We start from the raw sequence: 115343 nt of genomic DNA, 5'->3' as shown, positions 1-115343 counted from the left end.
ACCAGCTGACCGCCCCACCGCCGACCTGCGCCTCGACGCCCGGCGGCCCGTCACCCGGCGGGCCGCCCCGGAGCCGACGTCGAGTCCCTGCTCAGGGCATGTCACGCTGGAGCGGTGAACGAGCCGGACGGGATGGAACTGACGGCCACCCTGCGCCGGATCGAGCGGGCGGCGGGGGCGCTGGCCACGGCCAGCGTGGTGCGGATGGACGAGAGCCTGCCCTGGTTCCGCGAGCTGCCGGCCGAGCAGCGTTCCTGGGTGATGCTGGTGGCGCAGGCCGGCGCCCGGTCGCTGGTCGAGTGGCTGGGTTCCGGCGGCGGCACCACCGACAGCACCCAGGAGGTCTCCGACGAGGTCTTCGCCACCGCGCCGCTGGCCCTGGCCCGCTCGATCAGCCTCCAGCAGACGGTCGCGCTGATCAAGGTGACCATCGACGTGGTCGAGGAACAGGTGTCGCACCTGGCCGCGCCCGGCGAGGAGCAGCAGTTGCGCGAGGCGGTGCTGCGGTTCTCCCGGGAGATCGCCTTCGCCGCCGCCCGGGTGTACGCCCGCGCCGCCGAGTCCCGGGGCTCCTGGGACGCCCGGTTGCAGGCGCTGCTGGTCGACGCCCTGCTGCGCGGGGACTCCCCCGACGTGCTGGCCAGCCGGGCCGCCGCACTGGGCTGGGCGGACGCCCCACCGGTGGCGGTGGCGGTGGGCCGGTCCCCCGGCGGGGAGGTGTCCGCCGTGCTGCACACCGTCTACCGGTACGCCCGCCGGATCGGGGTGGAGGTGATCGGCGGCGTGCACGGCGACCGGCTGGTCATCGTGCTCGGTGGCGCGGCCGACCCGATGGCCGCCACCGAGAAGCTGCTCCCCGGATTCGGCGACGGCCCGGTAGTGGTCGGTCCCGCCGTACCCAGTCTGGACGAGGCGACGGACTCGGCGCGGGCCGCGCTGGCCGGCTACCGGGCGGCGCCGGCCTGGCCCACCGCGCCCCGGCCGGTGCCGGCGGCCGACCTGCTGCCCGAGCGGGCCCTCGCCGGTGACGCCGAGGCCCGCCGCCGGCTGCGCCACGACGTGTACGCCGCCCTGGTGCGTGCCGGCGGGGAACTGCTGGAGACGTTGGACGCCTTCTTCGCCGCCGGCGGGACGTTGGAGAGCGCGGCCCGTGCCCTTTTCGTCCATCCCAACACGGTGCGTTACCGACTGCGCCGGATCGCCGAGGTCACCGGGTTCTCCCCACTGACCCCCCGGGACGCGTTCGCACTCCAGGTGGCGCTGACGGTCGGCCGGCTGGACCCGATCGTCCCGGCGGGCGCACCCGGTCCGAACCAGAAATGACACCGGGTGACCGGTGAGCAGGGCCGTCAGGTGACGATCTCTGCCGATTTTTGTAGGAACCCTCCAAGAGTTCTAGTGCGGTTTGGTGTCAGCCCGCACAGCGCTTACCCCGGAGTATCGGGAAGAGTCATAGACGTGCTCGCCGTCCTCTCTCCCGGCCAGGGTTCCCAGAAGCCCGGCTTCCTGACGCCCTGGCTCGCCCTGCGTGGCGTCGAGTCACGGCTGCGCTGGTGGTCGGTGTCGGCCGGGGTCGACCTGGTCCACCTCGGCACCGAGGCCGACGCCGACGAGATCGTGGACACCGCCCGCACCCAGCCGCTGCTGGTGGCCTCGGCGTTGGTCGCGGCCGAGCAGCTCCCCCTGCACGACGTGAACCTGGTCGCCGGGCACAGCGTCGGCGAGCTGGCCGCCGCCGCGCTGGCCGGGGTGTTCTCCGCCGAGACCGCGGTCACCCTCGCCGGGGTGCGCGGCCGGGAGATGGCCGCCGCCTGCGCCCTGGCCCCGACCGGGATGGCCGCCGTGCTCGGCGGCGACCCCGACGAGGTGCTCGCCGCCCTGGCCACCCACGGCCTGCATCCGGCCAACCGCAACGGCGGCGGGCAGGTGGTCGCCGCCGGCACGCTCGACGCCCTGGACAAGCTCGCCGCCGAACCCCCGGCCAGGGCCCGGATCGTCCGGCTCAAGGTCGCCGGGGCGTTCCACACCCCGTACATGGGCCCCGCCGAGCAGGCGCTGGCCGCCGTCGCCGCCGGGATCACCCCGTCGAGCCCGGCCCGGCTCCTGCTCTCCGACCTCGACGGCACTCCCGTCGCGCACGGCCGGGAGCTGGTGCACCGGCTGGTCCGGCAGGTCACCGCGCCGGTGCGCTGGGACCTGTGCATGCGGACGCTGGCCGACCTGGGGGTCACCGGCGTGCTCGAACTGCCCCCGGCCGGCACCCTCGCCGGGCTGGTCAAGCGGGAGCTCAAGGCCACCGGGGTGCCCGAGATCGTCACCCTGAACACCCCCGCCGACCTGCCCGCCGCCCGGGACCTGATCGCCCGGCACAGCGGCCCGCCCGGTCACCGCCCGACCCCCCGCGCCCGGGTGGTCGTCGCCCCCGCCGTCGGCACCTTCGCACCGGCCGAGGGACTCGCCGAGGGCACCGGGCTGAGCGCCGGCCAGGTGCTCGGCCAGGTGACCACCCGGCAGGGGCCGGTCGAGGTCACCGCCCACGACAGCGGCCCGCTCACCGAGTGGCTCGCCCACCCCGCCGACCCGGTCGCGCCGGGCCAACCCATCGCCCGCATCGGAGGCCAGGCATGAGCGGCAGTCGGATCGTCGCCCTCGGGCACTACCAGCCCTCCCGGGTGGTGACCAACAACGACATCGCCCAGTTCGTCGACACCAACGACGAGTGGATCAGGGACCGGGTCGGCATCGTCAGCCGGCGCATCGCCGACGGCGAGACGGTCGCCGACATGGCCACCGCCGCCGCCGACAAGGCGCTGGCCAACTCGGGCCTCACCGCCGCCGACATCGACCTGGTCGTCGTCGCCACCTGCACCTCGATCGACCGCAGCCCGAACGTGGCCTGCCGGGTCGCCGCCAAGCTGGGCATCACCGCCCCCGGCGCGTTCGACCTGAACACCGCCTGCTCCGGCTTCGCGTACGCGCTGGGCACCGTCGACCACGCGATCCGCGCCGGCGCGTCCCGCAACGCGCTGGTCATCGGGGCCGAGAAGCTCTCCGACTTCACCGACTGGACCGACCGTTCGACCTGCATCATCTTCGCCGACGGCGCGGGCGCGGCGGTGGTCACCGCCACCACCGGCGACGAGCCGAGCGGGATCGGTCCGGTGGTGTGGGGCTCCGCGCCGGACAAGAGCGACGCGGTACGCATCGAGGGCTGGCGGCCGTACATCGCGCAGGAGGGGCAGTCGGTGTTCCGCTGGGCCACCACCGCGCTGGCCCCGCTGGCGCTCCAGGCGTGCGAGAAGGCCGGCGTCGACCCGTCCGAGCTGGCCGCGTTCGTGCCGCACCAGGCCAACTCGCGGATCATCGACGGCATCGCCAAGCGGCTGAACATCCCGCAGGCGATCATCGCCAAGGACATCGTCGAGTCCGGCAACACCTCGGCGGCGAGCGTGCCGCTGGCCCTGTCCAAGCTGGTCGAGCGGCGGGAGGTGCCCTCGGGCGCGCCGGTGCTGCTGTTCGGCTTCGGCGGCGGGCTGACCTACGCCGGTCAGGTCGTCCGCTGCCCCTGAAGACCCGACGCGGTCGGCGACCGCGGCGCGCCGCCATCCGGCGGAGAACAAAACCCCGATGAGAGGAACCCACCGTAATGACCCGTGACGAGATCACCTCCGGCCTCGCCGAGATCCTCGAAGAGGTCGCCGGGGTGAACCCGGACGACGTGGCCGAGGGGAAGTCCTTCACCGACGACCTCGACGTCGACTCCCTCTCCATGGTGGAGGTCGTGGTCGCCGCCGAGGAGAAGTTCGGCGTCAAGATCCCGGACAACGAGGTGCAGAACCTGAAGACCGTCGGGGACGCCGTCAGCTTCATCGAGGCGCAGTCCTGAGATGAGTCGCGTCGACGTCGTCGTCACCGGGCTCGGCGCGACCACCCCGCTGGGCGGGGACGTCGCGTCGACCTGGGACGCCATGCTCGCCGGCCGCTCCGGGGTGAGTTCGCTCACCCAGGAGTGGGCCGGCCAGCTCCCGGTCCGGATCGCCGCCCAGCTGGCGGTGGAGCCGACCGAGGTGCTGGACCGGGTGAAGCTGCGCCGGCTGGACCGTTCGGAGGCGATCGCGCTGATCGCGGCGCAGCAGGCCTGGGCAGACTCCGGGCTCGCCGACTCGGGGCTGGACCCGGAACGGTTGGGTGCCAGCGTGGGCTCGGGCATCGGCGGTGCCCTGACCCTGCTCGCGCAGGACGACATCCTGGAGGCGTCCGGCCCGCGCCGGGTCTCCCCGCACACCATCCCGATGCTGATGCCCAACGGTCCCGCCGCCTGGGTGGGGTTGGAGCTGGGCGCACAGGCCGGGGTGCACTCCGTGGCGAGCGCCTGCGCGACGGGTGCGGAGGCGATCGCGCTCGGCCTGGACATGATCCGCTCCGGCCGGGCCGACGTGGTGGTGGCCGGCGGCACCGAGGCGGTCATCCACCCGCTGCCGATCGCCGGGTTCAGCTCCATGCGGGCCATGTCGACCCGCAACGACGAACCGGAGCAGGCCTCCCGCCCGTGGGACAAGGGCCGCGACGGCTTCGTCCTCGGCGAGGGCTCCGGGATCCTGGTGCTGGAGCGGGCCGATCACGCCGCCGCCCGGGGCGCGCACGTCTACGCCCGGCTCGCCGGTGCGGGCATCACCTCCGACGGGTACGACATCGTCCAGCCGCACCCCGAGGGGGCCGGGGCGATCCGGGCCATCGCCAAGGCGATCGCCGACGCCGACGTGGCGAAGGCCGACATCGTGCACGTCAACGCGCACGCCACCTCGACCCCGGTGGGCGACCTCGCCGAGATCAAGGCGCTGCACCGGGCGCTCGGTGACCACCCGGTGCTGACCGCCACCAAGTCGATGACCGGGCACCTGCTCGGCGCGGCCGGTGCGTTGGAGTCGATCGCCACCATCCTGACCATCCGCGACGGTGTCATCCCGCCGACGATCAACCTGGACGATCCGGACGACGGTCTGGACATGGACGTGGCCGCGAACAAGGTCCGCCACCTGGACGTGCCCGCCGCGCTGAACAACTCGTTCGGCTTCGGCGGCCACAACGTCGCCCTGGTCTTCACCCGCCCCTGACGGCACCGGCGACCCACGGCCCGGCACCCTGCGGTGCCGGGCCGTCGGCCAGCCCGACCGCCTCGCCGGCCGGCACCGGCGGGGTGACGGTCGGCGAGCGGGGCCCGTCGGCGGGTAGCGGGCGACCGGCGATCTTCCCAGCATCCGGCCACGACCAGCGCGTTCACCGGATACTAGCCGGTCGGAAATTTCGCGGAAATCGCGTCTTCCTAGCTTGCCCGCATGCCTCACACCCCGGACACAGCTGCGACGCCGGAGAACGGCGACGACCACACAACGACACTCTTCGACGAATGCGGCAGGCCCGCTCCCGCGCCGCTGCTCGGCCGACGCGCCCTGCTCGCCGCCGCCGGGGCCGCCGCCGTGTCGCCACTGGCCCTCCCCACGCCGGCCCGCGCCACCTCCCCCGGGCCGCACCGGCCGGGCCGCGCCCCGGGCTGGCGTCCGGAGCGGGGCCACTACCTGATCAGGAACGCGGCGCTGGTCTCCGTCGACCCCGTGATCGGCAACCAGGCACGGGCCGACATCGAGGTGCTCGACGGACGGATCGTCCAGGTCGGCGCGGGCCTGCGGGCCCGGGGTGCCCAGGTCATCAACGCCGCGAAGATGATCGCGATGCCCGGCTTCGTGGAGACGCACTACCACATGTGGAGCGCGCTGGGCCGCAACTTCGTCTCCACCGGATTCGAGTACTTCGCGGCGAAATCGGCCACCGTCGCCGCCTACCAGCCTGACGACTTCTACCACAGCGTGCTGCTCGGTCTGGTCGAGTGTGCGAGCGCCGGCATCACCACCGTCAACAACTGGGCGCACAACGTACGCGGGCCGGAGTACGCCGACGCGGAGTTGCACGCGCACGCCGACGGCCTGGTCCGGGCGCGCTACTCGTACGGCCACCGGGACGGCCAGCCGGCCACCCAGCCGATCGACTTCGCCGACATCGACCGGGTCGCGTCCACCTGGTTCGGCAAGAAGTCACCGTTCGACGGGCTGGTGCACCTCGGGGTGAACCTGCGCGGGCCCGGCCAACTGCCCACCTTCCTGACCGAGATGGCCGAGGTCAGGAGGCGGAAGCTGCCGGTCTCGGTGCACTCCGGGCAGGGCCCGACGACGGCCGTGCACGCCGCCGACCTGGAGCGGATGGGCTTCCTCGGGCCGGACTTCCTGCTCTGCCACGCCCTGCCGTTCGACGAGGCGGACCGGCAGGCGATGGTCCGCACCCACGCCCCGGTCAGCTTCTCGGTCCACTCCGAACTGCGCCTCGGCACGGCCGGCGGTTTCCACGGGCAACTGCTGCGGATGCTGGCCGCCGGGATCACCGTCTCGTTGTCCTTCGACGCCAGCTCGCTCGCCCCGATCAACATGTTCGAGTCGATGAACGTCGCCTGGAACCTGGGCATCCCGTGGCTGGGCACGGACACTGAGACGCTGCCGCCCGTGGTGTTCCGGCAGGCGATCGAGATGGCCACCATCAACGGCGCGAAGGCGCTGGGTCTCGCCGACGTGACCGGCTCGATCACCCCCGGCAAGCGGGCCGACATCGTCCTGATCCGGGCGGACGACCTGAACATCGCCCCCATCGGGGACCTGGAGTCGACACTGGTCCGCTCGGCCACCCCCGCCAACATCGACACCGTGCTCATCGACGGCCGGATCGTGAAGCAGAACCGGACCATGATCAGCCACGACACCGCCAAGGTGGTCCGCAACGCGGCGGCGGCGGCACACGCCGTCCGCACCCGGGCCAGTGGCGTGCTCACGCCGACCAGCCCCACCCCGCCCACGTTCTGACCCGCCCCGCACCGGGTGTCCGGCCCGCCCCCTTCGCGGGCCGGACACCCGGTCCGACCGGTCCACCCCTCACGGCCCGGACGCACGGATCGCCAGGTCAGCGGGGAGCGGGCACCGCTTCCCGGGCGAGGGTGACCGCGCCCAGCAACGCCGCGTCGTCGGCGAACCGGGACAGCACCACGTCGGGGCGGTGCGGAAGCACCTCGGCCAGCCGGTCGACGAGCAGCCCCCGGATCAACGCGCTGCCGGCCACCCCGCCGACCAGCACCACCCGCTGCGGATCGAGCAGCAGGCAGCAGGTGACCAGGTGCCGGGCCAGCTCGTCGACCCGGGCGGTGAGGGCGTCGCGGGCCGCGCCGGGCAGCTCGGCGGCGGCGGCCAGCCCGGCCGCCTGCCCGGCCACCCCCAGCTCGTCGGCCAACCGGTCCAGGGCCCGGCCGGAGAAGTCCAGCTCCAGCATGGTGCCGGGCCACGGGCCGCCGGCCACCGCGTAGCCGATCTCGCCGGCCGCGCCCCGGTGCCCGGCGAGGACCCGGCCGCCGACGGTGACGGCCGCCGCAACGCCGGTGCCGATCCCGACCACCAGGCCGGGGTCGGCGTCGCGCAGCGCACCGAGCCGCAGCTCGGCCAGGGCCGCGGCGTTGAGGTCGTTGTCCACCGCCACCCGGGCCACCCCGAGGGCGGCGGAGACAGCGTCTGCCAGGCGTAGCCGCTCCCAGCCGGGCACGTTGGGGGCCAGGTCGATGCCGTCGGGGCGGACCACCCCGGGCGAGGCCACCCCGGCCGCCACCAGCGGCCCGCCGACCTCGGCGACCAGTGCGGCGGCCAATTCCAGGGCCCGGTCCAACGCCTGCGGGGCACCCTGTTCGGCGTGCGTGGCGATCCGCCGGTGGGCCAGCAGCCGACCGGTGTCGTCGGCCACCCCGACCGCCATCTTGGTCCCGCCGAAGTCGATGCCGAGCAGCAGTTCGCCGGTCCGGGTGCCGGCGGCGGCCCGGCCGGCCAGCCGTACGCTCACCTGGTCCACCGCCCCGTCACCGCCGTGTCCGCCGGTCGTCTCCACGACGGTGTGCCGCCCGGACCCGCGAGTGGACGGGAACCGGGTCGCCCGATCGGTGCGCTCACCGGCCGGCCACCTCGGCGGCCACGGCGTCCAGCGCCTCGTCGGCGCGGGCCAGCCGGTCGCGGGTCGCGGCGAGCCGGTCGGCGACGCCGGTGAACGCGACCCGCAGCGTCGCCACCTGGGCGCGCACCGCGGCGGCACCCGGCCCGTCCACCTGGGCCCGGTCCAGCACCAGGTCGGGGTCGACGGCGGCGGCGATCAGGTCGGCCACGGCGTCGTCGGTGAGCCCGTCGACCAGCCCGTCGGCGGCGGCCCGGACGCCGTCGGCGGTCCAGGTGCCCGGCGCACCGGCGCGGACCAGCCGGCCGACGACCGAGTGGGCGGCCCGGAACGGCACCCCGTGCCGGGTCAACGCGTCGGCTGCCGCGGTGGTGGTGGCCCCGGACGCGACGATCTCCTCCCGGGTCGGCGGGTGCAGCGGCTCCAGCTCGGCGAGGAAGCCGCCGACCAGGGCGAAGAACCGGTCCGCCCGGTCGTTGCTGTCCCAGAGCCGGACCTGCACGTCGGTGGTGGCGTTGTTGGAGTCCTCCCACCAGGCCGCCCCGACGTTGTTGAGCACCGAGGCGGCGTCGGCGGCGCTCGCGCCGGCCATCGACACCAGGTGCTCCAGCACCACCGGGTTGCGCTTCTGCGGCATGATGCTGCTGCCCTGGGTGAAGTCGCCGGGGGTGGCCACCCACTGCCAGGTCAGCCAGTCCATCAGGGTGCGGGCCAGCCGGGCACCGGTGGCCAGGGCCTGCGCGTTGAGGGTGCCGACCCGCACCAGGTGGTCGGCCCCGGCGACCGCCTCGTAGGAGTTGGTCACCAGGCCGTCGAAGCCGAGCAGCTCGGCAACCCGGGCCGGGGCGATGTCCAGGTCGGTGCCGGCGAACGCGCAGGATCCCAGCGGCGAGACGTTGAGCTGGTCGATCACGTCGGCGTACGCGGCGGCCTCACCGGCCAGCGCCTCGGCGTAACCGGCCAGCGCGTGCCCGATGGTGGTGGGCTGGGCCGGCCGGCGGTGGGTGTATCCGGTGATCACCACGTCGGCGTACCGGTCGGCGACGTCCAGCGCGGTCACGCCGGTGACCAGCACCCTCTCCAGCACCCCGAGCAGCTGGTCGCGCAGCAGCATCCGGAACACCCCGGCGTCCAGGTCGTTGCGGCTGCGCGCCATCTGCACGTCCAGTTCGGACGCGGGCAGGCCGCACGCCTGCGCGAGGGTGGACTCCAGCAGGTAGTAGGTGTCCTCGAAGCTGCCGTCGAACGCCGGGGCGGGGCTGTCGTCGGCGCGCAGCGTGGCCAGCCCGCGCAGCAGCCGGGCCCCCCGCTCGGCCGGGATGAGGCCCTGCTCGGTCAGCATCACCACGTGCGCCTGGCTGGCACGCACCATCGCCGGGTACAGGTGCCCGACGTGGTGGTGGTAGGTCGGGGCCAGGTGGTACCGCTGGTAGGTGGTCAGCTCGCTCATGGCGTTCCTTACTTCCTTCCGGGCCGGGACGCGGCGCTGGGGCCGGTTCCCGGGTTCTCGGCTGGCCGGTCGGTCAGGCCCAGCAGCCGTTCGGCGTTACCGGCGAAGATCGCGCGGAGGTGGTCGTCGGGCATCCCCAGCTCGCGGCAGACCCGCAACTGGTCGTCGAGGTAGCGGGTGACGTAGCCGCGCGGAAACCACGACGAGTCGCTGCCGTACACGATGCGCTGCGGGCCGATCGTCTCGTAGCAGCGGCGGAACAGGTCCTCCAACGTCAGCTTGTACGGCATCCAGCGCACCCACTGGTTGGAGCCGGACGTGTCGACGTGGATGTTGGGGCAGCCCCAGGCGGCGAAGAGCAGGTCCTGCACGTGCTGGACGCCGAAGTGCGGCACCACCACGGCCAGCTCGGGGAAGCGGCGGGCCATCCGGGCCAGCTCGTCGGGGCCGCCGTACCTGCCGAAGGACAGGCCACCGGCGCTGCCGTAGTGGCCGATGTGGATCAGCACCGGCACCCCGAGGCGCTGGGCGGTGGACCAGAGCGGGTCCAGGTCGGCGTGGTCCAACGGGCCGCGCAGCAGCGGGGCGAACAGCTTCAGCCCGCGCAGGCCCCGTCCGGTCACCGCACGCTCCAGTTCGGCGGCGGCCCCCGGCGAGTACGGGTCGTGGTGGGCGAAGCCGAGCAGCAGGTCCGGGTGCCTGTCGACCACGTCGGCGACGGTGTCGTTGCCGCCGCCGGTGACGAAGACGGCCCGGCGTACCCGTACCGCGCGCAGCTCGTCGGCCCACCGGTCGGCCTCGTCCTGCCAGCGCGGCGCGGGCGGCTCGGGGTCGGGGAAGCTCCACGCCTGCCGCCACGCCTTCGCGTACGGGGCGGAGCCGGCGGCCCGCACGGCCCGCTCGTGTTCCCCGCCGGGGTGCATCCCGGCGGCGTCCTCGCAGGCGTGGATCGTCTCGTCGGTGCCGATCCGGAAGTGCAGGTGGAAGTCGACGATGTCGAGTCCCCGGTCCACGCTCATCGGTCTCCCCCGGTCGCCCCGTCCGCCGCCGTCGGGATCGGTCCGGTTGTCGGATCACCGGCCACCGGGGTCGGGCCCACCGCCGGGTCGGCGGGCGTCGGGGCCGGGCCGTCGGGCGTCGGCAGCGGGTCGGCGGTGGGCGGGGTGGGCGGTGGGGCGGCCACCCAGGCGGCGACGATCTCCCGCAGCCGCGCGCCGGCCGTGGCGCGGACCTGCCGACCGGCCACCTCGGAGGCCAGCGAGATGTGCCCGGACCAGCCCTGCCACGGGTCGGGTCGGGATTCGACCAGCACGTACGGGTGGCCGACCGGCAGCTTCGGCTTCGGCGGCAGGTCGGTCACCGCGTCGAGGCGGACCGCGCCGGGGTCGAACCCGAGCACCCCGGAGGTCTCGTACGCGCCCCCGTGCCCCCGGGCGGTCAGCGGCCCGTACAGCTCGGTGGTCTCCGCCGGGGTGACCAGCTGGAACCAGTTGACCAGCAGCAGGCTGGCGGTACGCCGGCCGGAGACCCACTCCATCGCGGCCCGGACGGTGGACATGTTGGCGTCGTGGCCGTTGACGATCAGCAGCCGGGGGAAACCGGCGGCGACGATCCCCTCGATCACGTCGGCGAGGTAGCCGACGGCGATCTCCGGCCGGATCGACACCGTGCCCGGCCAGGGCCGGGTCTGCCCCGGGCAGGCCGCGTACGGCACCGCCGGGAAGAGCACCCCGCGCGGCCCGGCAGCGCCGCCGGCCCCGGCGACCCGGCCGGCAGCGCCGCCGGCCCCGGCGACCGGGCCGGCAGCGCCGCCGGCCTCGGCGACCCGGCCGGCAATGCCGCCGGCCTCGGCGGCGAAGCCCTCGGCGAGGATCAGGTCGGTGCCGAGCGGCAGGTGCGGGCCGTGCCACTCGACGGCACCCACGGGCAGCACCGCGTAGTCCGCCGCCGCCGCGACGGCGGCCAGCTCACCGCCGGGGATCCGGATGGCGGGCAGCAGCCCACCCCCGGCCGGCCAGGTCACGCCGTCCACTTCGCCGCCTCCCGGGTGGCCCGGCCGCCGTTCTGCAGGCGACCGGAGAACACCATCACGATGAAGATCAACACCACCTGGAGCATGCCGTACGCGGCGGCGGTGCCGACCTCGAACGAGTACATCCGGTTGTTGATCTCGACCGAGATGGGTGCCGTCTCCGAGGTGTAGATCAGCACCGAGGCGACGAACTCGCCCACCCCGTTGACGAACGCGAGCAGCGCGCCGGCCAGCACACCGGGCAGCATCAGCCGCAGGGTGACCGTGCCGAACGCCCGCCACCAGGGCGCGCCGAGGTTACGGGCCGCCTCCTCCAGCGACGGGTCGATCTGGGCCAGCGTCGCCGAACTCGACCGGAACACCAGCGGCAGGAACCGCACGAAGTACGCCAACGGCATGATCCAGAAGGTGCCGATCAGCACCTGCCCGAAGCTGAACGCGTTGCCCGTGCTGAACGCCGAGATCAGGTTGATCGCCACCACCGTGCCGGGCAGCGCCCAGGCCAGCATGACCGCCACGTCGAGCAGCCCCCGGCCCCGGAAGTCGAGCCGGCGCACCGCGTACGCGATCAGCACGCCGACCACCACGCAGCCGACGGTGGCGAGCAGGCTCATCTGCAACGAGTTGAGGATCGGCCGGTACGCCCCCGGGTCCGAGAAGATCGTCACGAAGTTCTGCATGGTGTACTCCGCCGGGATCACCTCGGTGGTCCACGAGCCGTCCCGGGAGAAGGCGACCAGGGCGATCGTCGCCACCGGGGCGAGCAGCACCATGGTCGCCAGCACCGAGGCCAGCAGCGCCAGCCACTTGCCGAACGGGTTGGTGATCTCCCGGCGGTGCGAGGCGACGCCCTTGGACTGGGAGCGGTAGCTGCGCCGCCCCTCGTACCAGCGCATCCCGAGCAGGAACAGCACCGAGGACACCGCCAGCACCGACGCGTAGGTGGAGGCCATCGGCAGGTCGCCGTTGGTGCGGTTGATGTAGATCTGCATGGTCATCGTCCGGTCCACCCCGAACAGCAACGGCGCGGTGTACGACGCCAGCGACGTCATGAAGACCAGCAGCGATGCCGAGACCAGCGCCGGGGTGAGCATCGGCAGCAGCACCGTGCGCCAGACCCGGACCCGGCTCGCGCCCAGGTTGTAGGCCGCCTCCTCCACCGACGGGTCCATCCCGACCAGGGCGGCGGACGCGGCGAGGTAGAAGAACGGGTACATGGTGAAGGTGTGCACCACCAGCACCCCGGCGATGCCGGTGAACGGCAGCACCGGGTTCTCGGTGCCGAGCAGTTGTTGCAGCCCGCGCGGCAGGATGCCGGTCTCGCTGTAGAGCAGCTGGAACGAGATCGCCCCGATCAGCGGCGGCAGCGCCGCCGGCACCAGGATGATCGCCTCGATCAGCCGCCGGCCGGGAAACGAGAAGCGCTTGAGCAGGAATGCCATCGCCACCCCGACGATCCCGCAGAGCAGCACGCTGGCCGCCGAGATCATCAACGAGGTGAGCAGCGCCGACCGGGCCACCCCGGTGCCGGTGACGAACTCGGTGTAGTTGGCCACCCCGTCCACCCCGACGCTCTCGGCGAAGGTGGCGAACATCGGCTGCACCACGTAGCCGAAAAGGATCAGTGCCAGCGGGAAGACCAGCAGGTACGGGAACCACGGCGAGTTGGCGTTGAGGCCGCGCCGGGGCCGGTCGGCCTTCGGCGGGACGGGATCCTGGGTGACCGGCGGCACGGTCGCCGCACTCGGCGCGGCGGGAATGGTGCTCATGGGGTGACCACCCACATGCGGTCCCGGTTGAGCCGCAGGCCGACCTGGTCGCCGGCCGCGATGCCGGCCGGGACGTCGATCGCGGCGACCTGCACCGGCTCGCCGGCCACCTCGACCACGAGGTTGGTGGCCATGCCGGTGAACTCCACCTCGGTCACCCGGCCGGTGAGCGCGCCGGGCTCGGTGGCCGAGGTGAGGCCGAGGTGCTCGGGGCGTACCGAGACCAGGGCGGTGTCCCCGGCGCGCAGGCCGTGGTCGGCGGGGGCGGCGACGGCGGTCTCGCTGCCGTCGGGCAGGCCCACGGTGACCGTGTCGGCGGCGGCGGTGACCACCGGCAGGCTGAGCACGTTGCTGCGGCCGATGAACCGGGCCACGAAGGCGGTCGCCGGCCGGTGGTAGATCTCCTGCGGGGCGCCGATCTGCCGGACCCGGCCGGACTCCATCACGGCGATCCGGTCGGACATCGCCATCGCCTCGGACTGGTCGTGGGTGACGTAGATGGCGGTGGTGCCGGCCTCCTGCTGGATGCGCCGGATCTCCACCCGGGTCTCCTCGCGCAGCTTGGCGTCGAGGTTGGACAGCGGCTCGTCGAGCAGCAGGGTACGCGGCCGGATGACCAGGGCGCGGGCCAGCGCCACCCGCTGCTGCTGGCCGCCGGAGAGCTGGTCGATCCGGCGGTCGCCGTAGCCGGCGAGGTGCACCTGGCCGAGGGCCTCCTCGATCCGCCGGGCCGACTCGGCCCGCCCCACCTTGCGGATCTTCAGCCCGTACGCGACGTTCTGCGCGACGGACATGTGCGGGAAGAGGGCGTAGTTCTGGAACACCATGCCGGTGTCGCGCTTGTTCGGCGGCCGGTGGGTGACGTCCTCCGTGCCGAACCTGATCCGCCCCGAGGTGGGGAAGTAGAACCCGGCCACCATCCGCAGGGTGGTGGTCTTGCCGCAGCCGCTCGGCCCGAGCAGGGTGAAGAACTCCCCGGCGGCGATGCTGATGTCGACGTCGTCGACGGCAGCGGTGTCGCCGGCACGCGCGAAGCGCTTGCTCACCGACTCCAGCGTGACATCGATCATGATGTCTTCTCCTTCATGCGGTACCGGACCTGGCCGGGCGGGCTGGCGGGACGGGCGGTGCCGGGGGCGGGACGGCCCCCGGCACCCGTACGGGTCAGCCCTTGTTCTTGATCTGGCTGTTCCAGTGGTTGATCCACTCGGTCTCGTTCTTGCCGATGATGTCCCAGTTGACGTCGAGCGGCTTGAGGTTGAGCTGGGCCAGCCACTCCGGCTGCTGGGCGATCTCCACGGCCGGGATCTGGTAGTAGTCCTTGGCCAGGTCGGCGCGGAGCGTGTCGTCGAAGAGGAACTCGATGAACTTCTGCGCGCCGGTGCTGTTGCCGCCCTTGACCGCGGCCAGCCCGTCGACCAGCACCGGGGCGCCGGAGGCCGGCATCACGTAGCCGAACGGCATGTTGGACTGGTTGGCCTGGAGCAGGATGTCCTGGAGGTTCCAGGCGCTCAGGGTGCCCTGCTGGCGGGAGAGCTTGAGGTAGAGGTCGGCCGGGTTGGCCGCGTACGAGCCGGTGTTGGCGTCGAGCTTCTTGAGCCAGTCGTAGCCGGGCTGCGGGTTGCTGCCGTCCGGCGACTGCCGCATGATCATCGCGGCGTAGATCGACCGCATGGTGCCCGAGGCGGCCACGTCACGGATGACGATCTTGTCCTTCCACTCCGGCTTCAGCAGGTCGTCCCAGTCCTTGGGGGCCTGCTCCGGGGTGAGCGCCTTGTTGTTGTACATGATGACCTCGGGCAGCAGGATCTCCCCGAACCAGCGGCCCTCGGCGTCCTTGTATTTGGCGTCCATCTTGCCGGCGAACGCGGGCTGCCAGGCGGTCAGCAGGTCCTCGCCGGCACCGGCGGCCAGCCCCTGCTGGGTGCCACCCCACCAGACGTCGGCCTGCGGGTTGGCCTTCTCGGCCCGGACCCGCTCCAGGATCTCCTGCGCGCCCAGGTTGAGGATCTCCACCTTCCCCTTGTACTCGGGGTACTTGGCGGTGAACTTGTCCACGACGAAGGTGGAGACCTTCTTGTCGCGGGCGGTGTAGATCGTCAGCTTCTCGGTTTCGCCGGCCGCGGTGTCGTCCGAGCCGCCGCCGCAGGCGGTGCCGGCGGCGAGGACGGTGGCGAGCGCTCCGGCGAGCAGAAGTCGACGTCTCATGGGGTACCTCCGAGGGGTTGGGAAGAACTGAGGCAGGGCAGGTCAAAGGGCCGGTAACAGGGTGGGCAGGCCGGCGGCGGCAGCCGAGAGGGCGTAACTGACCGCGCCGTGCAACACCGCCCGGTCGCCGAGCACGGCCCGGCGTACCTCGGTGGTGCTGGGCGCGGCGGCGGTGACCAGGTCCTGGAGCCGGCCGACGGCGGCGTCGTCGAGTTCGGCGGCGGCGCCGCTGAGCAGCACCCGCCCCGGGTCGATCACGCAGACGCAGGAGACGATCAGCCGGGACCAGGCGTGCAGCAGTTCGTCGAGGTAGCCGGCGGCGCGTGGGTCGGCGGCGGCCAGCTCGACCAGCGCACGTACCGGCGATTCGGGGCGGCGGCCGGGGGCCAGCGCGACCATCCGTTCGGCGATCGCGTTCTCCGACCAACGGGCCTCGAACGGGCCGATCCCGTCGTGTCCCCGGCCGGCCGGGTCCAGCGGCAGGAAACCGACCTCACCGGCCGCGCCCCGGGCACCGCGGCGGACCTGACCGTCGAGCACCAGGCCCGCGCCGATGCCATCGGCGACGTGCAGCAGCAGCAGGTCGGCGACGTCGGTGCCGGCACCTGCGGCGTGTTCGCCGGCCGCCATCAGGTTGACGTCGTTGTCCACCACCACGGGCACGCCGAGGGTCCGCTGGACCGACTCCCCTATCGGGCGGCCCTCGATCTGGCCGACCGAGGGGGCGAGCCGCACCGCGCCGCCGGAGATGACGCCGGGCGCGGCGATGGCCACCCCGCGCAGTGCCGGCAGGCCGTCCCCGGCCAGTTCGGGCACCGAGCGGCAGATGGTGTCGACGATGTCGCCGGTCAGCCGGACCGTGCGGTGGGCGACCACCGCGCCGTCGCTGTCGGCGATCTCGCAGCTGATCCGGGACGGCTCCAGCGAGACGGCGGCGACCAGTTCAGCGCGCGGGTTGAACTCCAGCATCGCCCGGGGACGACCGGCGCGGGAGGTCCCCGGACCGCGCTCGATCAGGTATCCCTCGGCGATCAGGTCCCGCACCAGCGGGGTGAGCGTGGCAGGGCTCAGGCCGGTGAGCTCGGTCAGCTCGGCCCGGGAGAGCACCCGGACCTGGCGGGCGGTGGAGATCACGGAAAGCCGCTTGATCTCCTTCGACCGCTCCCGGCTCACCGGGCTCGTTGGTGGCGTCACCACGTCTGTCACACTTCCTTCCTACGGCGAACGAATTAAAGAGTCAAGTAACAAGTCCGTCTCGACCAACCCACCCCACCGCGTCGGAGCAGCGAGAACGGCCGCGATGGGGCCAACGTCCGGGACGGGGACGGCCGCGGTGGCACAGGACTGGACATCCCGGGCAGGGCCCACTTTATTTCTTCTGCAAAGGAAGAAATACCTTCCAAAGGATTGACGTACCGACGCGCCGGTCCCTAGCGTCACCGGACGAAGGCCTTCCAGTGTGTACGGAACCCGTACCGCTGCCGTACCCGGTGCACCGCGTCCGACGACGCCCACCGGTCCCCGTTCCCACCGCCTCACCGTCCGTTGGCGACCCCGCGTCCGACGCCCTGCGTCCGACGAGGACGGTCGCTGCCCGGACACCGTGGTCCCGGAAGGATCCGCATGCGCATCAAGGGTTTCCTGCTACCCACCGCACTCGCCCTGGCCGTGGCCGGGGCGCCCGCCACCGCCGTCGCCGCCCCGGCCGACGTACGCCCCGCCAAGGCCGTCGACCTCGACGTGCTCTTCGTCAGCGCCCACCCCGACGACGAGGCCGGCAGCCTCGCCACCCTCGGCCAGTGGAAGGAGAAGTACGGCGCCAAGGCCGGCGTCGTCACCATCACCCGTGGTGAGGGCGGCGGCAACGCCGTCGGTCTGGAGGAGGGGCCGCCGCTGGGCATCATCCGGGAACGCGAGGAACGCACCGCGATCGGCAAGGCCGGCGTGGAGAACCTCTACAACCTCGACCGGGTCGACTTCTGGTACACCGCCTCCGCCCCGCTGTCCGAGCAGATCTGGGGTCACGACGACACCCTGGGCCAGATCGTCCGGGTCATCCGGACCACCCGGCCCGAGATCATCATGACGATGAACCCGTCGCCGACCCCCGGCAACCATGGCAACCACCAGCAGGCCGCCCGGTTCGCCGCCGAGGCGTTCACCGCCGCCGCCGACCCGAACGCCTTCCCCGAGCAGCTCAGCACCGAGGGCCTCACCCCGTTCCGGGCCGCGAAGTTCCTGCGCACCGGTGGCACCGGTAGCTCCGCCGCCGGCCCGCAGTGCGCGACCAGCTTCACCCCCACCGTCCCGACCGACCAGGTGTTCGGCGTCTGGGAGGGCACGCCGAGTGCCAGCGGGAAGACCTGGGCCGAGATCGAGGTCGAAGCCCGCCGGGAGTACGTCACCCAGGGCTGGGCCGGCACCGCCGCCGCCCCCACCGACCCGACGAAGATCCGCTGTGACTTCTACACACTGATCGACAGCCGCGTCCCGTACGACCCGGCGGACACCTCCCCGGAGGCGATCCTGCGCGGCTCGGTGCTGCCGCCGGCGACCGGTGGCCTGCCCAAGGGCACCGAGCTGTACCTCACCACCGACCGGTTCGACCTGGCCCCCGGCGCGACCGTCGAGGTCACCGCACACCTGCGCGCCCCGCAGAACCGCGCGCTGGTCAAGCCCCGGATCGACCTGCGCCTGCCGGCGGGCTGGAAGGCCAAGGGCTCCGGCGTGCTCAACAACGACGTGCCCTCGGGCAAGGAGCGGACCCGCACGTTCACCGTCACCGTCCCGGCCGACGCTGACACCAACCAGCAGCAGCTCATCGGGGCCACCCTGACCACCCGCCAGGGTGTCGGGCGCACCGACCGGGCCGTCCGGGTGGTCGCCGACGTCCGTGGCACGCTGGAGCCGCTGCCCGAGGTCGGCATCTTCCGCGACTGGGCCGGCGACGGCGGATACCCGCAGCTGGACACGCTGATCAAGCCGGTGCTCACCATCGGTTCCGGCCAGCAGCGCACCGTTCGCATCGACCTGCGCAACCACGGCCGGGTCAACCGCGACGGCACCGTCACCCTCGGCCTGCCGGCCGGCTTCACCGCCGACGCGGCCACCAAGAGCTACCCCGCGCTGGCCCCCGGCGCGACCGGCTCGGTCACCTTCACCGTCACCAACACCGACGCCACCCTGCCGACCGCCAACGAGGGCGGCACGGACGGGGACTACGGCATCACCATCACCACCACCAGCGCCGCCGGGAGCACCGTGGAGACCGGCGCACTGGAGATCGTGCCGACCACCGAGGTCCCGCGCGCCGGTGACGGCACCGTCGACGGGGTCGCCTCGCCCGGCGAGTACCCCGGCCCGGAGCTGGACTTCTCCCGCATCTGGGAGGGACAGGCCACCACGCCGCAGGACGCCTCGGCGACCGGCCGGATCGCCTGGACCGCCGACGGGCTTAAGGTGATCGTCCAGGTCACCGACGACGTGCTGGGCAAAAAGGTGGTGCCGCAGGACTGCAAGCGGCAGCGCCGCACCGACAGCGTGGAGATCATCGTCGACCCGAAGGGGAACTCGACGGACACCTCCACCGTGTTCAAGGCCGGCATCTTCCCGGTCACCGACGACCCGGCCAACGGCGACCCGCCCTGCTGGCAGCGCGACGCCGACAACCGGCAGGGCCCGGGGGCGACCACCGCGCCCGGGATGACCGTGGTCAGCAAGGTCAGCTCCCCGTACACCGGGTACACCATCGAGACGATGATCCCGTTCGCGGTGCTGCCCGACGCGGTGGACCCGGCCCGGATGGGCTTCAACGTGCTGGTCTACGACTCGGACACCCAGGACCTCAGCTCGCAGTCCCGGCTGGGCTGGTCCACCTTCACCGGCGTCCGGGCCGACCCGTACCGCTACGGTCTGACCACCCTGCCCGGCTACCAGCCGGCGGCCCGGCAGCCCAGCACGCCGGTGTTCCCGGACACCTCGGCGCGCAGCGTGCACAGCCCGCAGACCATCGCCCAGTCGGCCGTCGACGGGGTGGCCCCGGCCGCCGTGCCGAGGCTGAAGAACTCGGCGCTGCGGCTGACCTCGGCCCACCGGGTCACCGACGGCGTGCAGGTCACCCTGCGCGCCGACCGGGCCGGCACCGCCTACCTGTACGCCTGGGACGGCGACACGGCCCGGGGCGAGCACACCGTACGGCTGGCCGCCGGTGACCGGGTCACCGTGACGGTCCCGGTCAGCGGGGGCACCCCGACGTCGCTGCTGGCCGCCTTCGAGGCCGGTGGTGCGGCGGTGGCACAGCAGGTCCCGCTGAACTGATCCACCACCGCGTGACCCGTGGCCGGTCGTCGACTCCGTCGGCGGCCGGCCACGTCGGTGTCCGGGGTCAGCCGGTGCAGCTGGTGGCGGGCAGACCGGTCAGCGGCACCGGGGAACGTCCGGTCGGGCGGGCCTTGCCGGCCAGCACCCCGGCGAGCGCGGTCATCGAGGCCCGGCTGGACGAATAGGTCGCCAGCAGGGTCGGCGAGGTCGCCTTCTCCAACACGTAGGGGGTGTCCATCGCCACGGTGACCGCCGCGTCGGCGGCAAGATCCTTCGGGCCGTCGCCGTAACCGACCAGGTGCACCCGGGTGCCGCCCTTGGGCACCACCCGTACGCCCGCGGCGGTCAGCGCCGCGGTGAGCGCCGCCCGGGTCTTGTCCCGCCCGTCGGAGGTGGTGACGGTGACCGGGCCGGACACCGCGACACCGCACTTCCCCCGCAGCTGGGTGACCGCCGCGGCGGCCAACGCGGCGGCGGCGGCCCGGTGCGGGGCGCTGTCGAGCGTGGACATCGCCGGGGTCGGCCGGTCGGCGAGCCGGAACTTCATGGTCAACACCCGGGTGACCGACGCCACCAACCGGTCCCGGGGCAGCGTGCCGTCACGCAACGCGGCCAGCAGCCCGTCGTACGCCTGGCCGACGTTCGGGGTCATCAGAATCAGGTCGTTGCCGGCGAGCAGGGCCTTCACCGCCGCCTCGCCCGGCGGGTAGCGCTTGGCCGGCGGCATGTTCATCCCGTCGGTGATCACCACCCCCTGGAAGCCCAGTTCGCCGCGCAGCACGTCGGTGAGCAGCTTGCGGGAGAAGGTCGCCGGGGTGCCCGGGTCCACGGCGGTGACGTCGAGGTGCGCCGACATCACCGCCATCGCCCCGGCGTCGATGCCGGCCCGGAACGGCGGGAAGGCGGTGGCCTCCAGCTCGGCCCGGGGCTGGCCGACCACCGGGACCTCCTGGTGCGAGTCGGCGGCGCTGAGCCCGTGCCCGGGGAAGTGCTTGACGCTGGCCGCAACCCCGGCGCTCTGCAACCCCTGGACCGCGCCTGCGACCTGCGCGGCGGCCCGCTTCGGGTCGGCGCCGAAGGACCGCGAACCGATGACCGTGCTGCGGGTGGCCAGGACGTCGGCGACCGGGGCGAAGTCCAGGTTCACCCCCATCGCGGCCAGTTCGGTGCCGGCGGCCTTCCAGGCGGCCTCGGTGCGGGCCGGGTCGTCGGCCGCACCGGCGGCCAGCGCGCTGGGCAGCGTGGTCACCCCGTCGGTGATCCGGGTGACCACGCCGTACTCCTGGTCGGTGCCGACCAGGAACGGGGCCGGGCCGGCGGCCAGTTTCCCGGCCGCCGCGCGCAGCCCGGCGGTCAGCTTCTGCACCTGGGCCGGGTTGTCGACGTTGGTGGTCGACTGGTTGCCCGAGGTGGGATCGTCGGCGCTGAACCCGACCAGGATCAGCCCGCCCAGCCGGTACTTCGCGATCATCTCGGCCGGGGTGTCGACCCCGGCGAGGGCCTGGTTGCCGGCGGCCGAGCCGGGGGTCACCGTCGTCGCCGAGCTGCCGTAGGCGTACGGCATCAGCACCTGGCCCACCAGGTCCTCGTCGGCGAGCGTGCCGGCCAGCGCGGCGGCCCGGCCGGCCGGGTCGTCGGTGGCGGAGGGGGCGACGGTCGTGGTGGCCGTCGGGGTGGCTTCGGGGCGAACCGGCGCGGGGGCCTGCCCCTGCCCCGCACATGCGGAGGTGAGCAGCGCGGTCAGGGCGGCGACGGCGACGCCGGTACGTCGCGGGGAGATCGGCACCCGGCCCATCCAACCCGCGCCGGAGATCAGCGGCAACCCGACCAGGTCAGGCAGCGGGTGCGGCGTGCCCGTCCCCGACCGGGTGTCCGGCTACCCGGCGGGTCCCGGGCGGGACGCGGTCGGTCCGGGTGAGCGGATTCACCCGGACCGGCCGCTCGGTCGGCGGCTGCCCCTCGCGCGGGCCGGTGATCCAGGGCACCCACCCCGCGTCCGGGGTGCCCCCTCCGGCCGCTCGTACGGCGGACGTCCCGCCCGGACCGGACACGGTCACTGGGCCGCTCGATGCGGGGACGACCTCCTGGGGAGCACTATGCCTGTGGGTCATAAATATGACCCACAGGCATAGCGCTCTCCGCGGCGACATCGCTGCGGGCGGCACAGCCGGCATGAAGATCGTCGTTGGCGCGGTCAGCCGGTTGTCATCGGCACGGGTGCCGGGAGGTGAGACCGGCGGGCACGGGGGCGTGCGGAGCCAGGCCGACAGGTGCCGGCACGCGGAAAAGCGCGCCGACCGTACCGGCATCCGGGGAGACGGGCCGGTGGCGCCGGGCGACCGCATGGGAACGGGACGGCGGGCGGGTGACTGTCAGCCGACCCGGGTCAGCAGGGTCACCGGAGCGCCGTCCCCGGCGTAGCGGTAGGGCTCCAGTTCGGCGTCCCAGGCGGTGCCCATCGCCTTGTCCAGGGCGTGCGCCAGGGCCTCCGGGCGTACCGATGCCATGATGCTGCGCAGCCGGTCCTCGCCGAGCTGGATGTCGCCGGCCGCGCCCACCGCGCCCCGGAAGAGGCCCCGGCCGGGCACGTGCATGAAGCGTTCGCCGTCCGCGCCGGTGCTGGGTTCCTCGGTCACCTCGAAACGGATCATGGGCCACTGTCTCAGGGCAGCAGCCAGCTCGGCACCCGTCCCCGGCCGACCGGTCCATCCGCACTCGGCCCGGCGGGCGCCGGGATCGACGGGCTGGGCCGTCCAGTGCAGGTTGACCGGCGCGGCGAGGACGCGCGCGATCGCCCACTCGACGTGTGAGCACACGGCGAGCGGGGTCGAGTGGACGTATACGACGCCACGCGTTGGCACGGTGACCTCCCGGAGGGCGAGGTGCGTCTTCCCCTACGACCTCGACACCCGAGTGGCTGTTGTCCACACATGATGACTGCTGTGACGGATGGTGCGCCAGGGAATCGGAAAATTCGCCGGCGGGAAATACCCGGACCGGTGACCCGGGTTGTGCACTCCGACGGGCACGGTGAGCTGCCAGGCACCGTGGTCGTGTATATTTCTCTGGGCGGTTCTGTGCCGTCGCACCACTTCGCGGGCCGACGACCACCCGGCCGTTCGACGACCACCGAGCGTCAGACGACTACCGGGGGTCAGACGACCACCGGGCGTCACCCGCTACAGCCCCCGGACGGTCCCCGTCCTCCCGTACGTCTTGCAAGGAGCATCTCCGTGGCGAGCAACACCTCGAAGACCGCGCGCGCGTCAGTCCGGGCCGGCCAGGCTGGCCAGGGTGGCGCCCTCAGCGTGCTGGGCGAGTTCAAGTACCTCATCCCGCTCAACGGCGGCAAGCACGCCTACGTGCGGAACCTGACCAACGGCAAGACCGCGCACCTGCGCACCGACTCCGACGCCTTCGTCGAGGAGATCCGGACGCTGGCCACCGCCGGTCACGCCGCCAAGATCCGCGCCGAGATCAGCAACCTCGCCGCCACCCACCCCGACCACGGGTGGGACAAGACCGAGAAGCGTCTCGTCGAGGCCGGCGTCTTCGAGGGCTGAGCCCTCCCCCGAGCACATCCGCAACCGCCCGTCGGGTCACCCCGGCGGGCGGTTGCATGTCTGCGTCCCGCCGGGTCCGGCCGCGTCGTCGAGCAGGGTGACCTCGCCGGTGTCCAGGTCGTACAGGGCACCGACGACGTCCACCCCACCCGCCGCCACCGGGCCGGCCAGCATGTCGTCGGCGCGCAGCGCCCGCACCGTACGGCGCACGTGCCGGCGTACGGCCAGCGGGTGCACGGCCGGGTCGTGCGGACCCGCCTCGGTCACCGCCGGGGTGATCCGCTCGACCAGGTAGCCCAGGTCACCGCCCGGACGGCGGCCCGTCCGCACGCTGTCCACCGTCGCGGCGACCGCGCCGCACCGTTCGTGCCCCAACACCATCACCAGGGTCACCCCGAGCTGCGCCACCACGTACTCGATCGAGCCCCGCACGGCCCGGTCGAGCACGTGCCCCCCGGTGCGGATGACGCAGATCGACCCGAAGGTCTGGTCGAAGATCGCCTCCAGCGGCACCCGTGAGTCGATGCAGCCGAGCAGCACCGCGTACGGCTGCTGGTCCCCGGAGGCCACGGCCGCGGCGGCGGTCACGTCGTGCCCGTGGACCGGCCGGCCGCTGACGAAGCGCCGGTTGCCGGTGAGCAGCTCGGCCAGCGCCGCCCGGGGGGTGCGGGCGGCACCTGGCGGTCCGGCGGCGACGGGCGGCGGGCCGGAGGGCCGGGCGGCCCCGGTGGGCGGAGGCGGCATGGCTCCAGCCTGACCGCCGGTCCGACCGTGCGCAGGCCGGTCAGGAATCTTCTCACCGGCACGGTTGGCGTGGTCTGATGTCGGGTAGCCGGTGTTACCGCCGGGTTACGCCGGTGAATGTGTCCCGGGTGCCTGGGAGGTGGCGATGCCGGATCAGCGGGAGTTGCGGCTGCCCGACGGGGTACGCCTGCACGTCGAGGTGACCGGCCCGGCCGAGGCCGAGGCGACGGCGGTCCTGCTGCACGGCTGGACGCTCGACGGCCGCGCCTGGCACCGGCAGCTCACCGACCTGCGTGGCCGCTTCGGCGACCGGGTCCGGGTGGTCACCTACGACGCCCGGGGCCACGGCCGGTCCAGTTGCATGGCGTTGCGGACGGCGACCCTGGCCCAGCTCGGCGACGACCTCGCGGCGGTGCTGGACGAGCTCGCCCCGACCGGGCCGGTGGTGCTGGTCGGGCACTCGATGGGCGGGATGACCGTGATGGAGTACGCCCACCGGCATCCCGCCCACTTCGCCGCCCGTACGGCCGGACTGGTCTTCGTCTCCACCACCGCCGAGGGGCACACCCACACCGTGTACGGGTTGTCGCCACGGATCGCCCGGCTGATCCGGCTCGCCGAGACCACCGGCGCGGGGGTGCTGGCCCGGTGCGGCTCCTGGCGGCCACCCCGTCCGCTGCTGCGCGCCCTGGCCCCGAGCATCAGGTGGATGCTCTTCGGCGACCGCTGCTCCGGTGCCGACATCCGGCTGGTCACCTCGGCGGTGGCCCGCGCCTCGCTGCGCTCGATAGGTGGGTTCCGCGCCTCGATCGGGGCCCAGCACCGGTTGGCGACGCTCGCCGCGTTGGCGCACCTGCCGGCGGCGGCGCTGGTCGGGGACCGGGACCGGCTGACCCCGCCGCCGTGTGCGGAGTCGATCGCGGCGGCGCTGCCGGCCACCGAGCTGACCGTCTGCCCCGGTGCCGGCCACATGCTGATGATGGAGCGCCCGGACGAGGTGAACGCCGCCGTCGCCGGGGTGCTCGACCGGGTGCTGTCCGCCGCCGGGGTGGGTCCACCGCCGGGGCCCCGCCGTCCCGCCGACGCCCCGGGCGCGCGGGCCGCCACCGGCCGGGCGACGCGCTGAGCCGTCCCGCCACGTGGGGCCGCCGTACCGTCCCGGTGCGTCGCCGCCGGGGCGGCCGGCCACGCGGAGGTGGTGGAGGTCGCGGTACGGGTATCGGCCCGCCGCGGCGTCGGCGGCTGCCCGTACCCTCATTCCGCCTGGCGTGCACCCGCGCCCGGCGTCGCCGTCGCACAGGAGCGGTACGTTGACCGACCAGAGCACCCTGGAGCAGGAGATCGCCGCCGAGCAACGGCATCTCGACCGGGTGTACGCCCGGCTCGCCGAACTGCGCCGCTCGGCCGCCCGCGCCGAGCGGGACGGCTACCGGCTGGCCAAGGTCGGCAACTTCGGCGCGCTGGTGGAGCGGGACGCGATGGTCTTCCATGCCGCCCAGCGCCGGCACCTGCTCGACGCCGAACACGAGGGGCTCGTCTTCGGCCGGCTGGACCTGCGCGACCGGCAGGTGCTGCACGTCGGCCGGCTCGGCGTGCGCGACGACGACGCCGAGACGCTGGTGGTCGACTGGCGGGCCCCGGCCGCCGCCGCCTTCTACCGGGCCACCCCGGCGGAGCCGCTGGGGGTGGTGCGACGGCGCACGATCAGCTCGTCGGACGAGAAGGTCACCCGGATCGAGGACGACCTGCTCGACCCGGAGGCCGCCCCGCCGGACATGCCGGTGGTGGGTGACGGGGCGCTGCTGGCGACCCTGTCCCGGGCGACCGGCCGGGGGATGCGGGACATCATCGCGACCATCCAGCGGGAGCAGGACGAGGCGATCCGGTCCCCCGGTTCGGGGGTCACCATCGTCTCCGGCGGGCCGGGCACCGGGAAGACGGCGGTGGCCCTGCACCGGGCGGCGTACCTGCTCTATGCCGACCGCAGCCGGTACGCCGGCGGCGGCATCCTGGTGGTCGGCCCGTCGGCGGTCTTCGTGGAGTACATCGCCTCGGTGCTGCCGTCGCTGGGTGAGGAGACCGCCACCCTGCACTCGCTGGGTTCGTTGTTCCCCGGTCTGTCGGCGACCCGCACGGACGGTCCCGAGGTGGCGGCGGTGAAGGGTTCACTGCGGATGCGTCGGGTGCTGGAGCGGGCGGCCCGGGACGCGGTGCCGGACGGCCCGCAGGAGCTGCGGCTGCTCTACCGGGGTGCGTTGCTGCGTCTGGAGGGGCGCGAGCTGGACGGCGTCCGGGACCGGGCGCTGCACCGGGGGGCCCGCCGTAACGAGGTCCGTCGGGTCGGCTTCGACGGGGTGCTCGCCGCGTTGTACGCGCAGGCCCGACGGTTGGCCGTCGCCGGTCTGCCCGAGCAGCCGGCCTTCGAGGACGAGATCATCGAGCGGCCGGAGTTCCGGGAGTTCCTCAAGGCGTGGTGGCCCCGGCTGCATCCCCGGCACGTGCTGGGCTGGCTGGCCCGACCGGAGCGGCTGCACCGGTACGCGGCCGGCGTCCTGTCCCGGACGGAGGTCGGGTTGCTGGTGGAGGCGTACCGGTCGCTGGACACCGAGGGGTTGACGGTGGCTGACATCGCCCTGCTCGACGAGCTGGACGCGCTGCTGGGTCAGCCGGTCCGCCCGAAGAAGGCCCGCCGGGACCCGTTCCAGCTCGCCGGCGGCGTCCGGGAGCTGAGCACCTTCGGGGAGCGGCAGCGGGCCGCGCGGGCGGCGGCCCGGGAGCGGCCCGAGGACTACCGGGACTACGCACACGTGGTGGTCGACGAGTCGCAGGACGTCTCGCCGATGCAGTGGCGGATGATCGGCCGGCGCGGCCGGCTCGCCTCCTGGACGGTGGTGGGTGATCCGGCGCAGACCGCCTGGACGGGTGACCAGGCGGAGCTGGACCGGGCCCGGGACCAGGCGCTGGGTCGGCGGCGGCGGCACCGGTTCACGCTCTCCACCAACTACCGCAACTCGGCGGAGATCTTCGCGGTGGCGGCGGCGGAGATTCGCCGGCTCTATCCCGACCTGGAGTTGCCGAGCGCGGTGCGGTCCACCGGGGTGGACCCGGTGGCGTTGCAGGTGCCGGCGGCGGAGCTGGCCCGCGCGACGGCCGACGCGGTGGACGCGCTGCTGGCGGAGGTGGCCGGGACGGTCGGCGTGATCACCCCGGTGCCCCGCCGCGACGAGGTGGCCGGCTGGTTGGGCGACCGGGGCGGGGCGCGGTTGCAGGTGGTGACCAGCCTCCAGGCCAAGGGCATGGAGTACGACGGGGTGGTGCTGGTCTGCCCCGGCGAGATCCGGGCCGATCCGGGCTCCGGGGTACGGACGCTCTACGTGGCGTTGTCCCGGGCGACCCAGCGCCTCACCACCGTCGAACCGACCGGCTGACCGCCCGGAACCCGTCCCACCTGGCCGGACGACCGACCATCACTTGCATACATAGCGATGTGAGCATAGATTGGAGCCGGTCCGCAGCGGCGACGGAAGGTGTGGACGTGGGCGCAGGTCATGACCACAGCGCGACGGTCAGCAACGCCGCGCACCGGCACCGGGGGCGGCTCTGGGCGGCGTTCGGGCTGCTCGCCGTGCTCATGGTGGTCGAGGCAGTGGCCGCCTTCGGCACCGGCTCGCTGGCCCTGCTCTCCGACGCGGGGCACATGTTCACCGACGTGCTCGGCATCGGGATGGCGCTGGCCGCGATCACCGCCACCCGGCGGGCCGCCCGGGACCCGCAGCGCACCTTCGGCCTCTACCGGCTGGAGGTGCTCGCCGCCCTGGCCAACGCCGTCCTGCTCAGCGGGGTCGCGGTCTACGTGCTGATCGAGGCGGTCCGCCGGTTCGGCGAGCCGCCCGAGGTGCTGGCCGGCCCGATGCTGGTGGTGGCGGTGCTCGGCCTGCTCGCCAACATCGTCGCGTTCGGCCTGCTGCGGGAGGGCGCCAAGGAGAGCATCAACCTGCGTGGGGCGTACCTGGAGGTGCTGGGCGACCTGCTCGGCTCGGTCGGCGTGATCGTGGCGGCGCTGCTGATCGCCGGCACCGGTTGGTGGTGGGCCGACCCGCTGGTCGCCGTGGCGATCGGCGTGTTCATCCTGCCCCGCACCTGGCGACTCGGCCGGGCGGCGGTACGCATCCTGGTGCAGGCCGCCCCGGAGCACCTGCCGGTGACCGCCGTGCACGACCGGCTCACCGCCGTGCCCGGCGTCGCCGAGGTGCACGACCTGCACGTCTGGACGCTCACCTCGGGCATGGACGTCGCCTCGGCCCACCTCACCCTGGCCGGCGACGCCGAGGTCGGCACGGTGCTGGCCGCCGCCCGGGGCGCCCTGCGGGAGGACTTCCACATCGAGCACGCCACCCTCCAGGTCGAGCCCGGGGCGACCCCGGGGGCGTGCGGACCCGCCCACTGGTGACCCCCACCCCGGGCCGGACGGTCAGCCCCGGCGGGTACTCCCGCACAGAGATCACGGGAATTTGCGCTGTTTGCCCCTTTTGGGGGTATTCACTCTCGTACTCTCAGTCACGAGGTAGGCAGGCGTCACACGCGTACCGGTAGGCTCGGCCCCGGTCTCCGCCAGGCGGAGGCCGCCGCCTAATCGCCCGCCCGGGCGAACCGGGGAACCACGTTCCTGGGGTGCATCCGCGCAAGCGGTAGGGATCTTCCGTCCCGAACCCGTCAGCTAACCCGGTCGGCGGCTGACGGAAGGACATCCGCATGCACGTACGCACCACCACGCGGCTGCTGGCCGCAGTCGTCACGGCGCTGGCCCTGGGCGTGTCGGCCGCGCCGTTCACCCCGGCCGTCGCCGCGCCCACCACCCGGCTCGCCGCCCCGGGCGACGACGACGAGGGCGGCACCCCGGCGCTGCGCGACCAGCTCGACGCGGCCAGCAAGGGCTGGCTGGAGGCCAAGGCCGCCCTGGAGCGCTCCACCAAACGCCAAAAGGAACTCGACGGGCAGCTCAAGACCATCGAGGGGCAACTGGTCACGCAGACCGCCAAGGTCGGCGAGATCGCCGGAGCGGCCTACCGCACCGGCCGGCTCGGACCGATGTCCGCCCTGCTCAACAGCAACACCCCGACCGGCTTCCTGGACCGCGCGGCGGCGCTGGAGACGGTCGCCACCCGGGAGGACCAGGAACTGCGCACGATGATCGAGACCCGGGACCAGGCCACCCGGACCCGGGCCGCGGTCACCCGGGAGATCACCGAACAGCGCAAGCAGGTCGCCACCATGGGCAAACGCAAGGAACAGGCCGAGCGGGCGTTGGCGGTGGCCGCCGCCGACAAGCCGGCCCCCACCTCCCGCGACTCCGGCAGCTCGGACGGCACGTCCACCAGCAACGCCAAGGGGGCGCCCCGCAACTCCGACGGCTCCTGGCCGTCCGAGTCGTGCAGCGTCAACGACCCGACGCCGGCCAACGGCTGCATCACCCCGCGTACGCTCAACGCCCTCAACCAGGCCAAGGCGGCCGGTTTCACCAGGTACGTCTCCTGCTACCGGCCCAGCGGCTCCGGGGAACACCCCAAGGGCCGGGCGTGCGACTTCGCCGCCCAGAAGGGTGGCTTCGGCGGGGTGGCCAGTGGCGGCGACCGGACGTACGGCAACAACCTCGCCGCGTACTTCATCCGCAACGCCGACCGGCTCGGTGTGCTCTACGTGATCTGGTTCAAGCGGATCTGGCTGCCGAGCAGCGGGTGGAAGGCGTACAGCGGGGGCAACGGGGACCCGTCCAGCGACCACACCAACCACGTGCACCTGTCGATGATCTGAGCCGACCCGGTGGCCCGTCCGACCCGGGCGGGCCACCGGACCACGGCCGGCCGCAGCGGCAGGTCAGGTCGGGTGCCGCCACGCCGCGACCGGGTCGGGCAGCCCGGGTGCCGGCGGTGGTCAGCCCACCGGAGGCGGGTCGCCGGCCCGGGAGTCCAGAACGGCACCGAGGCGGCTGGCCAGCCCCAGGTGGGCGGCGCGGGCCTGCCGGAAGGCGTAGCCGAACAACGGCGCCGGTGCGGCGAGGGTGATCTCTACGTCGATCCGCAGCAGGTCACCCTCCATCCGCAGCCGGGTGTGGTTGCGTACGGTGGTGCCGGGCTGCTGGCGGGCCACCGTCACGATCTCGTCGTCGCCGGCCAGCAGCACGTCGGCCTGGTAGGTGACGGGGAACCGCAGCGGCCCCAGCTCCAGCCGGTCGGTGATCGCATAGCTGGCCAGGGCACCCGGCCGGGCGGGCAGCCGGCGTACCCGGACGATCAGCGGATGCAGCTCCTCCTGCCGGGACAGGTCGCTCAGCAGCGCCGTCGCGTCCGCCGGTGAGCAGCGCGCCTGCACCGTGTAGCTGAAGCTCTCCCGCCGGACCACCGGGCCTCCTGACCGTCGTCGGTCGCACGATCGTGCCGTACCGGAGACGGACTGGCAACGTCACTGGTCGGACGGCATGGACGCCGCCCGTGGCCCGGTCAGGCGCCGGGCAGCACCTCCGGGGTGGCGGCACCGGCGAAGTACGGCTCCGGAGCGCCGAAGAGACCGAGCAGGCCGGTCACCCAGAGCTGCCGGTGCACGAACCGGCTCGGTTCGGTGACGATCAGTTTGACGCCGCTGACCTCGGCGGTCTGGAAGCCGGCGACCATGGCGCTGATCCCGACGGAGTCGATGAAGGTGACGAGTCGCATGTTCAGCTCGATCCGCGCGGGCCGGCCCTTGGCCAGCACCTCGGCGATCGCCTCACGTACCTCGTAGGCGGTGTCGACGTCGATCTCACCACGGGGGGCGATCTCGATGACACCGGCCGGCAGGACCGACTTCACGATCGACAGGCTCACGCGAGCACCTCCACTCGCCCGTCCCCGGGCGCCTCATCAGTACGCGGGCCGCGACCGAGAGTATTCCTCCGATGGCCTCGGTCGCCACCCCTCGGGATGAGCAATTCGCGGATCCGGACGGACCAGACCGTCCCTCTCCACACCGTTGCTGGTCCTGTTCTCTTCCGACGAACGGCACAGCTCGGCCGTTCCAACCGTCCCAGAGTAGCGGCCCCGGTCCAGTGGTAACCGGATGCGGTGGGCCGGGCGAGCCCCGTCGACACCCCGGCACGGCGTGCCGACTCCCCCGGCGCAGGTTGTGACAGGTGCCTACCGTGGGCGAGAGATGGGTCACCACGATCGAGGAGACGGATCGATGCTCAAGAGACTACTCGGCCTGGCCGGCGTCGGCGCGCTGCTCGCTCTCGTCCTGGCCTGCGGCTTCGGCGGCGGCGGGGACGACGACGATGACGACGACGACGATTTCGCCCGCGCCACGTCCGTGGTCATGGTCCGCTGAGTCGTGCCGGTCACCCCTGCGTACCGGGTTTGCGACCCGGCCGGGCGGGGCACTGCTCGGACACGGGCCGGTCGTCCGGTCCGTGCGAGGACCGTCCCACGGCACGGAGACGACGTCCGAAGTGGCCGCAGACTTCGGCATTCGAGGAGGTAACACGATGATCGGCAGCAACCTTCTGGAGCGCCGCAGCAAGCCCGAGCGGATCGCCGACCAGGCCTGGAACCACCTGCTCTCGGCGGTGGACTCCGCCGGTGACAGCGTCCGGGACGCCGCCCGGTCGGTCCGGGACTCGGGGCTGGCCGACGCCGGTGACCTGGTCGGCTCGACCGCCGACGAGGCACGCCGTCGGGCGACGCTCGCCTTCGACGCGCTCGCCGGCCGACGGCCGGCCCTGCCCTGGACCCTGCTGATCGGCGCGGCGCTGGTCGGCGCGGCGGTCGGCTGGGCGGCCGGCACCGCCGCACGGGCCGCCGGCAGCCGGGGTGACCGGGCCGCCGACGACATCGAGTTCGTCGACGTGGACCGGCCGAACTCCCCCGTCGGGCTGGACGACTGACTGCTCCACGGCACGCAGCCGTTCCACGACACACACAGGCCCCGGTCACGCTCCTCAGCGTCGACCGGGGCCTACGTCGCTCTCAATCCACTCCATTGGGGCGATGTTGCGGTAAAGACACGGGGTTGATGCCACAACTTCGCCGCACTGAGTCGATCACCCGACCGGGTCGATCACCCACGGACCGGGCAGATTCCGAGCCGGACACGCACCGGCTCCCCCGACAGGATCGGGGGAGCCGGCAGGTGTCGGATAGTTGATAGTTGTCAGCGGCTGGTGCAGGTCACCGTCGGGACGGCGTTGGTGCCGGTGACGTTGGCGGTGAAGCCGATGCTGGTGCTCGCCCCGCCACCGAGTGCGCCGTTCCAGCCGGCGTCCCGGACCGAGACGTTCGCCCCGGTCTGGGTGAAGGTGCCGCCCCAGAGCGAGTTGACCGTCTGACCGTTGGCGAACGTCCAGTTGAGCGTCCAGCCGGCGATCGCGCTGGTGCCGGCGTTGCGGACCGTCACCTCACCCTGGAAGCCACCCGGCCACGACCCGGTCACCTTGTACGTCGCCGCGCACCCACCGGTGGGCGGCGGAGTCGTCGGCGGCGGCGTGGTGGGCGGAGGCGTCGTGGGGGGCGGGGTGGTCGGCGGAGGCGTCGTGGGGGGCGGCGTCGTCGGCGGCGGGGTCGTCGGCGGAGGCGTGGTCGGGCCGGGGGTGGTCGGCGTCGGGGTGGGGGTGCCGCCGAGCCGGTCGGCGACCAGGATGCCCCGGCCGTTGGTGCCCAGGTAGACCCGGCCGTAGACCCGGGGGTCGCCGGTCAGCGCCTCGCCCGCGTTGCCGTACTGGTGCTGGTCGTCGTTGATCCGCACCCAGGCCGCACCGGTGTTGTCGGAACGGTAGACGCCGGCCTTGCCGTCGACGGTGCCGAAGGTGAACACCGCCGGGTACGTCTGCCCGGGGGCGGCCTTGCCGAAGCCGACGTTCACCGCCGCAGTGACCCCGGCCAGCTTGGTGAAGCTGGCCCCGGAGTCGGTGGAGCGCCACAGCCCGCCCTCACCGGCCAGCCAGATGTCGCCCTCCTTGCCGGGCACCGCCTTGAACTTGACGTTCCCGGTGGCCGGCAGGCCGGTGGCGGCGGAGGCGGTGAAGCTGGCCCCGCCGTTGGTGCTGACGTAGAACTTGCCGGCGCTGAAGCCGTAGAACTTGTTCTTGTTGACCCGGTCGGACTCGACCACGGCGTTGGCCGGGATGCCGGTGGCGGCGGTCCACGAGTTGCCGAAGCCGACCGAACGGATCACCTGCTGCCCGGGGTCACCGGGAGCCCAGACGAACTGGCTGCCGTCGGCGGCGGCGGCGACCGTGCCGCCGTTGTTGACCCCGCCCGGCTCGCTGCCCTGGAACCAGTTCGCCCCGCCGTCGGTGGAGAACGCGACGTGGCTGTCGTTGGGGCGGTCGGCGTCGGTGAAGTTACCGGCCCGGACCATCGTCGCCGGGTTCGCCTCGGCGTAGTCGAGGCTCGTGGTGGTGGTGAAGACCGGCTGGGTGAACAGCATCGGCGGCACCGCGTCGAGGTCGGTGTGCCGGAACCCGCCGATGTCACCGAGCCCGCTGACCAGCGGCGCCCCGGTGGGCGGGCTGATCAGGTCCTGTACGGCGGTCTCCTCCAGGCCCTTGACCATCGGCTTGATGGTGAGCTTGCCGCCGGTGTCCCACTTGGTGAGGTCGGTGCTGCCGTAGATGGTCGCGCCGGTGCCGTACATGAAGCGGTTGGAGTCGAACGGGTCGATCTCCACCGACTCGTTCATCCAGCCCAGCTTCGGGGACTCCTCGGGCGGGGCCGGGTTGGCCCCGAAGGTCAGCCACGGCACCGAACTGATGTCCATCGTGAACTTCTTGGTGCGCTCCGGGTAGCTGCCGAACTCCCAGATCCGGCTCCAGGTCGCGCCGCCGTCGGTGCTACGGAAGAAGATCGCGTCCGGCCACCAGGAGATCTGGGTGGCGACCATCAGGGTGTTCGGCTTCTGCCGGTCGATGGTCAGCCCCGAGTAGCCGAAGTAGGCGTCGCTGCTGGACGACGGGATCGGGCTGATCTGCGTCCACGCGCCGGTGGCCCGGTTGAACTTCCACACGTCACCCTTGCCGCCGTCGTACGGGCCGCCGGTGTCGCTGGTGGCGATGTAGAGGAAGCCGCCGACCGGGTCCACCACCCCCTTGTGGGCCAGGTAACCGGTGGGCTGGCCGGCGATCCGCTCCCAGCTCGTGCCGCCGTTCGTCGAGCGGTACACCGGGTTGGCCTTGTCCGCCACACCGACGTAGATGGTCTGCGTGGCGTTGCCCGCCGTACCGGTGCTCTTGTCGAAGGTGACCCAGGTCAGGCCCTGGTTCTGGCTCTGGTAGCCGGTGGTGTCGTTGGGGTCGGCCCGGTAGTTGCCGACGTTGGGGAAGTTCGCCACCTTGGCCCAGGTGACCCCGTAGTCGGTGCTGCGCCACAGGCCGTTGCCGCCCTCGGCGCCGTAGTAGAGGATGCTGTTCTTGTTGGGGTCGACGGCGAGCCGCTCCCCCATGCCCCGGCCGGGCATGTTGCCGCCGTTCTTGAACGGCAGCGCGGTGGCCTGCCAGGTGGCGCCCTTGTCCGACGAGCGCAGGATCGCCCCGTTGTTCGGGTCCCAGTCGTTGGTGTACATGCCGACCGCCGCGTACACCCGGTTGGTCTGCACCGGGTCGGTGGCCAGGCTGACCACGCCGTTGTAGCCCCACTTGTCCGCGCCGACCCAGTCGAGCAGCGGCGTCCAGGACTGGCTGGCCTGCTCCCACCGGTACGCGCCGCCGATGTCGGTACGCGCGTAGATCAGGTTCTTCTCGGTCTGGTTGAAGATGATGCCGGGAACGAAGCCACCGCCGTCGATCCGGACGTTCTTCCAGCTGTACGCCTCGGCCGCCGCCGCGGCGGCCGGTGTGGAGGGTGCGACGGTGAACTGTACGGCCACGACGGCCGTCGCGGCTGCCAGCACGGTGGTGACCGCGCCGACGAGACTTCTCCGCATCTGCGGTTCCTCTCGGGATGCCAGGGTCAGGGTGCGACGGCCCCGTTAGGGACGTCGACGGGTGCGAAGAGCTGCCCTGGCTCCCCGCCGGCACGCTTGGCTCCCGCTGCCGAAGAAGAACCCAACAGTAACCGGTACGCCGCCGAATTAGGAAGCGCTCCCAACTAACTCGGCCATCAGAGCCGGTAGATGACGTCCTCACCGACCATTTCGCGACTGATGCCGAGCCCGTCCACCGGTCGGGCGGCCACGTCCGCCCACGGCGTGCCGGCCGCCCAACCGGGCAGCAGCACCACCGTGCGCACCCCCACCTGCCGCAGGTACGCCACCGAGGTGGCGTCCGGGAAGGTCATGCTTGCCGCCCTGATCCGCTCCTGGGACTGCGGGGTGAACGAGGCGAGCCCGTTGACCACCTTGGGGAACCCGTCGGTGGACCAGAGCATCACGTGCAACTCCCGGATGCCGTCGCTGGGCAGCACCAGCGCCGGGCCGGTCAGCCCCCGCAGCACGGCCGGCTGCTCCGGCGCGGGCACGTGCGGGGTGCGGTTGATCCCCTCCACCAGCACCAGCAGCAGCGGCACCAGCAGCGCCAGCCGGGCCAGCCGCCACTGCCCACCGTCCCGCTTCGGGGCCGGCTTCCGGGGGGCCGCCTGCTCGGCTGCCGACCCGGACCACGCCGCCGACCGCAGCGCCGGCCGTGGTCCCGGTGCCGCCTCCACCGCAGCGAACGCCTCCACCAGCACGGGTGCTCCCGCCGGTCGCAGCGTCGGCACGGCCGGCTCCGCCCCACGCTCCGGATCCGGCGGTTGCTCCCCGGCCCGCTCCGGCCCCGACGGCTGCGCCCCGGTCGGCTCCGATCCCGGTTGCTCCCCGGTCGGCTCCGGACCCGGCTGTGGCGCCCCCGCCGGCTCCGATCCCGGTGGCCGTTCCCCCGCCGGCTCCGGTCCCGGGGCCGGCTCCGCGCCGGGGGCGGTCTCCCGCGCCGGCTCACGCACCGTCAACGCCCCGGCGGCGAGCAGGCCGAGCAGCAGCGTCGTCCACAGCACCAGCCGGCCCGGGGTGCGCACCCCGTCCCAGCCCGGGGCGTGCTCGACGAGCGTCACGTAACCGGGGTTACCGTCACCGCCGAACGTGGTGCCCGCCGCGAGCGCCACGCTGACCAGCGCCGCACCGGCCAGCATCAGCCGGTGCCGCAGCCGCCACGCGGAGAAGAACAGCCCGGCCACCGCCAGCGACAGCAGCACCACCCCGGGCAGCAGGGTCATCTCGCCCGGGAAGCCGAGCGTGGCGCGGGCGGCCTCGTGCCGCTCCCCCCACAGCCAGGACTCCGGCGGCGCGGTGACGAACCCCCGCCACGGCGGGGAGAACATCTCGATCTGGGCCACCGTCCGCCGGCCGGACGGGTTGCGGGCCACCACCTCGAAGTACGGCGCCGCCATCGCCAGGGTCACCCCGGCGAACCCGATCCCGCCGGCCAGGTCGGCCAGGAGCAGGCGGCGCGGCACCACCGGCCTCGTCCGCCGCCGCAACCACACCACGCCGTACGTGACCACCGCGCCGAGGCAGAGCAGACCCAGCACGTACGCGAAGGGCAGGCCGATACCGAAACCGAGGGTGACCTGCCAGGCGGCGACCGCCCACCCGGCGACCACCCAGCCGGGACGGACCCGGTCGGGGCGGTGGCCGTGCCGCAGCGACCAGCCGTGCCCCCGGGCCAGCATGGCAAGCGCGAGGGCGATCCCGCCGATGCTGAGCACGTGCAGGTGCCCGGCCTGGGCGAGCTTCCACGGGGCGTACGCGAAGGACACCCCGGCCACCGCCGCACCGGCCCGCCCGGCCCCCACCTGCCGGGCCAGCGCGTACGCCCCGAACAGGGCGAGGGCGTGGGTCAGCAGGTAGAGCAGGTTGTAGCGGATCACGGCGGCCACCGGACCGTCCCCGATCATGCCGAACGGGGCGTACCCGAGCAGGGTGTCGGAATAGGCGTAGGTGTACGGCTCGGGATAGAACGTGTTGGAGTGCCAGACCTGCAACGGGTTGGTGAGCAGGGCGTGCCCGCCCCAGGCCACCTGCCACGCCTGCAACGTCGGGTCGCCGGTGTCCTGCGGGATCGTGCTCGCCGGATCGCGCAGGGTCGGCCAGGTCAGCACCACGGCCAGCAGCAGCGCGGCGAGCGCCGCCAGGGTCCACTCGTGCCGGGCCACCCGCCACGACACGCCCGCCAACCGGCGACCGAAGACCCGCATCTGATCGACGTCCATCTTTCCACCCCGTCCTTCGCCGTCCGTCAGACTGCCCGAGTCCGATCCGGTTGTCGACACCACGAACCGCCCGAATTTCGCCACCGGCTCCCCTCCGGCGGTCCGAATCCGATCTGACGGACGCGGTGCGGCAGGACCACCCGGGTCGGGTGAGCCGGCCTCACCCGACCCCGGGGGACGGTGGGCGGCATGACTGGATCCGACGGGCTGATCCGACCCGGGACACCGGCCCCCGAGTTCACCCTGCCGGCCACCCCGGACGGGCGACGGACCGGACCCGCGCAGTTCCGGGGCCGGCCGGTAGTGCTCGCCTTCTACCCCGCCGACTGGTCCCCGGTCTGTGGCGACCAGATGGCGCTCTACCAGGCCGCGATGCCGGAGTTCGAGCGGTACGACGCGGTGGTGCTGGGCATCTCGGTGGACAGCCTCTGGTCGCACCGGGCGTTCGCCGAGGCCCGGGGCGTCCGGTTCCCGCTGCTGTCCGACTTCGAACCCAAGGGCGAGGTGGCCCGGGGCTACGGGGCGTACACGCCGCAGGGGCAGGCCCGCCGGGCCCTGGTGGTGCTCGACCCGGCCGGGACGGTGGCCTGGAGCTACCTGTCCCCCGCAGAGGTCAACCCCGGCGCCGACGGCATCCTCGACGCGTTGGAACACCTCGGCACCGAACGGCAGGTGACGACCCGATGAGCACCCCGTTGCAGGTCACCGCCCGACTCCGGGTGCCGGTGACCGAGACCGACCATGTCCGTGGGCCACTGGACGCCCCGGTCACCCTCGTGCAGTACGGCGACTTCCAGTGCCCGTACTGCGGGGCGGCGTACCCGAACCTGGCCGAGCTGCTGCGGCAGCGGCGGGACACCGTCCGGCTGGTCTACCGGCACTTCCCGATCACCAACCTGCACCCGTACGCCGAGCGGGCCGCCGAGGCGGCCGAGGCGGCCGGCCGCCGGGACCGGTTCTGGGAGATGCACGACTGGCTCTACGAACACCAGGACCAACTGGACCCGGTGCACCTGTCGCTCGGCGTGGCGCAGGTGGGGCTCCCGCCGGACGAGATCGACGCCGAGGTCGACCGGCACGCGCACGCCGACCGGGTACGGCACGACTTCACCGGCGGCATCCGCAGCGGCGTCAACGGCACACCCACGCTCTTCGTCGGCGACCACCGCCACGACGGCCCACTCGACCTGGCCACCCTCCTCACCACCGTCGACTCCGCCACCCCCTGACCCCGCCACCCAACCGCCCCGTCCTGCCCTGCCCTGCTCCGGTGATCAAGAGGTTTGCGTCAGTTGATCAAGAGGTTTGCGTCAAGCTGAAGATCAAATTTGACGCAAACCTCTTGATCACCGGGGTGGGCTGGGGCGGATCGGGGCGGGGTGGGGTGGATCGGGGGTGGGGCGGACCGGGGGTGGGGCGGGGTAAGGGTGGGGCTGTTAGAGGAGGTGGAGGTCGCGGGCTCGGCGGACGGCTTCGCGGCGGCGGGTGGCGTCGAGCTTGCGGTAGATGTTGCGGACATGGGTCTTGACGGTGTTGACCGACAGGGACAGTTCACTGGCGATCTCCACGTTGGACAGGATGCTCTGCAGGTACCGCAGGATGGTCAACTCCCGCTCGGTGAGGGGCTCGTCGAGGGGGCGCTCCGGGTCGCCCGGTCGGGAATCGGCAGGCCCGCGCCGGGTGCCCCCCTGGCCGGGCGGCGGGACGGCGTCCCGTACCAGGTCACTGACCTGCGGCCAGTACGCCGTACCGGAGTCCAGGTGGGCCGCGAGCAGTTCCCGGACCTCCGGTTCGGCCCGGGTGAAGACCCGACGGTGGCCGTGCCGCCCGGCCAGGTCCAGCACCCGTTCCAGCAGCCGCCCGGCCCGGCGCTCGTCACCGGCCCGCCGGGTCAGCAACGCGTCCAGGACCCCGGCGGCGAGCCGTACCGGCAACGGCCAGTCGGCCGCGCCCGGGGCGTCCCAGTCGGGTAGGGCGTGCCGGGCGGCACGGAGGTCACCGGCCCGCAACTCCACCCGGGCCAGCGCCAACGCCAGCACCGGCACCGGGTCCGGTCCGAGGGCCCGTTCGCCGAGCAGCCGTCGGGCCGTGTCCACGTCACCCTGCTCGCCGCGCAGGTCCGCCTCCAGGGCCAGCAACCGGTCAACCAACGCTCCCGCGCTGCTGGCCGCCACCGCAGAAGCCGCCCCAGCACCACCGGCCACCTCAGCGCCGCCGCGCCGCACCGCACCGCCGGTCACCCCGCCCACCTCAGCCCCATCGGGCAGCGCCGCACCGCCGGGCGCGCTCGCACCACCGGTGATCCCGACACCGCCGGACACCCCGACGCCGCCGGAGACTTCCGCAGCTCTGGAGACATCCGCACCGCCGGGCAACGCCGGGTCACCGGGGGACGTCGACATGCTGGCGGTCAGTTCGTCGCGGGCGCGTAGCACCGCCGCCATGGCCGCCGCCGGCTCGCCCGCGTCGCGAAGCAGAGCGGCCCGGCACAGCGCCGTCACCGCCCCGGCCAGGGACAGCCCGGTCACGGCACCGGCCGCCGCCAGCTCGGCGGTAGCCTCGGCGGGCTGGTCCCGGTAGACCGCCACCAGTGCCAGTGCCAGGTGTGCGTAGCCGCAGTCGACCTGACCGGACCATCCCTGGCAGCAGGGCATGGCCAGGGCCATCCGTGCGGTCTCCTCGGCCGGCGTCAGCTCACCGGCGAGGGCGAGCAGCAGGGCTGCCCGGCTCGCGCCGACCAGCTCGGTCCGGGGGCGGCCGGCCCGCCGGGCCGCCGCCAGCGCAGCCCGGAACCACGCTGCGGCCCGTCCCAGTTCACCCCCGGCCAGATCGGTCAGGCCGAGCGCGGTGCCGGCCACCGCCCGGACGTCCGCGTCGTCCGCCCCGGCCCGGGCACCACCGTCGTTCACAGGACCACCCTTGTTCACAGGACCACCGTCGATCGCAGGACCACCATCGGTCGCCACATCGTCGCCGGTCCGGAGATCGGCACCGGCCGGCTGGCCGAGCACGTCGACACCGGCGGACTGGCCGAGCACATCGGTGCCGGCGCACGGACCAGCAGGAACCGGAAGGACGGAAGCCGCACCGGCGGACAACGCCGACCCGCTGGGCCGCGCCGAACCGGCAGGCAGCCCCCAACCGCCGGCCAGCGCCGAACCGGCAGGCAGCCCCGAAGCGGTGGCGAGCAGGCGGGCGGCGGCATCGCGTACCGTCGCGGGGTCGCCGGCCAGCCGGGCCAGGGTGAGTTCCAGCGCCACGGCCAGCCGCCGGAACCGGTCCCGGCGGGGGGCCGGCAGCGTGCGGGCGGCCTGCACCGCGTCCCGCAGCCGGGCGGTCGCCGCCGGCACGTCCCCCGCGTACGCCCGCTCGGTACCGGCGGCCAGCGCCAACTCCGGGTCCCGGCGCACCGCCCCGGCGGGTGGCGGCGGAGGTGGCGGCAGGTGTGGCGGCTCCTGCTCGTACGGGACCAGCTCCGGCCAGTGGGCCAGCAGCAGTCCGGTGGCGCGGTCCCACTGCGCGGCGGTCAGGGCGTGGTGCAGCGCGTCGGCGGGCCGGTCGTGGTCGGCGTACCAGTCGGCGGCCCGCCGGTGCAGTTCGCCGCGTTCCCGCCCGTCGAGGCCGGCGAGTTCCTCACGCAGCAGGTCGGCCAGCATGGGGTGCGGCCGGTACCAGGGTGGGTCGCTGTCGTCGCGGTGCAGGAACCCGCCGTCGCGGGCCAGCCCGGCCAGGAGCTGACCGGCGTCGGCACGTCCGGTCAACGCGTCGGCCAGGTCGGCGCGGACCGCCCCGCCGACGGCGCAGCGGCGCAGCACCTCCCGGGCCGGCCCCGGTAGTGGGGTGAGCACTTCGGCGCGCAGGTAGGCGGCGACGTCCGGGTGGTCGCCGCCGAACCGTCGTACCCAGCGTTGCGGGTCGGCCTGGCTGCGGGCGGCCAGCGCGGCGAAGCGCAGGCCCGCCGGCCAGCCGCCGGTGCTTTCCCGGAGCCGGGCGACCGCCGCCGCCGGCAGCGGCACCCCGTGCGCCACCAGCAGGTCGGCCACCTCGTCGGTGGTGAAGGCCAGGTCGTCGGGGCCGATCTCGGTCGGTTCGCCGGCCAGCCGCAGCCGGTGCAGGGCCGGCGGCAGGCCGGTCCGGCCGGCGGCGACGAGGCGTAGCCGCCCGTCGGCGTGCCGGAGCAGGAACTCCAGCCCGGTGAGGACGTCGGGAGCGGTCGCCCGGTGCAGGTCGTCGAGGACCAGCCGGACGGGGTGTTCCCGGGCGGCCAGTGCGGCGGCCAGCGCCTCCAGCCCGTCGGGCCGCCACGGACTTGTGGGGGCCGGCGGCAGTTCGTCCGGTCCGGCCCGCAACGCACCGCGCAGGGCCCGGGTGAGGTACGCCCACAGGCGCTGCCCGCTGTCGCCGGCCTCGACCTGCACCCAGGCCACCGGGTTGCCTGTCGGTTCCGCCGCCTGCGCACCGGCGGTGAGCAGTGTCGTCTTGCCCCAACCGGCGGGCGCGCGGACCACGGTGAGGATGCCGGCGGCCCCGTCGTCGAGGCGGGCCAGCAGCCGGGGCCGCAGCAGCATCGGCTCGGGCGCGGCGGGCGGGGTGAGCCGGGAGGCCAGCAGCGGCGGCCCGGACTCCCGGGTGGTCGCGGCGTCGCCGGGGTGGGGTGTCGGGTCGACCGCCGGTACGGGCTGCTGCGGCATTGCGTCCCACCCCCACTCGGCGCGTTCCTCCCCCGGTCGGCGGCGGTTACCCGGCACGGCCCGGTTCACCCCTTCGGGACGAGCCCGGTTCACCCGGGCCGCGCCGACGATTGGCGCACCGGACGGCCCCGTACCGACGGCGCGGGCACGTCCCGGCGGGAGAGGCGGGTGGTACGGATGAGACGGCTGACCCGGGGAGCGGTCATCCTCGCCGCCACGGCGTTCGGCGCGGCGGCGGCCGGGGCGGGGCGTTGGCAGGTGGTGACGGTCGGGGTACCGGCGGCGGAGCTGCTGCCCGACGGGCGGTGGCCGGAGCCGCTGCGACCGCTGGCCGGTGCCGTGGAGCTGGATCTGCGGCCGGCCCCCGGCGGGCGCGGCGCCGAACTGGCCGTCCGGACGCTCGGCGGGCGCGCCGCGCTGCCCGGGATGGCCGCCCACCTGGTCGGTGACGACCCCGACGGCTACCTGCGGCAGGTGTTGCGCGCGGTGCGGCAGCTCGTCGAGACCGGTGAGGTGCTGCGTGCCGACCGGCCGGCCGTCGAGCGGTCCGCCCCCGACCGGCCGGCGGTGCCCGGATGAGGGCGCTGTGCTGGGAGGGCGTCGACCGGCTCGCGGTACGCCAGGTGCCCGACCCGGAGCTGCGCAACGCCCACGACATGATCGTGCGGGTCCGGCGCAGCGCCACCTGCGGGACCGACCTGCCGTTGCTCGCCGGTCGGGTGCCGGGCCTGGCCGCCGGTGACGTGCTCGGACACGAGTTCCTGGGCGAGGTGGCCGAGGTCGGCCCGGCGGTGCGCCGGCACCGCGTCGGCGACCGGGTGGTGGTCTGCGCCGCCGTGGCCTGCGGGAACTGCTGGTACTGCCGGCAGGGGCTGTACTCCTGCTGCGACAACGGCGCGCCGGCCACGGCGGTCACCGAGGCGGCCTGGGGGCAACCCACGGGCGGCTGTTACGGCCATCCCCGTACGGCGGGCGGGTTCGCCGGCAGCCACGCCGAGTACGTCCGGGTGCCGTACGCCGACGTGGGGGCGTTCACCGTGCCCGACCCGGTCAGCGACGACCGGGCGGTGTTCGCCTCGGACGCCGCCCCCGCCGGGTGGATGGGTGCCGAGCTGGGTGCGGTCCGCCCCGGTGACGTGGTGGCGGTGTGGGGGGCGGGCGCGGTCGGTCAGCTCACCGCGCAGGCGGCGACGGTGCTCGGTGCGGACCGGGTGATCGTGATCGACAGGTATCCGGAGCGGCTGCGGATGGCCGAACGGCACACCGGTGCCGAGACGCTGCACTACGAGCACACGGATGTCCCCGCCGAACTGCGGGAACGCAGTGGTGGCCGGGGTCCCGACGTGTGCGTGGAGGCGGTCGGGGTGGCCGACGGCGGTGGCCGTCCGCTGTCGCTGGCCGACCGGTTCACCGGCCGGAGCGGCCCGGTCGAGGACCCGTTGGCGGTGCGGGAGGCGGTGCACGCCTGTCGTAAGGGCGGCACGGTCTTCGTCTCGGGCACCTTCACCGGTTTCGTGGACGCCTTCCCGCTGGGCGCGGTGATGCACAAGGGGCTCACCGTGCGCAGCGCCCGGCAGCACGGTCAACGGTGGATTCCGATGCTGCTGGACCGGATGGCCCGTGACGAGTTGCGGACCGAGCACCTGGCGACGCACCGGTTCGACCTGGACGAGGGCCCGGCCGGGTACGCGCTGTTCCGGGACCGGGCCGACGGCTGTGTGCGGGCGGTGTTCACCCCGCACGGCTGAGCCGCCGGGTGGCCCGCCCAGCCGGTGCGGGTCGGGCGCGGGTGGCACACTCGGCGGATGCGCCCCGACCGCCCGTACGACATCGTCCTGTTCGGCGCGACCGGCTTCACCGGCGGGCTGACCGCCGAGTACCTCGCCCGGCACGCCCCGGCGGGGCTGCGGTGGGCGCTGGCCGGCCGTGACCCGGCGAAGCTGGCGGCCGTACGGGACCGGCTCGCCGCCGTCGACCCGGCCCTGGTCACGCTGCCGCTGCTGACCGCCGACGTCACCGACGCCGGGTCGCTGCGGGCGGTGGCGGAGGGCACCCGGGTGCTCGCCACCACCGTCGGGCCGTACGTGCACCACGGGGAGCCGCTGGTCGCCGCGTGTTCCGCCGCCGGCACCGACTATCTCGACATCACCGGCGAGCCGGAGTTCGTCGACCTGATGTACGTGCGGCACCACGCCGAGGCGGTCCGCACCGGGGCCCGGCTGGTGCACGCCTGCGGTTTCGACTCGGTCCCACACGACCTGGGCGTCTGGTACACGGTCCGGCAGTTGCCGGCGGACGGGCCGATCAGCGTCGACGGGTTCGTCCGGGCCGGCGGAAGGTTGTCCGGCGGGACGTACCATTCGGCGCTCACCGCGTTCTCCCGTACCGCGCAGACGAAGCGGGCGGCGCGGGCCCGCCGGGCGGTCGAGCCCCGGCCGGACGGACGCCGGGTCCGCGCGGTGGCCGGGAAGCTGGGCCGCTCGGCGGCGACCGGCATGTGGGCGGTGCCGCTGCCCACCATCGACCCGCAGGTGGTGCGCCGGTCCGCCGCCGCCCGCCCGGAGTACGGTCCGGACTTCCGCTACCGGCACTTCGCCGCCGTCAGGCGGCTGCCGACGGTGCTGGTGGCGGGGGCGGGGATGGCCGGGGTGATCGGGCTGGTGAAGCTGCCCCCGACCAGGCGTTGGCTGCTCGGCCGGCTCGCGTCCGGGCAGGGGCCGAGCGCGGCGCAGCGGGCCCGGTCGTGGTTCCGGGTGCGGTTCGTCGGCGAGGGCGGCGGCCGGACCGTCCGCACCGAGGTCAGCGGCGGTGACCCCGGCTACGACGAGACCGCCAAGATGCTCGCCGAGTCGGCCCTCTGCCTGGCGTACGACGAGCTGCCCGCCAGCTGCGGACAGCTCACCCCGGTGGCGGCGATGGGGGATGCGCTGCTGGACCGGCTGGTGCGGGCGGGGATCACGTTCCGGGTGCTCCCGTAGCGGGACGACCGCCGGATCGCGGTGACGACCGGTGCGGGCTTGACCCTCGACCTGGTTGAGGCGACAGCATCATGGGTGTGGAGAGCGAGCTGCTGAGTATCGGCGAGCTGGCCCGGGCCAGTGGCCTGACGGTCAGCGCGCTGCGGTTCTACGACCGGTGCGGGGTGCTGACCCCGACGCTCGTCGACCCGGTGAACGGTTACCGCTGGTACACCGCCGCGCAGGTGACGCCGGCCCGGCTGGTGGCCGGCCTGCGCCGGGTCGGCATGCCGCTGGCCGGGATCACCGCCGCCCTGCGGCTGCGGGACGATCCGGCGCGGGTCGGACGGCTGCTCGACGCGCACCTGCGCCGGTTGGAGGACGGCCTCGCCGACGCCCGCCGCGAACTCTCCCGGGTCCGTGCCCTGATCGATCCTGAGGAGTACCCGATGACCACCCGAATCGCCCTGTCCCCCGCCGTGCTGGCCGCCGCCGTCGACGCCGTCCGGTTCGCCGTCGGCACCGACCCCGACCTGCCGGTGCTCGGCGGTGTGCTGCTGGACGTGGAGTCCGACGGCGTCCGGTTGGTGGCGACCGACAGGTACCGGATGGCGCTGGCCCGGGCCGGCGGCCGGGTGGACGGCCCGCCGGTACGGGCGTTGTTGCCGGCGGCGGCCGTCGACGAGTTCCGGACGCTGCTGGACACCGGCGGGCAGGAGCAGGCGTACCTGACGATCGCCGCCGGCCGGGTCAGCGTCACCGTCGCCGGCGTCGAGGCCGGTGCGTCGGTGCTGCCCTACGAGTTCACCGACTACCGGCGGCTGCTGCACCGACCGGCGGGCGCACCGGCCCGGCAGGTCCCGGTCGACGTGGCGGTCCTGCGTGCCGCCCTGCGTGCCGGCACCCCCGCTGTCACCCGGGAACACGAGGGGGTGGCGCTGCCGGTGACGGTGCTGGGGGTGGACGACCGTGACGGGCTGCGGCTGGTCGGTGCGGCCGAACTGGCCGGGCCGGACCCGACCGACCTGTTGGTCGGGGTGAACGGGGACTTCCTGCTCGACGCGCTGGACGCCGCCGGTGGCCCGCAGCTGGTGCTGGAACTCGACGGTCCGATCGCCCCGTTGGCTGTCCGCCGCCCCGACGACGAGGACACCTTCTCGATCCTGATGCCGATCCGGCTCTGACGGTCGCGGCCGGCGGCAGCACAGCCGGCGGTCGTCGGGGGCCCGGCGTCGGCACCGGGCCTGCCGGTGCGCCACCGACGGACAACGACGTCCACATCCGATTACGGAAAGTAGCACCGACCTCGCCCCGCCTCCTCCCCTGCGCCCGCTTTGCTCTGCTGCCACCGACGCGACCGGCACGGCGGGTAACCGTCGCGCCAACGGCAGCAGAGCAAAGCGTCGAGGTGGGGGTGGTGGGGGGTGGCGGGGTGATGCCAAGTTTGAGCAGCTCGAATGCGGTTTTCCCGCTGAGGACCCAGCAGGGCACGGCAAAGCGCCCCTCCGGCAGTAACGCACAGTGATACAGAGAGGCCGACGTCGACCGATCACCGTGGGTCACCGGTCGGGTCGACGGCGGCAGCTGTCGGGATCGGACGACGACGGGCGTCTGCGGGACCGCCGGCCGGCGGTCCCACCAGCGCGGACACGACCGGCCGCAGGCGGCGGTCGGGGCGGGCAGCGCCGTGGAGGCGGGGCTCCGGCCGGGGCCGGGTGGCGGCGGGCGCGACGGTAGCATCGGTGGGTCCCACCCTGACCGCCTGGACGGAGCACGGAGCAGCATGCTCGACATGGAGTTGATCCGGAAGGATCGCGAGGCGGTGGCGACCGCGCTCGCGAAGCGACTGGATCCCGCCGAGGTCAACCGGGTCCTGGACGACATCCAGCGACTCGACCAGGAACGCCGCGCCCTGATCACGGAGATCGACGCCGAGCGGCAGCGCCGCAAGGCCGACGCCCGGGCGTACGCGCAGGCGAAGCGGGCCGGCACCACGCCGGAGTCCGTCGCGCCGGAGGTCGAGCGTAAGCAGCTCGCCGAGCTGGAGTCCCAGCTCGACGAGGTGCAGTCCCGGCTGCGCGGCACGATGAGCGAGCTGCCCAACCTGCCCGCCGACGACGTGGTGCCCGGCGGCAAGGAGGCCAACCGGGTGGTGAAGACCTTCGGTGCGCCACCGGTCATCGAGAAGATCCGCGACCACGTGGAGCTGAGCCGGGCACTCGGCCTGGTCGACCACGAGCGGGGCGTCAAGCTCGGCGGTTCGGGCTTCTGGATGTACACCGGCCTGGGCGCCCGGCTGGAGTGGGCGCTGATCAACTGGTTCATCGACGAGCACGTGCGGGCCGGCTACGAGTTCCTGCTCCCGCCGCACCTGCTGCTCGACACCGCCGGTTTCGCCGCCGGCCAGTTCCCCAAGTTCTACGACGACGTCTACCACCTGGACCGGGAGTCCGCCCCACGCGGGCAGTTCCTGCTGCCCACCTCGGAGACGGCGATCCTCGGCGCCTACCAGGACGAGATCCTGGAAACGTCGAAGCTGCCGCTGAAGGCGTTCGCCTACACCCCCTGCTACCGGCGGGAGGCGGCCGGTTCGCACTCCGACGAGCGCGGCACCGTACGCGGGCACCAGTTCAACAAGGTGGAGATCTTCCAGTTCACCCTGCCCGAGCAGGCCGACGCGGCGCTGGAGGAGATGCTCGGCCACGCGGAGAGCCTGGTCGAGAAGCTGGGCCTGCACTACCAGCGCAGCCTGCTGTCCGCCGGTGACGCCAGCGCCTCGATGAAGAAGACCCTCGACATCGAGGTGTGGATGCCGAGCACCGGCAAGTACAAGGAGGTGTCGTCGGTCTCCTGGGCCGGCGACTACCAGGCCCGCCGGGCCGCCATCCGGTACCGCGAGCCGGGCGGCAAGCAGACCCGCTTCGTGCACACGCTCAACGGGTCGGCGCTGGCCACCAGCCGGCTCTTCCCGGCCATCCTGGAGCAGTTCCAGCAGCCCGACGGCTCGGTGCTGGTGCCCGAGGTGCTCCGCGACCGGCTCGGCACCGACCGGCTCACCCCGCTGCACTGAGGCGTCCGGTGGGCGGCGGGGTCCTGCGGGCACCCGCCGCCCACCGTCCTCACGTCCGTTCGGCGTCCGCGGTGCGGGTTCGGCCACGGTGCCGCAGCGCCGCCACCGCGAGCAGCACGACCAGCAACCCGGCGAGCACCGCAGGGCCGGCCGCGTCCAGCGTCGTCACCAGCATCCGTTGCACCCGGGCCGCGCCGACCACCACCGGGTCACCGAAGGCGTCGTGCCGACCCTGGGCGAGGCGGACCTCGTACCAGCCGTACCAGGCGACGTAGCCGCCGGCGACGAGCAGCACCAGGCCGCTGAGCCGGGGCACCCACGCGCCGACGCCGCGCAGCCCACGCACCACCCGGCCGCGCAGCAGCGCCACGCCGAGCGCCGCCACCGCCACCACCAACCCCATTCCGATCGCGTACGCGACGAACAGCGCCAGCCCGCGCAGCGTCGACCCGGCCTGGAGACTGGTCACCACGATCGCCAGGAACGGGGCGATCGAGCAGCTCAGCGACGCCAGCGCGTACGCCATGCCGAACAGCGCCATGGACGGCAGCGAACGGGTCAGCCGGGGGGCGCGGGCCGACGGACGCGGGGTGGGCAGCCGGCGACCGGCGAGCAGCCACAGCCCGAGCGCCAGCAGGCCCAACCCGAGGGTCACGGTCAGCCAGGGCAGCCGGGGACGCAGCCAGTCGGCCAGCGGTGCGACGGCCAGCCCGAAGGCCCCGAACACCACGACGTACCCGCAGGTCAGGCCGGCCGCCGCAGTCAGTGCCCGGCCGATCGCGCCCCGGCCGTCCGCCGGCCCGGCGACCAGCAGCGACAGGTACGCCGGCAGCATCGCGAAACCGCACGGGTTGACCGCGCCGAGCATCCCGGCGGTCAGCGCGAGCAGCAGCGGGCCGGTCATCAGCCGGCCAGGGCGGCGACCCGGCGGGTGAGGTCCTCGCCGTCGAGGAAGCCCTGGTGGACGACCTTCCCGTCCCGGTCGATGATCAGGAAGGTGCTCTGTTCGACGATCTCGAAGCGCCGCCACAGCGCGCCGGCCCGGTCGTCGATCTGGGTGGTGCCGCCGAGTTCGAACTCGGTGACGAAGCTGCGCATCGCCTTCTGCTCGCCGAGGCCGGCGACCCCGACGATAGGCACGGTGTCCCGGTACTTCGGGGCGATCTCGGCGACCGTCCACGCCTGGCTGGCGCAGGTGGCGCACCAGGGCGCCCAGAACCACAGCACCACCGGACGGCCGGCCAGGGCGGCGGCGGAGAACGCCGTACCGTCGAGGGTCCTGGCGGTGAAGCGCAGCGCGTCGGGCACCACGGCGGGTGCGCCGGTCGGGGCGGGCGCGGCGGACGACGGCGCGGTGGAGGCCGGCGCGGTGGCGACCGGGACGGCGACCTCGGCGGCCGGCTGCGCCGCCGTCGGCCCCACGGCGCAGGCCGAGGCGGCCAGCAGGGTGCCGGCGAGGGTGGCGGCGACGGTGAACCGGGCGGCCGGGCGGCCCTCCGGCCCGTTGCTGGGTGACGACGACCGCATCCGGTGCTCCTCTCGGTGGTGCTACTCGGCCTCGACCAGCCGCAGCGCGAGTTCGGGGCAGACCTTGACCGCCTTCATCGCACCTTCCTTCAGCCAGGTCGGCACAGGGGTGGACGGGAAGGCGGGGTATCCGTTGCCGTCGAGCCGGATGAAGTCCGGTACGACGTGGGCGCACAGCCCGTGCCCGTCACAGCGGGACCAGTCCAGGGTGAGCTTGCGGGGGTTGGCGTCGGGCGCGCCGGGCAGCCCCATCACGCCCTTGACCCGCTTGCCGCACCCCTCACCGGTGGTGTGCTGCCGCAGGTCGTCGGCGAACACCTCCATCGCGGAGAGGGCGAAGCGGGACGTGCCGTCGGGGTGGCTGCACGCGCCCCGCCCCTTTACGTCACCGGCGGCGGCCCGGACCACCTCCACCGGGGCGCTGCCGGAGACCGCCAGGTCGACGGCGCGGGCCAGGTCGGGCAGGCCACGCTTGCAGGGCCCGCACTGCCCGGCGGACTCCCCGGCCAGGTAGCGGACCACCTGGGCGGCCTCGCCGAGCGGGCAGGTGTCCCGGCCGAGCGGGATGATGATGCCCGCGCCCAGGGTGCCGCCGACGCTGGTGAGACTCTTGCGGGTGATCTCGGCCCGCTGCGCCGCCTCCCAGGTGATCCAGCGGCCGTGGTAGCCGCCCATCAGGATGCCCGGCCCCTCCGGCACCTCGCACAGGTCGAGGATGTCCCGCAGCGGGGTGCCGGCGGCGCACTCCACCACGGCGGCGCGCTTGGCCTGGCCGGTCACGGTGAGCAGCACGGTGCCGGGCTCGTCGTCGGTGCCGAGCGCGGCATACTCGTACGGGCCGAGCCGGGCGGCGATCGCCACCTGGGCGTACGTCTCGGCGTTGGACAGCAGGGTGGGTAGGTTGCGCACGCCCGAGTCGCTGGACCGCTTCTTGGTGCCCGGCGGGATGTGCGGCAGGCCGTTGATCCCGTTGACCAGTGCGCCGCCCTCACCGGAGATGAACCGGTGTGGCACCGTGACGATGGTGGTGGGCACCGGCATCCGGCGTTCGGCGAGGGCCTCGGTGAGCGAGTCCCGGCCGATCAGGTCGTCGGCGACGCAGAGCACGATCTCCTCGGCGTCCAGCGCGTACGCGGCCAGGGCGGCGCCGTCGAGGATGAGGTGCGGGGCCCGGGTGAGCAGCACCTTGTCCTTCCAGCTCGCCGGTTCCCCCTCGGTGGCGTTGACCACCACCACGGCGGGCAGGTCCTGCCGCTCGCAGGACTCGAGCACCGCCTTGAACTTGCGGTAGAACGGGAAACCCGCCCCGCCCTTGCCCTTGAGCTGGATGGCTTCGGCCAACCGGAGCAGGTTGGCCGGTTCCATCGGGCCGATCGGCCCGTGCTCCATCTCGTGTGCCATCAGGTCCAGCCGGCCGAACTCGGCGAAGCCGGCGGTGAGCCGGGGCTCGCCGATGCAGGCGACCGGTGGCACCTTCGTGCGCATCACTTGGCCTCACCGCGCAGCCCGGCCCAGTACGCCCCGTCGACGGCGTCCGCGTTGGCCTTGCCCTTGCGCCGGCTGCGGCTGTCGCCGGTGGCCTTGCGGGCCCGCCGGGAGGCCAGGTCGACCAGGGTCGGGGTGTCGTCGACGGGGATGTCGTCGGCGACGTAGCGGGCCGGCGGACGCCAGTAGTCCGGCTCCTCCGGCACGTCCGGCTCGACGCTGTGCCGGCCGGAGCCGCTGCGCGGGGCGGCGGAGATCGGTTCGGCCGAGACGGGCCGGTCGGACCCCTCCCAGCGGCGCGGGCTGTCCCACGGCTCCTCCGGCTCCTCGGTGCGCCGCCGGGGCGGGGCCGAGTAGCGGGCGGCCCGGTCGTCGTCGTCCCGTCGGGCCCGGCGGCCGGTGGAGACGGGGGCGATGTCCTCCTCGTAGCGGGAGCGACGGCTACCCGAGACCGGGGCCACCTCCTCCTCGTACCGGGAGCGACGACCACCGGAGACCGGGGCCACGTCCTCCTCGTAGCGGGAACGCCGGGCGCCGGAGACCGGGGAGACGTCCTCGTCGCGGTCGCGGCGACGGCTGCCGGAGACCGGCGCGACGTCCTCGTCGTAGCGGGAGCGACGGCTGCCGGAGACCGGGGCCACCTCCTCCTCATAGCGGGAGCGACGGCTGCCCGAGACGGGGGCCGCCTCCTCCTCGTAGCGGGAGCGACGGCCGCCGGAGACCGGGGCCACGTCCTCGTCGTAGCGGGAACGGCGGGCGCCGGAGACCGGGGCGACGTCCTCGTCGCGGCGGCGGGGTCGCTCGTCACGGTCGTCCCGCTCGACGGTCCGTCGGCGCGCGGCCGGTTCCAGGTCGCGCTCGCGGCGGGGGGCCGGCTCGCTCTCCTGGGTGGTACGGCCCCGGCCGCCCCGCACGGGTTCGCGCAGGGTGCCCGGTTCGGGGACGACGGGGACGGTGAACCGCTCGGGGTCGCGACGCCGGGCGCTGCCGGTCGGCGCGTTCCAGGACGGGGCGAGGGCGGTCTCGGCCCAGCTGCTCCGGCTCTCCTTCTCCTCCTCCTTCTTGCGGCCGAGCCCGGTGAGCAGCGTGCGGCCCTTGCCCTCGTCGACGCCCTTGCCCGTCATGGCCTTGTTCAACGCGACGGCCTGCTGCTGCTCGCGGCTGCGCTTGCCGAGGTAGACCGACATCCGCACCAGTAGCGCCACCACCACCAGCAGGACGCAGGCCAGGTAGCTGAGCACCACCCAGGACTTGGCGGCCCGGCCGGCGTTGAGGCCGTGGAACAGGGCGAACGGCCAGGACAGGTACGCCAGGGAGTGCAGGCTGCGCCAGAACCACTTGGGTCCGACCCCGGCGAAGCGGACCCGGATGAGGCCGGTCCACAGCACGCTCACCATGAGGAAGGCGGCCACGGTGCCGAGCCCGACGTAGAGCCCGCTGCCGCCGATGAACGGCACCACGGCGTCGGTGGGTCCGGCCCGACCGATGGCGATCTTGGTGATGACGTGGAAGACCAGGCCGGCGACGCCGAGGATGCCGGTGGCCCGGTGCGCGGACTGCAGGAGCACCCGGTGGCGGATCATGAGGACCAGCCGGTCGGTGGCGAGCAGGCCCATCATCACGGTGAGGCTGAGCGACACCAGGGCGACCACCCCGGCGAAGAACTCGGTGAAGAAGAACCCGTACGCGTACATCGCCGTGCCGTTGCCGGTCATCTCGACCCCGGCCCAGAACAGCCCCAGCGCGGACGCCACCATCAGCGCCATCGTGCCCTTCGACACTGTCCGGACACCACGGCTGCTGGTGGAGGTCCGGACGGTCGCCGCCTTCTCGTTCTGCTGTGCCCGGGCCATCTGCTCCTCGATCGTCTAACGGCGGCGCCACCACCGGCCGACCCTGCTCCCACCTCCAGTACGGACCTCCGGCGCGTACGGATCAGTGCGGGTGGTGAAAATTCTCGGCGGATTGTCGAACCACCCCGGTCCGGGGCGCGTGTAGGGCCCGGCGTACGACGTCCCGGCGGGGGCGGGTCGGGGACCGACGGCCCGTCCGGACGATTCACACCGGGCGGAGCTACCTACCCCTTAGAGTTGTTTCGTGGCTTTTGACCGGATGATCGAACGGTGGGGCCGGGGGCCGCTCGTCGCCGTCGCCTGCGTACCGGCGTTGCTGGTGCTGGCCCTACTCGTCGGGGTGGCGCTGCGCTACGACGCGCCCACCCCGACCCGTCGGGCGGCCCCGCCACCGACCGTGGCCGTCCCGCAGGAGGACGAGACCGTGCCGCCCGCCGCGCCGGCCCCGCCCGGACTGCCCGTGATCGACTACGACCCGGCCCCCGCCGGTTTCCCGGCCGACCCGCACCCGCTGGACGTCACCCCGTTGACCGAGGGCGTCACCCCGACCCGGAACATCGCCGCGTACGACGCACCGGGCGGACGCCCCCGCGCCCTGCTCGCCCCCAGCATCAGCGGGGTGGAGCTGACCATGCCGGTGGTGCAACGGCGCACCGGCTGGACGGCGGTCCTGCTGCCCTCGGCGAACCGTCGACTGGCCTGGCTACCCGAGGGGGGCTGGAGTTCCGTCGTGCTGCGGGACCAGATCGTGGTGCAGCGGCGCACCCACCGCCTCACCTGGTACCGGCACGGCCAACCGGTGCACACCTGGTCGGTCAGCCTCGGCCAGCCCGGCCAGGAGACCCCCCTCGGCCGCACCTTCATCCTCGGCACCACGCCACCCCCCGAACCGGTCTACGGCGGGGTGGACGTCTTCGCCCTCGGCGCGGTCCCCGACGACCCGGAGGCGGTGCCCACCGGGCTGCGGGGCGCACACATCGGCCTGCACACCTGGCAGGACGACGACACCCTCGGCGAGGACGTCACCAACGGCTGCATCCGGCTGACCCGCACCGCCCAGCAGACCCTCCTCGACGAGGTCCGCCCCGGCACCGAACTGGTCGTCGTCGACGCCCTGACCACGTCCTGAGCCCGGCCGTCTCACCCCGGTTCAGTCGCCGAGCAGCCAGCCGTTCTGTTCGGCGAGCCGGACGGCGGTGGCCCGGTTGCGGGCGCCGGTCTTGCCGATCGCCGCCGACAGGTGGTTGCGGACCGTCCCCTCAGACAGGTGCAGCGCCGCCGCCAGGTCGGCCACCGTGCCACCGCCCCGGGCCGCCCGCAGCACCGCCGTCTCCCGTTCGGTCAGCGGGCTCGTCCCGGCCGCGAGGGTCTCCGCCGCCAGCGCCGGGTCGACCACCCGCAGCCCGGCGTGCACCCGGCGGACCGCGTCGGCGAGTTGCCGGGCCGGGGTGTCCTTGACCACGAAGCCGCCCGCCCCGGCCTCCATCGCCCGCCGCAGGTAGCCGGGCCGACCGAAGGTGGTGACCACCAGCACCCGGCAGCCGGGCAGCGCGGCCCGCAGCGTGGCGGTCGCGGCGATGCCGTCCAGCCCCGGCATCTCCACGTCGAGCAGCGCCACGTCCGGACGGGTGCGGCGGGCCGCGTCCACCACCTCGTCACCCCGACCCACCTCGGCCACCACGTCCAGATCCGGTTCGAGCGACAGCAGCGCGGCCAGTGCGCCCCGGACCAGCGCCTGGTCGTCGGCGAGCAGCAGCCGGATCGGTTCGTTCACCGCTGCTCCACCGGCACGGTGACCCGCAGCAGGAACCCGGTGCCGTCCGGCCGTCGGCCGACCGTCACGGTGCCGTCGAGCCGCCCGCCGCGTTCCCGCAGGCCGAGCAGCCCGTGCCCGCCGTCGCCGGGCGGCTGCGGCCCGGCCGGCCCGCGCCCGTCGTCGGCGATCTCCACCCGGTCCGGGTGGACCCGGATCACGCACCGCCGTGCGCCGCTGTGCCGCACCACGTTCGTCACTCCCTCCCGGACCGCCCAGCCGAACAGTTCCTCCCGCGCCGCCGGCAGCGCCGGCAGGTCGTCCGGCAGGTCACCGACGATGCCCGCCGCCGCCAGCGCCGTCCGGGCGCCGGCCAGCTCGCCGCTCAGGCTGATCTCCCGGTACGCCCCGACGGTACGTCGCACGTCGGCCAGCGCCTGCCGGGCCAGCCGCTCGACGTCGGCGATCTCGGTGCCGGCGCGGGCCGGGTCCAGCTCCAGCAGCCGCCCGGCCAGCTCCGCCTTGACCGCCACCACGGTCAGCGAGTGCCCGAGGATGTCGTGCAGGTCGCGGGCGGTGCGGGCGCGTTCCTCGGCGACCGCGAGCCGGCGGATCTCGGCCTGGGCGGCCCGCAGTTCGCCGTTGCGCTGCGCCAGCCGGCTCACCCCGAACATGGCGAACGAGGCGAGCAACACCGCGAAGACGACGGTGCTCTCCGCCTCCCAGCCGGGCACCAGCGCGGCGGCGACCGGTGGGGTCAGCGCGCTCAGCACGACCACCACCAGGGCGTCCACCGGGGGCAGCAGGAACACCGCCGCCGCCGCGACGAAGACCAGGGTGGTCAGCCAGTCCCCCGCGGTGCCGGGGATGCCGGCCAGGCCCAGCGCGAGCAGCAGTCCCACCGACGCCCGCGCCCGGCCGGCCGGGATCGGCCGGTGCGCCTGGCGCAGGGCGCGCGCCCACTGGAAGATCAGCACGTAGAGCACGCCGAACACGACCAGGCTGCCCACCCCCACCGCCCGCCGCCAGGGTTGTGCCTGGTGTACGGCGGTGAGCAGCGGGATGTTGAGGAAGAACAGCCACACCCCGGCGAGCAGCCAGCCGGTGACCCGCCAGCGGCAGGTCACCGGCGACGGCCGGTCGAACGGGAGGTCCACCGGGTCCACGCTAGTCCCCGCCGGCCGGTGTCCGGGCCCGCCGGTGCCGGGTCACGGCTCAGACCCGCTGGGTGTCGCGGCGGAACAACCGGGCCGCGCCGAGGGCGAAGCCCGCCGTCCAGCCGAGCACGTTGACGAGCACCCCGACGGTCACCGGGTCACCGGTCAGCGGCGCGCGGGCCAGTTGACCCACCCCCCACACGGGGGTGAACTGGGCGATCCGCTGCATCACCTCGGGCAGCATCTCCACCGGCAGGAACAGGCCGCCGAACATGGCGAGCAGGGCGAGCACCGGCCCCATGAACTGCATGACGTTCTCGGCCGGGCCGAGGTAGCCGATGAGCAGCCCCAGCGCGGCGAAGACCAGCGAGCCGAGCCAGGCCGCCGCCCCGGCCAGCAGCCAGACGGACACCGGCAGCCGGACCCCGGCGGCGGCTCCGACCGCGAACTCGATCACGACCGCGACCAGCCCGAGCACCATCGCGGTGGCGACCTTCGTGGCGACGTACGCGGCCGGGTGCAGCGGGGTGAGCCGGAGCTGACGGCTCCAGCCCAGCGCCCGTTCGGTGGCGACCGCCGCGCCCGCGCTGGTGGTGGCGACCATCGCCCCGTAGACGGCGAGGCTGACCATGATCCAGGCGAGCACCTGCCGGCCGTTGGGCAGCGTCTCGCCGCGCTGCGGGAGGCCGAACAGCAGGAAGAACACCGCCGGCATGACCATGGTGAACAGCAGGGTCCGCCGGTTGCGCAGCACCCGGCGCATCTCGATCAGCAGCACCGCCGGGGAGAACCCGCCGAGGGCCGGCGGCCGGCGGTCCGCGGTGGGGGTGATGAGGGTCGGGGTGGTCATCTCAGGCTCCAACGGTCGCGGTGGGGGTGGTTTCGGCGGGGGTGGCGTCGGTGGCGGTCAGGGCCAGGAAGGCGTCCTCCAGGTTGCGGGAGGTGATCTCCAGGTCCCGGGCGGTGGTGCGGGTGAGCAGGTGCCGGGCCACGGCGTCCGAGTCGCCGGTGCGGATCAGCACGGCGTCGCCGCGTACCTCGACGGCCTCCACGCCGGGCAGCGCGGCCAGGCCGGACTGGTCGGCGTCGGGCAGGGTGGCCCGGACGATCCGGCCGGCGGCCAGGTTCTTGATCTCGGCGGTGGTGCCGTCGGCGACCACCCGGCCCTGCCGGACCAGCACGATCCGGTCGGCGTACGCGTCGGCCTCGTCGAGGTAGTGGGTGGCGAAGATGATGGTGCGGCCGGACCGGGCGTCGGCGCGGATCGCCTGCCAGAAGTCGCGTCGGCCCTCGACGTCCATGCCGGTGGTCGGCTCGTCGAGGACCATCACGTCCGGGTCGGAGAGCAGGGCCAGCGCGAACCGCAGCCGCTGCTGCTGGCCCCCGGAGCACTTGCCGACGAGCCGGTCGGCCAGGTCGGCGATCCCGGCCCGGGTCAGCACCTCGGCGACCGGCCGGGTCCGGCCGAAGAAGGACGCGGTCATCCGTACCGTCTCGGCGACGGTGAGATCCTTGAGCAGGCCGCCGCTCTGCATGACGGCGGCGACCCGGCCGTGGCGGACGGCCTCGGCGGGGGTACCGCCCAGCAGCCGGACCTCCCCGGCGTCGGGGCGGGCCAGGCCGAGCAGCATGTCGATCGTGGTGGTCTTGCCGGCGCCGTTGGGGCCGAGGAAGGCCACCACCTCGCCCGGGTGGACGGTCAGGTCGAGCCCGTCGACGGCGGTCACCGGCCCGAAGCTCTTCCGCAGGCCGCGCAGTGCGACGGCCGGACACTCACTGGTCATGCCACCGAGCGTGCGCCGGCCGGCCCGCCCTTTCCCGGCCCGCCCGTCACCTTCCACCCGTGACAAATGTCAGCGGTGTCGCACCCGGTGTCCGTTCCGAAGGAAAGTCGTATGCCTGCAGGCCCCCGGCGCGGGGCATCGGGCGGTGGAAGGTGGGTATGCCGCCGCGGTCGGGGCGAGGTCGGGGAGGACCGCATGGGGAACGCGTCGGAGGGGCGGGTCGACACGGTGGTGTTCGTGCACGGGCTGTGGATGACACCACGCAGTTGGGAGGGCTGGGCGGAGCGGTACGAAGCACGCGGGTTCCGGGTGCTCGCCCCCGCCTGGCCCGGCTTCGACCGGGAGGTGACCGCACTACGCGCCGACCCCGGCACCATCGCCGGCACCACCCTGCGCCAGATCATCGACCACTACGCGACGGTGATCCGCGAGCTGCCCGGCGCACCGATCGTGATCGGCCACTCGTTCGGCGGGCTGGTCGCCCAGGTGCTCGCCGACCGGCAGCTCGGCGCGGCCGTCGTGGCGGTCGCGTCCGCCCCGGTCAAGGGGGTGCTCCGGCTGCCGATCAGCACGCTGCGGGCGTCGTACCCGGTGCTGCGCAGCCCGGTCAACCGGCACCGGGGGGTGCAGATCAGCCCGGACGAGTTCCGGTACGCCTTCGGCAACACGCTCCAACCGGACGACTCCGACCGGGCCTGGCGGCGCTACGCCGTCCCGGCCGCCGGACACGTGCTGTTCGAGGGGGCGTTCGCCAACCTCGACCCGCACTCCGCCGCGACGGTCGACACCGGCCGCGACGACCGGCCGCCGCTGCTGCTGATCGCCGGCGGCCAGGACCACGTGGCCCCGCCGTCGCTGGTCAAGGCGAACGCCGGGCTCTACCAGAAGTCGCGGGCGGTCACCGCGTACCACGAGTTCCCCGGCCGCTCGCACTTCACGGTGGGTGAGCCGGGCTGGGAGGCGGTCGCCGACTACGCCCTGGACTGGGCGACCCGGATGGCGCAGGCCCCGGCGACGGCGGGCGGCCCGTCCCGCCGCTGACCCGGCACCGCCCCGCCGGGCGACGCACCCTCACCGCCACCCGTGCCGCCGGGAGCACCTGCCGTCCAGCTAGCCCAGGATCGCCTCGATCAGGCGCATGGTGCCGTCACCCTCCCAGGTCGACTGGTACTTGGTGAGGGTCCGCGCGGGTGGATAGTGCCCCGGCATGTTCAACCAGGCGCAGCCGGTGCGTTTGTGGTGGTGGATCCCTTCCACGATCAGCCGGAGGTCGTACCGCCGGCTCCGCTGCGAGTTGCCGCCCGGCAGGATCGCCGCGATCTGCCGCCACTGCTCGTCGGTGATGCCACCCGGAGCCGGCCGTTCGCCCTGCTCGTCCCGTTCGGGCCGGCGCGATGGTGGACGCGGCACCTCGACGGCTCTCGGCACCCCGACCGGTCCCGGCGGTTCCGCACCGCCCGGTTGGCTCTCCCTGGCCGCCAGCCGGGCCCGCGCCGCCGCCGCGATCTGTTCCCGGACCGGCAACGGCTGGGCCGGCGGATATCCGGTGAAGTCGGGTTCGAGGGCGGCGGTGAGAAGCCCGCAGGTCTGGCGGAGCTGCTCCCACTGCGGGGCGAGGGCCAGCAGATGGGCGGTCGCCGGATCGTCGGGCTGCCCCTGCGGCCCGACGAACGCCTGGAGGCGACCCAGGATCACCGGTTGCCGGTGGGCGTACCAGGCCAGCACGCGGGCCATGGCACCATGCACCGACGACCGGTACTCCTCCTGGTACGGCCCGGCCAGATTGAACGCGTACACCTGCGTGTTGTAGTCGGCGATGTCGGCGGCGAGGTCCGGGCAGTCCGCCAGCACCTGCGGGAACTGGTCGGGGTCCAGGTAGTCCAGCCACCGGGTCGCCGGCTGGTCGCCGCCGTCAGGTGCCGGGCCCCCAAGCTGACCGGGCAGGTCCGGTTGCGCGACGGTGGCGGTCAGATACCACTGCCGCAGGTGCTCGTCGCACGCTGCGGCGAAGTACGGCAGGTACGCCCCGGCGACCTCGCCGGCGAGGGCCTCGGCGGCCACCGACCAGAGGGCGAACGTGAACCCGGTGTCTGCCTCGAACACCTGCGTCAACCGGGCGACCAGCGCGTACATGTCGTCGAGCTGGGCGAACTCCGCGACGAGCGTCGGATCGACCTCCCCGAACGCCGTCGCCAGGGGGTGGTCGGCCCACGGCGGCCGGACGGTCTCCACCAACGCGACGACGAGGTGGTCCCGGTCCAGCTGCCCACTGGCGTGCTGCTGGAGCAGCGTGCTCGTGGCCAGGCTACGGCGCAGCTGGTCGACGCCGGTGTGGGCGGCCTGCTCGTCGGCCCAGGCATGGAACATCGCCAGGCAGGTGGGATTCTGCTGGGTCTCGGCCCAGGTGAGGCGCTGGAAGTACGCCGGCTCGTGCTCGGCGAGCCAGGCGAAGGTGGTGGCGAACGTGTGTTGCCATGGCGCCGGCTGGACGTCCTGATGCGGATACACGCCTGTCTCCCGGTCGGTGGGCGGGTCCGCACCAGCGTGCACCGGATCTGCCGGTCCGTCCCCCGGTCGCCGGCCGGTCCTGCGGGCAGTCCGGGTTGCCCCTGCGGGCAGCCGCCTTCGTCCCCGGAAGAGACCGGGACACCCCGGGCCCGGCGTGCCTTCACCGACCGCCCAGTCGCCGCCACAGAAAACGCAACGTCAGCGCCGACAGGAACGCCCGCTGCTCGTTGTTGCTCGCCGCGCCGTGCCCACCCTCCACGTTCTCGTAGTACGACACGTCGTGGCCGTGCTCGGCCAGCAGCGCGGCCATCTTCCGGGCGTGCCCCGGGTGCACCCGGTCGTCCCGGGTCGAGGTGACGAACAGGACCGGCGGGTACGTCACCCCGGCCCGCACGTTGTGGTACGGCGAGTACTCCCGCAGGAACGCCCAGTCGTCCGGGTCGTCCGGGTCGCCGTACTCGGCCGTCCAGGACGCCCCGGCGAGCAGCAGGTGGTAGCGGCGCATGTCCAGCAGCGGCACGTTCGCCACCACCGCGCCGACCAGCGTCGGACAACGGGTCAGCATCGCCCCCATCAGCAGCCCGCCGTTGCTGCCGCCCTCGACGCCGAGCTGCGGCGCGGTGGTGATCCCCCGGGCCACCAGGTCGGCGGCGACGGCGGCGAAGTCCTCGTACGCCCGGGGGCGGTTCTCGCGCAGCGCCGCCCGGTGCCAGCGCGGGCCGTACTCCCCGCCGCCCCGGATGTTCGCCACCACGTAGCTGCCGCCCCGGGCCAGCCAACCCCGGCCGATCACCCCGTCGTAGTGCGGCGTCAGCGAGATCTCGAACCCGCCGTACCCGGTGAGCAGGGTCGGCCCGGCGGACGCCGTCGGGGGGCCGACCACGGTGTAGGGCACCCGGGTCCCGTCGGCCGAGGTGGCGAAGAACTGGCGCACGGTCAGCCCGGTGGTGTCGAAGAACGCCGGCTCCCGTTTGAGGGTCTCGACCGGCCCGCCGACCCGGCCCAGCCGCAGCGTCGGCGGCCGCAGGTAGCCGGTGGAGGCGATCAGGTAGTCGTCGCCGAGGTCCGGATCGGTGTCCACGATCCAGGTGTCGTCGTCGGCCGACACCCCGGCCAACGGCGTCCGCCGCCAGCCCGACCCGTCGGGGGTGAGCACCTCCAACCGCCGCCGTACGTCGACCAGGGTGGCCAGGATCAGGTGGTTACGGGTCCAGACGTGGTAGCTCAGCGCGGTCCGCTCGTCGGGCTCGAACAGCACGGTGAGGTCGCGGCCCCCGGCGAGGAAGTCGTCGAACCGGGCCACCAGCAGCGCCCCCGCCGGATGGGTGACCCCGGCGACCTCCCACGGGGTCCGCAACCGGATCACCAGCCACTGCCGGTGCACGTCCCACTGGGCGTCCTCGGGCACCGGGACGGGGATCCGGTCGCCGTCGGGGGTCAGCAGGAAACTACGGGTCCGGTAGAAGTCCAGGCTGCGGCCGACGAAGTCCCGTTCGTACCCGGGTGTCGGATCGTGCGAGGCGTACGCGGAGACGTCCTCGGCCTGCCCCTCGTAGACGATCTCGGCCGCACCCAACGGGGTGCCCCGCCGCCACCGGCGGATCACCCTCGGGTAGCCGGAAACGGTCAGCGAGCCGGGGCCGAGGTCGGTGCCGACGTAGATCCGGTCGACATCGATCCAGGTGACGTCGCTCTTGGCCTCGGCGAGGGTGAACCCGTCGGGCACGAAGCTGCGGGTGTCGAGGTCGTACTCGCGGACCACCACCGCGTCCTTGCCGCCCCGCGACAGGCTGACCAGGCAGCGCCGGTGGCCGGGCCGCAGCACCGTCACCCCGCCCCAGACCCAGTTCTCGTCCTCGGCGGCGGCCAGCGCGTCCAGGTCGAGCAGCACGTCCCAGGCCGGCTCGGGCCGCCGGTACTCCGCCAGCGTGGTACGCCGCCACAGCCCCCGGGGGTGCGCCGCGTCCCGCCAGAAGCCGTAGTAGAACCCGTCGCCGCGCCAGCCGGGGTACGGGATGCGGTCGTCGGCGTCGAGCACCTGCCGGATCTCGGCCTGCGCCGCCGCGAACGCGTCGTCGCCGGTCAGCGCCGCGACGGTCGCCGCGTTGCGCTCGCGGACCCAGGCGGCTGCCGGCTCCGCGTCGAGTTGCTCCAGCCAGCGGTACGGGTCGTCACCCTCATCGATCAGCGTCACCCCTTCCACTATTCCCGATCGGTCAACCCGCTCCTTCACCACGGCAGCCACCATCTGGGGCGCCCCGAGCTGACCGGGCCCGGACGCCGGCACCCGACGCGACGGCAGCCGTCCCGGCATGGGCGCGGCGACGCCGGGTATGAGCGGGGCATGAGGGCGAGCTTCCGGCTTGGCCGGATCGCGGGGGTACCCGTCGGGGTCAACTGGAGCGTCCTGGTCATCTTCGTGCTGATCGCGTGGGTGCTGTCGGCCAACCAGTTTCCCCGTTCGTACCCCGACCGGCCCGGTTGGGCGTACCTGCTGGCCGGGCTCGCGGCGGCGGTGGTCTTCTTCGTCGGCCTGCTGGCCCACGAGGTGTCGCACGCGGTGGTGGCGAAACGCAACGGCCTCCAGGTGGAGGGGATCACGCTGTGGCTGTTCGGCGGCGTCGCCGAGCTGCGTGGCGAGCCCTCCGACCCGGGCGCGGAGCTACGCATCTCCGGGGTCGGGCCGCTGGTCAGCCTGCTCGTCGGGGTGTTCTTCGGGGCGGTCGCGGTGCTGCTGGCGCTGGCCGGGCAGGAGGGGCTGCTGCTCGGCGCGGTGTCCTGGCTGGCCGGGATCAACGTGCTGCTGGCGGTGTTCAACGTCCTGCCGGCCGCCCCGCTCGACGGGGGCCGGCTGCTGCGTGCCGCCGTGTGGAAGGCCACCGGCGACCGGGCCAGGGCGTCGGTGGTGGCCGCCCGCGCCGGCTGGGTGCTCGGCGTGCTGCTGATCGGCCTGGGCATCTGGCAGTTCCTGGCCGGGTACGGGGTGGGCGGGCTCTGGCTGGCCCTGATCGGCTGGTTCCTGATCGGCGCGGCGGGTACGGAGGAGCGCCAGGCGCGGCTGGGCAGCGCGCTGACCGGCGTCCGGGTCGGTGAGGTGATGACCCCGCAGCCGCAGACCGCGTCGGCGGAGATGACCGTCGCCGACTTCGTCGACCACTACCTGTTCGCCTACCGGCACACGGCGCTGCCGTTGACCGAGGACGGTCGGCCCGTCGGCCTGGTCACCCTGGACCGGGTCCGTGGCGTGCCACCCGACCGCCGGGCCGCCACCACGCTGGCCGAGGTCGCCTGCCGGGCCGACGACCTGGTGCTGGCCCGGCCGGAGGAGCAGCTCAACGACCTGCTCCCCCGCCTCGGCGAGTGCTCCGACGGCCGTGCCCTGGTGGTGACGGGCGACCGGCTCGTCGGCATCGTCTCCCCCAGCGACATCAGCCGCGCCGTGCAGCGCAGCACCCTGCGGCCCCACCCGGCCGGCTGAGGGCCGGGCGCGCGGCGGGGGCGAGGTAGGCGGTCTCCGCAGCGCGCGGACCCCGCGACGTCGGCCCCGGTCAGGCGGTGCCGGCCCGCTCCACCGGAATCCACAGCTCGGCGTCGGCGTGGGTGCCGCCGGCCGCGATGCGGACCCTGGAGATCTCCGGGCCCGGCCGGCTCCGGTAGGGGTTCGACGGGAACCACTGGGTGAACACGTCCCGCCACAGGTGCTGCACGGCCGCCGGGAACTCCCCGGAGGACGCGAAGACCGCCCAGGTCCCCGCCGGCACGTCGAGCGACTCCAGGTCGTCCGGCGCGTCCGCGCCGGTCACCACGCCGTACCAGTAATCCAGTTCGACGCCCTCGGAGCGGTCCTCGCCGAGCAGGTCGCTGACGTTGACGATGCCCGCCGGCTCCTGGTCGGACAGGGCCTCGATCCGGGCCGTCGTCCCCGCCGGGATCCCCCTGATGAACGCCACGATCGCCGGGTTCATCCCCTCGTGCACCAGGGGCACCCGGGCCCGCCGGCCCACCAGCCGCAACGCCGGCTTCTCCACCACCCGGTACCGCATGCTGCCACTGCCCTCGACGACGAGCCGGAAGGACAACCGCTGCTGGGAGTGCAGTACGGCCCCGGTACGCCGCGCCTCACCCGGCCCGATGCCGTGCATCGCCCGGAACGCCCTGGTGAACGCCTCGGTCGAGCCGTACCCGTGGCGGACCGCGACGTCGAGCAACGTCCGCTCACCGGCCAGCACCTCGGCCGCCGCGACGGTGAGCCGCCGCCTGCGGACGTACTCCGACAGGGGCATCCCGGCCAGCGCCGAGAACATCCGCCGGAAGTGGTACTCCGAGGTGAGGGTGATCCGTGCCAGGTCGGCCACCTCGATCGGTTCGTCGAGGTGCCGTTCCACGTACGCCAGGGCCTCGTTCAGCCGCTCCAGCATCTGTTCTCCTTGCGCTCACGTGATCCACGCCAGGCAGCCGGGAACGACCGGACCCGACTTCCGGTGCCCGCTGCGGTCGGGTGGTCAGGCGCGGGGGAAGTAGTGGTCGAGCAGGTCGGTGCGGAACACCCCGGCCGGGTCCAGCTCGGTGAGCAGGGCGGCGAAGTCGGCGTACCGGGGGAAGGTGGCGGCGACCACGGCCGGGTCGAGGGTGAAGACCTTGCCCCAGTGCGGCCGGGGGTCGAACGGGGCGAGCCGGGCCTCGACCTCGGCCAGCACCGGCTGCACCGCCGCCGCGTCGTCGACCCAGGTGAAGTGCACGGCCAGCGTGTCGCGCCCCTGGTTGGGGCTCAGCCACAGTTCGTCGGCGGCGACGGTGCGCAGCTCGCAGATCTGCAACACGGGTGCGATCCGCTCCCGCATCCCGGCCAGCGCGGCCAGCGCCCCGGCCCCGGCCGAGCGGGGCAGGTGGTACTCGGACTGGAGTTCGTCGCCGCTGCTGGGCAGGAAGCCGAGCCGGAAGTGCGGCAGCCGCTCGTGCCACGGGCCGGGCTCGCCGAACTGCGGGGTGCAGCTGACCGGGTCCATCCCGGGCACCGGGTGCGCCGGCCCCTCGGCGGGGGTGGTGCCGAGCCAGTCCGGCTCCGGCGGCGGGGCGTCGGCGAGCTGCTTGCGCCAGACCTGGTCGATGTCGGTCGACCGCCAGGTGGTGAACCCGCTGACGCTGTACGCCGAGGCGAGTGCCGCGTCCAGCGCGTCGACGGGCAGGCCCTCGCGGACGTACTGGCGGACGGTGAAGGTGGGCAACACGTCCAGGGTGACCCGGGTGACCACGCCCAGCGCGCCGAGGGACACGACCATGCCGGCGAACCGGTCACCGGCGGAGCGGTCCACGGTGAGCACGTCCCCGTCGGCGGTGACCAGTTCCAGGCCGGCCACGGCGGCGGCCAGGTTGCGGTTGCCGTCGCCGGAGCCGTGGGTGCCGGTGGCGACCGCGCCGGCCACCGAGATGTGCGGCAGCGAGGCGAGGTTGGCCAGGGCCAGCCCCTGCTCGTGCAGCCGGGTGGCCACGTCCCCGTAGCGCAGGCCGGCGGCGACGGTGACGGTGCCGCGTTCCCGGTCGACCTCGACGGTGGATGGCAACCCGGCCAGCGAGACCAGGTCGCCTGTGGTGTCGCCGATCCGGTTGAACGAGTGGCCGCTGCCGACCGCCCGCACCCGGTCACTGCCGGCGACCAGCCGGCGCAGCTCGTCGAGGGTGGTCGGCTCGTGGAAGGCACGGGCGGCGTAGTGGACGTTGCCGGCCCAGTTGTGCCGGGGCACCCCGCTCACCTGGCGACCCCGGTGGCGGGTTCGGCGGCCAGCCCGTCGCGGGCCGCCCGACGCCGGGTCGGGTCGTCCGAGTCGAGTGCCGCGCGGGCGTGTCCCACCAGTGTGTCGACCACGTCGGAACTGTACCCGCGTGGTCCGGTGCACCGTCCGGCACGGTTGTCGGCGGGGTCCGCGGGGAACCATGGCGCGATGAGCAGCTACCGCGACCCGATCCTGCACGGCGACGTCTACCCGTCCGAGGAGGAGATCGACCCGACCGGGGTCGGCCTGGAGCCGGCGAGCGCCCCGCCGTCGGCGTACCCGGACCGGACGGGGCCGACCACGACGCCCGGCCCCCGGGTGGCGCGGAACGAGGCGCACTCGATCGTCACCCACCACCTGGACGGCTCGACGCAGGTGGTGACCGACCTGGACGGGGACGGGATCGCCGACGTGGTCCAGGTCGACCTGGACGGCGACGGCGTACCGGACATCACCTACCTGGACAGCGACCGGGACGGCCGGTTGGACACGGTGGTGCGCGAGCCGGACGCCCGCCACCGCTGACCGGCCCGGCCGCCCGCCACCGGCGCAGTGGCCGCCGGGGTCACAGCTGGGGCATCACCTCGGCGGCGACCAGTTCCAGCTGGTCCAGGTCGGCCAGGTCGAGCACCTGGAGGTAGATCCGCTCGCTGCCGGCCTCGGCGTAGCGGCCGATCGTGTCGACCACCTCGGCGGGGGTGCCGGCGACCCCGTTCTGCCGCAGTTCGGCCGGTTCCCGGCCGATGACGGCGGCCCGGCGGGCCACCTCGGCGTCGTCCCGGCCGCAGCAGAGCACCAGCGCGTTGGACCAGCGCAGGGTGCCCGGGTCGCGGCCCGCCTCGGCGCAGGCGGCGCGGACCCGGCCGAACTGGGCGACCGTCTCGTCGACCGAGACGAAGGGCAGGTTGAACTCGTCGGCGTAGCGGGCGGCCAGGCGCGGGGTGCGCTTGGGTCCCTTGCCGCCGAGCAGGATCGGCGGGCGGGGCTGCTGCACCGGCTTGGGCAGCGCCGGGGAGTTCTCGACCGGGTAGTACCGGCCGGCGTGGTCGAACCGTTCGCCGGCCGGGGTCTCCCACAGCCCGGTGATGACGGCGAGTTGCTCCTCCAGCCGGTCGAAGCGTTCGCCCAGCGGCGGGAACGGGATGCCGTAGGCGGTGTGTTCCTCGGCGAACCAGCCGGCGCCGAGGCCCAACTCGACCCGGCCGCCGCTCATCTGGTCGACCTGGGCGACGGTGATCGCCAGCGGGCCGGGCAGCCGGAAGGTGGCCGCCGTGACCAGCGTGCCGAGCCGGATCCGGGAGGTGTCCCGGGCCAGCCCGGCCAGGGTGGTCCAGGCGTCGGTCGGGCCGGGTTCGCCGGTGGAGGACCCCATCGCCAGGTAGTGGTCGGAGCGGAAGAACGCGCCGTAGCCGGCGTCCTCGGCGGCGCGGGCCACCGTGAGCAGTTGGTCGTAGGTGGCGCCCTGCTGGGGCTCGGTGAAGATCCGCAGTTCCATGCTCCGAGCATAGGGAGCCGGGCGGGCACCCGCTCGGGCCCCGCCGACCAGGTATATGCCTTGACAGCAATATGCCTGTACAGGCATATTGCCTGCGTGTCCGCTGACGCCTTCGCCGTCCTGGCCGAGCCGAGCCGCCGCCGCATCCTCGACACGCTCCGCCGGGCCGAGTGCAGCGTCGGCGAGCTGGTCGACACGCTGGAGCTGAGCCAGCCGGCCGTCTCCAAACACCTGCGGGTGCTCCGCGAAGCCGGCTTCGTCTCCTGCCGCGCGGTCGCCCAGCACCGCATCTACCGCCTCGACCCGCACCGGCTGCGGGCGGTGGACGACTGGCTGGCCCCGTACCGGCGGATGTGGGAGACCCACCTCGACGCCCTGGAGCGTCACCTCGACAAGGAGTGACCATGGATCCTGCCCCGTTGCGCCCCGGCCCACCGGCCGAGGTCACCGCCGTCCCCGCCGACGGCCGGTGGACCCTGCGCTTCGTCCGCGAACTGCGGCACCCACCGCAGCGGGTCTGGGCGGCGCTGACCGACCCGGCCCAGTTGGCCGGGTGGGCGCCGTTCCTGGCCGACCGCGACCTCGGCACCCCCGGCGACGTGGTGCTCACCCTGGTCGACGGCGACACGACCGACGCGCAGCCGGCCACCGTACGCCGGGCCGAGGCACCGCGCCTGCTGGAACACACCTGGGGCGGGGACCTGCTCCGCTGGGAGCTGACCCCGACCGCCGACGGCACCCGGCTCACCCTGTGGCACACCGTCGCCGACCGGGGCACGCTGCCGATGGTGGCCGCCGGCTGGCACCTCTGCGTCGACGTCGCCGACCGGCTGCTCGCCGGCGACCCGGTCGGCCCGGTCCGGGGCCGCGCCGCCCTCGACCACGGCTGGGCGCAACTACGCGACGCGTACGCCCACGAACTCGGCGACGGCTGAGACGCCCGCGTCTCAGCCGAACGGCCTGGTCGCGTACGCGGCACGCAGGGCGGCCAGGCCCGGCTGCTTCGGCGTCAGGGTGCCCCAGCCGGAGTTGAAGTAGTTCGCCCGCACGATCCGGGGCCCCCGCTCGGCGTTGAGCCGGGCCAGGGCCGCCGGCACGGTGGCGATCCAGGCCGCCTGGTCGGGGAAGGCGGACACCTGCACCCCCCACTCCGCGATGATCACCGGTCGGGAGAGCGCCACCGGCCCGAGGTCGCTCACCGCCCAGTCCCGCGTCCGGCCGAACCGGCCCGACGCGGTGTGCGCCGGGTCGGTCGCGTAGACGTTCCACTGGAGGAAATCCACCCGGGACATCAGCGCCTCCGGATGGGTACGCCGGAAGGCCGCCCGGTCGAAGCCGCCCGAACCGACCGAGAAGGTGGTGCCGGTGGGCAGGCCCCGGGCCCGCAACCAGTTCACCACGTAGGTCAGCGCCTGCACCGCGCGGGCGTCCGACTCGGCCCAGGTGAACGACACACCCGCCTCGGTGGTGCCGAACTCGTGGTCGGTGTCCAGCTCCGAGGCGAGTTGCAGGTTCACCGGGAACCCCAGCGTCCGGTACTGCGACAGGGCGCGGGCGAGCAGCCCGTCGCACTGACCGGCGAGCACCTGCCCGTACCCGTACGCCCGGGGCCAGGTGGTGCCCGGACGCTGCTGGATGGTCATCGCCGGCGCGGGAACGGTCCAGGTCACCCCGTCGACGGTGAACGTCTGCGCGCCGGGGCTGCCCGCGCCGTAGTGCTTCAGCTCCAGCACCATGTTCGCCGCGACCCCGGCCCGCCCGAGGTCGCGCAGCCAGGTCATGCCGTAGCCGGGGAAGACGTAGCCGTCGGCGAGGCTGCGGTACTGGGTCAGCGAACGGAAGTTCCCGCCCACCATGTCCCCCGTCGGGTCGGCGTTGCCGGCCAGGTAGTAGCCACCCCACACCGGTGGTGCCAGGGCGTAGTCGGCCGCCGCGCTGGCGGTGCGTCCGCCCTGGTCACGCACGGTCACGGTGACCCGGGGCATCAGGCCACCGCCCGGTACACGGCGGTCGTCCCGGTGTCCGAGACCATCGTCCAGGCCCGGCCGGAGTCGTCGGCGACCTCGACGCCGAGCGGGTCGATGACCGCGGTGACCCGCACCGGGGCGCTGCTGTTGCCGTCCGGGTCGGTCAGCACGATGGTGACGGTCACCGGCCGGGTGTCCGGGTCGGCGTAGTCGACGGTGAGCGTCATCGGCTCACCCGGGGCGTAGGTCGAGGCGTCGAGGCTGGCGGTCACGGTGGGAGCGGCCATGGCGGCCCCTCCTTCCTTGCTGGCCCGGTCGACGGGCGCGACGCCCGCCGGCCGGAGATGGTGACGTCGTTGTCCGGACCGGGCGGTGGCGACCGGGCACGGTCACCGCCGGCCGGCCGGACCGGTGCGCCGCGCCTCCCCGGCCACACCGCCATCCACCTGCGTCAACAGTGCCCCCTGCGAGCCCCGGGCGTCCTGTCGGCAATCCGCCAGGTCACCGGGTGCGGCGTCGGCGGAACAGGTGGGCACCGAGGCTGACCAGGGTGCTGCCGAGGCCGGTGCCGAGGAACACCAGCACCGCCCCCACCACCCACAGCCCGGAGTCGTCGGTCGCCGCCGCGTGCCCCGACCAGGCGGCCGTGAACGCCACCGTCATCACCGGCGCCACCAGCACCGGGCTGAGCAGCCAGCCGGCGACGGCGGCGACCACGACCAGGGTGAGCACCGCGCCGACCACCTGCCAGACCGCGTACGGACCGGAGGTCGCGCCGGTGCGGGGATCCGTCGAGTAGCCGCTCTCCCACCCCAGCCAGGCCGCCCAGGTGCCGATCGTCGCGGCCGCGAGCAGCACACCGCCGAGAAGGGTTCGGGTACGCGTCATCTGCACGCCCCGATCATCGTCGGCGGGGCCGGCCACCGGATGAGCACCCGTACTCACGATCACCGGCACACCACCCTTCGCAGCGGTAACCGCCCTGGTCGGGGGCCGTGTGGCGCGGGTTGCCCCGATCGGCGAGACTCGGTCGGAACCACCCCCGGGGGCCGTCCCCCGGACCCCGGCGAACGGTTGGAGCCCATGGCAGACCCCTCCCTGTTCTGGCTGGCCGGCGCGGTGCTGCTGGTGACCGCGGGCGTGGCGACCAGCCTGCTGCCGCACCGGCGGGCCCACGCGGAGCAGCGGCGGACCGCCTGGTCGGCCGCGCGCGCGGCGATCGACAGCGCGGCCGTCAGCCGGGACGCGGCCCCGGGCCCGGTGCCCGAGGCGGAACGGCTGCTGACCCGCGCCGAGTCGCTCGCGGGCCGGCGCGGCGGGGTCGACGCGGCGCGGGCGGCGGCCGAGCACGCCCGGCAGGCCGACCGGCTGTGGCGGGAGCACCGGTGACCGCCCGCGGATACCGCCGCCTGGCCGAGCCGCTGCGTTGGACGCTGCTCGGGCTCGCCGTGCTCGTCCTGGTGGTCTTCCTGGTCGCCCAGCGGCAGCAGGGCATCGACGTCAGCTACGGCCGGTCGCCGGCGTCGACGGCCGGGGTCGACACGGACGGCGCCGGCACCTCCGACCGGGCCACCGTGCCGTCGGTGGACGAGATGACCGCGCTGGTCGCCGCCGCGCCGGTGGTCCGCCTGCCCGGCTCGGTGGCGTACTGGAACGAGCAGCGGGTGCGGGAGGTGGCCGGCGACACCCGGATCCTGGTCGCCCCGCCCGGCCTGGACAAAGACGAACGGGAGCGGGTCCGGGACGTGGAGAACGCCACGATCCGGGTGATCGGCACCGAGGTCAGCGGCGGTTTCTACCAGGCCAGCTCCGACCGGCTGCCCGCCTGGCGGGCACAGTTCGCCACCGGGGACGTCACCGACCTGCTGATCGCCCTGATCACCGCGCTACGCAAGGAGTCCACCCCGGCCGACCGGGACGAGCTGCGCTGGCGCGAGCCGAGCGGGCCGGAGCTGACCACCGTCCTGACCGACCTGCGGGCCACCGGCCGGCACATCGCGCCCGGCGCGACCCTCACCGACGTGCCCGAGGCCGCCGCCCGCAACGCCTTCCCCGACGGCGCCTGGTACGTAGCGCTGCCCGTGCAGCGCTACGGCGAACCCCTGCCCCGGTACGGCCCCGCCCTGAGCGCCCGGTTCCCCGACCGGCCGATCGTGGTGATGTACGGGCTCTGGATCGAATACCACGGGCCCGGCGCGGCGGACTTCGCGGAGTTGGCCGGGGCGAGCTTCTACGGCCAGTTCGCCGGCGTGCTCAGCCGCTCCGACTACCCGCAGCGCAACGTGCTGGGTGTCTACCTCAACCGGGTGACCGACATCCGCTACGCGGGCCTGTTCGAGCGGCCGTTGCCCTACCAGCCGGCCGACCCGCTGCGGGTGGCGCTACCGGCGTTGCCGTGGCTCTTCGCGGGCTGCGTGGCGGCGTTCATGGTGCTGTCGGCCCGGTCGTTGCGCCGGCCCGGCCGGCGGCTGGGCAGCCGGCGGGACACCACGCCGACCCGGCTGGCCGGGTTGACCGCGCTGGCCGTCGAGGTGTCGCTGCTGACCGACGCCCGCAGCAACCCGGCGCTGACCCGGGGCATCGTCACACTCCAGGCCGCCCGGTCGGCGTGGGAGGAGAAGCTGCCCGCCCGGCACGTCCGCACGCTGCTCGACGAGGCGGCGGCCGAGCTGGACGACACCGCGCGCCAGGTCGGCATCGCCAGTTACCGACCGGACAACTACCTGCGGGGCAGGCTGTCATGACACGTTCCGTATCCCCGCAGACCCGTGCCGGCCGCCCCTGGCGGCAGCGGGCCGCCGGCCTGCTCGGCACCCCGTTCGGCCTGGCCGTCCTGGCCTGCCTGGTGCTGGCCGGCTGGGCGGTGTGGAGCGGTGGGGCGCTGGACGGCACGATCGCCAGGCACGTGCGCACCACGTCGTTCTATGCCGACCCGGGGCTCGACGTGGACCGGGCCGAGGCGGAACGGATCATCGGCAACCGCCGGCTGGTGGTGATCCTGCGCTCCCCCGGGGCCGACCTGCGGGACACCTGCAAGCAGGTGCACCGGGCCGCCGACGGGACCGTCGTGCTGGTGCTCAGCCGCGACGGCGACGACTACGACACCTACGGCTGCGCCCTGGTGCCCGGGTACGAGAAGAAGAACCTGGGCAAGGCCGCCGCCGCCGAAATGATCATCGGGCGGGGCATCGACACGTTCGTCGACCGCCCACTGGAGGCCGTGAAGGTCATCGCCGTCAACTACGACCGGCTGGTCAAGGCCGGCACCGTGCCCGACGGCGCGCGGAGGATCAGCCCGTCGCTGCCCCGGTTCCTGCTCGCCGCCGCGGCGGTGACCGGGGTCGTCGCCGGAGCATCCGGGCTCTACCTCGGTGGCCGGCGGGCCGGGCGGCTCGCGGCGGCCCGACGGGTCCGCCGCGACGAACGCACCGACAGCCGCAGCATGCTCAGCGCCGCCACCGCCGGCCTGGCCCAGCAGATCATCGACCTCGACCCGACGTACGCCCTGCTGAGCAGCCGGCGCGGCGGCGACGACAGCACCTTCGTCAAGCGCTACCGGCAGTTGACCTCCGACCATGCCGCCCTGCTCGACCGGCTGTCGACCCTGGACGACGCCGACGAGGAGGCGGTACGGGCACTGACCACCCGGGTCGAGTCGCTGAGCCGCCGGGCGCAGTCGCTCGCCGACGGAAAACCCGGCAGGAACGCATAACCTCTCCGAAGCCGTCGGGCCGCCGGCAGTGACTCAAGGGCCGACGCCACACTCATTCCCGATCATCGTCGTCGGTCTTCCTCGCTCGCCTCACCAGAATGATCAGTGTCACGAATGCCCCAGCGGTCGAGAACAACTCACCAAGTGTCTGAAGCACGACTGTCCAATGCTGCACGAACCCTCCCCAGCTCCCCTCGGTCCCACCGGTTCCCGGCGAACGAATGCCATGTCAGCAGCACGAACGGCGGTGGTCGAGCATTCCGGAGAAGGCCGGAGGAAGTGGGAGCCAGCCGGACGGTCGCTTAGTGCGAGACGCCTTGCTATGGCGCTGGCGGCGGCCCGCTTCGTAGGGTGTTCGGGTTCGTCCGACGGCTGCACGGGAGGGTGGAGAACGCTGAAGTCCGCCGCCTTATCCGATCTCCCACGCGCCCGGACCTGGCCTGAGTTCGCGAAGTGCCTCAATCGGATCCACACCGACTCCGGCCTGTCCTACAACGATCTTGAGCAGGCAGCCCGCGGCCGGTCCGCCCACGGGGGCAGGGAGTTGAAGCGCAGCACCGTCAGCGACGTCCTGAACGGCAAGCGCAGGGTGCAGAAGCCGATGCTGGAGAGCCTGCTGGCCGTTTGGCCACTGCCTGACTCCGGCCGGGAGCAGATCTGGGAAACCTGGCACCGTCTGGCCCAGCAGTCCCGGCAAGGGCCGCTACGCGCGGGCCGATTCGACGAGGCGTCCCCCCGCGAGTTGGGCATTCACGCGGCGATCGGGTCCTCCGGAGCGCACGACGAACTCCCCAGCTATGTACGTCGCGAGTTCGACGACGCGCTGGAGGAGGCGCTTGCGATAGGTGCCGACCGGGGTTGCTTCGTCACCCTGGTGGGTGGATCGTCCACGGGTAAGACCCGCTCGCTGTACGAGGCCATCCACAACGTCGTACCGAACTGGTGGCTGGTCCAACCCAGCGGCACCGACGAAATCCTTAGCCTGTTGGACGAGCCGACCGACGGCACGATCCTGTGGCTCGACGAGATGCACCGTTTCCTGGGCGCAACTCCCCCGCTGACCCGGGACGTGGTCAGGATCCTGGTCAAAAGCCGGATGATCGTGGTGGGCACGCTCTGGTCCGAGGAATACACCATCCGGAAGGGGCTTCGGCGTACCGGCTCCCCCGACAAGCATGCCGACGATCGGGCGCTTCTCGAGTTCGCTCAGGTCATCAGCGTGCCAGCCGGGCTGGTGAGTACGGAACGGACCCGGGCCCGGGAGATCGCCGAGGACGACGAACGGATCCGGATCGCCCTGGACAGCAGCGACGCGGGATTGACCCAGGTTCTCGCCGCCGGGCCGGACCTGGTACACCGGTGGGAGCAGGCACCGTCGTACGCGAAGGCGGTCATCACCGTCGCGGCCGATGCCCGTCGCCTCGGCGTACACGCCCCACTGCCGCCGGCATTGCTCCGTCGGGCGATGTTCGGTTATCTGCGGCCGGTGGAGCGGGTCAGCCCGCCGGATTCTTGGTTGGCCGCCGCCATCCCGTACGCGGAGGCTCCCTTGCACGGCACGATCGCCGCCCTATCGCCGATGGCTGGACAGCATCCCGGCATCCTCGCCGGCTACGTCGCCGCCGACTATCTCGCGCAGCATGTAAAGCGCGTCCAGCGGGACAGGTGCCCGCCGGACAGCCTCTGGGAGGCCCTGATAGACGGTGTGGACAGCCTCGACGACCTCCGCCGGCTATGGGGCAGCGCCTCGGTTCGGATGCGTCACCAGTACGCGGAGCGTGCGCTGCGCCGGCTCTGCGCGCTCCAGGACGGCGCGGCTTTCCTGGAACTGGCTCGGCTGCTGACCCGACAGGATCGGCTGACCGAAGCCGTCGCGCTGCTGGCGGAACGGGTCCGGACAGCTCCCGGTGACGTGACCGCCGCCACCGAGTTTGCCACGACAGTCGTGTTGCGAGACCGGGCCGCCGACCTGCGGGGCGATCCCAGCGCCCAAGACCAGCTCTGGGAGCTGTTGCACGACGGCGGGCGGACCGCCGACCTGCGGGCGCGGGCCGAGGCCGGTGACTCGGTCGCCGCCGACGACCTCGCCGAGCTGCTGGCGGAGGAGGGTTGCCTCCAGCAGTTGCAGGAGCGTGCCGACGCCGGGCACCGGCTGGCAGCCGACCTGTTCGTCGAGTTACTCGCCGCCCAGGCGCGGGTCGACGAGCTGGGTCGGCGCGCCGAGGCGGGCGACGAGGCGGCGGCTCGCCGGCTCGCCGGGATCTCCGACGGCGTGGCCGCCCGGAAGGATGAGAGTATCTTCCACGCCCGGCTCGCCACGTTACGCGCAGCAGTGGATGCAGGCGAGTCTGAGGCCGCCGACCAACTGACCGGGTTGCTGTTCGAGTTCCGCCGGGAAGTCGAACTGCGCACCGAGGTCGATGCCGGCACTCCGCACGCCGCTGAACGGCTGCTGGCTCTGCTCAACACCGAGCACGTCCGTGGGACCGACCTGCACCGGCTGCGCGCGTTCGGTCTCCGCCCGGACGGTTCCCCGGCCTACACCGGTGACCTGCCATGACCCTTGTCCGCCAGCTTGCCGAGCTGCCGATGGACCGCGTCATCGAACTCCGGGGAGCGCAGACCAACTCCGTCGCGGCGACCGCCACGGGGGAACTGCCCGACGTGGCCGCGATCGTGCTTCGTCCGAGCGCGACCACTACTCCCACGTCCTTCGTCCGCGCCGCCCTAGACGAGTTGGAAGACGTCGCGGTGGCACTACTGCCCGGGTGGCTTCCCGAGGCTATAGACGTCCCCCACGCCGATCCGTACGGCCTGGCTGCCGTCCGGGCCGCCGCAGTCGGCCGAGCACGGGACTCCGCGCACTTCGCACCGTTCCTGGCGCACCTTGCCACCGTGGCGTTGTCGGGCCGGCGACCGGTTGACCCGTTCCCACTGGAGATCCGGTGTCCGGGCCTGACCAGGGTGGTGGCGGAGGGCTTCGGACGTTCCCGGGTAAGTCTGCTGATCGAGGTCCCTGACGACCTCGACGCGGCGGGGGAACGGGCCCTCGTCGCGGGCGCGGAATGGCTGTGTCACCACGGCCGGGTAAGTGTGTGGTTGGTCGGCGCAGTGCTGCGGCACGAGGACCGGGTGGTCTGCGCCAGGCTCGACCGAGCGGAGAACGATCGACCTCGACCGGTCCTACCGCTGCCGGCCGACGTGCTGGGACGACCTCACCCAGGCAGCAGGGTCGAAGCTGTCCTGGAGGCCGCGTTGGCCGCCGAGAGCTGGGCGGTGGGCCGGTGCTGGAACCGATACCACCAGCCACATCCGCTCTCGCCTCCGGTCTGCCTGGATCTGCTCTGGCCCGACGAACGGTGTGTCGTCGAGATCGACGGCCCGGAGCACTGTCGGCCGGACCGGTTCGAGGCGGACCGGCAGCGCGATGTGCAGTTGCAGTTGGACGGCTACGCGGTCCTGCGCTTCACCAATGCCCGGATCAACCACGATGTCGGCGCGGTGGTGCACCAGATCGGCACCCTGGTCCGGGCCCGACGACGTGACATAACGGAAGGAAAACCCTATGCCCGGCGATGACCTCACCCCCTCCGAGGCCGCGATCCTGTTCGTCCTGATGGCGGAGGCACGGGAGGTACTCAACACCGAGTTGAAGGAGCGCTACGGCGTCGACGTTCGCAAGGACTATCGGGACAAGCTCAACCGACTCGGCTACATCGACAGTCACCCCAAGGGCCGCACCTTTCAGCACCAGCTCGCCGACGAGGGCTGGGTACGGGTGCAGGAAGACCTCAACTTCCAATCGTCGGTCGGCCGGATTCTCGGCGGGGCGCTGACGGCCTTGCAGGTGAACCTGCGGGACCGGGTAATGGCCCGCAGCGACTACCGCACGTTCGGTGAGATGTTCGCGCTGACCGACGTGCGGGCCGGCACGCCGCAGCCGGATCAGCGGCGCACCCTCGCTCTCCGTGTCCGGCACGCGTACGCGGCGCTGGCCGCCGAGCCGGGGGCCTGGGTCAGCCTGACTCGGCTACGGCCCTTCTTCGGCGACGTCAGCACCGCCGACCTTGACGAGGCGTTGCGGGATCTGGAGCGCGAGCCGGACGTCGACATTGTCCCGGAAGAGAATCAGAAGCTGCTCACCTCGGCGGACGTCGCGGCGGCTCTGCGGCTGGGCGGTCAGGACAAGCACCTGCTGGCGATCGGGGTGGGATGACGGCGGCGGAGCACGCGGCACTGGCGGCGCTCAGGTTCGATTGGGCGCCGGTGCCCGATGACGTCTGGCGGCCCTCGCCGTTCCACGTGGAGGGTCTACACACCGCCGTGGTCCGCGATGTCCTCGACGGGGTGGCCGATGCCAGGAACAGCGCCGACAGCAGCCCGATCGGGTTGGTGCTGCAGGGGCAGCGCGGCTCTGGCAAAACCCACCTGCTGGGTTGGCTCCGGCAGCAGGTCCAGCAGCAGGGCGGCTACTTCTTCCTGGTCGGGCTGCTGGATGCGCACGGCTTTTGGGACAGCGTGCTCGCCGCCATGCTCGACGGGCTGTCCCGGCCGGTGCCCGGGAGCGAGAGCCAGCTCTGGTTGCTGCTGCGCCGGCTCTCCTCGATGGTCGGGGCACCCCGGTCGGTCCGTCGGGCGGTGATGGGTGACACCGAACTGACCCGGCCGGCCCTGGACGCGTTCATCGAAGGGCTCGTCGGGTACGCGCCTCACGTAGCCCGCGCCTGCCGGGAAACGGCCCGCGCTCTTGCGTTGAGCGCCTCGGAAGACGTGAGCCACCGGGACATCGCGGAGAACTACTTCACCTCCGGGGAAGAGGGAGAGCCGGGTGAGCGCAGCGCCTGGGGCATGCGGCGGGCGCCGCGCGACGCGCAGCGGATCGTCCAGGAAATCTCCTGGCTGCTGGCCCTGACCGGGCCGTCCGTGATCGCCGTCGACCAGATCGACACCCTCATCGCGCAGTCCGTGGCCGCCGGTGACGTCCTGCACGGCAGGCCCGACGTGCGGGACGACCCAGAGCAGGCCGCCGTGCACGCCCGGATCGCCGACGGCCTGATGTCGCTGCGCCAGCTCACCCGCCGAACGCTCACCCTGGTGGCCTGTCTGCCGACCTCGTGGACGATCATCAGGAGCTGGACGGTGGGGACAGTGAGCGACCGGTTCCGGATGGCACCCCGGCTCACCACCATTCACGACGCCGCCCTGGCCCGGCTGATTGTCGAACGACGGTTCGCCGCCCGGTTCGCCGAGCGCGGCTTCGTACCGCCGTATCCGTCGTGGCCGGTGCGGCCTGAAGCCTTCGCGCAGGCTAAGGGGATGACACCTCGGCAGTTGCTGATCGACATCGATCGGCATATCCGGGCCTGCGTCGTTGCCGGCGAGGTACGGGAGCTTGGCCGGCTCGGTGATGCGGCAGCGCCACAGCCCCACGGCCCCAGCATCCCCCCCGCCGAGGATCTCGACCGCTTCGACACAAGATTCGCCCAGCTCAAGAGCGAGGTCGACGTTTCCGGCCCGCTGGCACGCGACAGCGAGGACAGCACGGTCCCCGCGCTACTCACGGCGGGGCTGACCGCCTGGGTGATGACGCGCGGCGAACAGAGCGGATCGTTCAGCGTAGATCCAGCCCCGAGCGCCCAGCCGCCACTGCACGCCCGCCTCCGGCTCACCCTCGACGAGACCACCGAGGACCAGGTCCATTGGTGCTTCCGGGCGATCAGCGAGGAGCACCACGCCATCGCCGCGCTAGCCCGGCTCCGCAAGGCGTGCACAGTGGCGGGGCTCGACGCCCGGGTGGCCCGCCGCAAGCTCTTCCTGCTCCGCAACGGAGCCTGGTCGAGCGGGGCAAAGACTCAGCAGGCCGTCACGGCCTTCACTCAGGCCGGCGGGACGATCCTGCCGCTGGACCACGAGGATCTCCGCATCCTCGGGGCGCTGCGGGTCATGCTCGCCGAGTCACCCGTCGACATCCAGGGTTGGTTGACCACCCGTCAACCGACACGGGACCTCTCCGTGTTGCAGCAGGCCCTCGCCTCCGCTGACGACTGGCTCTCCGATGCTCCCAGCGACGACAAAGCCGGCTCAGCAGTACGACCGGACCGCGCCAGACCAGTCACCGCAGGACCGACCGAGACGACACCCGAGGGGGCATCGGCCGACGAGGGGACGGTCGGCGGGAGGCCCGGCTCGGGAGAGGTCGATCCTCCGCCGGCCGACGGTGATGAGTTCGGTCCGCGTCTGACCGTGGGGTACGACCACCGCACCGACGGACCCGTGTCCCTCCCACTCGAAGCCCTCCGCAAGCACACCACCCTCTTCGCCGGATCCGGGTCCGGCAAGACCGTGCTTATCCGGCGGATCCTGGAGGAGTGTGCCCTCGCCGGGGTCTCCGCCATCGTCCTCGACCCCAACAACGACCTGGCCCGCCTCGGCGACGCGTGGCCGGAACCGCCGCCGCAGTGGCGGGACGGGGACGCGGAGAAGGCCCGGGACTACCTCGCCGGAACTGACGTGCGGGTGTGGACGCCGCGCCGGTCGTCGGGTCGCCCGTTGAGCTTCCAGCCGCTGCCGGATTTCCGTGGCGTGCGCGACGACCCCGACGAGTTCCACGAGGCCGTCGAGGCGGCGGTCGCGTCGCTCGCGCCCCGCGCCCAGCTGACCGGCCGGGCCAACAAGGTCCACCTGGGCCTCGCCGTGCTGCGCAAGGCCGTCGAGCACTACGGCCGGCGGGGCGGCAGCCGGGTGCAGGGCCTGATCGACACCCTGGCCGATCTGCCGGACGGGCTGCTGGACATCGACGGGGCCGACAAGATCGGGGTGGGGATCGCGCAGTCGCTGGCGGCGGCGATGGTCAACGATCCGCTGTTCGGTGGCGAGGGCAGCCCGATGGACCCGGGACTGTTGCTCACCCCCGAGCCCGGCGCACGGGCCCGGATCTCCGTCATCAGTCTCGTCGGACTACCATCCGACGAGGCCCGGCAGGGCTTCGTCAACCAGTTGCAGATGGCGCTCTTCGCCTGGATCAAGCGGCACCCGGCGAACGACCGCCCGCTGCTCGGGCTGCTGGTGATGGACGAGGCACAGACGTTCGCCCCGTCCGGCGCGATGACGCCGTGCACCCAGAGCACGCTGGCGCTGGCGGCGCAGGCCCGCAAGTACGGTCTGGGGCTGGTCTTCGCCACCCAGGCGCCCAAGGGGTTGCACAACCGGATCCCGGGCAACGCGGCGACCCAGCTCTACGGCCGGTTGAACAGCCCGATCCAGATCGAGGCCGCCCGGGAGATGGCCAAGGCGAAGGGTGGCGACATCGTCGACGTCGCCCGGCTCGGCACCGGCGAGTTCTACCTCGCCGCCGAGGGGGCTGCACCGGTGAAGATCAGGACCCCGCTGTCGCTCAGCCATCATCCGCGTAGTCCGCTCACCGCCGAGGAGGTGCTGGACCGGGCCCGCCCCCGGTGAGCCGACGGCCGCCGACCTGCGGATCTTGCCACCGCGATCTAGCGTGGAAGGAGCCTGTTCACCGGCAGTAAGGATCATCGATGTTGCGCAAGCACCTGATCGGGTTGATCGTCGGCGTCGTCGTCATCGTGTCGCTGGGGGCCGCCGCCGTGGTCTGGCTCACGCCCGACGGGCCGGAGTCGACCGGGCCGGGTCCGGACGCGGCGGCCCCGGCCGGGGTGACCACCTCCGGGCCCACGCAGCCGACCCCCGGCAGCCCCGCCCCGTCGACCACCGTGCCCGACGCGGTCGCTTCGGCGTCGCCGGAGGCCGGCCCACGGCAGATGAGTCGCCTCCTGTACGACGACGGGCAGAACACGGCGACCGTCACGGGTCTGGAGGTCACGGCGGGGACGTTGCGGGTGCAGCTGCGCTATGCGACCCGGTCCCCCGGCGGCTGGGTGCTCAGCTGCCCGGCCCGGACGGCGGATCTCCGGTCGTCGCATCTGACGCTGGCCGACGGGCGGGAGGTCTTCCCGGTCGACACGTACTGCGCGTCGCAGCGGCCCGGCACGGATTTCACCCTGCGGCCCGGTGCGGTCCTGGAGAGCTGGGGCGTGTTCCCGGTCGTGCCGTCCGGCGACGACCCCTTCTCCCTCACCTGGTACGACCTGGGCACCGTCGAGGGGCTGAAACTCTGAGCGGGCCGAGGGGCCGGCGGTTGACGGGTCAGTGCGCGGGGGACGACTGCGCCAGGTCGGATGGGGCGGCGTGCCGGGTTTCGGTGGCGCACACGCCGGCCAGCAGGTCGGCGGTGGTGTGCGCCCGCACGTCGGCCTGCGTACCGTCGGCGAACCGGGCGACGACGGCCCGGACGTGCCGCTCGGCGGTGTCGGCGAGCCCGTCGTAGACGGCGGCGAAGGTCTCCCGGGCGGGGCCACGCAGCCAGCCGGCGGGCAGCAGCCGCAGCGGTAGCTGGGGGTCGAGGGTGGGGAACCGCCGGAAGGTGTCCATCACCTCGGTCCGGGCCCGGACCGCCTCCGCGCCGTCGACCCGGCCGGCGGCGATCCGTGGCAGCAGGGGCCGCCAGCGCCGCAGGAAGCTCTCGTACTGTTCGGCGACCGCCGCGACGTCCCAGGCGTCGAGCGGGTCGCGGCCGGCGACCGCGTCGAGGTCGACCCGGCGGCCCCGGAACACGGTGACCGCGCCGAGGTGGAGCTGGGTGAGCTGGGCCCGTGCCTTCGGGGTCAGCTCGTGCGGCGAGATCCACAGTCCGTCGTACAACGGCGCGTAGCCCAGCCACCGGAGTTGGCCGCGCAGGGCGCGTCGTTGCGCGCTGCGCTCCTGGGGCAGGGAGAACGCGACGAGGGTCCAGCACTCGTCCCACGGTTGGGTGGTGGTGGTCGCGGCCATCACCCAGCTGCCGCCGACGGAGAGGCTGACGGCGGCAGACCGGCTGAGCCGGTACGAGCTGCGCCGGCCCTGCCGGCTGCCCTCCAGTACGCCCCGGCGGGCCAGCCGGCTGATCACGGTCCGCGCGCCGGCGAGGCTGACGTCGGACTCGGCGAGCAGCGCGACGATGGCGGCGGACGGCAGCCATGCCCGGGTCCGCAGCGTGTAGTCGGCCAGCAGGGTCACCGCGACGCCCTGGGGCGAGTTGCCGGCCTGCCGTCGGGGCAGCCGCACCGGGTGGTCCCCGTCGTCGGGGAAGATCTCCTCGATGTCGAACGGGTGTGGCACTGGGACGCTCCGGGCTCGGCTGGGCGACGGTGGCACCGACTGTAGACGGCGCACCGGTGCCCGCCTACCGAACGCGGTCCGGGGTGGACCCGGGGGCGGAACCGGTGACCGTCAAGTGTATCGAGGTCATTCGATTGACACTTGTCGGACCGAGGAGAACACTAAGTGCCATGCAATGCCCTGGGGCCGGGGCAGGGCATGCCGGACGTAGTGGGCCGGCGCGGACGACACGGGCATCCGGGCGTACCCGTGCCGCACGGTCGCGCGGCCGATCTCAATCTGTGAGGGAGTCACGCCCATGAGAATCAGACGGAAACTGCTGCTCGCCCTGGCGGCGCCGCTGGTGGCCACCGTGGCGACAGCCGCCCTGGTGGTCCCGACACTCCAGCCGGCGTATGCCGCGTCGCTGGTCGAGGTGACCAACTTCGGCGACAACCCCGGTCGGATGCGGATGCACATCTACGTGCCGAACACCCGCCCGACCAACCCGGCGATCGTGGTGGCCATGCACGGCTGCGGCGGCACCGGCCCCGGCTTCTACTCCAGCAGCGAGTTCGCCTCGCTCGCCGACCGGTACGGCTACATCGTGATCTACCCGTCGGCGACCCAGCAGGCCGGCTTCGGCAACTGCTTCGACACCTGGTCGGACGCCGCGAAGCGCCGGGGCGGCGGCAGCGACCCCGTGTCGATCGTCTCGATGATCAACTACACCGAGCGGCAGTACGGCGGCGACCCCCGCCGGGTGTTCGCCACCGGCAGCTCGTCGGGCGGCATGATGACCAACCACATGCTGGCGGTCTACCCGGACGTGTTCGCCGCCGGGGCCGCCTTCATGGGGGTGCCCTACAACTGCTTCGCCAACGCGGCCGACTACCCGCCCGGCGCCAGCCAGTGCACCGGCGGGAACATGAACCGCACCCCGCAGCAGTGGGGCGACGCGGTACGCCAGCAGGCGTACCCCGGGTACACCGGGCCCCGGCCGAAGGTGCAGCTGTGGCACGGCACCGCCGACACCCTGGTGCCGTACTCGCTGCTCCAGGAGACCATCGAGCAGTGGACGAACGTGTTCGGGCTCAGCCAGACGCCCACCTCCACCGACACCCCGCAGTCCGGCTGGAACCGCCGCCGCTACGCCGACGCCAGCGGCAACGTGCTCGTCGAGGCGTACAGCATCCAGGGGGCGGGGCACAGCCTGCCCGCCGGCGGGATGGCCGCCGTCGCCCTCCAGTTCTTCGGCCTGACCAACCCGACCCCGACCACGCCGCCCACCACCCCACCGCCCACCACGCCCCCGCCCACCACGCCGCCGCCGACCACCCCGCCGCCCACCACGCCCCCGCCGACCACCACCCCGCCGCCCAGCTCCGGGGCCTGCCGGGTCACCGCCAGCGTCAACGCCTGGAACAGCGGCCTGACCGAGAACCTGACCATCACCAACACCGGTTCCAGCGCCGTGAACGGCTGGTCCCTGGTGTTCACGCTGCCCGGCGGGCAGAGCATCACCTCCGGCTGGAACGCCACCTACTCCCCCTCGTCGGGGCAGGTGACGGCGCGCAACGCCAGCTACAACGGCACCATCCCGGCCGGTGGCTCGATCGACATCGGCTTCCAGGCCAACCACACCGGCAACACCGCCAAGCCCTCCTCGTTCACCCTCAACGGCGCGGCCTGCACGGTCGCCTGACCGACCCGCTCCACCGTCCGTGCCCGGCCGCCCCGTTCGGGGTGGCCGGGCACGGCGTCGGCACACCGCGCCCCGGCCCACCCCGGGGGCACAGCCCTGGTCACGCGGCGGCGACGCCGAACCACCGGGACAGCCGGTCGCGCAGCTCCTGCTGGTCGTCACCGACCCACGCGACGTGCCCGTCGGGCCGCAGCAGCAGCGCGGGCGCCTCCAGTTCCCCGCCGCCGTCGACGACGTGGTCGACCCGGTCGGCCCAGCCCGCCACCGACAGTTCCCCGGTCTGGTCCAGCAACAGCCCCCGACCCCGGTGCATCAGCCCGTAGAGGCGTCCCCGCTTCAGCTCCACGTCCCGCAGCCGCCGACCGACCAGGTCGTGGTCGGCACCGAGGTCGTAGCGGACCGAGATCGCGGTGATCTTCTCGATCAGGTACCGGTTCACCTGCTCGAAGTCCATCAGCTCGGTCAGCAGCCGACGCACCGCCTGCGGGCCGGCCTCCAGCGACATCAGCTCCGTCTGCGCCCGGGTGTTGTCCAGCACGTCCGCAGCCACCGGCCGGCGCTCCGCCTGGTAGGTGTCCAGCAGGCCCGCCGGCGCCCAGCCGGCGACCTGCGCGGCCAGCTTCCAGCCCAGGTTGAACGCGTCCTGGAGACCGAGGTTGAGCCCCTGCCCGCCCAGCGGCGGATGCACATGCGCCGCGTCGCCGGCCAGCAGCACCCGGTCGACCCGGTACCGCTCGGCCAGCCGGGTGGCGTCGCCGAAGCGGGACAGCCAGCGGGGCGAATGCACCCCGAAGTCCGTGCCGGCGGTCGCCCACAACTGCTGCCGGAAGTCCTCGATGGTCGGTGCGACCGCCCGGTCCTCACTCACCCCGGCGGCCGGTACGACGACGCGGTACAACCCCTCACCGTCGCCGACCGGGCCGACCCCGAACCGCAGCTGCGTCCGGCGCACCCGGGTCATCACCGCGACGACCTCGTCGAGCGACGCGGTCAGCTCCATCACGCCCAGCAGCGTCTCGTTCCTGGTGGGCTCACCGGGAAAGCCCACACCCAGCAGCTTGCGCACCGTGCTGCGGCCGCCGTCGCAGCCCACCAGGTAGCGGGTACGCAGGCGGGTGCCGTCGGCCAGCTCGGCGGTCACCGCGTCCCCGTCCTGGCTCAGCCCGACCAGTTCGCTGCCCCGCCGGATCTCGACGCCGACCGCCGTGGCGTGCTCGGTCAGCAACCGCTCGGTGACCGGCTGCGGGATGCCGAGGATGTAGCCGTGCGCGGTGTCCAGCTGCGACGGCCACTCCTTGACGATGCCGGCGAAGTAGCCGCCGACCTGGAACTGCCTGCCGTGTGCGAGGAACCGCTCCAGCAGGCCCCGCTGGTCCAGCAGTTCGATGCTGCGTACGTGCATGCCGAGCGAACGCACCACGCTGGTCGGCTCGGCGTCGCGTTCCAGCACCACCACCCGTACGTCGTGCAGCCGCAGCTCGGTGGCCAGCATCAGACCGGTCGGCCCGCCACCCACGATGGTCACGTCGATCATGGAGTCCCCGTTCGACTGCTCGCGCCGCCTGATGCGTCGATACCGGCGCATGCTTCGCGAATCTCGGATTTCGCCAGGTTCTGGCGTCGAGTGGAGATTCTGCACCGGCACCGGGGTCTTGCCGCAAGGCCCGGGGTGCGATATAAGTTAGAAGTGGCAGGGAGGCAGTGGCCCCCTGCCTTTGCCGTATCCCGCCTCTGGCGTGACCCATCTTTGCTGCGTCCCGGCCCGTGCCGGCTCCGGTGAGACGCACGACGCCCGCGACGCCGAGCGCCACGGTGGGCAGACTCAGCCCCGGCCCAGCCGTTCGGCGTGCTCGTGACAGCTCTGCGTGGCGTGCGTGACGAATTCGAGGATGTGCGCCAGCGTCTCGTCGTCGTAGCGCCGCAGGAACGCTTGTCCGTCGGTCACGATCGGCCCGTAGATCGTGCCGACCATCCGGTTGGCCAGCTCCGTCGGGCGGACGGTCACCCGGCGGCGGTCGGCGCTGTCGCGTTCCCGGGTCGCGTACCCGGCGCGTTCCAGCCGGTCGATCGCGGTGGTGACACCCCCGGTCGTCATCCCGGCCGCGGCGGCCAGCTCGCCGGGGCTCGGCGGCTCCGGCGCGAACAGCAGCTCAAGGCAGCGCATGTCGGTGCGGTTCAGGCCGAGCAGGTCGGCGGCGCGCTGGTCGAGCACGTCGACCGCGCGCTGGTACGCCTGCATCGCCTCGCCGAGCTGCTCCGCCAGACCCATGGTGGGAAATTCTAGCGAACCGTCGTACAGTATCTAGAAAATCTAGTAATCAGAGTTTCTAGAGGAGCGGTGGCATGGACGTACTCGTGATCGGCGCCGGGACCGGCGGGATGTGCCTGGCCCACGGCCTGCGGCAAGCCGGCATCAACGTCGCCGTCTACGAGCGGGACCGCACCCGCAGCGACGGCCTGCACGGCTACCGGGTCGGCATCGACCCGCACGGCAGCAGGGCACTCAAGGCGTGCCTGCCCGACCAGCTCTACCGCACGTTCGTGGCGACCTGCGCCCGCGCGCCGGAACACTTCGTGTTCTTCGACGAGCAGCTGCGGCCGACGCTGGCGCTACCCCTGCGCCCACCCACCAACGACGTCGACAGCGAGAAGTCGGTGAGCCGGATGACCCTGCGCCAGGTGCTCTTCACCGGCATGCAGGACGTCATCCACTTCGACAAGACCTTCGTCGGCTACCGGCACCAGGCCGACGGTCGCGTCACCGCCGTCTTCGCCGACGGGACCACCGCGACCGGAGACCTGCTGGTGGCGGCGGACGGCGTCAACTCGGCGGTACGCCGGCAGTACCTCCCGCACGCCCGCACCGAGGACACCGGCATCATCGCGATCACCGCGAAGGTGCCGATGACGCCCCGGAGCACGGCGCTGCTGCCGACGCGGTACTTCCCCGGCATCGGGATGGTCCTCGCGCCCGGCGGCAAGTCCTGCATCCTGCACTGGATGGAGTTCCCCTGGGACCGGCAGGGCCGACCGAGGAACGACGACGAACTGCTGGCACAGTGGCCCGGCCTGCTGTTCGACAACACCCGCGACTACCTCAACTGGGGCATCGCGGCGGCGGCCGACACGTTCCCCGCCGACGTCACGGGCTACGGCGGCGACGACCTGATCCGGCTGGCCCTGCGGATGACCCCGACGTGGAGCCCCCGGCTGCGCGAACTGTTCACCCTCGGCGACCCGAGCACCGCGTTCGCCATCACCATCCGCACCTCGGTGCCGATCCCGGCCTGGCCCAGCACGAACGTCACCCTGCTCGGCGACGCCATCCACACCATGACGCCGGGCCGGGGCGTCGGCGCCAACACCGCGCTGCGCGACGCGCAGCGACTGACCGACGAACTGACCCTCGTCCGTGACGGGCGCAAGGGGCTGGTCGAGGCCGTCCACGACTACGAGACCAAGATGATCGAGTACGGCTTCCAGGCCGTCCGGGACTCCCGGGAGCAGATGACCGCCGACGCCCTGGTGCACAAGCCGGTGCTGGGTCGCGTCGCGCTGGCCGGCATGCGCAGCTACCTGCGCGTGGTCGACCGGGTGCCGGCGCTCAAGCGCAGGATGATCGACGGCCTGTACGAGTACCGCGGCGGCCAGGACTGACCGGCTGCCCTTCCACGGCCCGGCGCCCGCCGGCTGAGGATCCGCCCCGGTGGGCCGGCAGCTGACCGCTCCCGACCCGGGGGTTGGTAGCGGTCAGCTGCCGGCTGGTCAGTTACCTCTGCCGGTTCCCCGGCTCAGCGCCGTCACCAGCTGTTCGAAGTAGATGCGCTGGACGTCCGCGTCGCTGACGATGCCCTGGTAGACAGCGAGATCGCTGACCTGCCCGTAGAGCCAACCGTCCGGCCCCGTCGGGGTGGTGGACCGGCCGACCAGCAGGGAACCGGTCGCCTGTCCGGGCTGCCAGGCGGGGTGCAGCCCCACCGCGCCCGTCGACACCCCGTCGACGTACAGCCGCACCTGCCGATGCCGGGCATCGAGAACCGCGGCGAGATGATGCCACTGGTCGGGGCCGGCAGCCGACGCGGTCGCCGTGGTGGTCGCGGAGTCGTCGGCCCCGGCGCGCACCTGGAACTCCCACCGCCCGCCGCCGGTCGGTTCGTACCCCAACCGGAACATGCTGCGGTCGCCGTCGTCCTGGGAGACGACCGTCTGCGCACCCCGCGCCGGGTCGAGCCGCGCCCAGACCGAAACCGCGAACGACTGGTCGGTGCGGAGCACCGATCCGTCCTGCCAGACCGGATTCCGCGGATCTCCGGGGTTGATCTGGGTACGCGCGTACTCCCGGGTCGCCTCGCCGAAGTGGGGATCGGACGGATCATCGATCCAGTGCCGGTCGTCGAGCTCCAGCACCATGCCACGGGCCGAGTCGGTGATGAAACTGCCCTTGGTCAGGGTGAGCTGGCGTCCGAAGGAGCTGCCGTCCGACACGGAGCACAGAGTCGGATCGATGTCCTCCTCGTAGCACGGGACACCGCTCTCGAAACGCCAGGCTCCGGCGAGCGGCGCCCGCAACAGCCCGGGCTCCGAAAACCCGCCGGAGCCGGGGTCGGACGCGAGCCAGCCGGTGAAATCCTGCCCCACCAGCGCTCGGGCGTACAGCCGGGCATCGGCCATGTTGCCCTGCCACCAGGTGCTGTCGCCGCGACCCAGGCGGAACTCGCCGGCCGGATCGTTGACGCCTGTCACATTGCCCACCGCGGCTTCAGCCACCCCGTCGACCCGCAGGGTGAGAGTGTGCTCGGTGGCGTCGTACACCACCGCCAGATGGGTCCAGAGCCCGACCGCCGGCGTCGACGTCGACCGGGCGACGGCAATGGTGCCGCGCTTGCCGAGCTTCGAGGGCATCTGCACCTGCCACCGGTTGCTCGCTTTGTCGTAGCCGACCGAGAAGGTGGCCCGGTGGCTGCCGGCCTTGCTGGCGAAGACCCGGCTGACCGAGGTGTCGGTCAGCCGTACCCAGGTGGCGAGAGAGAACGTCGCGGAGGTGTCCAGGGTCGACGGCGTCGCGGACAGGTAGGACGAGGTGCCGTCGAAGCCGACCGCCGGGGCACCGAGAAACCGGGCGTCCTCCTGCCAACTGATGCCCGTGCCGGTCAGCGGGGTGTCGCCGCCCAACGCCGGCTGCCCGTCGGCAAGTGCCTGCTCCCGGGTGACGCCGGGCACCGCCTCCAGCCGCCACCGCGCCGTCGCCGGGGCCGGGCGGTCGAACGTGGTCACACCACGGCCGGGGTCCGCCCCGGCCGCCGGGCCGAGGGGAAGCAGCGTCACGGCAGCGATCGTGGTCAGGGTCAGGGTGACCCGGCCAAGGCGGAACACCGCGTTGTGGTTGGTCATCAAACCTTCTCGGGAGATCGTCAATGCGGACGGACGAGGCCGAGAACACGCCCCGTCAGCACAGTGTCACAGGATCACCCGTTGGCCGCTGCCCCTCCCTTTCCCTCGATGCCGCCGGGGCGGCCCCTGCGCAGCACTCCGCAAGCACGCGCCCAGCTCACCGCCCAATCCACCGAAAGCGCTTGAGCCGACCCGTTGCCACCTGCGACCCGGTTCCGTTCGCAGGTGGGGCCGGGCGGCACACTTCTCGGCCGTCCGGATGGTCTTGGCGGACGAGTCATGAGAGGGTGTCCCGATGAGCGTCACCTCAACCGTGAGTCACCGGACCGGCATCCTGGGTGTCGGTTACGAGGGCCGCTCCATCGATGAGTTCGTGACCGGCCTCGCCGACCTGGGCGTCACGCGCCTGGTCGACGTCCGGATGACGCCGATCTCCCGCAAGCGTGGATTCAGCAAGTCGGCCCTCAGCCAGGCGCTCGCGGCACAGGGCATCGCTTACGAGCATCGCCGGGAGCTTGGCAACCCGAAGGAGAACCGCCCCGGGTTCGGCGGCAACCCCGAAGAGTTGCGGTCCGCACGGGCGGTGTACGCCTCTCGGCTACACCACGCCGAGTCGCTGGCAGCGCTCGACGCCCTCGCCGAGACGGCACAACGTGAGCTGGTGGCGCTGCTCTGTTTCGAGGCGGATGAGAGCCGGTGTCACCGCCAGGTCGTGATGCGCGCACTCGAAGGCCGGATGCCTATCGTTTCGGCCAGTACACGCCCAGCACGCTGAAGACGTGTACGCGCTTGGCCTGGTTGCCGACATAGAAGGCGACGTCACGGTTCGGCGCGCACATCTCTCCCAGAAACTTGGCCTCCAGAGCTTCCTGTAGCGCAGCGTCCGAGTAGCCAGCGAGCCGGCGTTGTAGCGCCACCAACTCCCAGTCGATGACGTGCTGCCTGTGCCCCTTGCACCCGGGCTCGTAGCAGCGGTAGTGGTACGCCGCCTTGAAGCGGGGGGCCTGTAGCGGGGACCTGCTCCGGCCGCTGAACAGGTCCGGCTGACTCGCGTACGCCTCGATCTTGCGTTGCTCGTCCTCGTCCCAACCGGGGTGCGGCGTGACCTTGAGTCCGCGAACCTCCTTGGGGCGCACGAGGGCCAGCGATTGCGCGTCAGCGCGCTCCTGAGCAGCACGGTTGAGACGACACATCGAATCCTCGACAGCCGGATCAAGCAACGGCTGTCGAGACCGCCAGCCGTCGAGATGGCGCTCCCTGGAAATCCGCTCCATGATCGGCTTCCAACTTTCGCGCCGCTGATCCTGCCGTGCCGGCTTGGCGTCGACGGAGATGATGTCGTACTTCCTGAACGCCTCGTCGCTGTGCAGATACCGGAAGTTGATCGGGTAGAGGCGAATCCACGTCGGCTGCAACACGTCCGTTCGCAGCCCCGCCACGCAGACGGTCTCTCCGTACTTCTCTGACGGGTTCGGTGCCGCCTTTACCGTAATGAGCAGCTGTAGCCGAACGGTGCGGTCGTCGGCCGGCTTCGGGTCGGGTCCAGCCTCGCCGGGACCGAAGAGTGACATCTGCGCCACGCGCGCCTCCAGCATGAATAGCCGTAGGTAGTCGTGTGATCACACGATGATTCAGGTTCTCACGGATCGACAGATCGACATAGAGAGATTGGCGACGGCGGCCGACCGATCGACTGATCAGTGTCTGCGCTGGTGGGGCGGGCGGGGTTCGAACCCGCGACCGAGGGATTATGAGTCCCCTGCTCTAACCGGCTGAGCTACCGCCCCCGTACCGCGCCGGATCGTAACCCGCCCGACGAATCACCGGCCACCGCCGCAACGGTGCCACCCGTCGGCACCGTTCGGCACGATGGGCTACGCGAGGATAACAGTCAGCAGCGGCTGCGGTGGCACCCGAATCAGCCCGCCGCGCGCAGTTGTGCGAGCACCGAACCGGCGGTACGCCAGCCGCTGGCCAGGGCCCCCTGGATGGACGGACTGTCCCGGTGGTCACCGGCCACGAAGAGCCCTCCGCCGAGGGCCACCGGCTTGCGCAGCCGCCCCTGCGGCGGTGGCGCGGCGGGCAGGGCGTGCGGCACCGACACCGTGGTCAGGTGTTCCCAGTCCGCTGTGGAGCGTCCGTAGAGCCGGTCCAGTTCGGCCCGGATCGTCGGTTCGGGCGGGGCGGTGGGGCCGACCACGGAGGTCGCCACGAGATGCCGGCCGGGCGGGGCGTACGACGGCGCGGCCCGGCTGACCACCACCGTGTTGGCCACGAGTTCCCGCCGGTCGCCGTCGACGAGCAGGATCGGTTCGTCGAGCGGCGGCTCGGGGGCGCTGTGGTAGTAGGTGGTGTAGCTGTGGGTGCGTACCCGGGGCAGGGTGGGCAGCAGCGTGGTCGCCGCCGTCGGGTCGGCGGCGACCACGACGGCACGGCAGGTGATCTCACCGGCCGGGGTGCGGACCCGGCCGGGGGCGACCGAGGTGACCGGGGTGTCGCAGCTGATCAGGTCGGCCGGCAGGGGGGCGGCGACGGCCTGCGGCAGCGCGGCCATCCCCCGGGCGGGTAGGCCGATCCGGCCCCGGACGAAGGACCGCAGGATCATCGCCAGCACGTGGCTGGAGGTCTCCAGTTCCCGGTCGATCAGCACGCCGGACAGGAACGGCCGGATCAGCTCCTCGATGATGGTGTCGGACAGCCCGGCCCGGCGCAGGGCGGACTCGCTGGTGGTCTCCGGCGCGTCGAGCAGCCGGTGTGCCGGCAGGGTGGCACAGCCGGTGGCGAGGGCGGCGAAGCGCAGCCGGTCGGGCAGTGAGCCGACGCCGGCGAGCACGGTGGCGGGTGTGCCGCCGGGTTCGCGCAGCGGGTGGACCAGCCGGTCGAGCCGGTCACCGCGGCGGACCAGCACCCCGGAGGTGAACCAGCCCAGGTCGAGGGTGCCCAGGTCGAGCAGGGTGCCGAGCCTCGGGTAGGCGGTGTTGAGCACCTGGAAACCCCGGTCGAGCAGGTAGCCGTCGACGGTGTCGGTGGCGACCCGGCCGCCGATCCGGTCGCCGGCCTCCAGCAGCCGCCAGGGCACCCCGGCCCGGTGCAGCCGGCGGGCGACCGCCAGCCCGGCGAGACCACCGCCGACGATCACCACGTCCGTCTCAGCCACCATGTGCCACCTCCGTGTCGTCGCGCGCCGACCGGGACAGTCGGCTCGGCCACCACACCGTGGGCCCGATGTCGTACGCCAGGGCGGGCACCAGCAGTGAGCGGACCACGATGGTGTCCAGCAGTACCCCGACGGCGACCGCCACACCCAACTCGACGAGCACCACCAGCGGCAGTACGGCCAGCGCCGAGAAGGTGGCGGCGAGCACGATACCGGCCGAGGTGATCACCCCGCCGGTGACGGTCAGCCCGGCCAGCACCCCGGCCCGGGTGCCCCGCCGGGCGGACTCCTCACGGACCCGGCTCATCAGGAAGATGTTGTAGTCGATGCCCAGCGCGACCAGGAACACGAAGGCGAACAGGGGGAACGACGCGTCGACCCCGGGGAAGTCCAGCAGGTAGGTGAAGACCAGCGCGCAGAGCCCGAGGGTGGCCAGGAAGGACAGCACCACCGTCGCGATCAGCAGCACCGGCGCGACCAGCGCCCGCAGCAGCAGCGCCAGGATCACCGTGATCACCACGAGGACGACCGGGATGATGACGTTGCGGTCCCGGGTGGAGGCGTCGGAGGTGTCCACGTCGATGGCGGTGAACCCGCCGACCACGGCGTCGGCGTCCGGCACCCGGTGCACCGCCTCGCGCAGGTTGCGGATGGTCCGGGCGGCGGCGTCGCTGTCCGGCGGGTCGGTCAGGGTCGCCTCCAGTTCCACCCGCCCGTCGACCACCAGGGGTGGGGCGTCCGGGGCGGGCGGGCCGGCCTGGTCCCGCCCGGTCACCTGACGTACGGCGGCCACCCCGGGCACGCCCTGCGCGACCTGGGCGACCTGCCCGGCGGTCTGCTGTCGGGTGAAGATGGTCGCCGGACTGCCGGTGCCGCCCGGGTAGTGCCTGGCGATCACCTCCTGCCCGGCGACGGAGTCGGTGCGGTTGGCGAACAGTTCGGACTGGCCGAGGGTGGTGGCCCCGAGTTGGGTGAGGCCGAGGGTGAGCAGCGCCAGCACCACGGCGGTGGTCAGCCACACCACCCGGGCCCGGCGGGCGACGAAACGGGCGATGCGGGCCCACAGCCCGTGTTCGGCCTGCGGGTCCGCCCGGTCCACCCCGGGGGTACGCGGCCAGAACGCCCACCGGCCGCCGAGCACCAGCAGCGCGGGCAGGAATGTCAGCATCACCAGCAGGGTGGCGGCGATGCCGATGGCGGCCACCGGACCGAGTGCCCGGTTGGAGTTGAGGCTGGACAGCAGCAGGCAGAGCAGGCTCACGATGACGGTGGCCCCGGAGGCGGCGATGGCCGGGGCGGCACCCCGCCAGGCGGCGCGCATCGCGTCCCAGGGGCGCTCGTGCCGGTGCAGTTCCTCCCGGTAGCGGGCGATCAGCAGCAGCGCGTAGTCGGTGCCGGCGCCGAAGACGAGCACGGTCAGGATGCCCTGAGCCTGCCCGTTCAGCTTGATCACGTCGTGCTTCGCCAACTGGTAGACGAAGACCGCCGCCAGCGCGTACGACATTCCCGCCGCCAGCAGCGGGAAGACCCACAGCACCGGGCTGCGGTAGACGACCAGCAGGATGACCAGCACCACGACCAGGGTGACCAGCAGCAGGGGCCCGTCGATGGCGGAGAAGACCTCGATCAGGTCGGCGAGCAGGCCGGCCGGGCCGGCGACGTCCACGGTGAGCCCGTCCCGGTCGCCACCGGCGATGCTCCGCAACTCGTCGACCACCCGGCCGATCTGTTCCCCCTCGGCGTCGTCGATCGGCACCACCACCTGTAGGGCCTGCCCGTCCTGGCTGGCGATCGGTGGGGGCAGCGGGCCGGACACCCCCTTGACCTGGGCGAACCGGGTGCTGTCGGCGACCGCCCGTTGCTTGTCGGCACCGGTGATGCCGGTGCTGCGGGCGTACACCACCAGGGCGGGGGTGGTCGGGCGGGCGACGAAGCCGGCGGCGAGGTCCTGGGCGCGGGTCGCCTCGGCGTCGGCGGGCAGGAAGGCGGCGTTGTCGTTGGTGGCGACGTCGCCCAGCTTGCCGGCGTACGGTCCGGCGATTGCGCCGACGACCAGCCAGCCCAGGACGACCGCCACGGCGATCAGCGTGGCCGTGCCCCGGCCCCGTCCACCGGCCATCCCGGTCCACCCCTTTAGTCGACGCGCCCGTCGACGCCGCGGGAGTCCAGGTCGACATCAGTCATCCTGCCGCCCGGTTACGCCCTCCGGGGCCGAAACCGCCCAGCCGACCCTCGTCGCGGGCGGCGGAGAAGGACGTCGGCAGCGGGATAGGAAAAGCCCGTCGGCGGGGCCGACGGGCGGGAGTGCAGGACTGGGCTCCCCCGTTTGGACTCGAACCAAAAACCTGCCGGTTAACAGCCGGCTGCTCTGCCAATTGAGCTACGGGGGACTGCTTCGTCGCGTCGTGTCGGATCTCTCCGGCGCTCGGCGACGGCACAAGAGTACAGGACTTCGGGGGGGTTCGGTCCAGGGGGTTACCGCATTCGACCGCCGCGCTACCGCCCGGAACGATCGACGCTCACAATGCGGACAATTCGTCATCCCGGCACAACCAGGTATGAGCGCGGAGCAGGATGGGTAGTTAGCTGTCGACCGAGAAAACTGTGGGGCGCGACGATGGTCGGTCCCGACCGGACACCACCGGCGGGAACGACGGGAGCGTCAGGTACGGAAGGAGCCGCCATGCGCGGAAAGATCATGTTTCTTGGCGGGCTGGCTGCGGGCTTCGTCCTGGGCGCCCGTGCCGGCCGGGAGAAGTACGAGGAGCTGGTCGTGCGGGGCCGCAAGGTGCTCGACCACCCGACCGTCCAGGAGGCCGCCGGGGTCGCCCAGGCCCAGGCCACCCGCCTGTACAGCGAGGGCAAGGACAAGCTCGGCCAGTCCAGGCTCGGCGAGAAGCTGCACACCGGCAACACCGGCAAGCCGGAGCTGACCCCCGCCGACGACGCCTTCGCCGGCACCCCGGCCACCGTCGGCGCCAAGTCGGGCGTCACCCCGACCAGCTCGACCACCACCACCCCGAAGCCCAAGGCGCCGGGCACCGGCACCAACGGCAGCACCCTCTGACCGTCCGTAGGTCGTCGGGCCGGTCGCCACGTGGCGACCGGCCCGACGGGTGTCTCAGTCCTTGCCGCTGCTGAACGCCGCGTCGAACGCCGCCGTCGGGGCGTCGAACGCCAGCCGGCGGACGAACTCCAGCGCCTCCGGTGCGCCGACCAGCCGGTCCATCCCGGCGTCCTCCCACTCCACCGAGATCGGCCCGGTGTACCCGATCGCGTTCAACGCCCGGAAGCAGTCCTCCCAGGGCACGTCGCCGTGGCCGGTGGAGACGAAGTCCCAACCGCGCCGCAGGTCGGCCCAGGGCAGGTGGGAGGCGAGCCGGCCACGCCGGCCGTCCCCGGTGCGCACCTTCGCGTCCTTGCAGTCGACGTGGTAGATCCGGTCGGCGAAGTCGAAGATGAAGTTCACCGGGTCGAGCTCCTGCCACACGAAGTGCGACGGGTCCCAGTTGAGCCCGAACGCGGGCCGGTGGTCGATCGCCTCCAGCGTGCGCTTGGTGGTGTAGTAGTCGTAGGCGATCTCGCTGGGGTGCACCTCGTGGGCGAACCGCACCCCCACCTCGTCGAAGACGTCGAGGATCGGGTTCCACCGGTCGGCGAAGTCCTGGTAGCCGCGCTCGATCATCGCCGGCGGGACCGGTGGGAACATCGCCAGCGTGTGCCAGATCGACGACCCGGTGAAGCCGACCACCGTGTCCACGCCGAGTTTCGCCGCCGCACGGGCGGTGTCCTTGATCTCCTCGGCGGCCCGCTGACGTACCCCTTCGGGTTCGCCGTCGCCCCAGATCCGGGCGGGCAGGATGTCCTGGTGCCGCTCGTCGATCGGGTGGTCGCAGACGGCCTGACCCACCAGGTGGTTGGAGATCGTGAAGACCTTCAGGTTGTGCTTGGCCAGCGTCTCCTTCTTGCGTTCGACGTACGAGTCGTCGGCGAGCGCCTTGTCGACCTCGAAGTGGTCGCCCCAGCAGGCGATCTCCAGCCCGTCGTAGCCCCATTCGGAGGCGAGTCGACAGACCTCGTCGAACGGCAGGTCGGCCCACTGGCCGGTGAAGAGCGTGATCGGTCGCGCCATCGTCTGTCTCCCCTGTTGTGGTGGGGATTCCTGAGCTGACCGGGGCGAGGGGACCGGGCCGGGCCGGTACGTCGACGGCCGTGCCGGGTCACCGGTGGGTGCACACGCACCTGGGCCCAACGGGTTGCGCCTCCCGTCGGGTCACCGGCCACCCGCAGGTCGCCGCCCACCACTCTAAGCCCACCCCACCCCCCACGAAACCCCTCTTCTCACCCACCGCCCCTCGCCCACCCCAGCCCGCCCACTCCCCCGCCCACACGCCCACACGCCCCGACGCCCGACGCCCGACGCCCGAACGATCAAGAGGTTTGCGTCACGACGGGCGACCCGCGTGACGCAAACCTCTTGATCACCGATGCTCAGCCCGACCGGCGGGCCGGGCGGGCCGCCGGGTGGGCGGCCCGCCGGCCGGGTGGGACAGGGCCTGGTGGGACAGGGCTGGGTGGGGTTACTGGGGGAGGGTCCACTTCTGGTTGGGGGCGGAGGAGTTGCAGGTCCAGAGGAGGACCACGGTGTTGTCAGCCGAGTTGTTGCCGTTGACGTCCAGACACTTGCCCGAGGCGGGGTTGCGCAGGGTGCCGTCGGACTGGGACGACCAGACCTGCGGGCTGCCGCCGGTGCAGGTCCACAGCTGGATCTTCGTACCGTTGGCGGTGCCGCCACCCGACACGTCCAGGCACTTGCCCAACGCCTTGATCGGGCCGTTCGGGGTCACCGTCCAGGTCTGCCGGGCGCTGCCGTTGCAGGTGAAGATCTGGATCTGGGTGCCGTCGGCGGTGGCGCCGTTGCGCACGTCCAGGCACTTGCCGGCCAGCCCCTTGATCGGGCCGGTGCCGGGGGTCGGCGTGGTGCCGCCCAACTCCTTGATCCGGATGTTGCGGAACGAGGCGTCGTCACCGTCGCCGTGGTTCTGGATGCCGATGTGACCGGCGAGCGAGCGGACCGGGTTGGTGTTGGTGAAGTCGTTGATCTTCGCGCCGTTGAGGAAGACCTGGAGCCGTTCCCCCTCGACCAGCAGTTCGTAGGTGTTCCACTCCCCCGGCGGGTTCAGCGCCGCGTCCCGGGCCGCCTGGTCGGCGGCCTGGAACGAGTAGACCGAGCCGGTGGTCCGGTCGACCGTGTCGGTGGCGTCGATCTGCACCTCGTAGCCGTTGTCCATCGCCGAGTTCGGGTCGCTCGACGGCGGGAAGCCGATCAGGACGCCCGAGTTGTCGTCGCCGTCCACCTTCCAGTCCAGCTTCAGCGAGTAGTTGGTGAACTGCTTCGCGCTGTACCAGAGCATGCCCAGCCCACCGACGGAGCTGAGGGTGGCGTTGGCGTTGGTGAAGCTGCCCGGCCCGGCCTGCGACCAGCCGTTGGTGGAGCCGTTGTAGAGCGCGGTGTAGCCGGTCTCCGGCCGGCAGTCGGCCTTCGTCCGGCCGGCCGCGTACCGGATGCCGCCGAGCAGGTGGGCGCGGAAGGCCGGCTCGGAGTACGCCGACTGGTTGTGCCCGGCGCCGGTGTAGAACGACCGGCCGCCGTTGTACGTCTTGCACCACACGTGCGGGTGGTCGGCCCCCATCCCACCCCCCGAGTACGACGACTCGTCGAGGTTGGCCAGCACGTGCGCGGTGGAGCGGGCGTTGGTGCGGAAGTTGTACCACTCGTCGGTGCGCTGCCAGGTCGGGCCGAGGTGGGCGGTGGCCGCGTGTGCGCGGTCCTCCACCCGGACGGTGGCCTGCTGGATGGCCGGGTGGGAGGCGAACCACGCCCCGACCAGGTTGCCGTAGAACGGCCAGTCGTACTCGGTGTCGGCGGCGGAGTGCACGCCCACGTACCCGCCACCGGCGGCGATGTACGACTCGAAGGCGCTCTGCTGGCTGGCGTTGAGCACGTCGCCCGTGGTGTTGAGGAAGATCACCGCCTCGAACCGGGCGAGGTTGGCGGCGGTGAACTGGCCACCGTCCTCGGTGGCGGTGACGGTGAAGTTGTTGGCCGCGCCCAGGTCACGGATGGCCTGGGTGCCGACCGCGATGGAGTCGTGCCGGAAGCCTGCGGTCTTGGAGAAGACCAGCACGTCGTAGGCGGCGTCGGCGGCGGTCGCGGGGGTGGCCGGGGCAGTACAGGCGAGGGCGGCGAGGACGGCGGTGGCCGCGCCGAGGAGGGGCCGGAAAAGTCTCATGTCGTGCTCCAGTACGCCGGGGGCGCGGGACCGGACGGGGCCGGTCCCGCGCCCGTCAGGTCAGGTCAGGGCAGGGTCCACTTCTGGTTCGCGGCGGCGCTACAGGTCCACAGCAGGACCACGGTGCTGTCGGCCGAGCTGTTCCCGGAGACGTCCAGGCACTTGCCCGAGGCGGGGTTGCGCAGGGTTCCGTCGGACTGCGCCGACCAGACCTGCGGGCTGCCGCCGGTGCAGGTCCACAGCTGGATCTTGGTGCCGTTGGCGGTGCCGCCGCCGTTGACGTCCAGGCACTTGCCCAGCGCCTTGATCGGGCCGTTCGGGGTGACCGTCCAGGTCTGCCCGGCCCCACCGTTGCAGGTGAAGATCTGCACCTGGGTGCCGTCGGCGGTGGCCGCGTTACGCACGTCCAGGCACTTGCCGCCCAGCCCCTTGATCGGCCCGGTGCCGTTGGTCGGCGGTGGGACGGTGCCGGTGTTGAGGGTGAACGCGTCCAGGTCGTAGAGCAGTCCGCTGCCACCGGCGAAGGTCAGGTAGAGCGTGGTGGTGCCGGTGGGTGCGCCGGACACCGTGCCGGTGACGGTGGTGAAGGTTTCCCAGCCGCCGGTGACCGGAACGCTGGCCTGTCCGAGCACGGTGCCGGTGGGCAAGCCGGCGCGGATCTGGAGGGTGCCGCCGGCGCCGGCCGAGGAGACCCGCGCGGTGAACGAGGTGACGTTGCCGATCTGGTACGGGGAGAACCCGATCCATTCCCCGTTCTCGATGTTGCCGACGGTCTTGCCGCCCTCGGCGGGGGTCTTGTCGTAGAGGGTCACGCCGGACGAGGTCTTGAAGTGCTCGGCCTGCCGGTGCCGGGGCTGAAGGGTGTGCTGGGTGTGCGTGGTGAGGCCACCGGCGTCGGTGTACTCGGCGTCGAAGATCGCGAAGATGTTCGCCGCGTCGTCGTGCTCGCCGTCGACCGGGATGGTGATCGTGCCGGAGCAGCCGTTGACCGAGGAGATCTGGTGACCGTGCTGGTCGTGGCCGAGCACGTAGGTCATCCTGACCTTGGTGCAGTCGACCGTGCCGTCCTCGGGGTCGGTGACGGTGATGCTGAACGGCACGGTGTCACCGAAGGAGAACAGCGAGCCGTCGACCGGACCGGTGATGGTGACCGTCGGGGCGGTGTTGCCGACGTTGACCGTCACGCTGTTCGTGCCGGTCGCCCCCTGCGGGTCCCGCACGGTGAGCGTCGCGGTGTACGAGCCGTCGGTGGTGTACGTCTTCGTCGGGTTGGCCGCCGTGGAGGTGGTGCCGTCACCGAACGCCCACGAGTAGGTCAGCGCCCCGCCCTCGGGGTCGGCGGATCCGGCCGAGGAGAAGTTCACCGTCAGCGGCGCGGGTCCGGAGGTGCGGTCGGCGCTCGCCCGGGCGGCCGGTGCCCGGTTGCCGACGCCGACGTAGTCGAAGCGGTACAGGGCCGAGTTGGCGTCACCGTTGTAGTAGCCGGTGCCGTAGTCGAGCAGGTAGTACGCCCCGTCGGGGCCGAACGCGGAGTCCATCACCTGCTTGCCCACCCAGGGGAAGCTGTCGATGGTGCCGGGCGACCCGTCGGCGTTGACGTGGATCGGCTTGACCCAGCCCCGGCCGAACTCGGTGGCGAAGAACTGCCCGTCGAAGCTCTGCGGGAACTTCGTCGCCGAGGGGTTGTTCGGGTCGTACCGGTAGACCGGGCCGGCGGCCGGCGACTCGGAGCCGCTGCCGAACGCGGCCGGGCTGCCGGCGTCGCCGCCGTACCGGATCCAGGAGGGCTTGGCCGGCGGGAGGGTGGTCAGACCGGTGTTGCGGAACGAGTTGTTGGTCGGCCCGCCGGTGCAGTTGTATTTCGGGCCGGTCGAGTTGGTGGCGAAGTTCCACTCGTTGTACGTCTCGGACGTGGTGTTGGTGCCGGTGCAGTACGGCCAGCCGTAGTTGCCGGGGCCGGTGACCCGGTTGAACTCGACCTGGCCGGAGGGGCCCCGGTTGGCGTTGGTGCTGCCGGCGTCCGGGCCGTAGTCACCGACGTAGACGACGCCGGTGGCCTTGTCGACGCTGATTCGGAACGGGTTGCGGAAACCCATCGCGTAGATCTCGGGGCGGGTCTTCGCGGTGCCGGGCGGGAACAGGTTCCCACTCGGGATCGAGTACGTCCCGTCGGGGTTCATCTTGATCCGCAGGAGCTTGCCGCGCAGGTCGTTGGTGTTGCCGGCACCACGCTGGGAGTCGTACGCCGGGTTGCGGTTGGTCCGTTCGTCAAGCGGCGAGTAGCCGGCGGAGTCGAAGGGGTTGCTGTCGTCGCCGGTGGACAGGTAGAGGTTCCCGGCGGCGTCGAAGTCCATGTCGCTGCCGACGTGGCAGCAGATGCCCCGGTCGGTCCCGACGTCCAGCACGTCGACCTTGCTGGACATGTTGATGGTGAAGTCGGCGTTCAGGGTGAACCGGGACAGCCGGTTGACGCCCTGCCAGGCGGACCAGTTGCTGCCGGTGGCGGGCGCGTCGCCGCCGGGGGTGGACAGCGGCGGCGCGTAGAAGAGGAAGATGTGCCGGTTGGTGGCGAAGTCCGGGTCGACCCCGAGGCTCTGCAACCCCTCCTCGTCGTGGGTGTAGACGGGGATGGTGCCGATCACCCGGGTGACGCCGGCGGAGTCGGTACGACGCACGGTGCCGTTGCGGGCGGTGTGCAGCACGGACCGGTCCGGCAGCACGGCGAGCGACATCGGCTCGCCCATCTCGTTGACGCCCCGGGCCAGCTCGACCTGCTGGAAGTCACTGGCGTTGATGGTGTGTGCGGCGGCCGGGGCGGGTGGGCCGGTGGTCGCGGCGACCGTGCCGGCGGTGACGGCCAGCAGCAGCACGGCCGCTGAGGGTAGCCACCGTCGGGATCGGTGACCTGTGTAGTCCTTTGTGGACATTGGAGGGTTGTCCCTTCCTGACGGATCACGGCCAGGGCGGGACGCGTGCCGCCGCGCCGGATGCCGGGTGGTGGGGTGGAGTGGTGGGGTGTGGCAGGGCAGGCCGGGCTGCCGGGGGTGCCCCGGCCGGCCCGAACCCTCGGCCGGGGCGCGAACCGCCCAGCGGAAGGTCGCTCGCCGAGGGGTTACCGCGCCGCCGGTTCACCTTGACGAAACATGCCCGTGATGCCACAAACATTAATGGCGACCTATATCAATGTCCATACCCTCTGCCCACCGGTGTGGGTTTTCATCAGATGAAGACCCCACCCCGGCCACCCGGCACCCGCACGGGAACCCACATACATCTGATGAAAGACCGGCCGCCGTGCCGGTCCCGCCGCGCCGGGGTGCCCACCCCGCACCGCCGCAGGGGCCGGGGCGGGACGGCTCAGTGCTGCCGGTGCACGGCCTGGTCGGCCAGGGCGGCCAGCGCGGCACGGGCCGGCTCCGCCAGCGGCACCTGGCCGAGCGCCACCCGGGCGGCATCGGCCCGGACCCGGATCAACCGCTCGATCTTCTCCCGCGCCCCGGTCGCCTCGATGATCGTCCGCAGCTCGGCGGCGCCCGCCGCGTCCAGCTCCGGATTGCCGAACAGGTCCCGCAGCCGGGCGGCCTGGGCCCGGTCGGCGGCGTCGCGGGCCATCGCCATCATCACCGTCGGCTTGCCCTCCCGCAGGTCGTCCAGGATCGACTTCCCGGTCACCGCCGGATCACCGAAGACACCCAGCACGTCGTCGCGGAGCTGGAACGCGTCACCTAACGGATCACCGAAGTCGACGAGCGCCGCGATCAGCTCCGCCGGGGCGCCGGCCAACGCCGCACCGATCTGCAACGGCCGGGTCACCGTGTACCGGGCCGCCTTCATCCGGATCACCGTCAGCGCGCTGGCCACCGAGCCGTCCCCGACCCCGGAGACCAGGTCCAGGTACTCCCCCGCGATCACCTCGGTACGCATCCGGGCGAAGACCCGGTAGCCCTGCCAGATCTGCGCGGAGGTCATCCCGCACTCGTGGAACATCTGATCCGACCAGGCCGCGCAGAGGTCCCCGCAGAGCAGCGCGGTGTTGCGACCGTACGTCTCCGGGTCGCCGCGCCACGCCGAGCGGGTGTGCAGCTCGGCGAAGACCCGGTGCACCGACGGCGCGCCCCGGCGGTGGTCGCTGCCGTCGAGGATGTCGTCGTGGATCAGCGCGAACGCGTGGAACAGCTCCAACGCCGCCGCCGCCACCACGATCGGGCGGTCGTCCACACCCCCGGCCCCCCGCCAGCCCCAGTAGCAGAACAGCGGACGCAGCCGCTTCCCGCCGGCCAGCACGAACCGGTGCAGGGCGGTGAAGATGCCGCGCGGGGCACCGTCCGGCCAGTCCGGGCCCTGCCGGTCGAGGAACGCCACCAGCTCGGCGTCGAAGCGGGTACGCAGCTCACTGGCGTCGGTCGGGGCTGCGGTGAGCGTCACCGCCGCTCCCCCGCGCCCGGCGGGCCGGTCGGGGCCGAGGCCGCCCCGTCGGCACCGGCACCCAGCCCGGCCAGCTCCAGCAGCAGTGCCTTGACCTCGGTCGCGGCGAAGGTGTCCCGGGCCAGCGACGGGTCGGAGCAGAGCAGCACCGGGCCGTCCGCCGGGTCGGCCGGCAACCGGCCGTGCGAACCGCGCACCGCCCGCGCCCCGGCGTCCAGACCGACCACGCTCATCAGGTAGCGCATGCCGAGCTTCTTACGGGCCAGCGCCACCCCCGCCCGCCGCTTAGCCGCACCCGGCGCGGCCGGGTCGAAGAACAGCTCCGCCGGGTCGTACCCGGGCTTGCGGTGGATCTCGACGTTGCGGGCGAAGTCCGGGGCGCGGTCGTCGTCGAGCCAGTAGTAGTAGGTGAACCAGGAGTCCGGCTCGGCCACCAGCACCAGCTCACCGGCCCGCTCGTGGTCCAGCCCGGCCGCCGCCTTGCCCTCGGCGTCGAGCACCTCGGCCACCCCGGGCAGCCCGGCGCAGAGCTTCGCCACCGCCGCCACGTCCGCCGGGTCCTTCACGTAGACGTGGGCGACCTGGTGGTCGGCCACGGCGAACGCCCGCGACGTCCACGGGTCCAGGTACTCCATGCCGTCCTGGGTGTAGACCCGCAGCAGCCCCTCGGCACGCAGCAGCCGGTTGACGTCCACCGGACGGGAGACGTCGGTGATGCCGTACTCGGACAGCGCCACCACCGTCGCGTCGGCGGCCCGCGCGGCGTCCAGCAGCGGGGCGAGCACCGCGTCCAGCTCCGCCGCGGCGGCGGCGGCCCGGGGCGAGGACGGGCCGAAGCGTTGCAGGTCGTAGTCGAGGTGCGGGACGTAGACCAGGGTCAGGTCGGGGGCGTGGTCGGCGAGGATCCGCTCGGCCGCCCGGCAGATCCACCGGGACGACGGCAGCCCGGCACCCGGCCCCCAGTAGGTGAACAGCGGGAAGGTGCCCAGCGCGTCGGTGAGCGTGTCGTGCAGTTCCGGCGGGTCGGTCCAGCAGTCCGGTTCCTTGCGCCCGTCGGCGTAGTAGATCGGGCGGGGCGTGACGGTCCAGTCGACGTCCGCGCCCATCGCGTACCACCAGCAGACGTTGGCCACCGTGTAGCCGGGCTCGACCCGACGGGCCGCCTGCCACACCTTCTCCCCACCGACCAGCGCGTGGTGCTGCCGCCACAGCAGCACCTCACCGAGGTCGCGGAAGTACCAGCCGTTGCCGACGATGCCGTGCCCGGACGGCTGCTCACCGGTCAGCAGGGTCGCCTGCGCCGAGCAGGTGACCGCCGGCAGCACGGTGCCCAGTCCGGCGGAGAAGCCCTGCTCGGCGACGGCGCGCAGCCGGGGCATGTGGGCCAGCAGCCGGGGGGTCAGGCCGACCACGTCCAGCACCACCAGCCGGCGGCTCATGCCGACACCCCGCTGCGTCCGGCGCGGCGGTGGCGCCTCGTCGTACCGGGTCGCTGGCGCTCGCTCATCGTGGTACTCCCAGGGTCGTCGGGACGGCTCGCCCGGCCGGGGTGAGGCCGAGGGTGACCAGTTCGTCGCGGGCGAACGCGAGTTCGGCGGCGATGCCCACGGCCAGTGCCGCGTCGGTGCGGGGCCGCCGCGCCGCCGGCAGCACCCCCCACGTGTACGTCTCGACGTCCAGGTGGTCGCAACCGGCCGTCGGGCCGGCGAGCAGCGCGGCCAACGCGGCGCGCAGCACCGGCAGGGTGGAGGTCAGCGGCGGCTCGGGTGGGGCGTGCAGCGGCACGTGGTAGTGCACCCGCCAGGCCCCGGGCAGCCGTGCGGCCAGCGCCTCGTCCAGGTCGTCGGCCGCGTACGCCGGATCGGCCGGATCGGCGGCGTGGGCGCAACCTGCGGTGCGGGTCTGGTGCAGGAACCTCGGCTCCACCCAGCGGCCCAGCGCCTCGGCGTCGGCGACCGGGTCGGCCGACTCCAGCGCGGCGGAGACCTGCACCTTGACCACCGGCAGCCCGGCGGCGCGCAGCCGGGCCAGCGCCGCGACGGGCTCCTCCCAGGCACAGGCGAGGTGGGCCAGGTCGAGACAGATCCCGAGCCGGTCCGGGTCCAGGTCGGTCAGGAGCGCGGCGGCCTGCCCGCTGCTCTCCACCACGCAGCCCGGTTCGGGTTCGAAACCTACCCGCACCACCCGGCCGGTGTCCCGTTCCACCTCGGCCAGGCCGGTCGTGAGCGCGTCGAGCCGGCGACGGGACGCCTCGGCGTGCGCCGCGTCCCAGGGTTGCCGCCAGGCCAGCGGCAGGGTGGAGACCGAGCCCCGGGCCGCGTCGTCGGGGAGCAGGTCGGCCAGGATCCGGGCCAGGTCGAGGGTGTAACGCAGCCGCTGCCCGGTGGTCCAGTCCGGGTGGTACACCGCGCCCTTGACCACCGGGGCCTGGAAGGCCGCGTACGGGAAGCCGTTGAGGGTGACCACCTCCAGCCCCCGGTGGGTCAGCTCGGCGCGCAGCCGGCGACGGGCGGCCGGGTCGGCGGCCAGTTCGGCGGCGGCCGGGGCGGCCAGCCACAGCCCGAGGCCGAGCAGGTCCGCGCCGAGCGCCTCCCGCACCGGCAGGGCGTACGTGTCGAGTTGGGCGAGGATGCCGGCGGTGTCCTCGGCCGGGTGCACGTTGGTGCAGTAGCCGAGGTGGACGGTGCTGCCGTCGGCGTGCCGCAGCCGCATCAGTCGCCGCCGCGCAGGATGGAGTTGCCCTCGAAGGTGCCGCTGGCCGGGGTGTCCAGGTCGGTCAGGTCGAGCCGGCCGGATTGCCCGTAGAACTCCACCGGGTTGCGCCAGAGCACCAGGTCGACGTCGTCGTCGGTGAATCCGGCGGCCAGCATCGCCTCGCCGGTGGCCCGGGTGAGCAGCGGGTCGGAGCGGCCCCAGTCGGCGGCCGAGTTGACCAGCATCCGCTCGGTGCCGTACGTGCGCAGCAGCTCCACCATCCGCGGCGGCGACATCTTGGTGTCCGGGTAGATGGAGAAGCCCAGCCAGCAGCCGCTGTCCCGGGCCAGTTTCACGGTCACCTCGTTGAGGTGATCCAGGGCCACCCGGCCCGGCGCGATGCCGCTCTCGGCGACCACCGCCAGGCTCCGCTCGACGCCGCGCGCCTTGTCCCGGTGCGGGGTGTGCACCAGGGCCGGCAGGTCGTGGTCGACGGCCAGGGCGAGCTGGGTGGCGAACGCCTCGTCCTCGGCCGGGGTCATGTCGTCGTAGCCGATCTCGCCGACCGCGACCACGGCGTCCTTCTCCAGGTAGCGGGGCAGCAGGTCGAGCACGGGCCGGCAGCGGGGGTCGTTGGCCTCCTTCGGGTTCAGCGCCACGGTGGCGTGGTGCCGGACGCCGAACTGGCCGGCCCGGAACGGTTCCCAGCCGATCAGCGAGTCGAAGTAGTCGGCGAACGAGGCGGCGCTGGTGCGCGGCTGCCCCAGCCAGAAGGCCGGCTCGACCACGGCGCGGACCCCGGCGGCGGCCATCCGCTCGTAGTCGTCGGTGGTCCGCGACGTCATGTGGATGTGGGGGTCGAAGATGCGCATTCACGCCTCCCTGATGGTGAGCCGGTCGAGCAGTGCGGTGGCGTCGGCGGGGAGCTGCCGGCCGGCGGCGTGCCGTTCCGCGGCGAGCGCGGCGAGCATGGTGGCCAGTTCCCCGTCGGCCCGGTCGTCCAGGTCGGCGACGACGGCCAGCGGGACCCCGATGAAGACGCACTTGAGCACCGCCTGCCGCCAGGCGTCGGCGGCCAGGTGCCGGGCGTACGGGCCGAGCGCGGCGGCGACCAGCCGGGTGTCGTTGGTGCGGATCGCGTCGTGCAGCAGCGGCACCCCGGCGTCGTCGATCGGCAGCAGCGGCAGGGCCTTGAGCACGGCCCGCTTCTCGGCGGCGTCGCCGTACCGGTAGACCTGCTCGACCTGCCCGGCGGCCCGGTCGGCGGGCAGCGCGACCAGCAGCAGCGCGCGGGCCGCCTCGTCGGCGCTCCAGCCGGGGGCGTCGGGCAGGTCGTGCCGGCCGCACCGGCGGGCGGCGGCCGGGAAGTACCGCGCGACCGTGTCGGGCTCGGCCGCGACGTGCCGCAGCGCGGTGTCCAGCCAGTCGGGACCGGGTGCGCCCGCCAGCGCGGCCCGCAGTCGATCAGGTGTCATCCGTCTTCCCTCCCCAGGTACGTTCGGTCGGCGGTGGTCAGTCCGCCCCGGTGGTGCCGGCGGGCACGGGTGGCGTGTCCACCGCGAGACCGGCCTGCCGGGCGGCGGTACGCAGGAAGTCCAGCGACCGGGCGGCCACGGTGGGCGCGGCGTGCGAGTGCCGGGGCAGCTCCACGGCGACGAGTCCCCGGTAGCCGCCGTCGGCCAGGGCCCGCAGCACCGGCGGGAAGTCGATCTCGCCGGTGCCGAACTCCAGGTGTTCGTGCACGCCCCGGCGCATGTCGTCGATCTGCACGTTGACCAGGTGCTCGGCCACCTGGCGTACGCAGTCGGGCACGGTCGCCGACTCCAGGCAGCGGCAGTGTCCGATGTCGAGGGTGATGCCGAAGCACGCCGGCTCGCCGAGGGCCCGGTGCAGCCACCGCCAGCCGGCGATGTCCTCGACCAGCATCCCCGGTTCCGGTTCGAAGCCCAGGGTCACCCCGGCCCGGTCGGCGGCGGCCACCACCGTGGCGCAGCCGGCGACCAGCCGGTCCCGGGCCACCTCCACCGGGACGTGGCCGGGCCGGACCCCGGCCCAGAACGAGACCGCCTCAGCGCCGAGGTCCGCGCCGACCCGCACCGCCCGCTCCAGGAAGTCGATCCGGCCGGCCGCCTCGTCGTGCAGCAGCGTCGGGGCGTGCTTGCGCCACGGGTCGAGCAGGTAGCGGGCACCGGTCTCGACCACCACGCCGAGTCCCAGCGCGGCCAGCCGGTGCGCCACCGCGTCGACCCGACGGGCCAGCCCCGGCGCGTACGGGTCGAGGTGGTCGTGGTCGAGGGTCAGCGCGACCCCCTCGTAGCCGAGGTCGGCCAGCACGGTCAGGGCGTCGTCGAGCCGGTGGTTGGCGAACCCGTTGGTGCCGTAGCCGAACCGCAGCCGCTGCCCGGGCGTGGTGGTGGGCGGTGGGGTGGTCATGTCGGGGAGAGCTTCCGGGCCAACCGGCCGCCCAGCGGCGCGGCGAGCGCGACCAGCGCGCCGACCAGCCCGGCGCCGGCCCGGGCGGTGAGCGCGCCCTGCAACGAGGGCAGCCCGGTGATGCCGGCCCCGACGGCGGCCCGGACCCGGCCGGCGGTGGGCTCGGCGGCGACCCGGGCCTGCGCGCCGCCGTACCGGGCGACGTACCAGCCGGCCAGGCCGACCGGCAGCGCGGCGGCGACCATCCCGGCCAGGGGACGCGGGGCCGGCTCGGCGGCCAGGGGACGCGGGGCCGGCGTCGGGGCGGTGCGGCGGGGCAGGGTGGTGGCGGCCAGCGCGACCAGGGCGGTGCCGGCGAGGGTACGTCGGGGCAGCGCCGCGTCGGCGCCGCTGACCTCACGTCGGGACAGGGCGGTGACCGTCCAGGTGTGCGCGGCGACGGTGAGCGCCGCCGGCAGCGCCCGCACCGGCCGGCCGGGGGACGCGCCGAGCAGCACGTCCAGCCCCCGACAGGCGGCCATCACGGCGGGACCGGCGGCGGTGTTCTTCGCCGCCAGGTCGTACCCCCAGATGGTGGCGGCGAGCGGGAGCGCGACGGCCGCGGCCCGACGACCGCCCACGGCGGCGGCCAGGCCCAGGCCGGCGGCGGTGAGCCCGGCGGCGACCCCGGCGGCGGCGGCCGGGCTGACCCGGCCGCTCGGGATGGGCCGTTCCGGGCGTTCCTCGGCGTCCAGCCCCCGGTCGGCCCAGTCGTTGGCGGCCATCCCGGCCCAGTAGAGCAGCACCGACGCGCCGGCCAGCCCGGCGGTACGCGGACCGAGCACCCCGGCCGCCGCCGCCCCGGCCACCAGGTCACCCGGTACGGACAGCGCGGCCGGCGCCCGGACCAGCTCGGCCAGGTCGGCCAGGCTGGTCACCCGGCACCGCCGGCGTGCAGCTCGCTGGCGAAGTCGACGAGCCGCTGCCACTGCGCGCTCAGCGAGTGGGTGGGCGAGTCGATCGGGTCCTTGAAGAAGAACGCCAGCTCGGGCAGGGGGCCGACCCGGCCGGCGGCGTGCGCGGCGGCGGTGAGTCGGGCCAGGTCGAGCACCAGCGGGGCGGCCAGCGCGGAGTCGCAGCCGTGCCAGGTGAACTCCATCCGCATTCCGGTGCCGAGGAACCCGGCGAAGGTGATCAGATCCCAGGCGGTCTTGAAGTCGCCGAGGTCCTCGACGTAGTCGATGCGGGTGCCACCCTGCGGCACGTAGCCGAGGGTCTCGCCGAGGACCCGCTGCTTGCTGTCCACCTTGGCGGCGTTGGCGCCCGGCTCGGCCAGGGTCGCCCCGTCGCCGCCGCCGAGCAGGTTGACCCCGGACCAGGACCGCACCGCCAGGTTCCGCATCGCGAACATCGGGGCGAGCACCGACTTGACCAGGGTCTCCCCGGTCTTGCCGTCGTGCCCGGCGTACGGCAGGCCGCGCTGGGCGGCCAGCGCCGCGAGCGCCGGCAGGCGCAGCCCGGTGGACGGGGTGAAGTCGACGTACGGGCAGCCCGCCTCGACGGCCGCGTACGCGTAGAGCGAGCTGGGCGGCAGCACCTCGTCGGGGCCGGCGAGGGCGGCCCGCAGGGCGTCCGGGTCGGCGTGGCCGGGGTGCGCGGCGGGGGCGGGTTCGGTGGCCGAGACGTTGACCACCACCACCCGGTCCAGCTGGTGCCGGTCGCGGAACGCGGTCAGCTCGGCGGCGATGGCGGCGGCCCGGTCGGCCTGGCTGCCGCCGGTGGGGGCGGGCCGCAGGTCCTCCTCGACGGCGGTCAGGTCGGCGGTGAGCGCGGTGGCCAGCCGGCCGGGCAGCACCCCGGCGGCGGCGAGTGCCTCGGCCCGCTTGGTCAGCGGGGTGGTGGCCACGTCGTGACCGCCGAAGACCAGGTCGGCGAAGGTGGGCAGGGCGGGCCCGCGCAGGTCGGGCAGTTCGGTGACGCAGCCGGTGGGACCGGTGAGACCGGCCCGCAGGGCGAGGCCCCCGACGATGGCGGTGGTCGCGACGGAACCGCGCGCTCCCACCAGCCAGACACCCGTTCTCATGGTGCTCCCTCCGTCGGGTGGAAACGCTCTGTCGGTGAAGTGGTACGGGTGGGCGCGGGGTGGCCCCGCCCGCCCGCCGTGCGGGATGGCACCGGGCGCGGCGACGATGTCGGCGGCATCGTCTCCGCATCCGGTTCCCGTACGGCGTGCGGACGGGGCTGGTAGGCAGGGCCGGTTCGGCGTCTCGGCCCTGCCTCCCCGCATCCGGCCGACGGCGGCGGCGCGCCTCCGGCCGGACGACTGTGGTCGGTGATTCGGTTTATCGAATCACGCTCATCTATGTTCTAACAGGCGGCCCTCCGGTGCGACCGGGGAATCCCGGTCCGGCCGCACCGGACGGCCGACGTGCGCGTGCCCCGGGCCGACGGCCCGACGCACACCCTCCGGCACCGACCCCGGCCCGGCCGCGGGGCGCAACCGCGGCCGGTCCCTCGCCGGTCGGCGACGGAGGTGGCTGGTCAGACGGCGAGCGCGGCCAGGGCCGGCTCGACGTCGGTCCACTGGGAACCGAGCTCCGCCGAACGGGTCACCGCATCCAGCACGAGCTGTACCTGCAACGCGTCGGCGAACGACGGGGTCGGGTCGACGCCGGTGGCGACCGCCTCGACGAAGTCGCGCATCTCGTGCGTGAAGGAGTGCTCGTAGCCGATGATGTGCCCCGGCGGCCACCAGGCCGCCATGTACGGGTGCTCGGCCTCGGTGACCAGGATGCGGGCGAACCCCTGCTCGGCCGTCGGCCGGGTGGCGTCGTAGAACTCCAGCTCGTTGAGGCGTTCCAGGTCGAACACCACCGAACCGAGCGAACCGTTGATCTCCACCCGGAGGGCGTTCTTGCGGCCGGTGGCGAACCGGGTCGCCTCGTACGTGGCCAGTGCCCCGTCGTCGAGGCGGGCCACGAAGATCGCGGCGTCGTCGACGGTGACCGTGCCGGTCGCCGTAGCGTCGCCGTCGACCTCGGCGGCCAGGCCGCTGGACGCGCCCGGCAGCGGACGCTCCTTGACGAACGTCTCGGTCACGGCGCTGACCCCGGTGATCCGTTGCCCGGTCACGTACTGGGTCAGGTCGATGATGTGCGCCCCGATGTCGCCGAGGGCACCGGAGCCCGCCTTGTCCTTCTCCAGCCTCCAGACCAGGGGGAACTGCGGATCGACGATCCAGTCCTGCAGGTACGTCGCACGGACGTGCCGGATCGTCCCCAGCCGTCCTTCGGCGACGAGCTGTCGCATCAGGGCGACGGCGGGCACCCGGCGGTAGTTGAACCCGCACATGGACCGGACCCCGGCGGCTGCCGCGGTGGCCGCGGCGGCGGTCATCGCCCGCGCCTCGTCCACCGTGTTGGCCAGCGGTTTCTCGCAGATCACGTGCTTGCCGGCGGCGAGCGCGGCGAGGGCGATCTCGGCGTGGCTGTCACCTGGTGTGCAGATGTCGACCACGTCGATGTCGTCCGAGTTGACCAGGGCACGCCAGTCGGTGGTGTGCGCGTCCCAGCCCAGCCGGTCGGCTGCCTCGGCGACCTTCGCGGCGTCCCGGCCGCAGATCTTCGCCATCCGAACCCGGGCGGGCAGGTCGTACACCCGGTTCACGGTGCGCCACGCCTGTGAGTGCGCGGCGCCCATGAACGAGTACCCGATCATGCCGATCCGGAGTTCGCTGTCGTGAGTGGACAAGGTGGGTCTCCCCCCGTGTATCAGAACCCGAGCTTGAGGTAGTTGCTCGCGTTCTCCTTGGTGATCGTCTCCGAGGCGAGCACGATCTCCTTGGGCACCTGGAGTTCCACCAGGTCGGACATGCCCTTGCCCTGGGCGATGAGACGCGCCAGGGAGATGGCCGAGGAAGCCATCGACGGGCTGTAGGTCACGGTCGCCTTGAGCACCGTGTTGTCGGCCTGGATGTCCTCCATGGCCTTCTTCGAGCCGGCGCCGCCGACCATGAAGAACTCCTTGCGGTTGGCCTGGTTGACCGCGGCCAGAACACCGATGCCCTGGTCGTCGTCGTGGTTCCAGACCGCGTCGATCTTCGGCAGGGCCTGGAACAGGCCGGTGGCCGCCTGCTGGCCGGAGTCGGCGGTGAACTCGGCCGGCCGCCGGTTGGCCACCTTGAACCCGGCCGTGGCCAGGGTGTCGGCGAAGCCCTTGGACCGCTGCTGGGTCAGCTCCAGCGAGTCGATGCCGGGGATCTCACCGATGATCGGGTTGCTGACGCCCTTGGCCTTGAGCTGCGCCACGATGAAGTTCGCGGCGGCCACGCCCATGCCGTAGTTGTCGCCCATGATCTGCAGCCGGTAGGCCAGCGCGTCCGGGAACGCCCGGTCCAGGTTGACCACCGGGATGCCGGCCTTCATCGACTCCAGGCCGAACGCGTTGAGCTCCTTGCCGTCGTGCGGCAGCACCACGATGACGTCAGGCTTCTGGGCGACCAGGGTGGACAGCGCCGCCCGCTGGGCCGCCGCGTCCGCGCCGGCCTCGACGGTCTTGAAGTCCACGTCCGAGTACGCGCCGGCCTGCGCCTTGGCGTTGTTGGTGATGGCGGCGATCCAGCCGTGGTCGGCGGCGGGGGCGGAGAAGCCGATGGTGACCTTCTTGCCGGGGGCGGCGTTGCCGCCGTCGGCGTTGTCGGCCGCCTTGGTCTGCGCCGCGGTCGGTGTGGACTCGTTGCTGGTGCAACCGGCGAGGAGCACACCGGCGCCGACCGCCGCGCCGCCGAAGAGCAACCGGCGACGGGACAGGTCACGGGGCTGGGTCATGACGACCTCCAGGAAATGACGGATGGTGGGGGTGAAAAAGGTTGTGCTGATCCCGGCCACCGTCGGTGGCCGCCGGAATGCGATGGTGCGGAGGGTCGGGACGCGCCCGGTGGGGCGACGCGTCCGGGTCAGGCGGGGGTGGTCAGCTTGTTGCGGCTGAGGAACTGGGTGACGCTGCGGAACTGCACCTGCTGGATCAGGACGGCGCCGACGATGATGCCGCCCTTGACCATGTTCTGGGCCTCGGTGGACAGGCCGTTGATGGCGAAGAGGTTGGTGATGGTGGAGAAGATCAGCACCCCGAGCAGGGACCCGATGATGGTGCCCCGGCCACCGCTGAGCAGCGTGCCGCCGATGATGGCCGCGGCGATCGCGTCCAGCTCGTAGAGGTTGGCCATGGCCGCCTGGGCGGAGTTGGCCTGCGCGGTCAGCATGATCGCGGCGATGCCGCAGCAGAGACCGGAGAGCGCGTAGAGCAGCAGGGTGTGCCGCCTGACGTTGATGCCGGCGAGCCGGGCCGCCTCCGGGTTGCCGCCGACGGCGACCGTACGCCGGCCGAAGGTGGTGCGGTTGAGCAGCACCCACCCGGCGGCGACCACGGCGGCGAGGATGTAGACCAGCAGCGGGATGCCCAGCAGGTCGGTGCTGGCGATGCCGTTGATGAAGGAGTTGTTCGACACCTGGGTCTGCTTGCCGGAGATCTGGGCGGCCAGACCCCGGGCGGCGACCATCATGGCCAGCGTGGCGATGAACGCCACCAGCCGCCCGTAGGAGATGAGGATCCCGTTGACCAGGCCGACCGCGACACCGACCACGACCGCCGTGAAGATCATGCCGCCCGCGCCGTAGCTCTGGGTGGCGACCGTGGTCGCCCACACCCCGGCGAGGGCGACGATCGCGCCGACCGACAGGTCGATGCCGCCGCCGATGATCACGAAGGTCATCCCGACGGTGACCACCCCGACCACCGAGGCGAGCTTGAGGATGGTCAGCGTGTTGCCCCACACCCAGTCCGGGTTGGAGTAGAGATCCCAGCGGGTCGCGGCGCCGATCACCACCAGCACCACCAGCACGCCGATCAGGCCGAGGTTACGCTTCGCGCCCTCACCGCCCTCACCCGCCCAGAACGACAACCCACCGGTCCTGGGCTTCTCCTTGAGCGACGCCGTCACCGCCGGGTCTACCGGCGGGGACTGCGCCGGCAGGTCCGCCGGCCGGTCCGGCGTCGCGGTCCCGGTCGACTCACTCATGCCGTCACCTCGTTATGTCCACTGCGCTCGCTCATGCCGGCGCGCCTTCCATCAGAGACCCCGCCATGACGAGGTCGAGCACGGTGTTCTCGTCCAGTTCGCCGGCGGGCGCCTCGCGCACCATCCGGCCCTCCCGCATCACCAGCACCCGATCGGCCAGGCCGAGCACCTCGGGCACCTCGCTGGAGACCAGCAGCACGCCGACCCCCTGGGCGGCCAGGCCACGGATCACCCGGTACAGCTCGGCACGGGCGCCCACGTCCACCCCCCGGGTCGGCTCGTCGAGCAGCAGCAACCGGGTGTCGCCGAGCAGCCAGCGCCCGACCACCACCTTCTGCTGGTTGCCGCCGGAAAGGGTGCGTACCGCCCGGCGCACGTCGTTGGGCCGGAGCTGGAGGTCGTCGGCGATCCGTTCCGCCTCGGCCCGCTCGCGCGCGGCGCTGGTGAAGCCGAGGCGGGCGTACCGGGTGAAGGTCGCCAGGGTGACGTTGCGGTGGATCGGCTCGCCGAGCAGCAACGCCTGGCTCTTGCGTTCCTCGGGGGCCATGCCCATGCCGGCCCGGACCGCCGCGCCGACGCTGCCCGGCCGCAGGGTCCGGCCGCCCATCGTGATGGTGCCGGACTCGGCACGCCGGGCCCCGTAGATCGTCTCCAGCAGTTCCGAGCGGCCGGAGCCGACCAGCCCGGCGATGCCGACGATCTCGCCGGGACGGACGCTGAGCGAGACGTCGGCGAACTCGCCGGTCCGGGTCAGCCGCTCGACGCGGAGCAGCTCCTCGCCGGTGGCGGGCGCGGTCGGGCGGTCCGGGAAGACGTACTCGATGGTCCGGCCGGTCATCCGGGCGACCAGGTCGCCGGTCGGGGTGTTCCGGGCCGGCAGGTTCGCCGCGGTGGTCCGGCCGTCCTTGAGTACGGTGACCCGGTCGCCGATCTCGCGGATCTCCTCCATCCGGTGCGAGATGTAGATGACCGCGATGCCCTG

At 73.1% G+C, this 115343-nt stretch carries 94 protein-coding genes, 2 tRNA genes and 1 riboswitch (2 of these 97 running past the window's edge); of the genes, 40 read left to right on the top strand and 56 right to left on the bottom strand.

The window, feature by feature from the left end; all coding sequences use genetic code 11:
• From ACWCHM_RS04020 to ACWCHM_RS03990, 7 genes are all read left to right on the top strand, one after another.
• Positions 1-9 carry the end of a cellulose binding domain-containing protein gene (locus tag ACWCHM_RS04020; protein ID WP_454221534.1) on the top strand. Its footprint begins 1071 nt before the window's first position, so 9 of the gene's 1080 nt are visible here — the last part of the coding sequence; the start codon falls outside the window, past its left edge; the stop codon is at positions 7-9.
• Between the two features lie 123 nt (positions 10-132).
• Complete coding sequence (locus ACWCHM_RS04015; protein ID WP_204959660.1) at positions 133-1323, top strand: PucR family transcriptional regulator; 1191 nt, start codon at positions 133-135, stop codon at positions 1321-1323.
• 135 nt (positions 1324-1458) lie between these two features.
• A complete protein-coding gene (locus tag ACWCHM_RS04010) occupies positions 1459-2628 on the top strand; it encodes an acyltransferase domain-containing protein (protein ID WP_454221533.1) in 1170 nt (389 codons plus the stop codon).
• Positions 2625-3569: a beta-ketoacyl-ACP synthase III gene (locus ACWCHM_RS04005; RefSeq protein ID WP_145921163.1), complete on the top strand. Its 945-nt coding sequence runs from the start codon at positions 2625-2627 to the stop codon at positions 3567-3569. Before ACWCHM_RS04010 ends, ACWCHM_RS04005 begins: the two co-directional genes overlap by 4 nt.
• 77 nt (positions 3570-3646) lie before the next feature.
• Positions 3647-3886, top strand: coding sequence for an acyl carrier protein (locus tag ACWCHM_RS04000; RefSeq protein ID WP_067313076.1), 240 nt, complete (start codon positions 3647-3649; stop codon positions 3884-3886).
• A gap of 1 nt (position 3887) precedes the next feature.
• A complete protein-coding gene (gene fabF, locus ACWCHM_RS03995; protein WP_204959452.1) occupies positions 3888-5114 on the top strand; it encodes a beta-ketoacyl-ACP synthase II in 1227 nt (408 codons plus the stop codon).
• A 222-nt stretch (positions 5115-5336) separates the two neighbouring features.
• Positions 5337-6905, top strand: coding sequence for an amidohydrolase family protein (locus tag ACWCHM_RS03990; RefSeq protein ID WP_454221532.1), 1569 nt, complete (start codon positions 5337-5339; stop codon positions 6903-6905).
• Between the two features lie 97 nt (positions 6906-7002).
• Here ACWCHM_RS03990 and ACWCHM_RS03985 read toward each other — a convergent pair whose 3' ends face one another.
• From ACWCHM_RS03985 to ACWCHM_RS03950, 8 genes are all read right to left on the bottom strand, one after another.
• On the bottom strand, positions 7003-7923 hold the full coding sequence (locus tag ACWCHM_RS03985) for an ROK family protein (RefSeq protein WP_454221531.1): 921 nt from the start codon (positions 7921-7923) through the stop codon (positions 7003-7005).
• Between the two features lie 103 nt (positions 7924-8026).
• The gene (locus ACWCHM_RS03980; RefSeq protein WP_204959454.1) at positions 8027-9478 is read right to left on the bottom strand and encodes a lyase family protein; all 1452 of its coding nucleotides are present in this window, start codon (positions 9476-9478) and stop codon (positions 8027-8029) included.
• 8 nt (positions 9479-9486) lie between these two features.
• Positions 9487-10497, bottom strand: a complete 1011-nt coding sequence (locus tag ACWCHM_RS03975; protein WP_421487697.1) for an amidohydrolase family protein — start codon at positions 10495-10497, stop codon at positions 9487-9489.
• Entirely contained in the window at positions 10494-11510 is a 1017-nt protein-coding gene (locus ACWCHM_RS03970; protein ID WP_454221530.1) for a creatininase family protein, read from the bottom strand. Before ACWCHM_RS03970 ends, ACWCHM_RS03975 begins: the two co-directional genes overlap by 4 nt.
• Positions 11498-13279, bottom strand: a complete 1782-nt coding sequence (locus ACWCHM_RS03965) for an ABC transporter permease (protein WP_204959456.1) — start codon at positions 13277-13279, stop codon at positions 11498-11500. The genes ACWCHM_RS03970 and ACWCHM_RS03965 overlap by 13 nt, the downstream gene beginning before the upstream one ends.
• Positions 13276-14349, bottom strand: a complete 1074-nt coding sequence (locus tag ACWCHM_RS03960; protein ID WP_204959457.1) for an ABC transporter ATP-binding protein — start codon at positions 14347-14349, stop codon at positions 13276-13278. Before ACWCHM_RS03960 ends, ACWCHM_RS03965 begins: the two co-directional genes overlap by 4 nt.
• Before the next feature lie 94 nt (positions 14350-14443).
• Positions 14444-15487 carry an extracellular solute-binding protein gene (locus ACWCHM_RS03955; RefSeq protein ID WP_204959458.1) on the bottom strand — a complete coding sequence of 348 codons (1044 nt, stop codon included), beginning with the start codon at positions 15485-15487 and terminating at the stop codon, positions 14444-14446.
• 42 nt (positions 15488-15529) lie between these two features.
• A complete protein-coding gene (locus tag ACWCHM_RS03950; RefSeq protein WP_204959459.1) occupies positions 15530-16693 on the bottom strand; it encodes an ROK family protein in 1164 nt (387 codons plus the stop codon).
• Between the two features lie 417 nt (positions 16694-17110).
• Here ACWCHM_RS03950 and ACWCHM_RS03945 point away from each other — a divergent pair, with 417 nt between their 5' ends.
• The gene (locus ACWCHM_RS03945) at positions 17111-19804 is read left to right on the top strand and encodes a sugar-binding protein (RefSeq protein ID WP_454221529.1); all 2694 of its coding nucleotides are present in this window, start codon (positions 17111-17113) and stop codon (positions 19802-19804) included.
• Positions 19805-19871: 67 nt separating this feature from the next.
• On the opposite strand, the gene ACWCHM_RS03940 is transcribed toward ACWCHM_RS03945, so the two are convergent.
• Positions 19872-21593, bottom strand: coding sequence for a glycoside hydrolase family 3 protein (locus ACWCHM_RS03940; protein WP_421490363.1), 1722 nt, complete (start codon positions 21591-21593; stop codon positions 19872-19874).
• A gap of 586 nt (positions 21594-22179) precedes the next feature.
• Positions 22180-22668, bottom strand: a complete 489-nt coding sequence (locus ACWCHM_RS03935; protein WP_204959461.1) for a DUF3145 domain-containing protein — start codon at positions 22666-22668, stop codon at positions 22180-22182.
• Positions 22669-23040: 372 nt separating this feature from the next.
• Here ACWCHM_RS03935 and ACWCHM_RS03930 point away from each other — a divergent pair, with 372 nt between their 5' ends.
• Positions 23041-23370 (top strand): hypothetical protein, encoded by a 330-nt coding sequence (locus ACWCHM_RS03930; RefSeq protein WP_088647745.1) that lies wholly within the window; start codon positions 23041-23043, stop codon positions 23368-23370.
• Positions 23371-23406: 36 nt separating this feature from the next.
• On the opposite strand, the gene ACWCHM_RS03925 is transcribed toward ACWCHM_RS03930, so the two are convergent.
• On the bottom strand, positions 23407-24114 hold the full coding sequence (locus ACWCHM_RS03925) for a carbonic anhydrase (RefSeq protein ID WP_454221528.1): 708 nt from the start codon (positions 24112-24114) through the stop codon (positions 23407-23409).
• Positions 24115-24259: 145 nt separating this feature from the next.
• On the opposite strand from ACWCHM_RS03925, the gene ACWCHM_RS03920 reads away from it, so the two are divergent.
• From ACWCHM_RS03920 to ACWCHM_RS03905, 4 genes are all read left to right on the top strand, one after another.
• On the top strand, positions 24260-25240 hold the full coding sequence (locus ACWCHM_RS03920) for an alpha/beta fold hydrolase (RefSeq protein WP_281895202.1): 981 nt from the start codon (positions 24260-24262) through the stop codon (positions 25238-25240).
• A 184-nt stretch (positions 25241-25424) separates the two neighbouring features.
• On the top strand, positions 25425-27542 hold the full coding sequence (locus ACWCHM_RS03915) for a HelD family protein (RefSeq protein ID WP_281895200.1): 2118 nt from the start codon (positions 25425-25427) through the stop codon (positions 27540-27542).
• A gap of 107 nt (positions 27543-27649) precedes the next feature.
• Entirely contained in the window at positions 27650-28564 is a 915-nt protein-coding gene (locus tag ACWCHM_RS03910; RefSeq protein WP_281895198.1) for a cation diffusion facilitator family transporter, read from the top strand.
• Positions 28565-28730: 166 nt separating this feature from the next.
• Positions 28731-28862, top strand: a riboswitch (cyclic di-AMP (ydaO/yuaA leader).
• Positions 28863-28866: 4 nt separating this feature from the next.
• Positions 28867-29925 carry a coiled-coil domain-containing protein gene (locus tag ACWCHM_RS03905; protein WP_281895196.1) on the top strand — a complete coding sequence of 353 codons (1059 nt, stop codon included), beginning with the start codon at positions 28867-28869 and terminating at the stop codon, positions 29923-29925.
• A gap of 120 nt (positions 29926-30045) precedes the next feature.
• Here ACWCHM_RS03905 and ACWCHM_RS03900 read toward each other — a convergent pair whose 3' ends face one another.
• Both ACWCHM_RS03900 and ACWCHM_RS03895 read right to left on the bottom strand, forming a co-directional pair.
• A complete protein-coding gene (locus ACWCHM_RS03900) occupies positions 30046-30513 on the bottom strand; it encodes an SRPBCC family protein (RefSeq protein ID WP_421487688.1) in 468 nt (155 codons plus the stop codon).
• A gap of 98 nt (positions 30514-30611) precedes the next feature.
• Positions 30612-30974 (bottom strand): STAS domain-containing protein, encoded by a 363-nt coding sequence (locus ACWCHM_RS03895; protein ID WP_067309377.1) that lies wholly within the window; start codon positions 30972-30974, stop codon positions 30612-30614.
• 355 nt (positions 30975-31329) lie between these two features.
• Between ACWCHM_RS03895 and ACWCHM_RS03890 the strand changes: the two genes are divergently transcribed.
• Both ACWCHM_RS03890 and ACWCHM_RS03885 read left to right on the top strand, forming a co-directional pair.
• Entirely contained in the window at positions 31330-31473 is a 144-nt protein-coding gene (locus ACWCHM_RS03890; protein ID WP_204959468.1) for a hypothetical protein, read from the top strand.
• A gap of 157 nt (positions 31474-31630) precedes the next feature.
• Positions 31631-32029, top strand: a complete 399-nt coding sequence (locus ACWCHM_RS03885) for a hypothetical protein (protein WP_454221527.1) — start codon at positions 31631-31633, stop codon at positions 32027-32029.
• A gap of 266 nt (positions 32030-32295) precedes the next feature.
• On the opposite strand, the gene ACWCHM_RS03880 is transcribed toward ACWCHM_RS03885, so the two are convergent.
• Both ACWCHM_RS03880 and ACWCHM_RS03875 read right to left on the bottom strand, forming a co-directional pair.
• Entirely contained in the window at positions 32296-35061 is a 2766-nt protein-coding gene (locus ACWCHM_RS03880) for a cellulose binding domain-containing protein (RefSeq protein ID WP_454221526.1), read from the bottom strand.
• 176 nt (positions 35062-35237) lie between these two features.
• A complete protein-coding gene (locus ACWCHM_RS03875) occupies positions 35238-37322 on the bottom strand; it encodes a hypothetical protein (protein WP_454221525.1) in 2085 nt (694 codons plus the stop codon).
• Between the two features lie 189 nt (positions 37323-37511).
• On the opposite strand from ACWCHM_RS03875, the gene ACWCHM_RS03870 reads away from it, so the two are divergent.
• Both ACWCHM_RS03870 and ACWCHM_RS03865 read left to right on the top strand, forming a co-directional pair.
• Positions 37512-38009 carry a redoxin domain-containing protein gene (locus tag ACWCHM_RS03870; RefSeq protein WP_421487684.1) on the top strand — a complete coding sequence of 166 codons (498 nt, stop codon included), beginning with the start codon at positions 37512-37514 and terminating at the stop codon, positions 38007-38009.
• Positions 38006-38551, top strand: a complete 546-nt coding sequence (locus tag ACWCHM_RS03865) for a DsbA family protein (RefSeq protein ID WP_204959473.1) — start codon at positions 38006-38008, stop codon at positions 38549-38551. The genes ACWCHM_RS03870 and ACWCHM_RS03865 overlap by 4 nt, the downstream gene beginning before the upstream one ends.
• Before the next feature lie 207 nt (positions 38552-38758).
• Here ACWCHM_RS03865 and ACWCHM_RS03860 read toward each other — a convergent pair whose 3' ends face one another.
• Positions 38759-42013 carry a LuxR C-terminal-related transcriptional regulator gene (locus ACWCHM_RS03860; RefSeq protein ID WP_454221524.1) on the bottom strand — a complete coding sequence of 1085 codons (3255 nt, stop codon included), beginning with the start codon at positions 42011-42013 and terminating at the stop codon, positions 38759-38761.
• A gap of 177 nt (positions 42014-42190) precedes the next feature.
• Between ACWCHM_RS03860 and ACWCHM_RS03855 the strand changes: the two genes are divergently transcribed.
• From ACWCHM_RS03855 to serS, 5 genes are all read left to right on the top strand, one after another.
• Positions 42191-42592, top strand: a complete 402-nt coding sequence (locus ACWCHM_RS03855; RefSeq protein WP_454221523.1) for a hypothetical protein — start codon at positions 42191-42193, stop codon at positions 42590-42592.
• Positions 42589-43761 (top strand): zinc-dependent alcohol dehydrogenase, encoded by a 1173-nt coding sequence (locus ACWCHM_RS03850; RefSeq protein WP_204959475.1) that lies wholly within the window; start codon positions 42589-42591, stop codon positions 43759-43761. The genes ACWCHM_RS03855 and ACWCHM_RS03850 overlap by 4 nt, the downstream gene beginning before the upstream one ends.
• A gap of 57 nt (positions 43762-43818) precedes the next feature.
• Positions 43819-44991, top strand: a complete 1173-nt coding sequence (locus ACWCHM_RS03845) for a saccharopine dehydrogenase family protein (protein WP_454221522.1) — start codon at positions 43819-43821, stop codon at positions 44989-44991.
• A 71-nt stretch (positions 44992-45062) separates the two neighbouring features.
• A complete protein-coding gene (locus ACWCHM_RS03840) occupies positions 45063-46154 on the top strand; it encodes a DNA polymerase III subunit beta family protein (protein ID WP_454221521.1) in 1092 nt (363 codons plus the stop codon).
• A 599-nt stretch (positions 46155-46753) separates the two neighbouring features.
• Positions 46754-48040 carry a serine--tRNA ligase gene (gene serS, locus ACWCHM_RS03835; RefSeq protein WP_454221520.1) on the top strand — a complete coding sequence of 429 codons (1287 nt, stop codon included), beginning with the start codon at positions 46754-46756 and terminating at the stop codon, positions 48038-48040.
• 49 nt (positions 48041-48089) lie between these two features.
• On the opposite strand, the gene ACWCHM_RS03830 is transcribed toward serS, so the two are convergent.
• Genes ACWCHM_RS03830 through ACWCHM_RS03815 form a run of 4 tightly spaced genes read right to left on the bottom strand, consistent with a single transcriptional unit; the run spans position 48090 to position 52905 of the window.
• The gene (locus tag ACWCHM_RS03830; RefSeq protein ID WP_454221519.1) at positions 48090-48944 is read right to left on the bottom strand and encodes a cytochrome c biogenesis CcdA family protein; all 855 of its coding nucleotides are present in this window, start codon (positions 48942-48944) and stop codon (positions 48090-48092) included.
• On the bottom strand, positions 48944-49567 hold the full coding sequence (locus ACWCHM_RS03825) for a TlpA family protein disulfide reductase (RefSeq protein ID WP_454221518.1): 624 nt from the start codon (positions 49565-49567) through the stop codon (positions 48944-48946). Before ACWCHM_RS03825 ends, ACWCHM_RS03830 begins: the two co-directional genes overlap by 1 nt.
• A gap of 21 nt (positions 49568-49588) precedes the next feature.
• Positions 49589-51055, bottom strand: a complete 1467-nt coding sequence (locus tag ACWCHM_RS03820) for an NADH-quinone oxidoreductase subunit NuoF family protein (protein ID WP_204959480.1) — start codon at positions 51053-51055, stop codon at positions 49589-49591.
• On the bottom strand, positions 51052-52905 hold the full coding sequence (locus ACWCHM_RS03815) for a hypothetical protein (protein WP_454221517.1): 1854 nt from the start codon (positions 52903-52905) through the stop codon (positions 51052-51054). Before ACWCHM_RS03815 ends, ACWCHM_RS03820 begins: the two co-directional genes overlap by 4 nt.
• Positions 52906-53149: 244 nt before the next feature.
• Between ACWCHM_RS03815 and ACWCHM_RS03810 the strand changes: the two genes are divergently transcribed.
• Entirely contained in the window at positions 53150-54034 is an 885-nt protein-coding gene (locus tag ACWCHM_RS03810) for a L,D-transpeptidase (RefSeq protein ID WP_281895166.1), read from the top strand.
• Between the two features lie 21 nt (positions 54035-54055).
• Here ACWCHM_RS03810 and ACWCHM_RS03805 read toward each other — a convergent pair whose 3' ends face one another.
• From ACWCHM_RS03805 to ACWCHM_RS03790, 4 genes are read right to left on the bottom strand one after another with little or no spacing between them, the layout of a single operon-like run.
• Positions 54056-54679 carry a response regulator transcription factor gene (locus tag ACWCHM_RS03805; protein ID WP_421487676.1) on the bottom strand — a complete coding sequence of 208 codons (624 nt, stop codon included), beginning with the start codon at positions 54677-54679 and terminating at the stop codon, positions 54056-54058.
• On the bottom strand, positions 54676-55815 hold the full coding sequence (locus ACWCHM_RS03800; protein WP_454221516.1) for a sensor histidine kinase: 1140 nt from the start codon (positions 55813-55815) through the stop codon (positions 54676-54678). Before ACWCHM_RS03800 ends, ACWCHM_RS03805 begins: the two co-directional genes overlap by 4 nt.
• 58 nt (positions 55816-55873) lie before the next feature.
• Positions 55874-56665 carry an ABC transporter permease gene (locus ACWCHM_RS03795; protein ID WP_454221515.1) on the bottom strand — a complete coding sequence of 264 codons (792 nt, stop codon included), beginning with the start codon at positions 56663-56665 and terminating at the stop codon, positions 55874-55876.
• Position 56666: 1 nt separating this feature from the next.
• Complete coding sequence (locus ACWCHM_RS03790; RefSeq protein WP_454221513.1) at positions 56667-57599, bottom strand: ABC transporter ATP-binding protein; 933 nt, start codon at positions 57597-57599, stop codon at positions 56667-56669.
• 195 nt (positions 57600-57794) lie between these two features.
• On the opposite strand from ACWCHM_RS03790, the gene ACWCHM_RS03785 reads away from it, so the two are divergent.
• Positions 57795-58640 carry an alpha/beta hydrolase gene (locus ACWCHM_RS03785; RefSeq protein WP_454221511.1) on the top strand — a complete coding sequence of 282 codons (846 nt, stop codon included), beginning with the start codon at positions 57795-57797 and terminating at the stop codon, positions 58638-58640.
• A gap of 69 nt (positions 58641-58709) precedes the next feature.
• Here the strand turns inward: ACWCHM_RS03785 and ACWCHM_RS03780 are convergent, their stop codons facing one another.
• Together ACWCHM_RS03780 and ACWCHM_RS03775 are read right to left on the bottom strand one after the other, a co-directional pair.
• The gene (locus ACWCHM_RS03780) at positions 58710-60107 is read right to left on the bottom strand and encodes a transposase (RefSeq protein WP_454221509.1); all 1398 of its coding nucleotides are present in this window, start codon (positions 60105-60107) and stop codon (positions 58710-58712) included.
• 160 nt (positions 60108-60267) lie between these two features.
• Entirely contained in the window at positions 60268-62301 is a 2034-nt protein-coding gene (locus ACWCHM_RS03775; RefSeq protein ID WP_307821294.1) for a prolyl oligopeptidase family serine peptidase, read from the bottom strand.
• Between the two features lie 150 nt (positions 62302-62451).
• Between ACWCHM_RS03775 and ACWCHM_RS03770 the strand changes: the two genes are divergently transcribed.
• A complete protein-coding gene (locus ACWCHM_RS03770) occupies positions 62452-63585 on the top strand; it encodes a site-2 protease family protein (protein WP_454221508.1) in 1134 nt (377 codons plus the stop codon).
• 70 nt (positions 63586-63655) lie between these two features.
• On the opposite strand, the gene ACWCHM_RS03765 is transcribed toward ACWCHM_RS03770, so the two are convergent.
• On the bottom strand, positions 63656-64525 hold the full coding sequence (locus ACWCHM_RS03765) for an AraC family transcriptional regulator (protein WP_204959489.1): 870 nt from the start codon (positions 64523-64525) through the stop codon (positions 63656-63658).
• A gap of 84 nt (positions 64526-64609) precedes the next feature.
• On the bottom strand, positions 64610-65848 hold the full coding sequence (locus ACWCHM_RS03760) for an FAD-binding protein (RefSeq protein ID WP_307821314.1): 1239 nt from the start codon (positions 65846-65848) through the stop codon (positions 64610-64612).
• A gap of 198 nt (positions 65849-66046) precedes the next feature.
• On the opposite strand from ACWCHM_RS03760, the gene ACWCHM_RS03755 reads away from it, so the two are divergent.
• Positions 66047-66403: a hypothetical protein gene (locus ACWCHM_RS03755; protein ID WP_204959491.1), complete on the top strand. Its 357-nt coding sequence runs from the start codon at positions 66047-66049 to the stop codon at positions 66401-66403.
• A 40-nt stretch (positions 66404-66443) separates the two neighbouring features.
• On the opposite strand, the gene ACWCHM_RS03750 is transcribed toward ACWCHM_RS03755, so the two are convergent.
• A complete protein-coding gene (locus ACWCHM_RS03750) occupies positions 66444-67373 on the bottom strand; it encodes an LLM class F420-dependent oxidoreductase (RefSeq protein WP_204959492.1) in 930 nt (309 codons plus the stop codon).
• A 96-nt stretch (positions 67374-67469) separates the two neighbouring features.
• On the opposite strand from ACWCHM_RS03750, the gene ACWCHM_RS03745 reads away from it, so the two are divergent.
• Both ACWCHM_RS03745 and ACWCHM_RS03740 read left to right on the top strand, forming a co-directional pair.
• Positions 67470-67775: an ArsR/SmtB family transcription factor gene (locus ACWCHM_RS03745; protein ID WP_281895140.1), complete on the top strand. Its 306-nt coding sequence runs from the start codon at positions 67470-67472 to the stop codon at positions 67773-67775.
• 2 nt (positions 67776-67777) lie between these two features.
• Entirely contained in the window at positions 67778-68308 is a 531-nt protein-coding gene (locus ACWCHM_RS03740; protein ID WP_204959494.1) for an SRPBCC family protein, read from the top strand.
• Positions 68309-68320: 12 nt separating this feature from the next.
• Here ACWCHM_RS03740 and ACWCHM_RS03735 read toward each other — a convergent pair whose 3' ends face one another.
• The 3 genes from ACWCHM_RS03735 to ACWCHM_RS03725 form a co-directional block, all read right to left on the bottom strand.
• Entirely contained in the window at positions 68321-69358 is a 1038-nt protein-coding gene (locus ACWCHM_RS03735) for a hypothetical protein (protein WP_454221506.1), read from the bottom strand.
• Positions 69358-69627 carry a hypothetical protein gene (locus ACWCHM_RS03730; protein ID WP_454221505.1) on the bottom strand — a complete coding sequence of 90 codons (270 nt, stop codon included), beginning with the start codon at positions 69625-69627 and terminating at the stop codon, positions 69358-69360. The genes ACWCHM_RS03735 and ACWCHM_RS03730 overlap by 1 nt, the downstream gene beginning before the upstream one ends.
• A gap of 214 nt (positions 69628-69841) precedes the next feature.
• On the bottom strand, positions 69842-70291 hold the full coding sequence (locus tag ACWCHM_RS03725; protein ID WP_421487670.1) for a hypothetical protein: 450 nt from the start codon (positions 70289-70291) through the stop codon (positions 69842-69844).
• A 132-nt stretch (positions 70292-70423) separates the two neighbouring features.
• Between ACWCHM_RS03725 and ACWCHM_RS03720 the strand changes: the two genes are divergently transcribed.
• The 8 genes from ACWCHM_RS03720 (at position 70424) to ACWCHM_RS03685 (ending at position 81190) form a co-directional block, all read left to right on the top strand.
• The gene (locus ACWCHM_RS03720; RefSeq protein ID WP_204959498.1) at positions 70424-70729 is read left to right on the top strand and encodes a DUF6403 family protein; all 306 of its coding nucleotides are present in this window, start codon (positions 70424-70426) and stop codon (positions 70727-70729) included.
• Positions 70726-72084 (top strand): hypothetical protein, encoded by a 1359-nt coding sequence (locus tag ACWCHM_RS03715; protein WP_454221504.1) that lies wholly within the window; start codon positions 70726-70728, stop codon positions 72082-72084. Before ACWCHM_RS03720 ends, ACWCHM_RS03715 begins: the two co-directional genes overlap by 4 nt.
• Positions 72081-73052 (top strand): hypothetical protein, encoded by a 972-nt coding sequence (locus tag ACWCHM_RS03710; RefSeq protein WP_454221503.1) that lies wholly within the window; start codon positions 72081-72083, stop codon positions 73050-73052. Before ACWCHM_RS03715 ends, ACWCHM_RS03710 begins: the two co-directional genes overlap by 4 nt.
• A 544-nt stretch (positions 73053-73596) precedes the next feature.
• Positions 73597-75612 (top strand): hypothetical protein, encoded by a 2016-nt coding sequence (locus ACWCHM_RS03705; RefSeq protein ID WP_454221502.1) that lies wholly within the window; start codon positions 73597-73599, stop codon positions 75610-75612.
• Positions 75609-76631, top strand: coding sequence for an endonuclease domain-containing protein (locus tag ACWCHM_RS03700; protein ID WP_454221501.1), 1023 nt, complete (start codon positions 75609-75611; stop codon positions 76629-76631). The genes ACWCHM_RS03705 and ACWCHM_RS03700 overlap by 4 nt, the downstream gene beginning before the upstream one ends.
• On the top strand, positions 76618-77268 hold the full coding sequence (locus ACWCHM_RS03695; RefSeq protein WP_454221500.1) for a hypothetical protein: 651 nt from the start codon (positions 76618-76620) through the stop codon (positions 77266-77268). Before ACWCHM_RS03700 ends, ACWCHM_RS03695 begins: the two co-directional genes overlap by 14 nt.
• 50 nt (positions 77269-77318) lie before the next feature.
• A complete protein-coding gene (locus ACWCHM_RS03690; protein WP_454221499.1) occupies positions 77319-80510 on the top strand; it encodes an ATP-binding protein in 3192 nt (1063 codons plus the stop codon).
• Between the two features lie 80 nt (positions 80511-80590).
• The gene (locus ACWCHM_RS03685) at positions 80591-81190 is read left to right on the top strand and encodes a hypothetical protein (RefSeq protein ID WP_454221498.1); all 600 of its coding nucleotides are present in this window, start codon (positions 80591-80593) and stop codon (positions 81188-81190) included.
• 28 nt (positions 81191-81218) lie between these two features.
• Here the strand turns inward: ACWCHM_RS03685 and ACWCHM_RS03680 are convergent, their stop codons facing one another.
• On the bottom strand, positions 81219-82229 hold the full coding sequence (locus tag ACWCHM_RS03680) for a PaaX family transcriptional regulator (protein WP_454221497.1): 1011 nt from the start codon (positions 82227-82229) through the stop codon (positions 81219-81221).
• A gap of 298 nt (positions 82230-82527) precedes the next feature.
• On the opposite strand from ACWCHM_RS03680, the gene ACWCHM_RS03675 reads away from it, so the two are divergent.
• A complete protein-coding gene (locus ACWCHM_RS03675; RefSeq protein ID WP_454221496.1) occupies positions 82528-83913 on the top strand; it encodes an extracellular catalytic domain type 1 short-chain-length polyhydroxyalkanoate depolymerase in 1386 nt (461 codons plus the stop codon).
• 100 nt (positions 83914-84013) lie between these two features.
• Here the strand turns inward: ACWCHM_RS03675 and rox are convergent, their stop codons facing one another.
• Together rox and ACWCHM_RS03665 are read right to left on the bottom strand one after the other, a co-directional pair.
• Positions 84014-85447, bottom strand: coding sequence for a rifampin monooxygenase (gene rox / locus ACWCHM_RS03670; protein ID WP_454221495.1), 1434 nt, complete (start codon positions 85445-85447; stop codon positions 84014-84016).
• A gap of 288 nt (positions 85448-85735) precedes the next feature.
• Positions 85736-86182 carry a MarR family winged helix-turn-helix transcriptional regulator gene (locus ACWCHM_RS03665; RefSeq protein ID WP_204959508.1) on the bottom strand — a complete coding sequence of 149 codons (447 nt, stop codon included), beginning with the start codon at positions 86180-86182 and terminating at the stop codon, positions 85736-85738.
• A gap of 74 nt (positions 86183-86256) precedes the next feature.
• Between ACWCHM_RS03665 and ACWCHM_RS03660 the strand changes: the two genes are divergently transcribed.
• A complete protein-coding gene (locus ACWCHM_RS03660) occupies positions 86257-87570 on the top strand; it encodes an FAD-dependent oxidoreductase (protein WP_454221494.1) in 1314 nt (437 codons plus the stop codon).
• A 108-nt stretch (positions 87571-87678) separates the two neighbouring features.
• On the opposite strand, the gene ACWCHM_RS03655 is transcribed toward ACWCHM_RS03660, so the two are convergent.
• A complete protein-coding gene (locus ACWCHM_RS03655) occupies positions 87679-89304 on the bottom strand; it encodes a LamG domain-containing protein (RefSeq protein WP_454221493.1) in 1626 nt (541 codons plus the stop codon).
• Between the two features lie 295 nt (positions 89305-89599).
• Here ACWCHM_RS03655 and ACWCHM_RS03650 point away from each other — a divergent pair, with 295 nt between their 5' ends.
• Positions 89600-90079 (top strand): DUF488 domain-containing protein, encoded by a 480-nt coding sequence (locus ACWCHM_RS03650; RefSeq protein WP_239485535.1) that lies wholly within the window; start codon positions 89600-89602, stop codon positions 90077-90079.
• On the opposite strand, the gene ACWCHM_RS03645 is transcribed toward ACWCHM_RS03650, so the two are convergent.
• The 5 genes from ACWCHM_RS03645 to ACWCHM_RS03625 all read right to left on the bottom strand — a co-directional run bounded on the left by ACWCHM_RS03645 (position 90045) and on the right by ACWCHM_RS03625 (position 94851).
• On the bottom strand, positions 90045-90899 hold the full coding sequence (locus ACWCHM_RS03645; protein ID WP_421487659.1) for a hypothetical protein: 855 nt from the start codon (positions 90897-90899) through the stop codon (positions 90045-90047). The two genes, ACWCHM_RS03650 and ACWCHM_RS03645, sit on opposite strands and share 35 nt — an antisense overlap.
• 115 nt (positions 90900-91014) lie before the next feature.
• Positions 91015-91091 (bottom strand) — tRNA-Ile (locus ACWCHM_RS03640).
• Between the two features lie 131 nt (positions 91092-91222).
• On the bottom strand, positions 91223-92464 hold the full coding sequence (locus ACWCHM_RS03635) for an NAD(P)/FAD-dependent oxidoreductase (protein ID WP_454221492.1): 1242 nt from the start codon (positions 92462-92464) through the stop codon (positions 91223-91225).
• Positions 92454-94580, bottom strand: coding sequence for an MMPL family transporter (locus ACWCHM_RS03630; RefSeq protein ID WP_454221491.1), 2127 nt, complete (start codon positions 94578-94580; stop codon positions 92454-92456). The genes ACWCHM_RS03635 and ACWCHM_RS03630 overlap by 11 nt, the downstream gene beginning before the upstream one ends.
• 198 nt (positions 94581-94778) lie before the next feature.
• Positions 94779-94851: transfer RNA gene (locus tag ACWCHM_RS03625), tRNA-Asn, on the bottom strand.
• A gap of 293 nt (positions 94852-95144) precedes the next feature.
• Here ACWCHM_RS03625 and ACWCHM_RS03620 point away from each other — a divergent pair.
• Positions 95145-95528, top strand: coding sequence for a hypothetical protein (locus tag ACWCHM_RS03620; protein ID WP_204959513.1), 384 nt, complete (start codon positions 95145-95147; stop codon positions 95526-95528).
• Between the two features lie 54 nt (positions 95529-95582).
• On the opposite strand, the gene ACWCHM_RS03615 is transcribed toward ACWCHM_RS03620, so the two are convergent.
• The 15 genes from ACWCHM_RS03615 to ACWCHM_RS03545 form a co-directional block, all read right to left on the bottom strand.
• Positions 95583-96593 (bottom strand): sugar phosphate isomerase/epimerase family protein, encoded by a 1011-nt coding sequence (locus ACWCHM_RS03615; protein WP_204959514.1) that lies wholly within the window; start codon positions 96591-96593, stop codon positions 95583-95585.
• Positions 96594-97041: 448 nt separating this feature from the next.
• A complete protein-coding gene (locus ACWCHM_RS03610; RefSeq protein ID WP_421487656.1) occupies positions 97042-98754 on the bottom strand; it encodes a ThuA domain-containing protein in 1713 nt (570 codons plus the stop codon).
• Between the two features lie 65 nt (positions 98755-98819).
• Positions 98820-101681 carry a carbohydrate-binding protein gene (locus ACWCHM_RS03605; protein WP_454221489.1) on the bottom strand — a complete coding sequence of 954 codons (2862 nt, stop codon included), beginning with the start codon at positions 101679-101681 and terminating at the stop codon, positions 98820-98822.
• A 430-nt stretch (positions 101682-102111) separates the two neighbouring features.
• Entirely contained in the window at positions 102112-103179 is a 1068-nt protein-coding gene (locus tag ACWCHM_RS03600; RefSeq protein WP_204959517.1) for a polyprenyl synthetase family protein, read from the bottom strand.
• A complete protein-coding gene (locus ACWCHM_RS03595) occupies positions 103176-104618 on the bottom strand; it encodes an alkaline phosphatase family protein (RefSeq protein ID WP_454221487.1) in 1443 nt (480 codons plus the stop codon). Before ACWCHM_RS03595 ends, ACWCHM_RS03600 begins: the two co-directional genes overlap by 4 nt.
• A 64-nt stretch (positions 104619-104682) precedes the next feature.
• Complete coding sequence (gene eboE / locus ACWCHM_RS03590) at positions 104683-105891, bottom strand: metabolite traffic protein EboE (RefSeq protein ID WP_454221486.1); 1209 nt, start codon at positions 105889-105891, stop codon at positions 104683-104685.
• Positions 105891-106745, bottom strand: coding sequence for a TatD family hydrolase (locus ACWCHM_RS03585; protein ID WP_204959520.1), 855 nt, complete (start codon positions 106743-106745; stop codon positions 105891-105893). The genes eboE and ACWCHM_RS03585 overlap by 1 nt, the downstream gene beginning before the upstream one ends.
• Positions 106746-107348, bottom strand: a complete 603-nt coding sequence (locus tag ACWCHM_RS03580; RefSeq protein ID WP_204959521.1) for an EboA domain-containing protein — start codon at positions 107346-107348, stop codon at positions 106746-106748. It abuts the gene before it with no gap.
• Between the two features lie 37 nt (positions 107349-107385).
• Positions 107386-108306, bottom strand: a complete 921-nt coding sequence (locus ACWCHM_RS03575) for a sugar phosphate isomerase/epimerase family protein (RefSeq protein WP_454221485.1) — start codon at positions 108304-108306, stop codon at positions 107386-107388.
• Positions 108303-109223 (bottom strand): SCO3242 family prenyltransferase, encoded by a 921-nt coding sequence (locus ACWCHM_RS03570; protein ID WP_454221484.1) that lies wholly within the window; start codon positions 109221-109223, stop codon positions 108303-108305. The genes ACWCHM_RS03575 and ACWCHM_RS03570 overlap by 4 nt, the downstream gene beginning before the upstream one ends.
• A complete protein-coding gene (locus ACWCHM_RS03565) occupies positions 109220-110368 on the bottom strand; it encodes an inositol-3-phosphate synthase (protein WP_454221483.1) in 1149 nt (382 codons plus the stop codon). The genes ACWCHM_RS03570 and ACWCHM_RS03565 overlap by 4 nt, the downstream gene beginning before the upstream one ends.
• 458 nt (positions 110369-110826) lie before the next feature.
• Positions 110827-112035, bottom strand: a complete 1209-nt coding sequence (locus tag ACWCHM_RS03560) for a Gfo/Idh/MocA family protein (RefSeq protein WP_088644430.1) — start codon at positions 112033-112035, stop codon at positions 110827-110829.
• Between the two features lie 20 nt (positions 112036-112055).
• Positions 112056-113111, bottom strand: a complete 1056-nt coding sequence (locus ACWCHM_RS03555) for a substrate-binding domain-containing protein (RefSeq protein ID WP_454221482.1) — start codon at positions 113109-113111, stop codon at positions 112056-112058.
• Between the two features lie 128 nt (positions 113112-113239).
• Positions 113240-114361, bottom strand: a complete 1122-nt coding sequence (locus ACWCHM_RS03550) for an ABC transporter permease (protein WP_204959526.1) — start codon at positions 114359-114361, stop codon at positions 113240-113242.
• Positions 114362-114392: 31 nt separating this feature from the next.
• Positions 114393-115343, bottom strand: the 3' portion of a protein-coding gene (locus ACWCHM_RS03545) for a sugar ABC transporter ATP-binding protein (RefSeq protein ID WP_239485538.1). It continues 657 nt past the right edge of the window; the window shows 951 of its 1608 coding nt (coding positions 658-1608); its start codon lies off the right edge, out of view; it ends in the stop codon at positions 114393-114395.

The organism is Micromonospora sp. SCSIO 07396 (assembly GCF_053667945.1).
Note: the sequence above shows the minus strand (reverse complement) of the source record. Positions and strands in the feature narration are given on the sequence as shown.

What these genes read in the sequence shown, in the direction of transcription:
- ACWCHM_RS03960 (WP_204959457.1), bottom strand. Translation starts at nt 14,349, where the DNA reads ATGATCGATGTCACGCTGGAGTCGGTGAGCAAGCGCTTCGCGCGTGCC.
- ACWCHM_RS03610 (WP_421487656.1), bottom strand. Translation starts at nt 98,754, where the DNA reads ATGAGACTTTTCCGGCCCCTCCTCGGCGCGGCCACCGCCGTCCTCGCC.
- ACWCHM_RS04015 (WP_204959660.1), top strand. Translation starts at nt 133, where the DNA reads ATGGAACTGACGGCCACCCTGCGCCGGATCGAGCGGGCGGCGGGGGCG.
- ACWCHM_RS03830 (WP_454221519.1), bottom strand. Translation starts at nt 48,944, where the DNA reads ATGACCGGCCCGCTGCTGCTCGCGCTGACCGCCGGGATGCTCGGCGCG.
- eboE (WP_454221486.1), bottom strand. Translation starts at nt 105,891, where the DNA reads ATGCGGCTGCGGCACGCCGACGGCAGCACCGTCCACCTCGGCTACTGC.
- ACWCHM_RS03650 (WP_239485535.1), top strand. Translation starts at nt 89,600, where the DNA reads ATGAGCGTCACCTCAACCGTGAGTCACCGGACCGGCATCCTGGGTGTC.
- ACWCHM_RS03925 (WP_454221528.1), bottom strand. Translation starts at nt 24,114, where the DNA reads ATGCCGCCTCCGCCCACCGGGGCCGCCCGGCCCTCCGGCCCGCCGCCC.
- ACWCHM_RS03975 (WP_421487697.1), bottom strand. Translation starts at nt 10,497, where the DNA reads ATGAGCGTGGACCGGGGACTCGACATCGTCGACTTCCACCTGCACTTC.
- ACWCHM_RS03720 (WP_204959498.1), top strand. Translation starts at nt 70,424, where the DNA reads ATGGCAGACCCCTCCCTGTTCTGGCTGGCCGGCGCGGTGCTGCTGGTG.
- ACWCHM_RS03630 (WP_454221491.1), bottom strand. Translation starts at nt 94,580, where the DNA reads ATGGCCGGTGGACGGGGCCGGGGCACGGCCACGCTGATCGCCGTGGCG.
- ACWCHM_RS03865 (WP_204959473.1), top strand. Translation starts at nt 38,006, where the DNA reads ATGAGCACCCCGTTGCAGGTCACCGCCCGACTCCGGGTGCCGGTGACC.
- ACWCHM_RS04000 (WP_067313076.1), top strand. Translation starts at nt 3,647, where the DNA reads ATGACCCGTGACGAGATCACCTCCGGCCTCGCCGAGATCCTCGAAGAG.
- ACWCHM_RS03990 (WP_454221532.1), top strand. Translation starts at nt 5,337, where the DNA reads ATGCCTCACACCCCGGACACAGCTGCGACGCCGGAGAACGGCGACGAC.
- ACWCHM_RS03945 (WP_454221529.1), top strand. Translation starts at nt 17,111, where the DNA reads ATGCGCATCAAGGGTTTCCTGCTACCCACCGCACTCGCCCTGGCCGTG.
- ACWCHM_RS03710 (WP_454221503.1), top strand. Translation starts at nt 72,081, where the DNA reads ATGACACGTTCCGTATCCCCGCAGACCCGTGCCGGCCGCCCCTGGCGG.
- ACWCHM_RS03815 (WP_454221517.1), bottom strand. Translation starts at nt 52,905, where the DNA reads ATGGCCCGGGCACAGCAGAACGAGAAGGCGGCGACCGTCCGGACCTCC.
- ACWCHM_RS03790 (WP_454221513.1), bottom strand. Translation starts at nt 57,599, where the DNA reads ATGACCAGTGAGTGTCCGGCCGTCGCACTGCGCGGCCTGCGGAAGAGC.
- ACWCHM_RS03770 (WP_454221508.1), top strand. Translation starts at nt 62,452, where the DNA reads ATGAGGGCGAGCTTCCGGCTTGGCCGGATCGCGGGGGTACCCGTCGGG.
- ACWCHM_RS03980 (WP_204959454.1), bottom strand. Translation starts at nt 9,478, where the DNA reads ATGAGCGAGCTGACCACCTACCAGCGGTACCACCTGGCCCCGACCTAC.
- ACWCHM_RS03860 (WP_454221524.1), bottom strand. Translation starts at nt 42,013, where the DNA reads ATGCCGCAGCAGCCCGTACCGGCGGTCGACCCGACACCCCACCCCGGC.
- ACWCHM_RS03695 (WP_454221500.1), top strand. Translation starts at nt 76,618, where the DNA reads ATGCCCGGCGATGACCTCACCCCCTCCGAGGCCGCGATCCTGTTCGTC.
- ACWCHM_RS03845 (WP_454221522.1), top strand. Translation starts at nt 43,819, where the DNA reads ATGCGCCCCGACCGCCCGTACGACATCGTCCTGTTCGGCGCGACCGGC.
- ACWCHM_RS03905 (WP_281895196.1), top strand. Translation starts at nt 28,867, where the DNA reads ATGCACGTACGCACCACCACGCGGCTGCTGGCCGCAGTCGTCACGGCG.
- ACWCHM_RS03645 (WP_421487659.1), bottom strand. Translation starts at nt 90,899, where the DNA reads ATGCTGGAGGCGCGCGTGGCGCAGATGTCACTCTTCGGTCCCGGCGAG.
- ACWCHM_RS03735 (WP_454221506.1), bottom strand. Translation starts at nt 69,358, where the DNA reads ATGCCCCGGGTCACCGTGACCGTGCGTGACCAGGGCGGACGCACCGCC.
- ACWCHM_RS03765 (WP_204959489.1), bottom strand. Translation starts at nt 64,525, where the DNA reads ATGCTGGAGCGGCTGAACGAGGCCCTGGCGTACGTGGAACGGCACCTC.
- ACWCHM_RS03785 (WP_454221511.1), top strand. Translation starts at nt 57,795, where the DNA reads ATGGGGAACGCGTCGGAGGGGCGGGTCGACACGGTGGTGTTCGTGCAC.
- ACWCHM_RS03855 (WP_454221523.1), top strand. Translation starts at nt 42,191, where the DNA reads ATGAGACGGCTGACCCGGGGAGCGGTCATCCTCGCCGCCACGGCGTTC.
- ACWCHM_RS03665 (WP_204959508.1), bottom strand. Translation starts at nt 86,182, where the DNA reads ATGGGTCTGGCGGAGCAGCTCGGCGAGGCGATGCAGGCGTACCAGCGC.
- ACWCHM_RS03870 (WP_421487684.1), top strand. Translation starts at nt 37,512, where the DNA reads ATGACTGGATCCGACGGGCTGATCCGACCCGGGACACCGGCCCCCGAG.
- ACWCHM_RS03850 (WP_204959475.1), top strand. Translation starts at nt 42,589, where the DNA reads ATGAGGGCGCTGTGCTGGGAGGGCGTCGACCGGCTCGCGGTACGCCAG.
- ACWCHM_RS03655 (WP_454221493.1), bottom strand. Translation starts at nt 89,304, where the DNA reads ATGACCAACCACAACGCGGTGTTCCGCCTTGGCCGGGTCACCCTGACC.
- ACWCHM_RS03660 (WP_454221494.1), top strand. Translation starts at nt 86,257, where the DNA reads ATGGACGTACTCGTGATCGGCGCCGGGACCGGCGGGATGTGCCTGGCC.
- ACWCHM_RS03685 (WP_454221498.1), top strand. Translation starts at nt 80,591, where the DNA reads ATGTTGCGCAAGCACCTGATCGGGTTGATCGTCGGCGTCGTCGTCATC.
- ACWCHM_RS03565 (WP_454221483.1), bottom strand. Translation starts at nt 110,368, where the DNA reads ATGAGAACGGGTGTCTGGCTGGTGGGAGCGCGCGGTTCCGTCGCGACC.
- serS (WP_454221520.1), top strand. Translation starts at nt 46,754, where the DNA reads ATGCTCGACATGGAGTTGATCCGGAAGGATCGCGAGGCGGTGGCGACC.
- ACWCHM_RS03875 (WP_454221525.1), bottom strand. Translation starts at nt 37,322, where the DNA reads ATGGACGTCGATCAGATGCGGGTCTTCGGTCGCCGGTTGGCGGGCGTG.
- ACWCHM_RS03965 (WP_204959456.1), bottom strand. Translation starts at nt 13,279, where the DNA reads ATGAGCACCATTCCCGCCGCGCCGAGTGCGGCGACCGTGCCGCCGGTC.
- ACWCHM_RS03580 (WP_204959521.1), bottom strand. Translation starts at nt 107,348, where the DNA reads ATGACACCTGATCGACTGCGGGCCGCGCTGGCGGGCGCACCCGGTCCC.
- ACWCHM_RS03840 (WP_454221521.1), top strand. Translation starts at nt 45,063, where the DNA reads ATGGGTGTGGAGAGCGAGCTGCTGAGTATCGGCGAGCTGGCCCGGGCC.
- ACWCHM_RS03795 (WP_454221515.1), bottom strand. Translation starts at nt 56,665, where the DNA reads ATGACCACCCCGACCCTCATCACCCCCACCGCGGACCGCCGGCCGCCG.
- ACWCHM_RS03750 (WP_204959492.1), bottom strand. Translation starts at nt 67,373, where the DNA reads ATGGAACTGCGGATCTTCACCGAGCCCCAGCAGGGCGCCACCTACGAC.
- ACWCHM_RS03730 (WP_454221505.1), bottom strand. Translation starts at nt 69,627, where the DNA reads ATGGCCGCTCCCACCGTGACCGCCAGCCTCGACGCCTCGACCTACGCC.
- ACWCHM_RS03550 (WP_204959526.1), bottom strand. Translation starts at nt 114,361, where the DNA reads ATGAGTGAGTCGACCGGGACCGCGACGCCGGACCGGCCGGCGGACCTG.
- ACWCHM_RS03740 (WP_204959494.1), top strand. Translation starts at nt 67,778, where the DNA reads ATGGATCCTGCCCCGTTGCGCCCCGGCCCACCGGCCGAGGTCACCGCC.
- ACWCHM_RS03595 (WP_454221487.1), bottom strand. Translation starts at nt 104,618, where the DNA reads ATGAGCCGCCGGCTGGTGGTGCTGGACGTGGTCGGCCTGACCCCCCGG.
- ACWCHM_RS03555 (WP_454221482.1), bottom strand. Translation starts at nt 113,111, where the DNA reads ATGACCCAGCCCCGTGACCTGTCCCGTCGCCGGTTGCTCTTCGGCGGC.
- ACWCHM_RS03825 (WP_454221518.1), bottom strand. Translation starts at nt 49,567, where the DNA reads ATGCGGTCGTCGTCACCCAGCAACGGGCCGGAGGGCCGCCCGGCCGCC.
- ACWCHM_RS03920 (WP_281895202.1), top strand. Translation starts at nt 24,260, where the DNA reads ATGCCGGATCAGCGGGAGTTGCGGCTGCCCGACGGGGTACGCCTGCAC.
- ACWCHM_RS03675 (WP_454221496.1), top strand. Translation starts at nt 82,528, where the DNA reads ATGAGAATCAGACGGAAACTGCTGCTCGCCCTGGCGGCGCCGCTGGTG.
- ACWCHM_RS03755 (WP_204959491.1), top strand. Translation starts at nt 66,047, where the DNA reads ATGAGCAGCTACCGCGACCCGATCCTGCACGGCGACGTCTACCCGTCC.
- ACWCHM_RS03700 (WP_454221501.1), top strand. Translation starts at nt 75,609, where the DNA reads ATGACCCTTGTCCGCCAGCTTGCCGAGCTGCCGATGGACCGCGTCATC.
- ACWCHM_RS03605 (WP_454221489.1), bottom strand. Translation starts at nt 101,681, where the DNA reads ATGTCCACAAAGGACTACACAGGTCACCGATCCCGACGGTGGCTACCC.
- ACWCHM_RS03885 (WP_454221527.1), top strand. Translation starts at nt 31,631, where the DNA reads ATGATCGGCAGCAACCTTCTGGAGCGCCGCAGCAAGCCCGAGCGGATC.
- fabF (WP_204959452.1), top strand. Translation starts at nt 3,888, where the DNA reads ATGAGTCGCGTCGACGTCGTCGTCACCGGGCTCGGCGCGACCACCCCG.
- ACWCHM_RS03615 (WP_204959514.1), bottom strand. Translation starts at nt 96,593, where the DNA reads ATGGCGCGACCGATCACGCTCTTCACCGGCCAGTGGGCCGACCTGCCG.
- ACWCHM_RS03635 (WP_454221492.1), bottom strand. Translation starts at nt 92,464, where the DNA reads ATGGTGGCTGAGACGGACGTGGTGATCGTCGGCGGTGGTCTCGCCGGG.
- ACWCHM_RS03575 (WP_454221485.1), bottom strand. Translation starts at nt 108,306, where the DNA reads ATGACCACCCCACCGCCCACCACCACGCCCGGGCAGCGGCTGCGGTTC.
- ACWCHM_RS03585 (WP_204959520.1), bottom strand. Translation starts at nt 106,745, where the DNA reads ATGCGCATCTTCGACCCCCACATCCACATGACGTCGCGGACCACCGAC.
- ACWCHM_RS04005 (WP_145921163.1), top strand. Translation starts at nt 2,625, where the DNA reads ATGAGCGGCAGTCGGATCGTCGCCCTCGGGCACTACCAGCCCTCCCGG.
- ACWCHM_RS03880 (WP_454221526.1), bottom strand. Translation starts at nt 35,061, where the DNA reads ATGCGGAGAAGTCTCGTCGGCGCGGTCACCACCGTGCTGGCAGCCGCG.
- rox (WP_454221495.1), bottom strand. Translation starts at nt 85,447, where the DNA reads ATGATCGACGTGACCATCGTGGGTGGCGGGCCGACCGGTCTGATGCTG.
- ACWCHM_RS03955 (WP_204959458.1), bottom strand. Translation starts at nt 15,487, where the DNA reads ATGAGACGTCGACTTCTGCTCGCCGGAGCGCTCGCCACCGTCCTCGCC.
- ACWCHM_RS03890 (WP_204959468.1), top strand. Translation starts at nt 31,330, where the DNA reads ATGCTCAAGAGACTACTCGGCCTGGCCGGCGTCGGCGCGCTGCTCGCT.
- ACWCHM_RS03620 (WP_204959513.1), top strand. Translation starts at nt 95,145, where the DNA reads ATGCGCGGAAAGATCATGTTTCTTGGCGGGCTGGCTGCGGGCTTCGTC.